Annotated in this window: 101 protein-coding genes, 2 tRNA genes and 1 pseudogene (2 of these 104 running past the window's edge); 48 read left to right on the forward strand and 56 right to left on the reverse strand. The window is 38.2% G+C overall.

All coding sequences use genetic code 11. The features are described from left to right. From LEP1GSC202_RS08630 to LEP1GSC202_RS08665, 7 genes are all read right to left on the reverse strand, one after another. Positions 1 to 1380, reverse strand: the 5' portion of a protein-coding gene (locus LEP1GSC202_RS08630; RefSeq protein ID WP_015676448.1) for an ankyrin repeat domain-containing protein. 555 nt of this gene lie to the left of the window's left edge; only the first 1380 of its 1935 coding nucleotides appear in the window; it begins with the start codon at positions 1378 to 1380; its stop codon lies off the left edge, out of view. Beyond that, complete coding sequence (locus LEP1GSC202_RS08635; RefSeq protein WP_015677220.1) at positions 1377 to 2942, reverse strand: peptidoglycan DD-metalloendopeptidase family protein; 1566 nt, start codon at positions 2940 to 2942, stop codon at positions 1377 to 1379. Before LEP1GSC202_RS08635 ends, LEP1GSC202_RS08630 begins: the two co-directional genes overlap by 4 nt. A gap of 51 nt (positions 2943 to 2993) precedes the next feature. Then, positions 2994 to 3512 (reverse strand): helix-turn-helix transcriptional regulator, encoded by a 519-nt coding sequence (locus tag LEP1GSC202_RS08640; protein ID WP_015677363.1) that lies wholly within the window; start codon positions 3510 to 3512, stop codon positions 2994 to 2996. A gap of 444 nt (positions 3513 to 3956) precedes the next feature. Continuing rightward, positions 3957 to 6044, reverse strand: coding sequence for an adenylate/guanylate cyclase domain-containing protein (locus LEP1GSC202_RS08650; RefSeq protein ID WP_015677217.1), 2088 nt, complete (start codon positions 6042 to 6044; stop codon positions 3957 to 3959). Further along, entirely contained in the window at positions 6041 to 9778 is a 3738-nt protein-coding gene (locus tag LEP1GSC202_RS08655) for an adenylate/guanylate cyclase domain-containing protein (protein WP_015676490.1), read from the reverse strand. The genes LEP1GSC202_RS08650 and LEP1GSC202_RS08655 overlap by 4 nt, the downstream gene beginning before the upstream one ends. A 49-nt stretch (positions 9779 to 9827) precedes the next feature. Then, on the reverse strand, positions 9828 to 10826 hold the full coding sequence (locus LEP1GSC202_RS08660; RefSeq protein WP_015677158.1) for an SPL family radical SAM protein: 999 nt from the start codon (positions 10824 to 10826) through the stop codon (positions 9828 to 9830). After that, positions 10819 to 11685: a nucleoside phosphorylase-I family protein gene (locus tag LEP1GSC202_RS08665; RefSeq protein WP_015676653.1), complete on the reverse strand. Its 867-nt coding sequence runs from the start codon at positions 11683 to 11685 to the stop codon at positions 10819 to 10821. Before LEP1GSC202_RS08665 ends, LEP1GSC202_RS08660 begins: the two co-directional genes overlap by 8 nt. A 27-nt stretch (positions 11686 to 11712) precedes the next feature. Between LEP1GSC202_RS08665 and LEP1GSC202_RS08670 the strand changes: the two genes are divergently transcribed. Genes LEP1GSC202_RS08670 through LEP1GSC202_RS08690 form a run of 5 tightly spaced genes read left to right on the forward strand, consistent with a single transcriptional unit; the run spans position 11713 to position 17184 of the window. Continuing rightward, positions 11713 to 12255, forward strand: coding sequence for a glutathione peroxidase (locus LEP1GSC202_RS08670; RefSeq protein WP_083929997.1), 543 nt, complete (start codon positions 11713 to 11715; stop codon positions 12253 to 12255). Further along, entirely contained in the window at positions 12239 to 13108 is an 870-nt protein-coding gene (locus LEP1GSC202_RS08675; protein WP_015676472.1) for a ChaN family lipoprotein, read from the forward strand. The genes LEP1GSC202_RS08670 and LEP1GSC202_RS08675 overlap by 17 nt, the downstream gene beginning before the upstream one ends. A 15-nt stretch (positions 13109 to 13123) precedes the next feature. Beyond that, entirely contained in the window at positions 13124 to 15727 is a 2604-nt protein-coding gene (locus tag LEP1GSC202_RS08680) for a transglycosylase domain-containing protein (RefSeq protein WP_015677337.1), read from the forward strand. 57 nt (positions 15728 to 15784) lie between these two features. Continuing rightward, positions 15785 to 16714 (forward strand): hypothetical protein, encoded by a 930-nt coding sequence (locus tag LEP1GSC202_RS08685; RefSeq protein WP_015676935.1) that lies wholly within the window; start codon positions 15785 to 15787, stop codon positions 16712 to 16714. Continuing rightward, complete coding sequence (locus LEP1GSC202_RS08690) at positions 16714 to 17184, forward strand: hypothetical protein (protein WP_015677227.1); 471 nt, start codon at positions 16714 to 16716, stop codon at positions 17182 to 17184. Before LEP1GSC202_RS08685 ends, LEP1GSC202_RS08690 begins: the two co-directional genes overlap by 1 nt. Positions 17185 to 17484: 300 nt before the next feature. Here LEP1GSC202_RS08690 and LEP1GSC202_RS08695 read toward each other — a convergent pair whose 3' ends face one another. Continuing rightward, the gene (locus LEP1GSC202_RS08695) at positions 17485 to 17889 is read right to left on the reverse strand and encodes a DUF4332 domain-containing protein (protein WP_015677010.1); all 405 of its coding nucleotides are present in this window, start codon (positions 17887 to 17889) and stop codon (positions 17485 to 17487) included. A 1390-nt stretch (positions 17890 to 19279) separates the two neighbouring features. Here LEP1GSC202_RS08695 and LEP1GSC202_RS20245 point away from each other — a divergent pair. From LEP1GSC202_RS20245 to LEP1GSC202_RS20435, 3 genes and pseudogenes are all read left to right on the forward strand, one after another. Next, on the forward strand, positions 19280 to 19513 hold the full coding sequence (locus tag LEP1GSC202_RS20245) for a hypothetical protein (protein ID WP_015677028.1): 234 nt from the start codon (positions 19280 to 19282) through the stop codon (positions 19511 to 19513). 713 nt (positions 19514 to 20226) lie between these two features. Next, positions 20227 to 20535, forward strand: a complete 309-nt coding sequence (locus LEP1GSC202_RS08725) for a nucleotidyltransferase domain-containing protein (RefSeq protein ID WP_015676407.1) — start codon at positions 20227 to 20229, stop codon at positions 20533 to 20535. Beyond that, a pseudogene (locus tag LEP1GSC202_RS20435) lies at positions 20525 to 20914 on the forward strand (HEPN domain-containing protein). Before LEP1GSC202_RS08725 ends, LEP1GSC202_RS20435 begins: the two are co-directional and overlap by 11 nt. Positions 20915 to 21114: 200 nt before the next feature. Here the strand turns inward: LEP1GSC202_RS20435 and LEP1GSC202_RS08735 are convergent. Together LEP1GSC202_RS08735 and LEP1GSC202_RS08740 are read right to left on the reverse strand one after the other, a co-directional pair. Next, positions 21115 to 21196: transfer RNA gene (locus LEP1GSC202_RS08735), tRNA-Tyr, on the reverse strand. 12 nt (positions 21197 to 21208) lie between these two features. Then, positions 21209 to 21283: transfer RNA gene (locus LEP1GSC202_RS08740), tRNA-Thr, on the reverse strand. An 84-nt stretch (positions 21284 to 21367) separates the two neighbouring features. On the opposite strand from LEP1GSC202_RS08740, the gene LEP1GSC202_RS08745 reads away from it, so the two are divergent. Genes LEP1GSC202_RS08745 through LEP1GSC202_RS08760 form a run of 4 tightly spaced genes read left to right on the forward strand, consistent with a single transcriptional unit; the run spans position 21368 to position 24477 of the window. Next, positions 21368 to 21757 carry a hypothetical protein gene (locus tag LEP1GSC202_RS08745; protein WP_039928433.1) on the forward strand — a complete coding sequence of 130 codons (390 nt, stop codon included), beginning with the start codon at positions 21368 to 21370 and terminating at the stop codon, positions 21755 to 21757. 9 nt (positions 21758 to 21766) lie between these two features. Beyond that, the gene (locus tag LEP1GSC202_RS08750) at positions 21767 to 22579 is read left to right on the forward strand and encodes a transketolase (RefSeq protein WP_015676676.1); all 813 of its coding nucleotides are present in this window, start codon (positions 21767 to 21769) and stop codon (positions 22577 to 22579) included. Positions 22580 to 22627: 48 nt separating this feature from the next. Continuing rightward, positions 22628 to 23527 carry a transglutaminase-like domain-containing protein gene (locus LEP1GSC202_RS08755; protein WP_015677561.1) on the forward strand — a complete coding sequence of 300 codons (900 nt, stop codon included), beginning with the start codon at positions 22628 to 22630 and terminating at the stop codon, positions 23525 to 23527. Beyond that, positions 23524 to 24477: a polyprenyl synthetase family protein gene (locus tag LEP1GSC202_RS08760; RefSeq protein WP_015676901.1), complete on the forward strand. Its 954-nt coding sequence runs from the start codon at positions 23524 to 23526 to the stop codon at positions 24475 to 24477. The genes LEP1GSC202_RS08755 and LEP1GSC202_RS08760 overlap by 4 nt, the downstream gene beginning before the upstream one ends. A 27-nt stretch (positions 24478 to 24504) precedes the next feature. Here the strand turns inward: LEP1GSC202_RS08760 and LEP1GSC202_RS08765 are convergent, their stop codons facing one another. After that, the gene (locus LEP1GSC202_RS08765) at positions 24505 to 26688 is read right to left on the reverse strand and encodes a sensor histidine kinase (protein ID WP_015676416.1); all 2184 of its coding nucleotides are present in this window, start codon (positions 26686 to 26688) and stop codon (positions 24505 to 24507) included. 23 nt (positions 26689 to 26711) lie between these two features. After that, the gene (locus LEP1GSC202_RS08770; protein WP_015677087.1) at positions 26712 to 27425 is read right to left on the reverse strand and encodes an LIC10920 family plasminogen-binding lipoprotein; all 714 of its coding nucleotides are present in this window, start codon (positions 27423 to 27425) and stop codon (positions 26712 to 26714) included. Positions 27426 to 27540: 115 nt separating this feature from the next. Between LEP1GSC202_RS08770 and LEP1GSC202_RS08775 the strand changes: the two genes are divergently transcribed. From LEP1GSC202_RS08775 to LEP1GSC202_RS08790, 4 genes are all read left to right on the forward strand, one after another. Continuing rightward, on the forward strand, positions 27541 to 29328 hold the full coding sequence (locus LEP1GSC202_RS08775; protein WP_015676932.1) for a chloride channel protein: 1788 nt from the start codon (positions 27541 to 27543) through the stop codon (positions 29326 to 29328). Positions 29329 to 29444: 116 nt separating this feature from the next. Beyond that, positions 29445 to 29909: an ATP-dependent zinc protease family protein gene (locus LEP1GSC202_RS08780; protein ID WP_015676914.1), complete on the forward strand. Its 465-nt coding sequence runs from the start codon at positions 29445 to 29447 to the stop codon at positions 29907 to 29909. A 1-nt stretch (position 29910) separates the two neighbouring features. After that, the gene (locus LEP1GSC202_RS08785) at positions 29911 to 31497 is read left to right on the forward strand and encodes a 7TM domain-containing protein (RefSeq protein WP_015676365.1); all 1587 of its coding nucleotides are present in this window, start codon (positions 29911 to 29913) and stop codon (positions 31495 to 31497) included. After that, positions 31494 to 32444: an alpha-L-glutamate ligase-like protein gene (locus tag LEP1GSC202_RS08790; RefSeq protein WP_015677125.1), complete on the forward strand. Its 951-nt coding sequence runs from the start codon at positions 31494 to 31496 to the stop codon at positions 32442 to 32444. Before LEP1GSC202_RS08785 ends, LEP1GSC202_RS08790 begins: the two co-directional genes overlap by 4 nt. Before the next feature lie 6 nt (positions 32445 to 32450). Here LEP1GSC202_RS08790 and LEP1GSC202_RS08795 read toward each other — a convergent pair whose 3' ends face one another. Continuing rightward, positions 32451 to 32963: a DUF6580 family putative transport protein gene (locus LEP1GSC202_RS08795; protein ID WP_015676648.1), complete on the reverse strand. Its 513-nt coding sequence runs from the start codon at positions 32961 to 32963 to the stop codon at positions 32451 to 32453. Between the two features lie 83 nt (positions 32964 to 33046). Here LEP1GSC202_RS08795 and mazG point away from each other — a divergent pair, with 83 nt between their 5' ends. Genes mazG through LEP1GSC202_RS08810 form a run of 3 tightly spaced genes read left to right on the forward strand, consistent with a single transcriptional unit; the run spans position 33047 to position 34768 of the window. Next, positions 33047 to 33892, forward strand: coding sequence for a nucleoside triphosphate pyrophosphohydrolase (gene mazG / locus LEP1GSC202_RS08800; RefSeq protein ID WP_015676602.1), 846 nt, complete (start codon positions 33047 to 33049; stop codon positions 33890 to 33892). 11 nt (positions 33893 to 33903) lie between these two features. Then, positions 33904 to 34296: an LIC_13241 domain-containing protein gene (locus LEP1GSC202_RS08805; RefSeq protein WP_015677399.1), complete on the forward strand. Its 393-nt coding sequence runs from the start codon at positions 33904 to 33906 to the stop codon at positions 34294 to 34296. 22 nt (positions 34297 to 34318) lie between these two features. Then, complete coding sequence (locus tag LEP1GSC202_RS08810; RefSeq protein ID WP_039928438.1) at positions 34319 to 34768, forward strand: hypothetical protein; 450 nt, start codon at positions 34319 to 34321, stop codon at positions 34766 to 34768. 135 nt (positions 34769 to 34903) lie between these two features. On the opposite strand, the gene lpxD is transcribed toward LEP1GSC202_RS08810, so the two are convergent. From lpxD to LEP1GSC202_RS19640, 4 genes are all read right to left on the reverse strand, one after another. Then, the gene (gene lpxD, locus LEP1GSC202_RS08815; RefSeq protein WP_015676623.1) at positions 34904 to 35962 is read right to left on the reverse strand and encodes a UDP-3-O-(3-hydroxymyristoyl)glucosamine N-acyltransferase; all 1059 of its coding nucleotides are present in this window, start codon (positions 35960 to 35962) and stop codon (positions 34904 to 34906) included. Positions 35963 to 36055: 93 nt separating this feature from the next. Beyond that, positions 36056 to 36487 (reverse strand): DoxX family protein, encoded by a 432-nt coding sequence (locus tag LEP1GSC202_RS08820; RefSeq protein ID WP_015677119.1) that lies wholly within the window; start codon positions 36485 to 36487, stop codon positions 36056 to 36058. Between the two features lie 81 nt (positions 36488 to 36568). Then, positions 36569 to 37210, reverse strand: a complete 642-nt coding sequence (locus LEP1GSC202_RS08825; protein WP_015676542.1) for a RibD family protein — start codon at positions 37208 to 37210, stop codon at positions 36569 to 36571. After that, a complete protein-coding gene (locus tag LEP1GSC202_RS19640; RefSeq protein WP_341830636.1) occupies positions 37207 to 37446 on the reverse strand; it encodes a (2Fe-2S)-binding protein in 240 nt (79 codons plus the stop codon). The genes LEP1GSC202_RS08825 and LEP1GSC202_RS19640 overlap by 4 nt, the downstream gene beginning before the upstream one ends. A gap of 69 nt (positions 37447 to 37515) precedes the next feature. Here LEP1GSC202_RS19640 and LEP1GSC202_RS08830 point away from each other — a divergent pair, with 69 nt between their 5' ends. Both LEP1GSC202_RS08830 and LEP1GSC202_RS08835 read left to right on the forward strand, forming a co-directional pair. Further along, positions 37516 to 38871 (forward strand): MFS transporter, encoded by a 1356-nt coding sequence (locus LEP1GSC202_RS08830; RefSeq protein ID WP_015676827.1) that lies wholly within the window; start codon positions 37516 to 37518, stop codon positions 38869 to 38871. Continuing rightward, positions 38868 to 39095: a hypothetical protein gene (locus tag LEP1GSC202_RS08835; protein ID WP_015677408.1), complete on the forward strand. Its 228-nt coding sequence runs from the start codon at positions 38868 to 38870 to the stop codon at positions 39093 to 39095. The genes LEP1GSC202_RS08830 and LEP1GSC202_RS08835 overlap by 4 nt, the downstream gene beginning before the upstream one ends. A gap of 24 nt (positions 39096 to 39119) precedes the next feature. Here the strand turns inward: LEP1GSC202_RS08835 and LEP1GSC202_RS08840 are convergent, their stop codons facing one another. From LEP1GSC202_RS08840 to LEP1GSC202_RS08855, 4 genes are all read right to left on the reverse strand, one after another. After that, entirely contained in the window at positions 39120 to 39929 is an 810-nt protein-coding gene (locus tag LEP1GSC202_RS08840) for an LIC13212 family protein (protein WP_039928441.1), read from the reverse strand. 68 nt (positions 39930 to 39997) lie between these two features. After that, the gene (locus LEP1GSC202_RS08845; protein WP_015676752.1) at positions 39998 to 41044 is read right to left on the reverse strand and encodes an alpha/beta hydrolase; all 1047 of its coding nucleotides are present in this window, start codon (positions 41042 to 41044) and stop codon (positions 39998 to 40000) included. Beyond that, complete coding sequence (locus LEP1GSC202_RS08850) at positions 41044 to 42588, reverse strand: DUF2779 domain-containing protein (protein ID WP_015677161.1); 1545 nt, start codon at positions 42586 to 42588, stop codon at positions 41044 to 41046. The genes LEP1GSC202_RS08845 and LEP1GSC202_RS08850 overlap by 1 nt, the downstream gene beginning before the upstream one ends. Beyond that, the gene (locus tag LEP1GSC202_RS08855) at positions 42542 to 43534 is read right to left on the reverse strand and encodes a helix-turn-helix transcriptional regulator (RefSeq protein WP_015676376.1); all 993 of its coding nucleotides are present in this window, start codon (positions 43532 to 43534) and stop codon (positions 42542 to 42544) included. Before LEP1GSC202_RS08855 ends, LEP1GSC202_RS08850 begins: the two co-directional genes overlap by 47 nt. Before the next feature lie 63 nt (positions 43535 to 43597). Between LEP1GSC202_RS08855 and LEP1GSC202_RS08860 the strand changes: the two genes are divergently transcribed. Beyond that, complete coding sequence (locus LEP1GSC202_RS08860; protein WP_015676563.1) at positions 43598 to 44365, forward strand: LIC13411 family adhesin; 768 nt, start codon at positions 43598 to 43600, stop codon at positions 44363 to 44365. Positions 44366 to 44369: 4 nt separating this feature from the next. Here LEP1GSC202_RS08860 and LEP1GSC202_RS08865 read toward each other — a convergent pair whose 3' ends face one another. The 12 genes from LEP1GSC202_RS08865 to LEP1GSC202_RS08920 all read right to left on the reverse strand — a co-directional run bounded on the left by LEP1GSC202_RS08865 (position 44370) and on the right by LEP1GSC202_RS08920 (position 58637). After that, a complete protein-coding gene (locus LEP1GSC202_RS08865; protein ID WP_015676529.1) occupies positions 44370 to 44732 on the reverse strand; it encodes an LIC13410 family lipoprotein in 363 nt (120 codons plus the stop codon). A 31-nt stretch (positions 44733 to 44763) separates the two neighbouring features. Beyond that, complete coding sequence (locus LEP1GSC202_RS08870) at positions 44764 to 46017, reverse strand: MFS transporter (protein WP_015677452.1); 1254 nt, start codon at positions 46015 to 46017, stop codon at positions 44764 to 44766. Positions 46018 to 46020: 3 nt separating this feature from the next. Then, positions 46021 to 46701 carry a biliverdin-producing heme oxygenase gene (locus LEP1GSC202_RS08875; protein WP_015676725.1) on the reverse strand — a complete coding sequence of 227 codons (681 nt, stop codon included), beginning with the start codon at positions 46699 to 46701 and terminating at the stop codon, positions 46021 to 46023. Positions 46702 to 46780: 79 nt separating this feature from the next. Further along, positions 46781 to 47911, reverse strand: coding sequence for a hypothetical protein (locus tag LEP1GSC202_RS08880; RefSeq protein ID WP_015677611.1), 1131 nt, complete (start codon positions 47909 to 47911; stop codon positions 46781 to 46783). Next, positions 47908 to 48684, reverse strand: coding sequence for a GNAT family N-acetyltransferase (locus tag LEP1GSC202_RS08885; RefSeq protein ID WP_015677226.1), 777 nt, complete (start codon positions 48682 to 48684; stop codon positions 47908 to 47910). Before LEP1GSC202_RS08885 ends, LEP1GSC202_RS08880 begins: the two co-directional genes overlap by 4 nt. A 107-nt stretch (positions 48685 to 48791) precedes the next feature. Further along, positions 48792 to 49745: an Lcl C-terminal domain-containing protein gene (locus LEP1GSC202_RS08890; protein WP_015677579.1), complete on the reverse strand. Its 954-nt coding sequence runs from the start codon at positions 49743 to 49745 to the stop codon at positions 48792 to 48794. Between the two features lie 147 nt (positions 49746 to 49892). Further along, positions 49893 to 51596 (reverse strand): hypothetical protein, encoded by a 1704-nt coding sequence (locus tag LEP1GSC202_RS08895; protein ID WP_015677033.1) that lies wholly within the window; start codon positions 51594 to 51596, stop codon positions 49893 to 49895. After that, the gene (gene polA, locus LEP1GSC202_RS08900; protein ID WP_015676833.1) at positions 51583 to 54414 is read right to left on the reverse strand and encodes a DNA polymerase I; all 2832 of its coding nucleotides are present in this window, start codon (positions 54412 to 54414) and stop codon (positions 51583 to 51585) included. The genes LEP1GSC202_RS08895 and polA overlap by 14 nt, the downstream gene beginning before the upstream one ends. Continuing rightward, positions 54411 to 55517: a glycosyltransferase gene (locus tag LEP1GSC202_RS08905; protein WP_039928446.1), complete on the reverse strand. Its 1107-nt coding sequence runs from the start codon at positions 55515 to 55517 to the stop codon at positions 54411 to 54413. The genes polA and LEP1GSC202_RS08905 overlap by 4 nt, the downstream gene beginning before the upstream one ends. Position 55518: 1 nt before the next feature. After that, on the reverse strand, positions 55519 to 56121 hold the full coding sequence (locus LEP1GSC202_RS08910; RefSeq protein WP_015676550.1) for an ATP-binding protein: 603 nt from the start codon (positions 56119 to 56121) through the stop codon (positions 55519 to 55521). Between the two features lie 93 nt (positions 56122 to 56214). Continuing rightward, a complete protein-coding gene (gene gltX, locus LEP1GSC202_RS08915) occupies positions 56215 to 57768 on the reverse strand; it encodes a glutamate--tRNA ligase (RefSeq protein WP_015676445.1) in 1554 nt (517 codons plus the stop codon). Beyond that, the gene (locus tag LEP1GSC202_RS08920) at positions 57765 to 58637 is read right to left on the reverse strand and encodes a hypothetical protein (protein ID WP_015677013.1); all 873 of its coding nucleotides are present in this window, start codon (positions 58635 to 58637) and stop codon (positions 57765 to 57767) included. The genes gltX and LEP1GSC202_RS08920 overlap by 4 nt, the downstream gene beginning before the upstream one ends. 80 nt (positions 58638 to 58717) lie before the next feature. On the opposite strand from LEP1GSC202_RS08920, the gene LEP1GSC202_RS08925 reads away from it, so the two are divergent. The 7 genes from LEP1GSC202_RS08925 to LEP1GSC202_RS08960 all read left to right on the forward strand — a co-directional run bounded on the left by LEP1GSC202_RS08925 (position 58718) and on the right by LEP1GSC202_RS08960 (position 68542). After that, complete coding sequence (locus LEP1GSC202_RS08925; protein WP_039928449.1) at positions 58718 to 60088, forward strand: DNA gyrase subunit A; 1371 nt, start codon at positions 58718 to 58720, stop codon at positions 60086 to 60088. A gap of 6 nt (positions 60089 to 60094) precedes the next feature. After that, the gene (locus tag LEP1GSC202_RS08930; RefSeq protein WP_015677228.1) at positions 60095 to 62221 is read left to right on the forward strand and encodes a toprim domain-containing protein; all 2127 of its coding nucleotides are present in this window, start codon (positions 60095 to 60097) and stop codon (positions 62219 to 62221) included. Positions 62222 to 62410: 189 nt separating this feature from the next. After that, entirely contained in the window at positions 62411 to 64288 is a 1878-nt protein-coding gene (locus LEP1GSC202_RS08940; RefSeq protein WP_015676699.1) for a serine hydrolase domain-containing protein, read from the forward strand. 411 nt (positions 64289 to 64699) lie between these two features. Continuing rightward, positions 64700 to 65203: a DUF3015 domain-containing protein gene (locus LEP1GSC202_RS08945; RefSeq protein ID WP_015676731.1), complete on the forward strand. Its 504-nt coding sequence runs from the start codon at positions 64700 to 64702 to the stop codon at positions 65201 to 65203. A gap of 16 nt (positions 65204 to 65219) precedes the next feature. After that, positions 65220 to 65705, forward strand: coding sequence for a DUF3015 family protein (locus LEP1GSC202_RS08950; protein ID WP_015677470.1), 486 nt, complete (start codon positions 65220 to 65222; stop codon positions 65703 to 65705). 43 nt (positions 65706 to 65748) lie between these two features. After that, positions 65749 to 67737 carry an Lnb N-terminal periplasmic domain-containing protein gene (locus LEP1GSC202_RS08955; protein ID WP_015676706.1) on the forward strand — a complete coding sequence of 663 codons (1989 nt, stop codon included), beginning with the start codon at positions 65749 to 65751 and terminating at the stop codon, positions 67735 to 67737. Beyond that, positions 67700 to 68542: an alpha/beta hydrolase gene (locus LEP1GSC202_RS08960; RefSeq protein ID WP_083930000.1), complete on the forward strand. Its 843-nt coding sequence runs from the start codon at positions 67700 to 67702 to the stop codon at positions 68540 to 68542. Before LEP1GSC202_RS08955 ends, LEP1GSC202_RS08960 begins: the two co-directional genes overlap by 38 nt. Here the strand turns inward: LEP1GSC202_RS08960 and LEP1GSC202_RS08965 are convergent. Genes LEP1GSC202_RS08965 through LEP1GSC202_RS08980 form a run of 4 tightly spaced genes read right to left on the reverse strand, consistent with a single transcriptional unit; the run spans position 68519 to position 71577 of the window. After that, positions 68519 to 69028, reverse strand: coding sequence for a hypothetical protein (locus LEP1GSC202_RS08965; protein ID WP_015677292.1), 510 nt, complete (start codon positions 69026 to 69028; stop codon positions 68519 to 68521). The genes LEP1GSC202_RS08960 and LEP1GSC202_RS08965 overlap by 24 nt on opposite strands. Positions 69029 to 69039: 11 nt before the next feature. Then, positions 69040 to 70377 carry a DUF445 family protein gene (locus LEP1GSC202_RS08970; RefSeq protein ID WP_015677154.1) on the reverse strand — a complete coding sequence of 446 codons (1338 nt, stop codon included), beginning with the start codon at positions 70375 to 70377 and terminating at the stop codon, positions 69040 to 69042. Between the two features lies 1 nt (position 70378). Beyond that, entirely contained in the window at positions 70379 to 71152 is a 774-nt protein-coding gene (locus tag LEP1GSC202_RS08975) for an SDR family NAD(P)-dependent oxidoreductase (protein ID WP_015676410.1), read from the reverse strand. Then, positions 71149 to 71577, reverse strand: coding sequence for a GNAT family N-acetyltransferase (locus LEP1GSC202_RS08980; protein WP_015676910.1), 429 nt, complete (start codon positions 71575 to 71577; stop codon positions 71149 to 71151). Before LEP1GSC202_RS08980 ends, LEP1GSC202_RS08975 begins: the two co-directional genes overlap by 4 nt. A gap of 50 nt (positions 71578 to 71627) precedes the next feature. On the opposite strand from LEP1GSC202_RS08980, the gene LEP1GSC202_RS08985 reads away from it, so the two are divergent. Then, the gene (locus LEP1GSC202_RS08985) at positions 71628 to 72545 is read left to right on the forward strand and encodes a tetratricopeptide repeat protein (RefSeq protein ID WP_015676923.1); all 918 of its coding nucleotides are present in this window, start codon (positions 71628 to 71630) and stop codon (positions 72543 to 72545) included. 11 nt (positions 72546 to 72556) lie between these two features. Then, positions 72557 to 73480, forward strand: a complete 924-nt coding sequence (gene dprA, locus LEP1GSC202_RS08990) for a DNA-processing protein DprA (protein ID WP_039928453.1) — start codon at positions 72557 to 72559, stop codon at positions 73478 to 73480. Here the strand turns inward: dprA and LEP1GSC202_RS08995 are convergent. Beyond that, complete coding sequence (locus LEP1GSC202_RS08995) at positions 73470 to 74504, reverse strand: calcium/sodium antiporter (protein ID WP_015677370.1); 1035 nt, start codon at positions 74502 to 74504, stop codon at positions 73470 to 73472. The genes dprA and LEP1GSC202_RS08995 overlap by 11 nt on opposite strands. Here LEP1GSC202_RS08995 and LEP1GSC202_RS09000 point away from each other — a divergent pair. Beyond that, a complete protein-coding gene (locus tag LEP1GSC202_RS09000; protein WP_039928454.1) occupies positions 74503 to 75144 on the forward strand; it encodes a hypothetical protein in 642 nt (213 codons plus the stop codon). The genes LEP1GSC202_RS08995 and LEP1GSC202_RS09000 overlap by 2 nt on opposite strands. Before the next feature lie 234 nt (positions 75145 to 75378). On the opposite strand, the gene LEP1GSC202_RS09005 is transcribed toward LEP1GSC202_RS09000, so the two are convergent. From LEP1GSC202_RS09005 to LEP1GSC202_RS09015, 3 genes are read right to left on the reverse strand one after another with little or no spacing between them, the layout of a single operon-like run. After that, complete coding sequence (locus LEP1GSC202_RS09005) at positions 75379 to 77646, reverse strand: arginine/lysine/ornithine decarboxylase (protein WP_039928709.1); 2268 nt, start codon at positions 77644 to 77646, stop codon at positions 75379 to 75381. Positions 77647 to 77694: 48 nt separating this feature from the next. Then, a complete protein-coding gene (locus LEP1GSC202_RS09010; protein ID WP_015677553.1) occupies positions 77695 to 80013 on the reverse strand; it encodes a hypothetical protein in 2319 nt (772 codons plus the stop codon). Further along, positions 80010 to 81284, reverse strand: coding sequence for a valine--pyruvate transaminase (locus LEP1GSC202_RS09015; RefSeq protein ID WP_039928456.1), 1275 nt, complete (start codon positions 81282 to 81284; stop codon positions 80010 to 80012). Before LEP1GSC202_RS09015 ends, LEP1GSC202_RS09010 begins: the two co-directional genes overlap by 4 nt. A gap of 133 nt (positions 81285 to 81417) precedes the next feature. On the opposite strand from LEP1GSC202_RS09015, the gene LEP1GSC202_RS09020 reads away from it, so the two are divergent. Both LEP1GSC202_RS09020 and LEP1GSC202_RS09025 read left to right on the forward strand, forming a co-directional pair. Next, on the forward strand, positions 81418 to 82512 hold the full coding sequence (locus LEP1GSC202_RS09020; RefSeq protein WP_015676471.1) for a DegT/DnrJ/EryC1/StrS family aminotransferase: 1095 nt from the start codon (positions 81418 to 81420) through the stop codon (positions 82510 to 82512). A 99-nt stretch (positions 82513 to 82611) separates the two neighbouring features. Beyond that, positions 82612 to 83670, forward strand: a complete 1059-nt coding sequence (locus LEP1GSC202_RS09025) for a hypothetical protein (RefSeq protein ID WP_015676732.1) — start codon at positions 82612 to 82614, stop codon at positions 83668 to 83670. Positions 83671 to 83680: 10 nt separating this feature from the next. Here the strand turns inward: LEP1GSC202_RS09025 and LEP1GSC202_RS09030 are convergent, their stop codons facing one another. Beyond that, positions 83681 to 84469: an NADase-type glycan-binding domain-containing protein gene (locus LEP1GSC202_RS09030; protein WP_015676657.1), complete on the reverse strand. Its 789-nt coding sequence runs from the start codon at positions 84467 to 84469 to the stop codon at positions 83681 to 83683. A 51-nt stretch (positions 84470 to 84520) separates the two neighbouring features. On the opposite strand from LEP1GSC202_RS09030, the gene cutA reads away from it, so the two are divergent. Further along, positions 84521 to 84844: a divalent-cation tolerance protein CutA gene (cutA, locus tag LEP1GSC202_RS09035; protein ID WP_015677497.1), complete on the forward strand. Its 324-nt coding sequence runs from the start codon at positions 84521 to 84523 to the stop codon at positions 84842 to 84844. Here the strand turns inward: cutA and LEP1GSC202_RS09040 are convergent. Beyond that, complete coding sequence (locus tag LEP1GSC202_RS09040) at positions 84814 to 85551, reverse strand: glutathione S-transferase N-terminal domain-containing protein (protein WP_015676938.1); 738 nt, start codon at positions 85549 to 85551, stop codon at positions 84814 to 84816. The two genes, cutA and LEP1GSC202_RS09040, sit on opposite strands and share 31 nt — an antisense overlap. A gap of 101 nt (positions 85552 to 85652) precedes the next feature. Here LEP1GSC202_RS09040 and LEP1GSC202_RS09045 point away from each other — a divergent pair, with 101 nt between their 5' ends. The 3 genes from LEP1GSC202_RS09045 to LEP1GSC202_RS09055 all read left to right on the forward strand — a co-directional run bounded on the left by LEP1GSC202_RS09045 (position 85653) and on the right by LEP1GSC202_RS09055 (position 88594). Further along, positions 85653 to 86855 carry a M23 family metallopeptidase gene (locus tag LEP1GSC202_RS09045; protein WP_039928711.1) on the forward strand — a complete coding sequence of 401 codons (1203 nt, stop codon included), beginning with the start codon at positions 85653 to 85655 and terminating at the stop codon, positions 86853 to 86855. Further along, positions 86855 to 88057: a M23 family metallopeptidase gene (locus LEP1GSC202_RS09050; RefSeq protein ID WP_015676356.1), complete on the forward strand. Its 1203-nt coding sequence runs from the start codon at positions 86855 to 86857 to the stop codon at positions 88055 to 88057. The genes LEP1GSC202_RS09045 and LEP1GSC202_RS09050 overlap by 1 nt, the downstream gene beginning before the upstream one ends. 156 nt (positions 88058 to 88213) lie before the next feature. Continuing rightward, the gene (locus LEP1GSC202_RS09055) at positions 88214 to 88594 is read left to right on the forward strand and encodes a DUF2237 family protein (protein WP_015677244.1); all 381 of its coding nucleotides are present in this window, start codon (positions 88214 to 88216) and stop codon (positions 88592 to 88594) included. Positions 88595 to 88596: 2 nt separating this feature from the next. Here LEP1GSC202_RS09055 and LEP1GSC202_RS09060 read toward each other — a convergent pair whose 3' ends face one another. Further along, a complete protein-coding gene (locus LEP1GSC202_RS09060; protein WP_015676748.1) occupies positions 88597 to 89847 on the reverse strand; it encodes a phospholipase C/P1 nuclease family protein in 1251 nt (416 codons plus the stop codon). A gap of 6 nt (positions 89848 to 89853) precedes the next feature. Then, positions 89854 to 90699: an SH3 domain-containing protein gene (locus LEP1GSC202_RS09065; RefSeq protein ID WP_015677331.1), complete on the reverse strand. Its 846-nt coding sequence runs from the start codon at positions 90697 to 90699 to the stop codon at positions 89854 to 89856. Positions 90700 to 90817: 118 nt separating this feature from the next. Here LEP1GSC202_RS09065 and LEP1GSC202_RS09070 point away from each other — a divergent pair, with 118 nt between their 5' ends. Then, complete coding sequence (locus LEP1GSC202_RS09070; RefSeq protein WP_015676429.1) at positions 90818 to 91684, forward strand: hypothetical protein; 867 nt, start codon at positions 90818 to 90820, stop codon at positions 91682 to 91684. 238 nt (positions 91685 to 91922) lie between these two features. Here the strand turns inward: LEP1GSC202_RS09070 and LEP1GSC202_RS09080 are convergent, their stop codons facing one another. Both LEP1GSC202_RS09080 and ilvC read right to left on the reverse strand, forming a co-directional pair. Then, positions 91923 to 93242, reverse strand: a complete 1320-nt coding sequence (locus LEP1GSC202_RS09080) for a thiolase family protein (RefSeq protein WP_015676354.1) — start codon at positions 93240 to 93242, stop codon at positions 91923 to 91925. A gap of 48 nt (positions 93243 to 93290) precedes the next feature. Next, positions 93291 to 94292, reverse strand: a complete 1002-nt coding sequence (ilvC, locus tag LEP1GSC202_RS09085) for a ketol-acid reductoisomerase (RefSeq protein ID WP_015677454.1) — start codon at positions 94290 to 94292, stop codon at positions 93291 to 93293. 242 nt (positions 94293 to 94534) lie between these two features. Between ilvC and LEP1GSC202_RS09090 the strand changes: the two genes are divergently transcribed. From LEP1GSC202_RS09090 to LEP1GSC202_RS09105, 4 genes are all read left to right on the forward strand, one after another. Further along, positions 94535 to 94933 carry a hypothetical protein gene (locus tag LEP1GSC202_RS09090; RefSeq protein ID WP_015677231.1) on the forward strand — a complete coding sequence of 133 codons (399 nt, stop codon included), beginning with the start codon at positions 94535 to 94537 and terminating at the stop codon, positions 94931 to 94933. 141 nt (positions 94934 to 95074) lie between these two features. Further along, entirely contained in the window at positions 95075 to 95497 is a 423-nt protein-coding gene (locus LEP1GSC202_RS09095; protein ID WP_244147678.1) for a hypothetical protein, read from the forward strand. Positions 95498 to 95504: 7 nt separating this feature from the next. After that, a complete protein-coding gene (locus LEP1GSC202_RS09100) occupies positions 95505 to 96194 on the forward strand; it encodes a hypothetical protein (RefSeq protein WP_039928466.1) in 690 nt (229 codons plus the stop codon). Beyond that, positions 96184 to 96732: a hypothetical protein gene (locus LEP1GSC202_RS09105; protein ID WP_015676889.1), complete on the forward strand. Its 549-nt coding sequence runs from the start codon at positions 96184 to 96186 to the stop codon at positions 96730 to 96732. The genes LEP1GSC202_RS09100 and LEP1GSC202_RS09105 overlap by 11 nt, the downstream gene beginning before the upstream one ends. A gap of 53 nt (positions 96733 to 96785) precedes the next feature. On the opposite strand, the gene LEP1GSC202_RS09110 is transcribed toward LEP1GSC202_RS09105, so the two are convergent. The 3 genes from LEP1GSC202_RS09110 to LEP1GSC202_RS09120 are packed head-to-tail and all read right to left on the reverse strand — an operon-like array spanning position 96786 to position 103927. Further along, positions 96786 to 98519 carry a SpoIIE family protein phosphatase gene (locus LEP1GSC202_RS09110; protein ID WP_015677606.1) on the reverse strand — a complete coding sequence of 578 codons (1734 nt, stop codon included), beginning with the start codon at positions 98517 to 98519 and terminating at the stop codon, positions 96786 to 96788. Beyond that, the gene (locus LEP1GSC202_RS09115; protein WP_015676690.1) at positions 98516 to 100393 is read right to left on the reverse strand and encodes an ABC-F family ATP-binding cassette domain-containing protein; all 1878 of its coding nucleotides are present in this window, start codon (positions 100391 to 100393) and stop codon (positions 98516 to 98518) included. The genes LEP1GSC202_RS09110 and LEP1GSC202_RS09115 overlap by 4 nt, the downstream gene beginning before the upstream one ends. 42 nt (positions 100394 to 100435) lie before the next feature. Beyond that, positions 100436 to 103927 carry a PAS domain-containing hybrid sensor histidine kinase/response regulator gene (locus LEP1GSC202_RS09120; RefSeq protein ID WP_015677464.1) on the reverse strand — a complete coding sequence of 1164 codons (3492 nt, stop codon included), beginning with the start codon at positions 103925 to 103927 and terminating at the stop codon, positions 100436 to 100438. Between the two features lie 53 nt (positions 103928 to 103980). On the opposite strand from LEP1GSC202_RS09120, the gene LEP1GSC202_RS09125 reads away from it, so the two are divergent. The 4 genes from LEP1GSC202_RS09125 (at position 103981) to LEP1GSC202_RS09140 (ending at position 109386) form a co-directional block, all read left to right on the forward strand. Next, positions 103981 to 106593 (forward strand): hypothetical protein, encoded by a 2613-nt coding sequence (locus LEP1GSC202_RS09125; protein WP_015677181.1) that lies wholly within the window; start codon positions 103981 to 103983, stop codon positions 106591 to 106593. Between the two features lie 217 nt (positions 106594 to 106810). After that, a complete protein-coding gene (locus tag LEP1GSC202_RS09130) occupies positions 106811 to 108181 on the forward strand; it encodes a hemolysin family protein (RefSeq protein WP_015677143.1) in 1371 nt (456 codons plus the stop codon). Continuing rightward, positions 108182 to 108712, forward strand: a complete 531-nt coding sequence (locus LEP1GSC202_RS09135; RefSeq protein WP_015676390.1) for a phosphopantothenoylcysteine decarboxylase — start codon at positions 108182 to 108184, stop codon at positions 108710 to 108712. After that, positions 108709 to 109386, forward strand: coding sequence for a phosphopantothenoylcysteine decarboxylase domain-containing protein (locus LEP1GSC202_RS09140; protein WP_015676775.1), 678 nt, complete (start codon positions 108709 to 108711; stop codon positions 109384 to 109386). The genes LEP1GSC202_RS09135 and LEP1GSC202_RS09140 overlap by 4 nt, the downstream gene beginning before the upstream one ends. Here LEP1GSC202_RS09140 and LEP1GSC202_RS09145 read toward each other — a convergent pair. Both LEP1GSC202_RS09145 and LEP1GSC202_RS09150 read right to left on the reverse strand, forming a co-directional pair. Continuing rightward, the gene (locus tag LEP1GSC202_RS09145; RefSeq protein ID WP_015676886.1) at positions 109372 to 109728 is read right to left on the reverse strand and encodes a DMT family protein; all 357 of its coding nucleotides are present in this window, start codon (positions 109726 to 109728) and stop codon (positions 109372 to 109374) included. The two genes, LEP1GSC202_RS09140 and LEP1GSC202_RS09145, sit on opposite strands and share 15 nt — an antisense overlap. Positions 109729 to 109849: 121 nt before the next feature. After that, positions 109850 to 110605: an SIR2 family NAD-dependent protein deacylase gene (locus LEP1GSC202_RS09150; protein WP_015677353.1), complete on the reverse strand. Its 756-nt coding sequence runs from the start codon at positions 110603 to 110605 to the stop codon at positions 109850 to 109852. A 73-nt stretch (positions 110606 to 110678) separates the two neighbouring features. On the opposite strand from LEP1GSC202_RS09150, the gene LEP1GSC202_RS09155 reads away from it, so the two are divergent. Next, positions 110679 to 111848 (forward strand): aminotransferase class I/II-fold pyridoxal phosphate-dependent enzyme, encoded by a 1170-nt coding sequence (locus LEP1GSC202_RS09155; RefSeq protein WP_039928716.1) that lies wholly within the window; start codon positions 110679 to 110681, stop codon positions 111846 to 111848. A gap of 46 nt (positions 111849 to 111894) precedes the next feature. Here LEP1GSC202_RS09155 and LEP1GSC202_RS09160 read toward each other — a convergent pair whose 3' ends face one another. The 4 genes from LEP1GSC202_RS09160 to LEP1GSC202_RS09175 form a co-directional block, all read right to left on the reverse strand. Beyond that, positions 111895 to 112479 carry a cytochrome c-type biogenesis protein CcmH gene (locus LEP1GSC202_RS09160; RefSeq protein WP_015677202.1) on the reverse strand — a complete coding sequence of 195 codons (585 nt, stop codon included), beginning with the start codon at positions 112477 to 112479 and terminating at the stop codon, positions 111895 to 111897. Next, positions 112476 to 114683: a heme lyase CcmF/NrfE family subunit gene (locus tag LEP1GSC202_RS09165; protein WP_015677207.1), complete on the reverse strand. Its 2208-nt coding sequence runs from the start codon at positions 114681 to 114683 to the stop codon at positions 112476 to 112478. Before LEP1GSC202_RS09165 ends, LEP1GSC202_RS09160 begins: the two co-directional genes overlap by 4 nt. After that, positions 114680 to 115072, reverse strand: a complete 393-nt coding sequence (locus tag LEP1GSC202_RS09170) for a cytochrome c maturation protein CcmE domain-containing protein (protein WP_039928471.1) — start codon at positions 115070 to 115072, stop codon at positions 114680 to 114682. Before LEP1GSC202_RS09170 ends, LEP1GSC202_RS09165 begins: the two co-directional genes overlap by 4 nt. 102 nt (positions 115073 to 115174) lie before the next feature. Next, on the reverse strand, positions 115175 to 115343 hold the 3' end of the coding sequence (locus LEP1GSC202_RS09175; RefSeq protein WP_015677078.1) for a YdcF family protein. Its footprint extends 608 nt past the window's final position; 169 of the gene's 777 nt are visible here — the last part of the coding sequence; its start codon lies beyond the right edge, outside the window; it ends in the stop codon at positions 115175 to 115177.

Below are 115343 nucleotides of genomic sequence, written 5' to 3' on the forward strand. Positions count from 1 at the left end.
TAGCGATTGTAAATCGGCTCCATTTGTAACTAACAGTTTAAATGCTTCGGCATCTTTACGTTCAATGGTTGAAAATATCAAACTTACACCATCTTTTTGTTTGTGATTTGGGTTTGCTTTCTTTGATAACAAAAGTTTTGCGATATTTATCTGTTTGTTTTCTAATGCTAAAGACAATGCAGTTTCATTTGTTTTAACATTCTCAATGTCAACGGGAGTCCCTTTTTTTAATAATAAATCCACAATTTTTAATCCTGGCTTTCGCGAGGCTAAGTGGATAGGCAGATATCCTGAAGGATTTGGGTTTTGCGTATCGGCATTTTTTTGGATTAAAAGTTCTGCAATTGCCCACTTGGAAGACTCAATCGAATCTTCTAATGGATTTTTGTTAGTGGATAATGTTTGGTTGGGATTTGCACCCGCATCTAATACTAATTTTAAAAGATTGCTATCATTTTTGGTTAACGCTATTTCAAATAGAGTTTTACCTGCAGTATTTTTTGAATCAACATTTAGTCCTTTTTTTAAAAGTAAGTTGGTTACTGTTAAATTCTTTTTTTCTACTGAATAAAATAATAATGATTCGCCTTCAGGAGTTGTGGCATTGAAATCTGCTCCTCGGTTTAATAAAATTTCAACTCCAGCGGTAAATCCTTTTTCAATTGCATACACAATGGGTCGAATGGATTTAGTATCTTCTATATTTGGATTTGCATTTGAATCGAGAGCAAGAGTTAATAACTTACTATTTTTTTGTTCGATCGCAGAGAAGATAGGTGTCCGACCAGTTAAATCTTGTAAATTGATATTGGCACCATTTTGTAATAGGTAATTGATCGTATCAATTTTTCCTTTTTCAAATGCCAAATAAATTGGTGTTTTACGTGGATTGTTGCGAAGGTTAACATCTGCTTTGCTTTCCACTAAGATTTTCTGAACCGATAAGTTTGCTTTTAAAACTGCTATATGTAAGGCGGTATTTCCATCAGCGTCATAGGCATTTAGATCCGCTCCTTTCTCTACAAGTGTTTTGATTTGATTTGTAAACTTAGATGTGACAACGTAGTGGAGTAAAGTTTTCCCCGACAAATCTCTTTTGTTAAGATCGGCTCCCTGATTTAATAATAGATCAAATTGTTTGGATCGATTTTTTTCCACTGCGATGATGAGGAGTGACTTACCAGAATCATCTGTTGCATTGATATCTCCACCACCAGTGACAGCAGTTTCAAATTCTTTTGGATTCCCTTTTATAAGAATTTGCACCATATCGTAAGTGTTTTGCGTTTCGGGTACGGAAGAGGTTGGTTCCTGTGCAAAGATAGAATTGGAAAGGAGGATTGGAAAAAAAATAATTAGAATGGTGGATTTAAACTTCATTTGGGTAAATATGCTCCTGGATCCAATGCTTGTTGGTCAGGGCCTTTCCTAACTTCAAAATGTAAATGAGGACCGGTAGATTTACCAGTGTTTCCTACCTGACCAATGATATCACCTGAGCGCACTGTGTCACCTTCTTTTACTTGGCGTTCATTTTGATGTGCATAATAAGTATAAATATTATTTTTGTGACTTAAAATTGTTAAGACCCCATAACCTCCGCTAGTTGTAATGGTTCGCCAAACTTTTCCATCACTGACTGCTTTTATTGGAGTACCAACCGCTGCTGGTAAATCTATCCCTGAATGAAATGCTCCAACCTTTCCAGTAACTGGATCAACACGTGTTCCGAAATTTGATGAAACATAACGGTCGTTATCGATTGGAATTTGAAAGTATTTTGAAATATCATCAGAATCGACCAAAGGCCCTCTTTCTTTGGAAACAAACCCTCCAAATACCCAACCTTCCCATTCATCATTCCAATTTACATAAATCCATTTGGAACGAACCCCTGAAATGGTTTCCACTTCCTTTTTCGTATCTAAAATTTTGAGTTTTTCATCTCCAGGAATGGATATGACCACAGAGCCATACTCATTCGGTTCGTCTCGCATACGAAGGTTTGTGGAACGAACATATCGTTTTTCTCCGATTTTTAGTTCGTCTGGATTTTCTTGTGGATAGGAAATGTCTCCAGGTGTTACGTCATAGGAAACAACTTCTGAAGAACTTAAATACCCACCAAATACCCAACCATTTCCATACGCAGAAGAAACTTGGTGCCACAAAGAAGAGATGCCATCGATTGTATCTTCATTTGTAGTAGAACTTTGGATGGATACCTTTATGCCTTTTGGTAACCTTGCGACTACATATCCATTCACATCAGGTTCTGCTCTCATATTTAAGGAACTTGCATTCACCCACATTTCTTTTCCATTTCTAAAATCCGAATAACTGATGTTAGATGGTTCGTTTGAGGTTCTTGATGGTAATGACGATAAGTCTAGAGAAAGGCCTTCCGTGTTTCGTGATTTGACAGCAAGTTTTGTTGGTTGCAATAAATCTTGGGTTGTATAACCTTCTTTTTTTGTTTTGGTGCGAACTAAAACCCAATGAGATCCTTCTTTCTTATCAGTGACATCTTGTTTTAATACCATCACCACTTCCAAACTATCACCTTTTTTTACCTTAACTTGTGAACGCATGTTAGGTTTTGATGAGGGCTCAAGTAACAAATAAAAATTTTCAGAAGCGATGGCTGTTAACGATTTAGATTTTTTATCGGTTGCACCAGGAGCGTTATTATGATCCGTGATTCCTTCTGCTAATTTTAAATCGATTGGTGAAGAGGAAATTTTTAAACCAGGAAATCGACTTTGAACCTTACCTACAAATTCATTGTATTTTTGGAGGATTTCTTCCTGTTTCTTTTGGTTTTTTTGGATCAATCCAGATTGTTTCTCTTTGTCCCTTTCTTCCAGTTTTGTTTGAGACAAAATGGAAATGTTACATAATACAAATACAATTGTGAAAGAAAACAGATTTTGTCGTTTCATAAAATAAACTTAAAATAAGCAAAAAAAGAGTGATTGGTCAAGGTTTTTTGTTTAGTCTTCTTCAGGTAAAAGGGGAGTCAGGAAAAAAGAGATAAACTCTAGTTTTCCTCGCATAGACGATTTTTCATAAATAGATGCAGTTTGGTTTTCTATGGTGCGTAAACTTTTTTTCCTGACAGCTGCAATTTGTTTTTGAGAAAACCCTCTTAGCAATAGGATGGCAATTTCCGTTTCGGCTTCCGTTAATTCCCATTCAATCATTTGTGCTTTTGCTTCTGCCCAGAATCCTTTTTCAGGATTCTTTAATATTCGATTGGTTCGTTTGAGATCATGAATTTGGTTTTTCGCCTGTTTGTTTTCGACGGTCTCTTTTTTGACCTCTTTGTACAAAATAAAAACAACTAAAAAAGAGGAGACGGCAATGAACGATTCGATTGTGGCAATGACGATCCTAAATCGATCAAAGTATTCCGGAGGTTTGGTAAGTGTGTAAATTTCTTCCACAATCCAAACTAAAAGTGAGATCACATAAAATACTAAAAAAAGGATACGAACGGTTCTTGTTTCCATCTTTTGATTCAATTTGAGAGATTACTTTTACAGAAGCAAGTATGTTTCTTAGGTGATTTCCGCATTTGCGGAAATCCTCTATTGAAAGAGTATCGGTTTTGTGCGATATTGAGTGAATGAATCGTTGGTTTATGCAAGTTTTGTTGCTTAGTTTTGGGTTTTTGTTCTTCCAATGTAGTAACAAAGGTTCTGAGACAAGATTAGAATGTATGGATCGTTGCATGAGAGAACAATTTGTATGCGCTGTTGCCCTTGGGCCTCAATTGGATAACCCAGTCTCCACAACAGCAACTTGCATTTCTCTTTACATTCTTTGTTATGAAAAATGTCCAGTAGCTACCTCTCGATCGACAAGAACCTCAAGTAGAAGTTCATCAAGTTCGAGTTCGAGTTCAAGTAAAGGTGGAAGTTCGTCTAGTTCTAGTTCTTCTTCAGGAAATTAATTCATGAACCAGTTTGGCGGTAAATGATTTTGGCACCAATTTGTAGGTTTTTATATAAATCTAAAAACATTTGGTTGGGAACCATTCCTTCAGGATCTCTTGAAAACTCGGGACGTAATCGTTTTAAAAAATACATTCCCATCTCACCTTTGTTTTTTGCCTTAACTTTACCGCGGTATTCACATTCGAAAAATCGTTTTACTTTGTCATAAGTTGTTTCTGATAAGTTGATTTCACCTGCATCACCCGAACTTTCCATACGGCTGGCGGTGTTGACAGCATCACCCCAAACATCATAAGCGAATTTTGATTTTCCGACAACACCTGCAACAACTGGTCCAGTGTGAATCCCGATACGAATCTCCCAGAAATCTTGGCCTAACATTTGTTTGAAGGAGCGTATCTGAGTCATAAAGGATTTGATTTCCATGGCAAATAAACATGCATCTACTGGGTGGGTAAAGTTCCCTTGTGGAATTCCTCCAGCAGCCATATAGGAATCACCAATGGTTTTTAATTTTTCAAAATTATGCCTCAAAGCAATGTCATCAAATTGAGAGAAACAACCATCCAATTGTTCAATTAGATCTTCTGGAGATAATGATTCAGCGGCCTTAGTGAAGTTTTTAAAATCTGTAAACAAAATGCTGACGGATTCATATTCCATGGGAACAACTTCCCCTTTTTCAATGAGTTCATCAGCTAAATCACCGGGTAAAATATTACGAATGAAGTGAATTGTTTTTTCACGTTCTTTTTCTAAGTCTCGACGTAGGTTTGCATTATGAATGGCACCTGCCACTTGTTCACAAAAAGAAATGATTTCTTGGAATTCATCAATCGTCCATTCTTGTTCTCTTGTCAATCGAGTGACACAAATGATTCCAATGGTTTGGCCTTGAACGACCAATGGAATTTGACCAAAAAGTTCTAATTTAAAACTTTCTACAATCGAAGTATCAATTGCAGTGAGTTCTTTCCAACGAGAGGTTTTTTTTAAGTAAATTGGTTTTTGTTTTGTATAGGTGCGGTATAAAGACCCAATATTTGGAGTTAGTTTAGGCCGAAATGTTCTTAAAAAATTTGTAACAAGTAATCCTTTGTTGAATACTTCAGCACCTTCCATGAGTGGAGCAAGTGAATTTGATTTAGGATCAACAAGTAAAATAAATCCTAATTCAACTCGATGGTTTGTTTTCAAATATGTAAAAACTTCTCTTGTAATGTCTTCTATTTGGGAGTAAGAATTGATTTTTCTATTAAACTTATGAAGATTTTCTAATTTTAATCGATTTGATTCAATGTTTTCTTTTTCTTCTTTTATGGTGATGTTTACATTTTTTAATTCATCTAATAAGTAACCTGTTTCGATGGTTCCTGCAATATAATCAGCGATGATTTTGATTTGGTTTAACTGTTGTTCGTTTAACTCAAAAATACCTGAATAATCCAATAAGTCTAATGTGCCGATGAATTTATTTCTAAGATATAAAGGGACAATGAGAAGAGATTTTAAATTGGCTGATTTTTTGTTTTCTAATTCAATTCCTTCTGTTTTGTAGGACTCAAAATCTTGGATATAAAAACTTCGTTTTCGTTTCCTTACATAGGCATGTGCATATTTTGTAACATATTCATCTGATACTGGAATGTCCCTTCCCATGATTTCCGCTTTTACAGTTTCAGAAAGTTCACTTGGAAAATTGCTATGAAAGAATTCGAGTGCATCTTTTTCCAATTTATATACATACAAAAGATAGTGAGGCACTTTGAATTTTTCGCGAATATAGTATCCCAAGATCCTTAGGATTTCTTTAAGATCGGTGGCGGAATTGATTTCTCTTAGGAGTCCATCCAAGTCTGAAAGTTGGCCATAAGAATCCACCAACTTGTCAGAAAACTCTTCTGAAATTGTTTTTGTGGTAATGAGTTCTTTTTCTTTGTTCTCTAGAGTTTCATTTAAAATTTTGATTTCAGATTTTAGTAACGTGATTTCATTATTTTTTTCTTCATTTTGTTTGTATAACTGGGAAACCCAATATAAAATTCCCAAAAAGAAAATCCCAATGAAAACCAAAGAATACATCATTTGATTAAAATTTTTGCTCCCCGTTTTTGTTGGGTGTATAACCTTTCAAACTTTTCATTAGGAAGTATGCCTGAGTGGTCGGCCAAATCCGTTTTCAAACTTAACAATTCATAAATAGGAAATTGTTCCCCTTCGTATGTGTTAATCATTCTTTGGTTGTCGATATGGAACAATCGTTTTACCTTTTCCATCGTTTCTTGTGAGATGTTGATGGAAACTCCCACACCACCTCGCCTAATCGCTTGTGTTTGTGTGACAGTTTTTCCCCAAACATCATAGTTAAACTTTGATTTACCGATGACTCCAGCTACGACGGGACCTGAGTGGATGGCGATGGTAATTCCATTGGGTCGAAATGGTATGTCTTTAAAATCTTCCATCAATCGATTCACTTCATTTTTGATTTGTAAGGCGGCAAGACAAGCATCAACAGCATGGGTAAAGTTACCAACAGGTAATCCACCTGCAGCTAGATACATATCCCCCGTCATTCTTAACTTTTCCATACCTTTGGTTTTGATGATTTCATCAAATCGAGTAAAATACAAATCAAGTCCTGCAATCAACTCTTCTGGTGTCAGTTGTCCTGTGATTTGAGAAAATCCAGGAAAACTAGTCATAAGTAAGGTTACATTTTCAAACTCAACTGGGTTTACCCGTCCTTTTTTTTGTAACTCTTCCGCAACGTTTTTAGGGAGGATATTGAGTAATAGTGAATCAGACCTTTGTTTTTCTTCTTCGATTTTTTTAAGTAAAAAATGGTTGTTAATCGCACTGGCAATGTGTTCGGATACACCCACGATGGAATTAACTTCATCACTGGAGAGATGGATGGTTTCATCATTGATTCCATACATCGCCATGGCTACTACTTCATCATTATTGACAAGTGGAGAAATTAAAAATCCTTTCATGCCAGATTTTTCAGTGATTTGTTTGTCAATCGCAAAAGGCAAAGACTTTGGAACATGTTTCATATAAAAATGTTTTTTACGTTGGTAACATTTATATACAAATCCACTATCCTCTTTTAAAGGAAACCGTAACGACTTGAAGAAATTTACATTTTCATCATTTAACAAATCAAAACCAGAGTGGTTGAGGTAACGTAGTTCCTTAAATTCCTTATCTAAAAAATACAATACACAGTTTTCAATTTTATAATTTTTCCGAATGAATCCAAATATTTCGGCCAAAATGTTTTCTAAATTATTTTGTGAGTTTATGGTTTTTGCGAACTCATTCATCTTTTGGATTTCAGCTTTCGCTTTTTCTGATTTTTTTCGTTCTTCTTCAGTGAGTTGTAACAAAAGGGAATTTTGAATTGCTCCCGCAATTTGATCACAAAATCCGGAAATCCTTCGAAGCACTTCGCGATCCACATCCATTGGTTTTTGATACGAAGTAAAATAAGCAATTCCGATCACTTCGTTTTGAACAACAAGAGGAACTGCAATAAAAGATGATAAACTTAGTTTTGTAAAAATTTGTTCGTCCAACTCTGATTCGTATCGTTTGGGAGGTCTTGGGACAAATAATGCTTTTTTACGTAGGTAGGTTTTGTAAATGATCCCACCTCTTTCGTTTAATGGAACTCGGAATGATTTTGCAAATAATAATTGTTCTTTCGTTGCATAAGTGGGGATCGTTGTTTTGTATGTATACAGTTCTTTCTTTTTTGGGTCAATGAGTTGGATGAGAGTGGCTTCAATCTCAAAACTTTTGAGAATGTAATCAAACATCTCATCTATGATTTGAGATAAACTTGATTCCGAATTGATTTTTTTTGTAAATTCATTGAGTTTTACCACTTCGTTTTTCGCATTTTCCATCTGCAAACGAGCGTTATCTGCAATGAACTTCTCTCGGTTCATTTCCTCCACCAATATCGAATTTGTAACTGCTGTTGCGATGTTCTCAGCAGTATTTTCAACGAGTTGTAATTGTGCCTTTGAGAAACTAGATCCTTTTTGTTCGCTAAATATTGCAAGCATTGCAATGACTTTCCCTTGGGAACTAAGAGGGATGATCATCCCCGGGTGTTTGCCGATGAGCTGTATGAATTTTTGATTGGATTCGTTGAGTCGCGATTCCCAAACTTTTGCGAATCGGAAAGGCCGGTTCCTTTTGTAGACATGATAAAACAATCCTGCACTCACATCTAATGGAAAACTAAGGCCGCGGAATTTGTTTTCTAAATCTAAATTTGAATTTTGTGAAACTACCGATTTATGGTAATGGAGTTTGTTTTTTTCTTCATCAACTAACAACAAAATCATGGAGTCACAAAATACTTCTTCCTTTAAATAATCAAAGGCTTTGATTAAGATGCTGTCGAGTTCTAAGGATGTATTTAACGTTTTTGCAAATTCGTTGAGTCTTTCAATATTGGATTTGGAAATTTCAAGTTCTTTGGTCCTTTCTACAACAATGTCTTCCAACCCATCCTTTAAGATATTTAATTCTTTATTTGAGATTTCTAAACTTTCTTTTAGTTTTTCAATGGAAAGATAGGCTCTGGTGAATCCATAAGAGAGGATATAACCTTGGAATAAAATGAATCCTAAAAATCCAAATGGAGTGATGTTCATTGTATTGATGACATTGTTTTGGTATAAGATGTCATGAACAACTGTTCCGAAGACAAAACTAAAACCAATTAAAGAAAGCCCTGCACCCACTGTGTCCGATCGGTATGCCATGATGATTGCAATTGTGATTCGAACACAAACCAGTATCAAAAAAATTTGAAAATAATGGATTTGGGCAGTGAAAATTGAAACTGGTAAAAATAAGGAACCTAAAAATGGTGTGATCAAAATGTACAAAACGTACATTGTATTTTTGCCAACGGTATTTGGGAAAACCAAACGATAAAAATAAGCAAAAACAATGGTGGCAATGTAAATGGTGGCAAACTCTATACGAATGAGAGCGTCCATAGGAAGGAAAGGAATGATGTCTAAAATGTTCCTTTCACCAATTGTTAAGAGGCGCATCACAATGAGTAGGCTGAATAATGCGATGAACAAACTTGCTTTGTCTTGTCTTCGCATGAAAAACAATCCAAGGTGGTATAACGCCCATAAAAATATACTTCCGGCTAGGAAAGAAGTGATTTGGTAACTGCGATTGACTTTGTCATATAACTTGCGTCTCTCGCCAAGTTCCATACTTTCCCAAAACCCACCTTTCGAGTAATGGTAATTTGAAATCTCGTAAACGATTTCTGTTTCACCACTGACAGGTTCCAAATCAACTAAAACAGATTTGTAGGAAGGTTCATAATAATTTGGATTGATTCCAAAACTTCCTTGTTCGATGACCAATTTCCCATTGATGTACAATCTGTAAGCGGAAGAAAGATCTAAGTTATGAAAGGCAAGGGTAGGTGAATTTTCGGGGAATTTTACTTTGAGTTTATATGTCGCATAACCAAATCCACCCAAAGTTTCTCCAAACCAATCAACCCCTTTCCAATTGGATGGAACCACTTGGTAGATAAACTTTGGCTCCTTGCCTAATTCTTTTTCGATTTGGATTCCACTAAGGGTTTCCTTCCAATAAAATTCCCATTCCCCATCGAGATTGATGTTTCCATCTCGTAAAAAATCCCAATTTGATAAGTCAATGACTCCATTTTTCGCTATCGGTTTGTTTCGACTGACTTCTCCACATGAATTGAATGTTAACAAAAGACAGAAGAGAGAGAGCAAAATGGAACATTTCTTCATAGTTAGGCTAATCAGCCTATGAGGAAGAGAGGGAAATGAAAAGGAAAATTTAAGAATAACTGAGTTTTATTTGAGAAGGAGGGAAGTGTTTTTCTAAGCCAGATACCATTACATCTAAAATTTCCTCCGTCTCTTCTTTCGAATAGGAAACAATTTTATCTTTTTTTTCAAAAGCATGAAATAAAATCGCAGAGTCTTTTCTTTTGGAGATGATTTGTTTCAAAAAATCTATATTCATTCGAAATCCTCCGACACTGAACTCAATCGATCCATTTTCTTTTAGTTCTTTCCCTAATGTTTCGGCTAACGACTGGTAATGGGATTTCCAATCGGGAATCCGTAAGATGGGATCGATACAGATGCGTACTGTCCATCCTGCTTGGATCGCTTTTTGAATGGATTTGATCCTTGCTAATAAAGATGGAGTTCCATGTTCAATGGTCTCGATTACCTTTTGGGGACTGAGTGTCCAAGCTAAGATTACGTTTGCGACTGGTGTTAGGTGCGAAATGGATGGGAAATTGGTAGATTTCGTTCGGATTTCTAAACTTAAATTGGGTTCTTCACTTGCAAATTGGATCCATTTTGTCGTTGCTGGGAAAAAAGATTCTAAGGCCAATAAATCGGTGTCATAAGACAAAGCTAAATACAGTGACCGGTTTTGATTTAAAAATCTTTTTGTTTCTTTGAAAAAATCTTCCCAATTGACAAACAATACAAGGTTTGCAGATGGAAACATTCCTTGTAAATAACAATATTCGCAATCATAAATACAATTAAGTGCTAATGTATTATAATAAAAATGTGGATGAGAAAAGTTAGGTGAAAAATCACTTCCTGGGTATAAAAACTGATCTTTTTTCTCTGCTAAAATTAATTTCGGAGATTGTTTTTGGATCCTAAAATTTTGAGCATTCCGATTGAAATGATCTTTGTAATGACGGATCGGAATTTTAACTGCATTCGGAAATTTTGTTAGAATCTCTTTTGTGCGAAAGTGATCCCAAATTCCTTCTTCAATATAGATATGAGAAAAGGACTTAAACATGCAGTTTTTCTTTCCAATCTTCCAAAAATTGTTTCAAATCTGATTTTGATTTGATGGTTTGCGAGAATCCCAAATCAGGAGAAGGAATTGGTGCATTCGGATTTCGAAGGTGGAAAAAACGTAATGATTTTTTTAAATCATGTTTCATGGTTTCCGTTAGGCGAAAGTTGGACAGTTGAAGCAAAACTTCAGGCCAAATTTTTGTTTCCAACAAATCTTCTCGAGTCCAAGGAAGGGGGGTGATCCATTCTTCATACAATGGATCCAAAATGGACTCCATCATTTCTTCCACTTGGTTTTCTTTGCAAAATTTTCCTTCTAAAAAATCAGAAATCTGTTTGCCGATGGCGATGTTCTCTAAGGGAAAATAGAGAGAGGCCGCTTCAAAAAATCCGGAAGCTTCCATATCAACAAGTGATATTGATTTTAATTCTCCTTCATCGATCACTTGGAAACGATTGTCTGTTTGCACTTTGGAAATGGGTCTGTCAAAGGTTGTTAGGTTCGTTTCCTTATGATAGGAAGAAGATAAAATTCGTTCGGGATAATAATCTTTCCTCGACGCATAATCTCTAACTTTATGGATCCAAAAAAAATCACCTATCTTTGTTTCTGGATCGTTACTTCCGGCAATTCCCAGGTTCCAGATTTTCATTTGGTTTCTTGTTTCTTTAGAAAGCAAACTGGCAAACTCAGAAACGGCAATTGCCATTGCTATTTTACCTGGACCCGTGATGATGATGAATGTGGATTCGTTTTGGTAAATGCGGAATTTGCCCGGATGGGAGAGGGGAGTCACCTTTGTTTTCTGGATCCAAGGTTTTGCTTCGGAAAGAAGTGCAAAAAACAATGATGGCATAGTCTAAACATCCAAGAGGGGGCTTCTGTGCAAAGAAAAGTTTTGTTTGCTATTTTTCTATTTCTCGGGTTTCATTTGTATGCTGGAGGGAAAAAAATGTCATTTCATAATTTAAAATCAGTTACCATCCAAGGTAAGGAAGTCTCACTTGGTGATTATAAAGGTCACCCAGTACTTGTTGTGAATGTTGCATCTAAGTGTGGTTATACGCCGCAGTATGAAGGATTAGAAAAACTCCACTTGGCATATAAAGACAAAGGTTTGAAGGTGATTGGATTTCCTTCCAATGATTTTGGAGGGCAAGAACCTGGTTCGGAAGCACAAATTGCAGAGTTTTGCAAACTCAACTATGGTGTGAGTTTTGATTTGATGAAAAAAGTCAAAGTATTAGGGAATGATAAAGATCCTGTATACCAATTTCTCACAGAAAATGCAAAAGAGAAAGGTGATGTTAAATGGAATTTTGAAAAGTTCCTCATTGATAAAAATGGAAATGTGGTGAACCGATTTCCATCTGCCACAAAACCGGAAAGCCAGGAACTGAAAACTGCAATTGAAAGTCTTTTATAAACTTTCTTTTTTATTTTTACTATTAGTAGGTTTTACAGTATTTGGACAGGAAATTCCAAATACTGTAAAGATTGTTCGTTCCAAAACATTAGAAACTGTTACCATTGACGAGATCTTAAAAGAAATACCGAAAGTCGATGTGATTGTTTTGGGTGAAGACCATGATAATAGCGACTTACATCGATTTTATGAAACTTTATTTCAGAAATCTTTATCTGTATCACCCATTAGTTTGTCTCTTGAAATGTTGGAAAAAGACCATCAAATGGTTGTAGACGAATTCCTAAGTGGAACCATTTCGGAATCCCAATTTTTAAATTCGATCGTCCATTGGAAAAATTTTAAATCAGATTATTTACCTTTAGTCAAAACCGCCAAGGAAAACCATTGTGCCGTTGTCGCAGCAAATCCTCCCAGGAGGTATGTGAATTTAATTTCCAAAAAAGGTCTTCTTGCTTACAGAGATTTTTCAAAAACTGCTTTGTCATTTCTACCGCAAGCGTACACCATAGAGAAATTTCTTAGTATTGAATACAAACAAAGGTTATCTGCTCTATTTGGGAGTCCGGAACATAACTCACATCATAAAATCAATGTAGAATTTATGATCCTCAGCCAAGCCACTTGGGACCAAGGGATGGCAGAGGCAATTTCGGCCGAGATCCACAGGTCTGGGAAAAAGGTCCTTCATTTAAATGGAAGGTTTCACTCAGATCGGAATGGGGGAGTTGTGTCCAGGTTACGAGAAATGGGCCATTCTGTCCTTGTCCTTTCTGGTTTTTCCAAGGGAAAAGAAGAAGAGGCAGATTTTACGAAAATCGCTGATTTTGTAATTTTAACAAACGACCGATAAGAATAGGGAGAACCTATGTCGGCACCGTCTCTAAAATACCTTTGTCCACATTGCCAAAAAGCATCCCGATTGCCAGAGCCAACTCCTAAAGAAGGAAAGTTCCAGCTAACATGTGCTCACTGTTCGGAAAAGGTAGTTTTACAATTTATAGACTATCGATTTGAGATCGTTCAAGTTCTGCCGAGTGTGAAAGAAGAATCCAATCAATCTTACCAAAGTTTTAAAATACCTGTTCCTAACATTTCCGAATCGATCCATGATTCAATGCCAAAGAAACTATCTCAAACAAAGGTAAAACCGTTTTTTGAAAAGAAGGTTGTTTGGGAGAAAGAACTTAAAAAAGAATTCTCAAATTCCAAACGGAATCCATTTGGATTATCAAAACGAAACCAAAGCCCGAAGAAGAGTTCCACGAAGTATTCGTATCTAAGAGTGGCATTTACAATCACTTCTATTTTACTATTTTTATTCATTGTTAGCTTTTCTTATTTTGTAGCAGGAGTGTTAACAACAAAAAAAGAAGTCCCAATATACTTAGAGGCTTTGGCAAAAAACATTCCTACAAAGATACTGGATCGCAACGGACAAGTCGTAAGTGAAATCTTCCAGAAGCGAACATCCACCTTACGATTGCAAGACTATCCAGAGGATATGATCTCCATTTTACTTAACATTGAAGATCAAAAGTTTTTTTTCCATGGTGGGATCGACTATTCTGCCATCTTTCGTGCGTTTTTTAAAAACATTGTCAATTTAAGTTATAAACAAGGTGCCTCCACAATCACACAACAATTGGCAAGGATCATTTTAGACGACCGCCGAAAAAGTTTGAATCGAAAATGGAGAGAAGCACAACTTGCTTTTGCTCTCGAATCAATTCTTACAAAAGAACAAATCCTTGAGACATATATGAACCATGTGTATTTGGGTCATGGCGCTTTTGGATTTGGAGAAGGGATCAAGTTTTATTTTCAAAAAAATCCTATGGAGTTATCCAAAGAAGAGATGGTGTTACTTGCTTCTTTGCCTTCAGCTCCTAACAAGTATTCACCGTTAAAAAACCCTGAAGATTCATATACTCGTGTTCGTGCGATTTTGAATATGTTTCGCAACCGTGGGATTTATCCTAATTTAGATCGTGATAAATTTATCAGTTTGTATCATAATTTATCGACCCGTTCGCCAAATGAAACAGTGTTTGGCTCCCGTCATGACATCGCTCCTTATGTGACGGAACATGTGCGTGCAGTTCTTTCCTCATTGGAAGGTGAAAAAAATATTTATGAAAGTGGTGGTTATACAGTGGAAACCACTTTGGATCGAAATGCGCAAGAAGTGATTGGGCCGATTGTTCGAGAATATTTATCTAAAAACAAACGATCTGGAAAAATCCAAAAAAAACGAGTTCGGTTGAAACAAGAATCACCTTTGGACCTAGCCTTTCGCCAACGAATGGAAGAAGTTTCCCTTTTAAATGAACTGGTTTGGAACCCTGACCAGTTGGAAGGTGATAAAGACCAAAGTATTGTCCAAGCAGCTATTGTTGGCATCCAACCAAACACGGGTCAGGTGCTATTCTTACATGGTGGAGATGAATTTAACTCACAAAATCAGTTTAATCGTGCGACTCAGATGCGTAGGCAAACGGGAAGTTCCATTAAAGCAGTGTTATATGCCTCTGCCATTGATAATGGATCCATTCACGCTGGTATGAAAATCCTAGATGCTCCTCTGTACTACCGAGGTGGTGGTGGAAAGGAATGGGCTCCTGAAAATTTGGGAGGAAGTTTTGATGGTGAGATTTCCCTTCGCACTGCCCTTGTGAAATCAAAAAATACGGCTGCCGTACAAGTCGCAGAACGGCTTGGAAGTGTTGGCATTGAAAAGTATTTCACAAAGTTTTTTTTTCCAAATGATGCAGAGAAAAAAAATCGATACCGTGGTGATTTATCATTAGCACTAGGAACACTTGAAATCTCACCACTTGAGATGGCTTCGGCTTTTACCAGTTTTGTGAACCAAGGTACAATCAAACGTCCCTACCTCATCCAAAGGATCAAAAATGCAAAAGGTACGGTTCTTTACGAAGTTGGGGCAAGTGATGAATTCAAATTAAAATTACCAGAAGAACGACAGGTGATTCGGCCAGATACGGCTGAGGTGATGGTATCTTTACTTCGCGATAGCGGAAGGGCGAGTGGTGTACGAAACGGTGGTTATACGGGCGACTTAATTGGAAAAACAGGTACAACCAATGATTACAAAGATGCATGGTTTGTCGGTGCAAGGCCTGACCTTTCCCTTGCCGTTTGGGTAGGCTATGATAATCCAAAATTTGGTATGGGTCCAAGTGGACTCGGTGGCGCGGTCGCAGCTCCTCTGTGGGGAGAGATCCTAGCTACAATCGATAAAAAAAGTATCCTTCCGAAAACTCAATTTAGTTTGCCAGTCTATGCGAAACCATATAAAATTTGTAACTTAACTGGCAAACAAGCTTCCCCAACTTGTCCGAGTACACAAGAATTGTATTTATCTGATTATCCACCAGAAGGTCCTTGTAATGAAGATCACAAATCGACAACTTCGGATCACAAAGATTTAATGAAGGGTTTGTATTAATTGGATTCCACAAGAAGTAATTTTCCATACGTTACCAACTTTCTGAAGTTTGTTGGTATGCTGGTACTAATTGGAAGTTTACAACCAATCAGTGCGAGTGGATTTTATGAAGAAGCCTATGAGATGGAACAAACCAACACATTGTTTGCCATTCCCTTATATGAAAAGGCTCTCAGCCAAAAACCAACGGGTAAATTACAAAAGGCAGTTGTATCTCGTTTGTTTTTTTTATATAAAAAACATTCCAAATTATTAGATGCCTTGTTTTTGGGAAGTCGTTACCCCTCTCATATTCCCTCAAAAGACAGAACTTGGATTTGGAACCAACTTGCTGAAATATATAAACCAATTTCCGTTTCCCATTTATCTTCCACGTATGTGTTGGCGAGTAAGGCCAATATGGAAAACATAAAAGATCTTTCGGACCACTTGAAACAGTTAAATCTTCCCAGGTTGTATGAATTTGCATCCATCCTTCTTTTAAAACGTAAACAATACAAAGTGATCCTTTCTCTTTACGAAGAATCTCCAAATATGTTTCTTTCTCCATTATTTGTGGGAATCTCAGAATTCAAATTAGGAACCGAACAAGGAAAAGAGTTTTTAAAAAAAATACTGGCAGATTCTGAGAAAGAAAGATCCGATCAGGAAAAATCGGATATTTTGTATTTAATGGGAGTCCATTACAGACAATCCAATGAACACGAGTTATCTGCTCGGTATTTTCGGATGAGTGGTAGTTTTTTGGCAAAACCACGGGCAGATTTGGAAGCTAGTAAATCATTAATTTTACAAGGGAAACAAAAAGAAATGTGTTCCACGTTTAAATTTGGTTCCTCTCCTTTTGATGAGATCGAAACCATTTTGTATTACCATTGTTCCCCAACTGGTTCCCAATATCTAAGACCCATTTTACCGAGCATTCGTATCCTATCAGAAAAGGAGGGGAATGAGTTTTTACAAGTTTTGTTCCCAAAGGAAAATTAATGGACCTATCTCGTAGTGTTCGATGGTTTCTAATCTTCGCCAGCGGTTTGATTTTTTCCACCTATCCTTTGTTCGCAAATTTTTTAGTTACGCCAGAAGAAACAATCCGTTTGGAATTTCCTTCCCATGTTCGAAATCAAATCCGTTTTTGCAAACAAAACCCCATACAAGTTTATGGTAGGAATCCAATTGGTTCACAAAACATCTGTATTACTGTTTTGGAAGGGGAAGTCGCAATGGAATCTTTCTTTACAGAAGAAATGGAAGAAACATCGGAAACCCAATGGACTTTTTATGATCCCACAGGGAAACAAATCTTTCCTTTGGTTAGTTGGGAGGGAAGTGAGCCTATGGTGTTAGTTTCCCTTGTGCGTTCCAAACGTGGTCAATTTGGTGTGCAGTTACAGAGGAAAAAAGACGGTGCCTATTTTTTTTACCGAACCAAACTTTCAAATTGGGTTGTATTGTAAGAATTCATAAACGATCGATCTAATGGAATATTCCGTCCTACTTGGCCTATTGAAACATGACCGTTAAAGGATAGGATTTGGAAATTAAATTTACCAAGAAAAAAATTAAGATTCAAATCACCTTCGGAATTTATTTAGAAGCACAAAAACAAATTTTCCCTTGAATGATAAGAAACTTGTTAACTCTTTAGCATGAACAAACCTTCAAACTACGGGTGAGAATTAAGAATCGATTCAATAGCCATTTTGGAAAGTCAAACTTCGAGAATGGCTATTGCATTTAAAAAAGAAGAAAAAAGTTTAGTGGGAAACTGCTCTTGGAAGTTTCTTTGCTTGTGCTATCCAGCCAGTCACTCTTTTTAAATTTGGGAAGATGCGAACCAACTTCTTCTTTTCATTCAGTGCAATGATCGCATCAAAGAGATTTTTTGGAACTCGTTTTGAAAGTTCGATCACTGAATCGACACCGACAGCTTCTAATAAGTCTGCATACTCAGATCCAATACCTTTGATACGGAATAAATCTACGTGATTGACCCACTCTAAGATCAATTTAGGACTTATACCAGAATCCTTAGCGATTTGCTTTCTACCTTCGGGAGTTCCGCCTTTTTTTAATAAATCATTTGTTGATCTAATGCCCGCATCACGTAGCGTTTGTGCGTATTTTGGCCCGATCCCTTCTACATATTCTAACTTTGCCATTGATATCTCCGAATCTTTTAGGAACTAATGCGTTATATATTGAGATATGGTGATAAATCAATCAATCTTTATTTTCGTTAGGGCATTTGGTTCTGAATTTTCGGAAAAATGGATTTCCTTCTCACAGTATTAGTATTAATTCAAATTGAAGTAGGTTATATCGCCGTACAATTTGTGGGCTTGTAATTTGAGAAAAGATACTGTAGACGGATTTTAGAACTATTTGTTGGATTTTGAATCAATTAGGTCACTTAAAAACATCCAGAGACTATATTAAAAATCCATTTATATCATCATTTGTCTTTAGGCATTCGTCATTATAATAAGTAAGTCTTTATGATTGGCTTACTATGCTTCCAAATGGCATTATTTTATTTTTTGATGCTATCTAAAATAGTACAATTCGAAGAAAGCTTTCAAGACGATTTTTATAATAGAACCAGCTAATGTAAGTTTTATCATGAGCATGATGGATCCAAAATAAAGAAATAAAAATGAAAATAGATATTAACACCTAGCGATCCATCATCTGAATCATCCGATATTTTATCTTTTCCAAACATAGTTTGATAATTCTTTTTCATGATTTGAAATTGATTGTTTTTTGGTATTGGTCGTGTTCCAAGGGCAAGCCATGCCCAGGATTTTTTTCATTCCTATATTCACCATTTCTATAAAAAACATCCTACCTTTAAATTCGTAAAATCCTTCTAAAGAAAGATCCAAACTAAAAAAGTTTCTAAATACCGTTCTTTCTGTTCCAAAATCGTTCGAATTCCGCTCAAAACGGTTGGAACGGAAGATTTCATAGAAAAAGAAGTCGATCCATATGCTAATTTTCGAATATTTGTTCGTTAATATAAGAAAGCGAAAGATCCGATTGGAAAATACAGTTTTTAAAAAGAGAACCTTCAACCTTGTGTTACTCCCAAAGTCTATTGGCGTAGTTTTCTGGTTTTTGTTATCATTCGCCAATTGCACAGACCAAAAGGATTTTTGTAGGCAAACCGTCGAAGGTAAGGGTGGCGGTTTCTTTGAGGGTGATGCTGAATCGCTTTGTGCAAGTTATTTAGTTTTTGATCAAACCGTAAGAATCAATATAGAAAGTGGACGCCCTTCTTCGTTTGCTCGTTTCTTATCAGATCAATATTTGTTGCTTTGCCTCTATAAAACCATCGAGGAACGGAAGTGTGAAAAAAAATCGGAATACATCCCACATTTTGGGTATTAAGTTAAAGTGATGAAGCAGCTTCGAAACATATTTTGCCTGATCCTCATTGTTACTCTAACAAACTGTAATGTAGGTAAAAAGGAAGATGCGTGTAAATACTATCTCGAAAGGGATTTTAAATCATACTGTGAACAACTAATTCTTTTATCGCCTACAATATTGAAAGAGGATAAAAATTTAGGACAAGCGATCGCTTCCAACATTGTGTTAGTCGGTTGCGCCACCTATCTCAAAAAGAAAAAGGAATGTGAAAGAGAAGAGAACCAATATTTACCAGGCTTGTATGGGATGAATTTCATTTTTGGAAAATCCACGCTTTTTACAAGGGAACAGAGAAGAGTGGAGCTTAGATTTCTCACTGAATTTCGAAAGGAAGGTTTTATCATAATATGAAATTTGAAAAAACGATAATGTTCAGTTTGCTCTTAAACTTCACCAACTGTATGCCGGGCTCACAAAGAGACGCGTGTCGTTATAACTTGCAAGAATTAAAGAATCGATGCGAGTTGGTCTCTCTTTTCATTGCATCTGGTCCGTCAGAAGAAAGCATGAACAGAAGTGTCGAATCAGATTTTCTATTATTTACGCAAGATTGCGTTAAGTATTACAATAGACTTGAAGATTGCAAAAAGGAAGAAAATCGATACATTCCTAGCATTTATGGTTAGAGGAAAAGAATGAAAAATTTCAGGAAAAGAATAGTTATTCTAATCACCCTATTGATTGGATTCTTTTTGATTGCATGTAATTTCAAGGAACAGTGTGAAAGTCATACCCCAAATGATAACTATGACCCTTGTTTTTTTTTGGTTCAGAATTATCATAACGCCGATGAAGAAAGGAAACGAAATATGAGGGTCGACTTAATATTGACTAATTGCCTTATCACATACCAAGATATTAAGAAGTGTAAGAAAGAACCTACTGCATGGCCGCTACCGGATGTTATGCTTGATTGAAATTTGATAGCTTTGTTGTGTTATGCGAGATGTCCCAAATCTATGTCACTTGGTTTTCTTACCAGTTTAATTGTAATTTATGAAATAAGCCATATAGATTCAGTGATTCATGCTTGATTTTTTCTTAAGTTGAAGTATTCTGTTCTTATGGAAAATGAGTTAGAACATCTGAAAAACCAGATCATTTTTCTCGTAAATCCATTAAAAATTATCCTTTTTGGATCAAGAGCAACTCTCACTGCTTGCAAAAATAGTGATTATGATCTTTTAATCATTATGCCTGATGGAACAAATAAAAGGGAAATTGCACAGTATATTTATAAGAAAGTAGATAATATTAAAATTTCCTTTGATCTTGTAGTGGCAACTCCAGAAACTCTCAAAAAATATTCAAATAGTAGACATTTAATTTATTTTTATGCCCTTCAAGATGGTTTAGAACTATATGCTGCATAATGACCCAAGTTCACCAGAAACTTGGCTTATTCATGCAAAAAGTGATTTAGCCCTGGCAAAACTTGGGGATAAAAATGATAATTTACTCAATCAGCTCTGTTTTCATGCCCAACTAGTTGCAAAAAAATCTCTAAAAGTTGTCTTGATAAAAGAGAATGTTGAATTTCTTTTCACTCACAATATTAATACTCTAATACTTTCTTTGCCAGATTAGATTGAAAAACCTAGTTTCTTTGAGGAACTTGCAATTTTAACAGACTATGCTGTGGCTACTCGATATCCAGGTGATTATGAAAAAATTCTCGAAGCTGAATATGCAAAGGCAGCTGAATTAGAGGAACTAGTTTATAATTGGGCTAGTCAATTCATAGAAAAATAATTTTAATTCGTGCTCAACTCTGTTTCACAGAGACCACAACGCACCACCATCCTGGCTACGTTCGCGCGGGCCCGTCACCGCTCTTTTTTCCGCATCCATGCGGAAACTTCTCCCTATGGGTCGAAGTCGCTCGGGTTCAATTCGAATCCTTCAGTTTGTTGTTAGTTGGGAGTTTTGTTACGTTGAAACGAAACTTAGTTTGGGCAGGGAAGGATTCGAACCTTCGAAGGTAAAACCAGCAGATTTACAGTCTGCCCTCGTTGGCCACTTGAGTACCTACCCGAAGAAGTTGCATGGAGCCGCCTGAGGGATTTGAACCTCCGACCGGCTGTTTACAAAACAGCTGCTCTACCACTGAGCTAAGGCGGCATGCATATCCAATTTTTGTGAAAAGCGGTTAAGGTCAAATAAAAATTCTTTGAGTGGTGGTGGATTCTTCCAGAATGACCCTAGATGGCACTGTTTTTTGTAAATTTCTTCATGACCCTTTCGATTTTGGGTTTTTATACCGGTTATTTTTTTCGAAAGACTGATGTAAAAAAACACCGTATCTCAAATTCAATTGGAATTCTTTTCAATTTAACCGCAGCCGTCTATTTGCTAATAATTAAATATCTGTTAGGTGGAATTACGGAATTTCAAATTTATCCGACGGCTCCAGAATTTGTCATTCATACCCACCGATTTTTTGCCGCCATAAGTTTAGTATTGATGCTTGTGATGGGTTACACTGGTTGGAAAAGAATTCGTAATCTGCATGTAAAATTGCATTACATCTTTTTGCCATTGTACACGATTGTTTATATCTCTGGTCTGTTTTTATTTCAATCCAAACCGCTTTAAGGAATGTTCATGGAAAAAATTGAAGTCGCAAAGAAATTTGCAAACGATATCCGAATCCAAGTAATCAAAATGGTTACAGCTGCCAATTCTGGCCACCCAGGTGGACCACTTGGACTTGCTGATATCTACGCTGCACTTTATACTTCCATTTTAAATCATGATCCAAAAAATCCAGAAATGCCTGAACGAGATCGTTTGATCCTTTCCAATGGACATGTATGCGCGGTTCGTTATGCAGCAATGGGTCTTTCTGGATATTTCCCAGTGGAAGACCTTCTTACATTTCGAAATATCAATTCATACTTACAAGGCCACCCTTCTACTCGTTATATGAAAGGAATCGAGTCTAGTTCAGGATCTCTTGGACAAGGTTTGTCTGTATCGGTTGGACTTGCACTTGGAGCTAAGTTAAAAAAAGAGACATATAAAATTTATACTTGCATTTCTGATGGTGAGTGTGGTGAAGGAATGACTTGGGAAGCAGCACAATCTGCTGTTCACTTCAAAACAGATAACCTCATTGCCTTTATGGACCGTAACTACATCCAAATCGATGGGAATACGGAAGAAGTGATGAAGTTAGAACCACTCGATAAAAAATTTGAAATGTTTGGTTGGAATGTAATCAATGCAGACGGACATAATATGGAAGAAATTTTTTCTGCATTTGCCAAAGCAAAAGAGCATACAGGTGGACCAACACTCATCGTCTTTAGAACCATTTTAGGTAAAGGTGTTTCTTATATGGAAAACAATCCTAAGTGGCATGGTACTCCACCAAATAAAGAACAAGAAGCACAAGCTCTTGCAGAATTAGCATAAAGTTTTTGTTTCGATTGACTTTTTCAATTTTATCACGATAGTTTTTGCATGGGACAAAACTCTTTTCCTGATTTTTACCCGGATGATATCACCCGTTTATTGTATGATTGGGAAATTGCCCCTGCAGAAAAAAAACGTTTTCTCTTAAAACTCATTGCTTCTCGTATTCCTTGGCAAATCCAATTGGAATCAGCTTTGGATGAAGTGAAAGATCCATACCTTCGAGTCCAAGCACGTAATCTAAAATCAGAAATACTACGCCATCGCCTACGTCATTCCTTCTTCAAACTCACATTACGTGGGAATACAAATCATTATAAAGATTTGGAAGAGATGGTTGTTCAATTATCCAATATTGGTTTCCCAGATCAAAATTATGCAGAGATCAAACATGAATTGGATCGTATCGCACTTCGTATTTCTGAGTTATACGATGATCATTCTGGGTATCTAACAGACGAATTAAAAGTGCAAATCCTTTGCCAAGTGATGTTCCAAGAAGAAGGTTTTGTTGGAAACATACAAAATTATAATGATCCAGGAAATTCTTATTTATTCCAAGTGATCAAAAGTCGTTTGGGAATACCAATTTCTTTGTCGGTTGTGTATCTGCTTGTGGCACAAAGGCTTGGTCTTCCTTTATATGGAACGAACCTACCACTCCATTTTCTTTTGCAATATGAATCAGAAGGGTATTTTACCTACATCGACCCATTTCATGGTGGTGTCTTATTAGATAAGTTCACTTGTGAAAAATTTTTAGAAGCGAATGGTTATACCAATTCGCCTAAGTATTTTACAAAAGCATCTACACTTTCCATGATCAAAAGAATGTGCCGCAATTTACTCCATATCTATCGTGACAATCAGTCCAAAGAAATGGAATATACGATTAAGGATCATCTTCAGATTCTCGAAAGTCGATCCACACATGTGGATAACGGATGAAATCAAAATTTAAGATCCAAACTATATTGTCTCAATTTGATAAAAATTTAGACAATATCATATCCGAAGACATTCCCATCCTTAAAAAAATCAAAAAACAAGTCATCTCTTCCGGAGGAAAAAGGATTCGTCCTTTTGCTCATTATTTATTTTGTCAGTTTCTGAATGTAAAAGATGTTAGTTGGCTTGATGTAGGAAGTGTTGCCGAGCTTATCCATGCTGCCAGTTTGTTACATGATGATGTAGTTGACAATGCTCCTATCCGTCGTGGCAAACCTACCATTGGTGCTAGTTTTGGAAACAAAACAGCAATCCTTGCAGGGGATTATCTATTGGCATGTGGGATCAGTCGACTCAACACACTTGGCAATCCTGAGCTTATGGAAATTTTTTCGCAAGTGTTAAGAGACCTTTCTGTGAGTGAATTATTGCAGATGGAGTGGGAAAAAAATCCAAACATCACATTAAAAATCTACGATCAAATCATTTATGGAAAAACAGCTTCCTTGTTTGGTGTTTGTACGGAAGCAGCAGCGATACTGGCAAACCAATCGAAGGAAAAACGAAAAGAATTTCGCCAATTCGGTGTTAGGTTAGGGAAATTGTTCCAGAAAAAAGATGATTGTTTGGATTATTTTGTAGATTCAAAAGCAAGTGGTAAAGAATTCCTAAAGGATTTCAAAAATGGATTATTTACCTATCCTGTTTTGGTGTTAAGATCAAAACTCAGTTTACTTGAAAAAAGAAAACTAAACCAATTGTTTCAGAAAGAAACACGTAATGCCAATGATGAAACTATCATTTTAGATTTAATGAATGCTAAACATGTCCCTTCACTTTTACACAAAGAATTGGAAAAAGAAAAAAATGAACTACTTGTTTTTTTGAATCAATTTCCAAAATCAGAAGAACGTGAATTATTTATTGAACAACTAGGTCGCCTTACATAGGTTTAGTTTAAAAAATAAACTTACAAATCACTCTGTTGCATTTGGGTCAATCAGTTCGATGGCCGGTAACAAAATTGAAAAACAAGTCCTTCCTGGTTCTGACTCTACAGTAATTTTTCCGAAATGTTTTTCGATGATGGATTTTGTGATCCCGAGCCCCATTCCTGTTCCTTCACCTTGTTGTTTTGTGGTAAAAAATGGTTCAAATATCTTTTTTTGAATTTCAATCGGGATTCCAGCTCCATTATCAATGACTTTCACTTCTACATATTTTCCGTTTTTTTCAGTAGTGATGGTAAGATTTCCTTTTTGTTTCATCGCTTCCAAAGCATTTAAGATTAAATTTGTCCAAACACGCATTAGGTCCTCTGGCCAACCAAGGATAGTAGCATCTGTTAAAAAAGTTTTTTTGAGTGAAACTTTGCTTCGCATTCTATATTGGTAAATGGTAATAACGGTCTCTATGTTTTCTAGAAGGGTGAATATTTTTCTATGTTCTGAATGAGTGACTCTTGAAAAGTTTTTGAGTGCTAAAATGATCTTTGAGGAACGATCCACTGCAATTTGGATAATGGATAAGTGAAGGCGAAAGTTTTTTTCTTCTAATATTAAATCCTTTAGTTTTTCTTTTCCTTTTTGTAACAATAAAATTTGATTTTCTTCTAACTTCGTAATCCCTACATCTAAAAATTTTTCCAAAGTAGCTTCGTCATAATCCAAATCATTGTCTTTTAAGATTTTTTTGAGTTCAGCTTTTTTTTCTTTTCGTTCGGTATAACTTGCAACAAGACCAAAGTCCGATTGGTGTTGGAACATACGTGTTAGTGTTTGGATTTGATTTAAGTCTAGAGAAGAATATACATTTTCCTTTGATCCTAACTGCAATGTTTCATTTTGTTTGGATTCCATTAAGGTTTCGATGGATGCTTTAATGGCACTGAGTGGGTTATTGATCTCATGGGCAACACCTGCTACAAGTTTTCCTAACTCCGTCATTTTTTCAGAAAGAGCTAATTGGTTTTCTGTTTGGCTCAATTGTAAAATTGCATTTTCTAATTTCTCTTTTTGTAATTGGAGTTCTTTTGTTCGTTCCAAAACCATAAATTCCAATTCTTCATTTACTTTTGTTACGGTTTGTTCTTTTAGGATTCGAGTTTGGATTTGGAATTTGGAGACAACAATCGTAAATATTGTCATTTGGATTGCCGCACCAATTTCATTGGCAGAACTTAAAAATGGAAATGATGGTAAAAAACCAGTGTTTGTAAAAATTAATAATAGAGTGCTGATTTGTCTTACTAAGAAAGCAAAAAATAAAACTTTTGCATGTTCTTCTTTTTTAAATAAACTATAGATTGAATATCCAAAGGTAAAAGTGGATAACATCAAACTATTGGTATAAATAAATCGAAAAAACAATTGTAGGTCAATGAATACAATGAACATGGAGAGAAATAAAAAATATATATAGAGGATGAGGTATTTATCAAAGTTAGAGTATAACTTTTTCGTATGAAGGAATTCACGTAAAAATAGAACTAAACCTATAGAACTTAAAGCTAATAATCCTGGCACATACCGAAAAAACCATGTTAGGTTGCTAAATTCAAATTCATAAAATAAACCAGATCTAAGTAAGTTGGTAAACAAAACCGTTACAATTGCAATGGTTAAATAGAGAGAAATTTTTTCCCTTAACAAAACATATTGAATCGCGGTGAAAAGTGCCAAAAGAAGGCACAAACCTAAATAGAGTCCCTGCCATAGTGATAAAGTTTTGGTGTATTGGAATAGCTCCGATTCTTTGCGAATCCGAAAATTGATCCGATGTGTATCATCCGATCGAATCCTAAATTGATACGTTCCTTTTTCCTTTGCTGGGATTAAAAATCCTCCCGTATAAGAAACGACGGGATTTTTTTTTCTAAGTAATCCAGCAGAATCGTTTTTTAAAAGGACTCCATCCTCAAGCAAAGCAAAATCAAATTCTGAAAACATTCCATTTTCAAAATGGAAATACCTTTCCTTATCTTCTGGGAGAGTGATTTGGTAATAGTGGCTCTCTTTGGTAAAACCAAAGTAGTAGAGAGCCTGTCTTTCCATCTTTTGGTGTTTGGAAAGGTTTGGGTTTGTGCCTAAATGTTCTAGGAATGGTTCCCCTTCTGCATAGAGCAAAAAGGGAAAGAGAAAGAGTGTTAAGCTAAGTCGCAAAGAGGAAAACGAATTTTTTTCCTTTATTGTGGCACAATGTTAGGTGCATTGCATTTGATGGTTCCCGATATGATCACCGGTTTCGCATCTGCACTTGTATTTTGCACAATACAAGTCCTGTTATCTGAAGTAAAACATTGAGTTGTCGTTTGTGCTGATGTACAGTTAACACCATCTGTTGTATTACATTGAGGTAAAATCGTTGCTGCACTTGTCGTTGAGGTACTATAAGTTCCATTCAAACGAATTTCTAAATTGAAAAACGAAATTTGTTGTGTGGTTTGGCTTGAAGTATCGATATTGATGCCTTGGTTGAACCATTCCACTGTCCCTTGAGTTCCTTGGACTGTTTTTCCAAAAAGTCCACCTGCCAAAATAAACCCTTGTTGTGGGTCGATGTTCCCTTGGATTTGTGTGCTGTCGTATTGGAACCTTATGTTTAAGGTTTCTTTGGTTTTGAAAATCAACTGTGAGATCACCGAGAAACGTGTGTTGTTTGAAGTGGATCCTGTGGTACCTGTAGTTCCCGTTGTGGTTCCCGTAGTTCCTGTTGTGTTTGTTGCTGGGGCAGCACGCCCGCAACTTGTTGTCACACTTGTGTCCACTTCGCCATTAAACGCGAATAAAGCAGGTGTGCTTTCATCTAAAACCGTAAGGGCCGCGTTGTTTTCGTTTTTGAGACCACAGCCCCAAAAGAAAGCGGAGAGAACCAAAAATGCGAGGTAAATTCGGAACATACGATCCTATCGTCCCAGGAATTCCTTCTCGGGTCAAGAGGATTCAGAATTTCCTTGGGAAATTTGGAGGAAATTCTAAACTTGTCCTATGCGGCTCCCATTCGGTCTAAACACTATGCTGTCGATCCAGGGACCTAGGTCGATTTATGTCTATTCCCTTCTCATCGGGTTACTTTCTGGATTTGGAGCATATGGATTCAATTGGGCACTCACATGGACAGAGTCGTTTACCTTTGGCAACTTGATTGGCTATGACCCAGGAACACCTGCAGGGGATTTGCATTTCCATTCTGTAGGAAGAGTAGGAGAATTATCCCCTCTTTGGATTTTATTTTTACCGGCCATCGGTGGTTTGCTCGTAGGAATCATCACTAGTTTTTTTTGCCCGGAAGCACAAGGGGGAGGAACTGATTCACTCATCCATGCCTTTCACTTCAATGAAGGAAAAATTCGCACTAAAGTTCCTTTTTATAAAGCCATTGCCACCATACTTACGTTAGGTTCTGGTGGATCGGGTGGAAAAGAGGGTCCCACCGCACAAATTGGAGCGGGTTTTGGATCAAGCCTTGCGAATTTTTTAGGAGCCGGTGCTAGAGCGAGGCGAACCCTTATGCTTGCAGGAACTGCTGGAGGACTTGGTGCAATATTCCGAGCTCCGCTCGGTGGTGCCATCACTGCCGTTGAGATGGTATACCAAGAAGACATAGAAAGTGATTCCCTTGTACCTTGCATTTTATCATCAGTAACCGCTTACCTGACTTACACTAGTATCGCTGGAAGTGGATCTATCTTTTCAGTAAAGGAATATAGTTTAAACGATTACCGTCATATTCCACTTTATATTATACTTGGACTTTTATGTTATGTTGTGGGGTATTTTTTTGTAAAGGTATACCACTTTGTGCAAGATATTTTTGCAAAACTTCCATTGCCCAATTTCCTAAAACCAGCGTTTGGTGGACTTATTGTTGGGTGTATTGCATTACTTTTTCCAGAAGTGTTAGGTTCTGGTTTTGGACTGATCCAGCGGATGATCAACGGAGAAGTGTTAACCTCAACTAGTTTTGGTTTTTCTGGGCCATTTTTTTTACTTGCTGTTGCCATTTTTAAAGTGTTTTCCACATCCCTTACTGTCGGTTCGGGAAGTTCAGGGGGACTGCTTGGACCTTCCTTTGCCATCGGAGGCATGTTAGGTGCCTTTGTAGGAACAATGGCAAGTGTATTATTTCCAGAACTCAATATCATTGTGTTTCCCTTTTTACTCGTGGGAATGGGTTCCTTTTTTGCAGGAGTGGCAAGAGCCCCGATTGCAGGAATGATTATGGTTTGTGATATGATTGGAAGTTATGCATTACTTCCTGCACTTATGATTGTTGCTATGATCGCTGTGGTTTTATCACATAAGATTTCTATTTATCGTAACCAAATCAAAAACAGATTTTTATCTCCATCCCATCATTGGGATATGAACCAAGACATTATGGATCGGATTCGTATTTTGGATCATTTTACTGAGTTTCGAAAGTATGCAATGGTTTCCGAACATCTTTCCCTCACACAATTGCAATCCAATGCACCAGGAATCCAAGCGAGTGATTTTATTTTAGTGGGATCGAATGAAGAATACAAAGGAATTGTTTCCCTTCGTAAAAATAGAATCCTTCCCGAATATGAAGAAGAACTTAAAAATCTAATCACTTGCTCGGAAATTGTACAAGATGTGCCACCGGTGTGTCAATCGGATACACTCGGCAAAGCCCTACGCATTCTATTGGAATATGATGTCGACAAACTTGCCATTGTCGAAGACAATCGATGTTTAGGCTATTTACGATATATTGATTTATTCAATGCTTACCAAAATGAAGTCAAAAATAAGAACAAACAAAGAAAAGTTGTATGAGAGATTCCAATCACCAAGATCATTCTAAAATTATAAAATTCGTATTTAGATTCACGTCAGTTTTTAATGTGTTTGTCATTTTGCTCCTGTTCGTTAATTGTTTTGGTTCGGGCCAAGTGGTTGAAAAAAAACCCGACCAACACATCAAACCAATAGTGATCCCCCCCCAATACCTAAAACCGATCATTGGAAGAGTGGAGTGGGTTGAATTTCCCAATTGGAAATTAAAGCTAAGAGCAAGGATTGATACCGGAGCCTTGTCTTGTTCTATCAATGCAATTAATATTGAAAGAGTTGTTGAAAACGGTGAAACCTTTATTTTATTTGATACCTTTGTGAACGAAAAACCTGTTCGCTTAAAAAGTAAGTTTGTTAAAGAAGCAAAAGTCACGAGTACTTCCGGTGTATCGGAAAAACGAATTATGATTAGTGAATTGATTAAGATTGGAAAGTACAAAGAAGAAACGATGATCAATTTGAATGATCGGAATAATTTAAATTATCCAATCTTAGTCGGTAGGAATTTTTTACGTGGTAAATTTTTAGTCGATGTGTCTTTATCACACCAATTAGGGGATTAATTTGGATCGAAAAACTTACATCACCATCGTTGTCCTGATTGTTTTGCCAATCCTTTCAATCTTATATAAACTGAATGTTGCAGAATTGTCCTTATTGCCTGTTGCCATTGATGATACTGTCAACGTTCAGGTAGTCATCTCACCCAAGGAAAATGTAGCGATTTCAGAAGTCAATTTCCCAATCCCCAAACAATTCATCCAAACAAAAGTTCTAAAAGCAAATACCAAAACGGAAGATTTGGAATTTCGTGTTTTGAAAAAACAATATGGCCATTTGGGAATATGGGAAGGAGAAGATTGGAATTCTCCCGTAGGTTACTATGCAAAAATCAAAATGTTACCGTATGAGAACAGTGATCCAGAACCAGAGATTCCCACACCAAGCAAAAAACCAGTCACAAAGGAACCTTATTATTTATCCTTAAAACATTATTCTTCGGAGGAGTTAGTTCTCGCTAAAAAACTCTACGAACAAATCCATCCGTATGATAAGGACAATGTGTCCGCTGCCAAACAAATTTATTATTTTATTTCAGAAGAAATTATCAATACCTATAAGGATATTTCTCTTTCTGATACGATTCGATTGGGAAGCGGTAACGCCTACTCACAATCCTTATTATTTTCATTGCTCTGTCGAATGCGTGGAATCCAAGCACGGACTGTTGCTGGATTTGATTTGAACAAACAAACCGAAAAAGACAATAAAAGTAAAATTACATTTTGGAACGAAATTCGATTTCATGGGAAATGGTATTTTGTATCTACCTATAAAAATGTTTTTGCCAGTAATGTATCTGGTTATTTACCAATTTGGAAGTCCGTAGAAGAAAAACGAAGTTTAGTAGAAGATCCAGCTACATTTCGTTATACGGCTTATATCACAAAATCAAATGTAAACAGGTATAATTTTAAAGAGTATAGCGAGGAAATTGCATCCAGCAATAGTTTTTTGCGTTATTATTCATTGTATAGTTTGCCTACTCCCCTACAAAATTTATTTCGACTTGTGATATTAATACCAATCGGTGCCCTCGTATTGTCTGTGGCGAGGAATATGATTGGGATTCCAACCTTTGGAATTTTTACACCGATCTTACTTGCAATGTTTTTTTATGAAACTAACCTCTGGTTTGGAATCGGTTTCTTTTTACTTATGATTGGGCTTGGTTTTTTTGAACGGTATGCGTTGGACAAATTTTATTTACTCGCTGTGCCAAGGTTATCGATTTTACTCACAATCACAGTTCTTACCTTGATTTTGTTTTCAATTTTAAATGAGGAAATATCGATTTTTAACCAAATGAGTGTGACATTATTTCCTATTGTCATCACGACCATATTTGTGGAACGATTTTCGATTATGATCATCGAAGAAGGTGTGATGCATACGATGGTCACATTATTCGGCACCCTTGTGATTGCACTTATCAGTTATATGATTTTTTTCTTTGGTTCCTTACAGATTTTATTTTTCACCCATCCTGAACTTTTACTCATTGTCATTGCGATTCAAATTTTCCTTGGTTTGTATAAAGGTTACCGAGTTTCAGAATTATTTCGATTTAAGGAAATTTTTAAATCGTGATTTCAATTTTCAAACAATTTGAACGAGAAGGAATCCTTGGGATCAATAGAAGGATCGGTGAATACATTTTACCAAACAATCCACGTGAGTTTTATCCACTTGTTGATGACAAATGGAAAACAGCAGAACTCACGAGGCAATTCCATGTACCGATGCCAAAACATTATGGACTCATCGATACTTTTGGTGGGATCCAAAAAACAAAAGATTTGGTGAAAGACCATCCTGGGTTTGTTGTCAAACCAGCGAATGGTGGAATGGGTAATGGAATTATGGTAATCAGCCATAGTGACGAATTGGAAAATGGAAAGGTCAGCTTTCATAAATCGGATGGAAAGGTTGTCAGTGAAAAAGAACTAAACCATCATATCTCTGGCATATTATCAGGATTGTATTCCCTTGATGGAAATTCGGACACTTGTATTTTACAAGAGCGATTGGAGTGCCATCCATTTTTCCATGAGATTTCATTTCGGGGCATTCCCGATATTCGTGTGATCGTGTATTTGGGATATCCTGTGATGGCTATGTTACGATTGCCCACAAAGGAATCAGGTGGTAGAGCAAACCTCCACCAAGGAGCACTCGGAGTTGGGGTAGAGTTGACAAATGGAACATTAACCCATTCGGTTTGTAATGACAAACTCATCCTCATTCATCCAGACACCAAGCAAACATTAAGCGGTCGTGTGATCCCACATTGGAATGATATTTTAGAGATGTCTTCTCGTTGTTTTGATATGTCAGGTCTTGGTTATCTCGGCGTAGATATTGTGTTAGATGAAAAAAGAGGTCCTTTACTTTTGGAAATGAACGCAAGGCCAGGCCTTGGAATCCAAATTGCGAATCGAATGGGTTTACTTGCTAGATTGAAATTAGTGGAGAAAATCCGGAATTCGGCGGATGGTCCAAAAGACCGAGTCCACCGAATCTTAAACGAGTTGTAGAAACAATTAAACGGTTTGTTTTGCTGTTTGGAATACGGTGCGATTGAGAAACGCCATTGCTCCAAACAAAATTCCTGAATACACTAAATCACCGAGGATGGAGTTTTGGAAAAATGGAAGTGCCAAAACAAAACATTGGCTTAGTCCTGCTACATCCAAACTGTACATCCCACTGGTAAACCAAACCGCAAGGTTTGTCACCACAAAGAATAGTACCGAACCAACCACAGTGTATCCAAAGGATTTTGCCATAGAAGTCCCAATTTGTTTCCCGAAAAGAACAGATAAAACCATGAATCCATAAACGACTGGCATTAGGTCATGGAGTCCTAAGTAAAGATCAGAAACAAACATCGCAAGGATGGGAACGACGAGAGCAATCCTTCTGTCCGCTAAGTAAGCACCAGAGAAGAGGGAAACAGCCAAAACAGGCGTAAAATTCGGAGGGTGCGGTAAAATACGGCTTAGGACAGTGGCAATCACCATCAGGATGGCAACAGAAACACGAGATTGGAACATAGGGATAGACTCGTAAAGGGGGGGGGCTTTCGCAAGATAAAATTTGCCTTTGCTTCCCGGGTGGATCGGGAAAAATACAACGAGTGAACCCTCCTAATTTTGATTCACCCATCCAAAATCTACGCAAACTCACTTCGGATTTACGAAGTCCCGAAGGTTGTCCCTGGGACAAAGAACAGACCCATCTTTCTGTGATCCCCCATCTATTAGAGGAAACTTATGAAGTGGTGGATACAATCGAACGAGGTGATGACAACCACCTAAAAGAAGAACTAGGGGACTTACTCTTCCAAATCACCTTCCATAGCCAACTTGCCGAAGAACGTGGGGCCTTTAGTTTTGATGACGTGGCAAACGATGTGTTTCAAAAATTGGTGTACCGCCACCCACATGTTTATGGCAACAAGGAAGGAATTGGTACGGGAGAACAAGTTCTTACCCAATGGGACGAATTGAAACAAAAGGAAAAAGAGAAAAAAGGGTTCGTAGATTCTGATTCAAGTATTCTTTCTGGAATTCCAAAAGCACTTCCAGCCATCCAACGTTCTGAAAAAATCCAATCCAAAGTCACCAAACAAGGATTCGATTGGCCGAATGTAAAAGGAGTTTTCCAAAAGTTCCAAGAAGAGATTCAGGAACTTGACACGGAACTCCAAAAACAAGGTTCTTTAACATCTAAAAAGTTACCATACGATGAAAGGATTGAAGATGAGTTAGGTGATATTTTCTTTTTGTTAGTGAATTTGTCTCGAAAACTTTCCATCGATCCGGAAACTTGCCTCCGTCGTGCCAATGAAAAATTTGAAACTCGGTTTCGTGTGTTAGAAGGGTATGTTGCAAAAACGGGAAAGTCAATGAAAGATCATTCCTTAGAGAAACTCGACAAGTTTTGGGATATGGCGAAAGACAACTTACGTAAGAAAATTTGAATGAAATTAAAATGAATTCCATCGATTTAAACGATTTACCAACTCTAAAAGAATTTTCGATCATCGCCTACAAATGGTTGTCTGAACATTATCCAAAGTTTGATCACCAAACCAATTTTGATTTAAGTCATGAGATTGTCTTTCCCATTCGGTGGAAAACCAAAATGGAAGGTGAGTTATTTGAATGGGTGGTCTCTGATATGGGTTCCATTACACTTCGATTAGGTGGGGTTGAAGGAAACCGTCGTAATCCTGCTCCCATTTTTTATTTGAGCTTACGAAAGTTAGAAGGAGATGTGTTCTCTTGGGCCGATCCCGAAGGGAATCCTGTCTCATTTCCAAATCCTTCCGTCATAGAAGATGTGAGATCTAGGGTACAATTGTATTTGGATTCGAGAACGTGAATTAAAACATGAGATTTGCATCATGAAAGATAAGTTTTGGTATCAAATCAAGTCGAACTTTAATCTCAAAAGTATACTCCTCATTATTTTATTATTGATACCTGCATACAACTTTGCTCTCAACAACAATAACAAATGTGATCGATTCCATGTAGGCACTTTCATTTATGAAAGTAAGGTGGGAAAGATCATCATCGTAAGGAGAGAAAAGGAAGAAATCGATTATAGAGAATATCCCAATCACTATATTCGGCAATCAGTGAAATGGATTTCTTCCTGTACAGCAGAAAAAAAGACACTGGAAATGAATGATCCAATTTTATCACCTGATAGTATCAATAAAAGCTTAAATTCCATAACTTATTTGCATATTTTGGAAACCTTTCCTGATGGTTATTTTTATAAAACAACGAATCGAAAGGGCGAAACCGATAGTTACGGAAAGGTGCAATTATATAAGGGCTCTTTATGAATATACTCCGATCGATTCTCGAATGAATTAAAAGTTTATTTAGAGACGAAAAGAGAGATTGGCAAAGATATTTTTTCAATCACAGCCTACGAAACGTAAACTGTGATTGGAGTTTCTAAAAACAATTGCAAAAGTTTACGATTCTTTTGATTCAATCCCCACTTTTTTTTCAATGTTTTCAATTCGTTTGAGCCATTTGTTAAGGTTCACGATGTTTTTGATGTTCACTCTGTACTTTTGGAATTCAGGGAAGGTGAGTCCTAAGTCCCAACCCACATACACATCTTTTGTTTTTGGTGAAGTTCGTAGGCTTGATCCACCAGCAATAATCGTTCCATCTACCAGTGTTAAATGGTCACTGATGGCACAAGCACCGCCGATGATGACATTGTTTCCAAGGGTCACGCTGCCAGCAAGACCCGATTGGCCAGCAATGATGACATGGTCTCCCACCTTACAGTTGTGAGCGATGTGAACCATATTATCAAATTTACAACCATTTCCAATTGTTGTGTCGGTGAGAGCACCACGGTCAATCGTACAATTGCTTCCCACTTCTACATCATCCCCAATGACCACACGTCCCACTTGAGGGATTTTGTTGTGTTTGCCTTCTGCAAAAACAAATCCAAATCCATCCCCACCAAAAGTAGAATTTCCAAATACAATGAATCGTTTCCCAACGATGGTATCATCAAAGAATACGCAGTTTTTTCCGATGCGGGCTCCATCACCAATATGCACACGGTCTCCGATTTTGACTCCATCTTCGATGATGCAGTCATTCCCAATGATGGAATCTTTTCCAATGGTTACAAAATGTCCGATGTCAGTGTTGGATCCAATTTTTGCACTTGGGTCAATGGCAACTTGTGTGCTTCGTTTTCCAGTAGGTTGTTTTTCAGGGAAAAAGATTCGGATGATTTTTGCAGTCGCCAGTTCTACTTTGGAAACCACAATAATTGCTTTGTCACTCAGTGATTCAGCAGTTTCAGAAGATACGATCAGTAAAGATGCTTTGGAAACCTTTGCCTCATTGACAAATGTTTTGGAAGCAACAAAGGATATGTCAGTAGGACCAGCAAGTGTTAAGGAAGTAAGACCAGTGAAGTTTACATTCTTTATGGTTTCGGAATTTTGAAATTTTGCTTCTGGAAGTAATGTTTGGAGTGTAGTTAGATTGATTTGAGTCATCTCCGATTCCTTATCAATGGATTTAAGACAAGGAATCAGAGAGGTTTCAGTTTGGCTAACACTATTAGGTAGTCTTAACCAACAAAGTTTTGGTTATCCTTCGATTTTATGAGCGATGATATCATCTAAAGAGAACGATCCAGCTCCTTTGATGATTAATGGAATTGCAAGACCAAATGTAAGGATATGGAATTCGTATCCACCTTTGTCGGCAAAAAATCCATTTGGCAAGTGGACAAGAACGGTTGCAGCAAGCATTGTGCAAAAAATTCCAAACGCAGCCACTCTTGTGAGGAGTCCAAGGATCAGCCCAATCGCACCAAAAAATTCAGCGATGATGGCAAGTAGAGCTAGGACATAAGGAATTCCCATACCGGTAAAAAATCCCATGGTTCCTTCGAATCCGTATCCACCGAAAGCTCCTAGAACTTTTTGCGCGCCGTGTGGGAGAATGACAACACCGAGTGTCACACGAAGGATTGTGAGAGTGATGTCTTTGTTGGTTGCGAGTAATTTGTAAAACATAGAACCTCTTATTGCTAAATAGTTTAATATCAAACTATTTAATGATGGAGATCCTGGTCAATCCAAAAAATCGATTTTTTTTCAGGTTTTTTCGTAAACGAGAAAGATTTCGTTCCCTTTTGCAAAATGTTGTTTGAGAGACCAGTTTTGTTTATCAAATCCAGGAAGTTCAGCATTCCGGTCTGCTATGCCCGCAAGGCCAGTTTTCCCAATGATAAATGGAACAACCGTGAGGTAAATGCGGTCCACAAGGTCAGCTTCTAAAAAGGAAAAATTGAGTTTCGGTCCACCTTCGAGAAGGACATTCTTATACCCCTTTCTTTTGAGGATGCCTGTCACTTTTTTGGGATCGATGTCATCGGAGTCCAATGCAAAGATTTCTGCTTTGTTCTCTAAACTGGTTTTGATTTCTTTTAAATTTGATTTTGTACAGATGACGAGAGGGATGTGATCAGATTCTTCAAACACATGTTTGTCTGGAGGGAGTGTTCCTTTTCGAACCAGAATGACCGGCCTTGGGTTTAAGGCATTGGGAACTGCACGGATTTTCACAATGGGATTGTCGTTTAAAATGGAGTTTTTGCCAATGAGGACAGCATCGGACTGAGACCTATATACGTCCATTTGGGTTTTGTCTTCCGAAGAAGTGAGGCCATACCAACGGCCATCAGGGCGAACCACCTTTCCATCTAAGGTCATCGCCATATTAATCGATAATTTCATGAAATTTTCCTCCGGGAGAGATTCTGCAATTCGCGCTGGAGGATGTGGTAGACCTGCATTGAACAGGTCCCGCAGCCGGTAGAGGCTCTTGTTGTTTCTCTAATTTGTTCCATGGTTACGGCACCCGCATGGATGGCACGGACTAATTCGTCTTCTGTCACCATTCGACATAAACAGACCCGTTTTGGCCTCATGAGGGAATTTAAATCGAAAGGATCCATACCTGAACTAATCATTTGACAGATTTACGAAAGGGAGGGAAACTCTTTAATTACTTTCAACCAAGGAAAATTCTAAAACCCTCTATGTCCAAAGACAAAAACCCGGAAGCCAAAAAGAAAAAAAATCGCGAAATATTCGGATGGTGTATGTTCGATTTTGCGAATTCTTCGTACACAACGGTCATTATCAGTGTCGTTTACTGTGAGATTTTTACCAATTTAATTGTTCCGTCTGATCCAAATTCTTCGGATCCTTTTCAATATGGTCGTTCCGTTTGGGCTTGGGCACTGGCAGCCTCCTATGTATTCGTAGTGTTGACGGGACCAATTATTGGTGCCATTTCAGATTACAGCTCAAAAAAGAAATTCTATCTATTTTTAAGTTATATCGGCTGTATCTTCGCTACATTCGCATTGTATTATGTAGAACCTGGAATGATTTGGTTGGGTTTCGTTTTAGTTGCGATCTCTAATTTTTTCTTTGCTTCGGGTGAGAACTTTGCCTCTAGTTTTTTGCCCTTTCTTGGTGCCAAAGAAGACCTTGGGAAAATTTCAGGGTATGCTTGGGGCATCGGTTATTTTGGCGGAATTGGTTCTGTTTACATTGCTTCAAAATTGGGTGCTATCTCATTAGAAAACTTTGAAAGCTTAAAGTTAGTTGGTCCATATACTGCTATATTTTTCCTAGTAGCCGCGATTCCCACGTTTCTCTTTTTAAAAGAACCACACTTGCCTCTTGGTGTAACTCACAAGGTGAATTATTTTAAAATTGGAAAGGACCGAGTGGTACAAACCTTAAAAGATGCAACTCACTTCAAAGATTTGATGATTTATTTGGTATCTTTGTTTTTCACCATGGCGGCACTTGCAATAGTCATTTCGTTTGCCTTCATTTATGGATCCCACGAAATTCATATCGAATCAGAACACAAAGAAGCCATGTTTATTTTTATCCAAATTTTTGCGGCATTAGGCGCACTTGCATTTGGTGTGATCCAAGATAGCATTGGCGCCAAAAAAACATTCAACCTTACCCTTGTTTTATGGCTAGTAACTTGTGGATTGATTTATTATGTCCATGACCTCACATCCTTTTTGAATGGTATGCTTGGTAAAAACTGGACTGTGCAATGGGTGTTTGTGTTCATCTCTTCTTTGGCAGGAATGGGACTTGGTTCCACTCAATCTGCCTCACGTGCACTCGTAGGTATTTTTAGCCCTGAGTCTAAATCGGGTGAGTTTTTTGGAATGTGGGGACTATCTGGTAAAATTGCGGCAGCAGTAGGATTATTTTTATTCAGTTATATCCAAACGTTAGTAACTTTACGAAATGCCTTCCTTGTTGTTGCTTTCTTTTACTTAATTTCGCTAATCATAAACTTGTTTGTGAATGAAGAGAGAGGAGTGGAAGCCGCCAATCGGTTCCAAGAAAAAACATGATTGTAGAAGACGAGGACGATTTTGAATTACACCAGAGCCAAAGAAATTTGGCTCTCGCTACCATCGACGAATTGATGTTAACTAAAATGGATTTGTTGGATGCAGAGAAAAAGGTTCCTCGTTTTATCAATAATGCTTTGTCGTATCTTAAGAGGAAGTATGTGACAGAGGAGCAAACGATTTCGCAGCTCCTCATGAGTCGAAGGGAAAAACAACAATCTTGAGGTATTGTTTAAATCGGATTCAATTTAGTTTGTATTATAATCCAAAATTTTTGTGATCATTTGTTTTTGGTCCAACTCGATATTACGTAATTTAAATGCAGTAAATTTTGCAATTTTACGTAACATCTTTTTGTAAGACATCATAATGTGTTTTTGTTTGTCATACGGTAGAGGGTCTTTTTCATCATTTAATACCATTGCAATGTCTGCTTCCGCTGGTTGGACCGGATCATTTGGCCAAATGGTATCTGAAGTTAAGGATCTAAAATACTCCAATCGGATATCCGAGTTGGTATCTAGTTTTGCTTCCCCTTTTTCATCTTTTTCCGTACTTTCGGATCTTGGAGTTGGGTTGATAAGCCTACGCATTTCTTTTACGTGGATGGTTCCATCTGCGTTCACTCTTCGAAATGATAAAATGATTTTGTCTAAGTCACTAAAGTCTTCTTTGGGATAAAGGTAAGCGATCCCATCATACAAAAATACAGTAGGGTAGTCGATGTAGGATTGGCCTTGCGGAAGTTTGATTTCCAAATAAGGTTTTCCATCTTTATCTTTTTTGTACAATTCTTTGTGTTCTTGGGGAGTTTGTGCAAGGTATTGGGCTGCCGTTTTATCCACACCTAACTCTTGGAGTTTTTTCATCTTACGAAGGTTTTCGATGATACTCGCGTGAAGGGTATCGATTTCGTTATCACCGAATCCATTTTTCCTTTGCAGGTCGATTTGTTTTTGGGTCTCCCTTTCCTTTAAGGTCGCGGAAGCAGGTTTTTCTGCATAAAGAGCAGTCATCCCAAGGAGAGTAAAAAGAAGGATGGAAAATCGTAGCATCATGACATACCTCTAGATGTTGTCCTTTATAGTATCGAATCTTTCTGTGTCGATTCTTGAATGGAAGTGGGTTAGATTTTTATTTGGGAAAAAAATCGTAATAGGGACTGGAAAAGGTCTTCCTCGGCCTCTTTTGCCTTCGGAATGAGGCCAGATAATTGGATGTACCCATGCACTAAGGAAGGAAAATAACGTTCTTCCACCTTCACACCTGCGGTTTGTAAGTGTTTGGCGTATGTTTCACCTTCTTCGCGAAGGGGGTCAAACCCTGCGATTCCGATGTAGGTTGGAGGGAGTCCCTTTAATTCTTTGGTATCTGCCAAAACTGGGGAATTCTGAATGAGACTTCGGTCTTTGGTTTGTGGTAGGTAGTTTTGGATGAACCATCGCATCAGAGTTTTTGTGAGGATATAATTTTCCCCGAAGAGTTCATAGGTCTCTGATTCTTTCGATGTATCAAGCATTGGGTAGAGAAGGGCTTGGTAAATCGGAGCTTGCACATTGTTTTTTTTCGCACGGAGGCAAAGAGCCGTGGCAAGGAGAGCTCCAGCGCTATCCCCACAAACGGCGATGGCTTTCGGAGAGCCACCAAATATATAAGCAGAGTTCCGAACGTATTGGTAGGCAAGCCATGCATCTTCGTGTGCTGCAGGGTAAGGGTGTTCCGGTGCCAATCGGTAATCCACGGCGATCACAATGCTTTTTGTGTAATGAGACAATTTGCGGCAGAAGGAATCATGAGTATCCAGATTGCCGATGGTGAGTCCACCACCATGGAAAAAGAGAATGGTGGGAAGATTTCTCTTTTGGGGATTGGCATTATAAACTCGAATGGGGATAAAAGATGCACTCGGAGTGGGAATGAGTTTGTCTTCGATATGAGCGATGGGAAATTCTTTTTCTTCGAAGAGTTTCATTTGCTCTCGGAAGTGTTTTCTCGCTTTTTCCGGACTCATCTGTTCCATTTTGGGAAGAAAACGAGCAATGTTACATGCCATCGCACAACGAGGGTCCAAAGCGTTGGTGTCCTCTTGGTTTTTCGTACGAGTGATCGTGGCTATCCAATTATCGGGTAACGAAAAGACAAGTTGAGTGACTGATTTTTTGATACCTAACATTAAATAACCGATAATCTTTCTTGTAACATTCTATAGATTAAAAACAAACCATAACTATCTAATTTGCAGTAAGCTATCAAATCCTCCAAAACACGTTTTTTTTCTTCGGCTGTCACCTGCTTTTTTATTAATCTCAAATATTGGTAATTGGCATCTTGTCCTTCCCGAATGGTGAGTCCAAAATGGCTCTCATTACTAAAACAAGGTAGGATTTCCTTAAGAGAAGCTTTGCCATGTTGTGCTGGGTGGTAAATCCAAAGTTTTTTAAAAGGCAAAGCAAGGTCGATGAACATTGATTTGACTGATTCCCAAAATTCTAAGTATTCCGGGTAAACGGTGGCGGATTCTTGGATGATCAGTTTTTCGAAAAAATCATTAAATGAAAAGATGGTAATCCCTGTTGGCAGGTCCTTTTGCAAATGGAATAACACATGTTTTCTAGGATCACTTCCCACATCTTCATGTAGGTAGGTTTTGTGTGTGAGTGAATCAGAATCCATGTCCCAAATATGAAGGGAATACAAATAAGGAATGTGTTGGAAGGGTTTTGTTTCAGGATAAATGGGAATGTATGGGTTTATCGATTCAAAATCCAGGAAGGCTACTGTTTTTGTCACATTAGAAAGGTATTGGGTAAGAGATTCTTTGTTAAAATGTACGGTTCCTGTTTTGTGGGCCTCTTTTTGGATCTTTTGGATGGGGGAAAGTTCTGCATCTGGCACCGAATCGTACGAATTGTACCCTGATGCAAACCAAAGTTTGGCAAGTTCTGAACTATCTCGGTATTCGAAGATTTCTCTGGCAGTTTCTCTGCCGGGTGCACAATGAGTGGGAGATAAACAGGTCTTAAGGGAACGGCAACTTGGATTTTTCTCTAAAAAGGAATAGGGAACAGATTGTTCGTTTGTGTTTTGGATTTCGGTTTGGAATTTGTTCCATTCTTCCTCCCGTGAACCCAATTCTGACTCCATTCGAGGGGAAAGGTCCTCAACCAAGAGGTAGTCTTCGGGGAGAATGGGTCCGCCTTGGTAAACGTATTTTGTTTGGATGCGAATGATTTTGCAACCAAGGACACGTAACCCCAAACCTTCTGCTATCTGTTTGTAAAAGAAAAATGACCGAAGTATATCTTGTTTGATGGAACCAATCGGTCGAAAGTCCCAAAGGATCCAACCATCCCTTTCCTCGTCGTATTCGAGAAGTTCCACACTACAAACAAAGTTTTGGTAACGAAGTTGAGCACCAAAATGGGAAATTTTATCTTTGATATAGATTTCTGATTGTACAAAACCCTCTTCTCTGTTAGGTGACTTCTCGATTGAAGGGAAATTGGGGAATTGGTTTTTGCAGTAACTGAGAAACTCTGCCCATTCCAAATACCCACCAAACGAAGCCGTACTCGGTTTTGAAACCACACCTTCTCGGATCAAATGGTATGCATTTTGGCATTTTAAAAATTGTAAGTATAGGGATTTGGTGATTGGAGTCAAAGGTTTCTCAAACGAATTGGTATAAGTTTTCCCATTCGTGAAGATGGCTTGCAAACCGATCTTTCCAATGGGCACTTGCCTCTACCAAAGCCTCAGGTAAAATTACAAAAAATTGGAAGAGTGCATTTTGGTTGGTTGTGAATACCTTGTATTGGTTTTCAGAGGTTTCATATTTTGCACCTTCCAAGAATAATTTCCAACGGTCCTCATACTCTGGGTGGATTTGGAAGTGGATTTCCATTTCGGCGTGTGTTTTTAGGGAGAGTGGATGGAAATTTAAGTCTTCGTTTGAAATTTTTAAATTCGAAAAAAACTCTTCTTTGGTTTCTTTTTTAACTGTAATTTTCGGAAGGATAAACCTTCGTAAGGATTTTTTTCCACGATCATACGCTAACACATAGAAGTCGGTTGTGTGTTTTCTTACCAATCGGTAAGGTTCAATGGTTCTTTCTTTATCATCATACCCGTATACGATGGTAATGGCACGTTTGTCTTTGATCGCTTGTAAAATTTTTTCGGTATTGGATGTATCAACACTGTTATCATCGGAATCATTTGTGATAGGGTGTTTTGTTAAATTGGGAATGAGATCCAGATGGTACGAAAATAGTTTTTGGGATAAGCTGATGAGCTCTTTTGTTAATTCAGCAGAATAGAGTGATTTCGAGAGAACTTCGAGTTCTTCTTTGGAAAATTTTAAGGTACGATCGATGGATTCCTTTTCAATGTAGTAAGGAAAAAAATCTTCGGACTGGTATCCGTATTGGGCAACCTTAATGTTAAACCCAAGGCTTTTCAATTGGTTAAGATCTCGATAGAGTTTTTTTCTGTCGGATTCTATGTCTTCGTTTTTGTAAAACCGAGGCATCATCGTACGAAACTTTTGGAAACTAATTCCTTTGGGTTCGCGTAAAAGATTGAAGAGCAAACTAAAAAGGCGAACCTCCGTTTCGTTCATTTTTTTCACTTCGATCATGGGAAAATCTTCAAAAGAAGCCATATCTTCCCAAAAAGTTTGTTTTTTTGATTCCGAAAAGTAGAAAATGAAAAAAATTGGAAAAGAATGCGTTTCACGAGCCTTATCATTTGCCTATTCTTCTTCATGAATTGTGCAACTTATTGGAAAAATCGCAAAAATGATTTTAAAGATATCATCACTGTCGGTGCGGAAACACCAATGTATGGAGCAGCGATTAAAGTGGGTCCACTGCCTATTGGTTTTGTTTTCCAAGGTGGTGAATCGCAAATGGGCAAACGTGATTTAGGCCGAGGGTTTGGAATCCGTGGTGGCGAACTAGGTGGGTATCATTCCCAACAACTCGTCTTCGGTATCTTAGGTGGCGAAAGTTTTCATTCCGGATCTCCCGTTCTTGATGCAAAAGGGAATTGGCTTGTGGACAAAAAAGGTATCCCTCTCACAAACGATGAAAGGTCCAATCTCAAAAGTTATAAAATGAGATATTATTCTTATTTTTATGATCCTGTAAAAGATAGAAAGGCACGAAAAAAAGAATATTTTCGAAGAGAACTTACAAAAGACATTGTTGCGAGTACTGGCCAAAAAGAATTTTTGATTTACCTTCCAAAAGAAGATTTAAAACCATTTGGGTATCCACCTGGATATTCATGGAATGTGGAAATTGTGGGTGGTGTATATGGTGGAGCTAGACTTGGGTTTAATGTAGCTGAAGCATTTGATTTTTTGTTAGGATTTACCACCATTGATGTGTTAGATGATGATGTAGAAGGAAAGGAAAAACCAAGTTTCCCTGGTTTTCCATTCCCAGCTCCTACCGAAGAAGAATTAAACCAAGAGTCGGAAGAAACTTAAATTTTTAAAGTTTGAAGTCTTTGGCAGTGATTTTGTTTTTAGGGTCAAACGTTAGTTTTAAAAACTTTTCCACTGCGTCTGGTTTTTCTTTGAGTGTATAATACTGTTCTGGAACATCACGGTCTTCCGCAAAGTACCATGTCATAACGGTTCCACTTGGATCGATTGATTTTTCAGTTGGTTTGCCAAGCACTGCTTCCGCTTTTACCAAACCGTCTCCTACTTTGATCATATCAATTTCTAGTTTGCGAAGTGCTGTGTGTGGGTGAACTTTTGTGCTGCCTGCTTGCACTTTATTTCCAGAAGTACAAGACACAAGGAAGAGAACCGATGCCAGTGTGCTAAGAACGAGTAATCTTTTGAACATAAACCTTTCCTAAGATGGATTAGGAGAAATGTTACAGTAGGGGATCGGGATTGGCAAGTGTAATCTTTTCTCTTTCTTCATCGATTTTGTTGATTTTACTCAAAATCTTTTTAAAAAATGGAATTGTCATAAAAACAAGTCCTATCTCTAAAAATCCAAAAAAGAAGGAAAGGGCAGAAAAACTATATTCTTTTGGCAAAAGGGAGTCAAAAACAGACTGCATTTGTACGGAAACGATTGGGCCTAACATAAAACCTAATGATCCAACACCAGTAAAGGCTGACATTGTCGTTGCAGTGAGCCCAGGTTTTGACATTTTGCTCGCAAGCATCATTGAAGGAACAAACATCACACCTGCCCCAATTCCACATAACAATAAAAACAAAAACAAATACCAGAACTGATTTGTGGTTCCAGACAATCCTAAAAACATTCCATAAATAACAGAACCTACGAGCACAAGTGGTAAAACGCCTGTTTTGCGTGAAAGCAATGCCGAAGGATAAGAGAGTAAACTCATTGGAAACAGAACAAGTCCTAAAAATACACCAAGCATTCCTGGATGGAAAGCCAAAGTTTCTCGTAGGTGGATATTAAAAGAAGAGATGATAAATCCGACAGTAAAGCGATCTATAAAATTAAATAAAAACGGTACAAAGAGAAATGGATTTTCGAAGATTGCTATTTTTAGGTCGTTTAATTTAAAATCCTTTACCTTGTGAATTCCCCGATCCTTTAACATGAGAAAACTCATGATACCCACAAATACCAAAATTCCAGAACCCACATAAAATGGTAATAATGGATTACTCCTTCCTAAGATACCAAGTGGCATCCCAAAGGCACCACCAAGCGATAAAAACATCCCTGTGATACCCATAAGAATCCCTTTACCATAGTATCGTTTGTTTTTGGGATCATTTTCTTGGTCGGCCGCAGAACTTAAAAGTAACCCAATGATGAAAATATGAGAGGCACCTTCTAAAAATCGAAGGAATAAAAATAAATCCATATCCCTGACAACTGTTAGTAGGTAAAACAAACCAGCATCTAAGAAGCAGAATAAACTAATGAAGTACTTTCTGTTTTTGAATCGATCGGAAATGATTCCCGCAACTGGCGCAAACAAAAAGGAACCTAACATAGGTATGCTTGTGAAATATGCCACTTCCCAGTTGGAACCTAGTAATCTATCTTTGACAACGTCTTTAACTACCGGCACAATCATTGTGACCGGTAACATTGATAAAAAAACTAAGGTTACGAGTGTGTACGGGAATCCCAAAAATTAACCTGCTGGTAAAAGAGTTTGGTAACGTTCAATTCCGATATTTTCTTTTAGATCGGAATCAAGTTCGATAAACAAAAATTTGTTTAAATCAAAAGTGGTTTTGGCTTCTTCGAGTAATTCTTGTTTTTGTGAATCATCCAAAGGTAAGGTGTCCAAATTTTGTCTGTAAATTCCTTTAAACGCCATTAGGTCCTCAATTTCTGGAAATTCATAAAAAGCAGTTCCTTCATTTCCCTCGAGTCCAAAGGTTTTTGCCACTACTTTTTTAATCGCTTGGCCACCAGATAAATCTCCCAAGTAACGCACGTAAGCTTGTGCCACCAATAATTCCGGTTTTGTTTTTGCGGTTGTTTTGATGTGATTGATATAGTTTTCTGTGGCCTTGGAAATTTTCCCACGAAGTTTGGTTCCAAACTTTTTTTGGAAACTTTCAATATCTTCTTTGAGAGCCTTTTCCCGAAACAAACTAGGAAAGTATAATTTGGATAAAATGGGATTGTCTTTGTTTTCTCGGTAGAGCTCTTCCATCACCTGGTAAACGGCTAGTAGGCTTTCCAATTGGTAGGTATACGTTTGTGCATCGAGTCCACCTCGAAAAATCGCTCGGATATAAGGAACTTTTTCCGTTTCCTCGTGTTTTTGGGCCGTCCCCTCACGCAACATCATTGCAACTGACATAATGACTCCTATTTCTGTATGTGAGAATCAATCTCATATATGACACTACCCTGACAATTGGAAGTCCTGTCAAAGCGTTTTATAGGGAGTCTTCCTGATTTGTCGAGTTCCAGAATTCAAGGGGTGTGGACTGCCTTTGATCCGGGTAAAGAAAGTAGGATAAGAAAAAAATGAGAATGGAAACGACGATCCCGATTGTGGCTAGGACCACATCCTTTCCCACCTTTCGGAAGGTGTCGAGGTAAGGGAGGTCTTTGTAGGTGATGACATTGAGAATGATCTCTCGCCCCGCAAGGAGACCAAGAAAGGCCCAAGTGGTAGACATAGGGATGTTGCTAATGGCTTGGAAGAAAAAAAGTAAACTACCATACACCAAATCCACAATGGTGGCCGCTTTGGCCCATTGGATGTCCGACTTTTCGGAGACAACCTCTTGGATGGTGCCTCCATTGGTTCGAATGATGATGAGAAGGGCAAAAATCAAAATGAACACTGCCGAAAGAAATTCGAAGAGTCCGAGTTGCCTTGGAAGGAATACAGCAATATTGGCTGTGTCTTGGAATAACCATGCCACCCACAAATACATCGTGGAAAGCCATTGCAAACGAGACCAACGCCTTTCCGAAACCGGGTCGGGGGTGTGGACTTCATGGTATTCATGTGGATCAATTTTGACAAGGATGGCCCAAACCACGATGGCAACAAGAAAGGCAAGGCCGTAACCAAAAAATGATTTGGTTAACATTTGGTCGATGCTTTTGCCACCAAACAATCCTAATACGAGGAATGTGGTTGATACAGGTGCACGTAGTCTTGTGATGACAACGAGTAATACTGGGGCTAGAAGTTGGAGTAAATTGAAGTCTTTGGTTTCCGGAATGGAATCCAAACGATGGAAATGGATTTCACCTCCATGGTAAAACCATGCAAGTAAGTGGACAAAAAATAAAAGACCACCGAATACGAGGATCTTCTGGAGCCAATGGACCGATTTTTTGCTTTCGATAAAGGTCCCGATGGTTTGGACTGCATCATTTCCGGCCACAGAAAATGATGCAATCGCGAAGGAAAACCATCCGAGATAATACCGAGGAATGCCTAAAAAATAACCAAGAGTGATCACCACTACCAATACTAAAGTAAAACCGAAAAAACGAATTTGATCCTGTTTTGTTGGGTGTTGGTAATCAATTTCTTGGTTTTGGCTCATGCACTCATGTAGTGTTTCGCATATCTCTCCGTAATTTCCTTGCGGTCGAAAAGAATGAACACGTCTGTAGTACCAAAAACAGAATCCAGTGCAGGAATTCCACAGATTTTAGCACCCACTCGGAGGTATCCTTTTAAAAGTGGAGGGATGTTTTTAGAGATCGTTTTAGGATCTTCTACGTGAAAATTGGCGTCAAATCCGGGAAGTACGTAATCAGGATTTGGATACACCCGAAATTCTTCCGGTGCAATCGCATCTTTCGCTTTTAAGAATCCATATGATTGGGAAGCTACCGCGGCATCAGTGGAGTGGATGGAACCACAACCCATCAGATAACGAACGTTATGTTTGTTCATAAATTCTGCAAGCCCTTGCCATAACAAAGAAATCACAGAACCATCTCTATAATCAGGGTGAACACAGGAACGTCCTACTTCCGCAATTTCGTCTGGAAGGTTGTAAATGGATGTGATATCAAATTCGTTTTCGCTATAAAATCCAATTCCGTTTTTTGCATTTTGGCGTGTGAGGATACGGTAAGTTCCCACAATTTTTTTATCTTCAGTGGATTTATCAATTACGATGAGGTGGTGGCAGTACAAATCATATTCATCACGATCTTTTCGTGTAGCAGAAGATTGTGGCAGACCTTCTCCCATTTCTAAGTTAAACACTTCGTAACGCAATGCAAGTGCTCTTTCAATTTCGAGTTGGTTTTCCGCTAAACGAACTTCAAGGACTCGTTCTGTTTTGTTTAATGTATTTTGCTTCATAGGATTTTGTTTTCCTCTTGTTTATCTACTGGTTACGCTAAAGGATCACGGTTACGATTATGTGACATTCCAATGAAATTCCGGGAAAGAATGTCGAAATTGTTTCATTACAAATCAGTGACGCAGAGGACTTGGTTTGTGCTGTCTTGGTCTGGTGTATACATTTGACCTGTACTCAAATCTAATGCAAAGGCTTGGATATCATCTAAGGAATAAGATGTAGAAGACCAAAGTATATTCGATGTTGCCAAATTAGTGAATATGGTTGTGTTAACAGTAGGTGCAGAATATCCCACATTACAACTATTAAAATCATTAAGTGGAGCAGAAGGACCCGAACTGCAGTAAACAATTTGTTTTAATTCATCTTTTGTGGGAACTCTCCATTTAGAAATTTGAAATCTAGTGTTTGTATTGTACTGATCGCATGCATTGTAGATATCACTATTTGCAGATCCGATCCAAGGAGGTGTAGCAAGTTCTGCACCTGCGATATCACTTGTACATCCTCTAGAAGGTGTTATATTGCAATAATTTAAATACAATGATATATTGAATTGCGTCCCGGATGTCCCCGCTCCAGTACAGTTTCCTACTCCAAAGGTATTCCATTCTTGTCCATAGGCACAACGACTAAAACCAACCCATTTGTTGTTCACAAATGATTTGAAAAATGGGCACGTGATTTCCACTCCAACAACATCATCTCCTGATTTGGTACCTGGGTTCGTTATGATGCAATGCAATGTGTTCGGCTGTTTGGAAATGTATACATTTGGAAAAATCCCACCTCTGGTCAGAACATCAAACTGCCCATTCGTTGTTATCTCATCAGATGGACCTCCGAGGAGGTATTGTAGTTTGATTGTATTGTCTGCTGTTAGTCCTGATATTTTTCCTTTCACCCGGAATGGTGGGCAAAGAAGAGATCCACTTGTTTGGCATTCTAAGATTTGCATTTCTAAAAAATCATTTGATTTAGGATCACTAGGGTTATTGAATGTGGGACCTTTGCATAAAATGAAGATAGATAATAAGAAAGGCAAAAAATATGATCTCATACAGATTTCCCAATCCAAAAGTTTATTTATCGAAAATGGTTTGTAAAGAAATTTATTTCGATTCAATTTTTGTAGGTATCTTCTTTTTTACCTTCACTGCACGCCATAAAAGTATAAAACAAATTTGGAATAAAATTCTTACTCAATTTATTTTGTGACATTACAATTGGATTCCATCTTTGCATTGGATCGAATTGATTTTACTAATGAATACTCCACAACCAGTGAACTCATTTCTCTATCGACTTGAACCGCCAAATACCCATTCCATGAACAAGGCGTAACATCAGGAATGTTTGTCACAAATCCAGGGTGGTATTTTTGATTGATGACAAGGATTTGGCCTTTGGGTATGGAGCCAAAGCTATATTGGTCTGGTTTCCATTGGACTGGTTTGATCGTTTGGAAGGAAGGATACAAATAAAACTCACCATGATAATCTTTCGATTCCATTGATTGGTTTGAAAAATAAAATGTTAGGTTTTCATATATGTCGTTTATGGAAAGATTTCTCCTTATGGCAGGAAACATTTTTGAATCAGATCCATAGTCAGGCACTGCATTCACAGTGATGGGATAAGGTTCTTTATTTTGGATATCAATTGTCGGGGTAGTTAATACAAATATTTCATGTAAGAATTTGGTGTTCATTTTTCTCACATCAAGTGTGTGGTAAGTCAGAAGAATGTGAACCATACAATAAAAATAAACTCTATAATTTACTTTAAATTTTTCTGAAAATGTTTGGATCACTTCCGCCAAACACCAAACATATAAAAAAACGACACTCAAACTCCATCTGGGATACACTCTTTCCAGAGAATAAATGGGAATTTGTTCTAACAAATTGACAGGACTCAAGCCATACCCTTTGCCAATCATGATCCAAATCGTGAAAACAAAAAAGATCAAAACAAACCAAAGTTTGCGTTTGGTGAATGCTAACATGGGAAATAAATAAAGAGGGACTTGTCCTAAATAATTTCCATATTCCCAATAGCGGTATTGCATTTTTGCTAGGGATTGTGATAGCAGAGGGTGTTGGGAGGATCCAAAAAAGATCGAATAGAGGTCAGAAAATTGTAAAGGAAATTGGTCCGGTACAAAATAACGACCAACTTGGTGCACAAACAAAAACATAGGAATCCATTTGAAAGACAAAACCAAAAGTATAAAAAAGGAAATCCATACAAAACGAAAGCAGGCTCTTTTTTTATCTTCCGAATTATAAATCTCCCAAAGACTAAGTCCAACTAACAATAACGATATTTGCGTAATCGTGTAAATGGAACCTTCCGATAACAAAATGTAGGCGATGAGAATGGGAAAAAACAAAATCCATTTCCCGTTGGTTCGTAAAAAATATAAAAAATAAAATATAAAGGCAGGTAAAAACAAACCTTGGATTTGATTCATATGTCCTGCATAAAACTTTTGAAAAAAATACCCTGAGAATTGGAATAAACAAACGAACACTATCGATGTAAGTTGTGATGATCGATTGTATAATTGAAACGAATGGAAGTTGAGTATGCCACTTAAGGCGAAGTAAAATATAAAACTAATTTTAAGCGCGGTGATGCTAGGTAAAAAGAGTGCAAATAGATGGGTGAAACTTCCGATTTTACTGGATGGATTTTCCCAAACAGGGAAACCCGCACCATAATATGGATTCCATAACGGAAAACTACCAAACTCTAAATACGATTTCCGTAAAAATTCAACATGGAAACTGTATAAATCCCAATCAAATCGCCCTAAAAGATCATTTGTTTCGAATACAATTGGAAAGTTCCAAAGATAGAGTACAAAAAATAAAAGTAGGCCGAAAATTGGCCTAATGTGCTTCATCCCAATTTCCACCAAACTTGCCTTGTGCGACAATTGGAACTTTGAGTTTCATCGCTGATTCCATTTCTTCTTTTGCCATTTGGTAAAATTCATTTTTTTCTTTTGGGTCTACTTCAAATACAAGCTCATCATGGACTTGTAATAAAAGTTTGGATCGAAATGATTCTTTTTTGATTTTATCGTGGATACGAATCATCGCCAACTTAATCATATCTGCTGAAGTTCCTTGGATTGGAGAATTGATGGCGACACGTTTAGCGCCTTCACTTACCATTTTATGGGAGGAATTAATATCAGGAAGGTAACGTCTACGACCAAGTAAAGTTTCTACATAACCATTTGTTTTGCAAAACTCTACAATTTCTTCCATGTAAGTCCCAACACCCTTGTATGCAGCAAAGTATTTTTCGATAAACTCTTTTGCTTCTTTGCGACTAATTCGTAAATTATTGGACAATCCAAAAGAAGTGACACCATAAATCACAGAAAAATTGACTACTTTTGCCTTATTTCGCATATCTGGCGTTACTTGGTCTTCTGAGACTCCAAAAATTCCAGCTGCCGTACGTTTGTGAATGTCTGCTCCAGATTTATAAGCATCAATCATATTCGGATCATTGGAAAAATGTGCCATGATTCGAAGTTCAATCTGGCTATAGTCGAGTGAAAGGATTTCAGTTCCTTTTTTTGCAATAAACCCTTTTCTTAAAAGCCTTCCTTCCTCATCCTTGATGGGGATGTTTTGTAAGTTGGGATTTGTGGAAGATAGTCTACCTGTTGCCGCAATGGTTTGGTTGTAACTTGTATGGATCCGATTGGTTTTTGGATTCACTAACGTTGGCAATGTGTCTGTGTAGGTGGACTTTAATTTTGAAAATTTGCGAATTGATAACAAATCATCGATGATAGGGTGAGTGCCTTGCAAAGACTCCAAAACTGAATGATCAGTGGAATAACCGGTTTGTGTTTTTTTCTCAGCTGGAAGTCGTAAGTCTTCAAATAAAACAGTTTGTAATTCTTTTGTCGAATTGACATTGAACTGCCTACCCGCATAAAAATGGATGTTCTTTTCATGTTCTTTGATTTTTGTATCAAAGGTCACAGACAAAGATTCAAAATACTTTTTATCGACTGCAATCCCTTCGTATTCCATGTCTGCTAGGGTGAGCAATACAGGCATTTCGATTTCATAAAAAAGTTTTTTGTTTAATCCTTCCTCCATTTTAGGAGAAAGCGCATTGTGGAGTTGCAAAGTGATATCCGCATCTTCGCAGGCATACTCGGAAACCCGATCGGGATCTATATCATAAAGATTTTGTTTCTTTTTCCCAGTGCCAACTAATTCTTCATAGGTGATGGTCTTGTAGTTTAGGTAGTCAATGGCCATATCATCCATATTATGCCTACGTTCCCCTGGATTTAAAAGGTACGAAGCCAACATGGTATCAAAATAAATTCCTTTGAGTTCGATTCCATAGTTTTTTAGAACTAATAAATCGTATTTGATATTTTGCCCTAATTTTTTCCATTTTGGGTCTTCTAACACTGGTTTTAGGATCTTCAATACTTCTTCGGCTGATGGAAGTAGGTGGCTATAGATGGATTCGGAATGCGAGAGTGCAATGTAATATGCAACTCCAGGTTCTTCTGAAAAAGAAATACCAAGTAACTCCGCAAGCATTGGGTCTTGCGATGTTGTTTCCGTATCAATGGAAAGTGGTTTTTTGGGGTTAAGTTTTGTGATGATTTTTTTTAATTCATCAACGGATTGAATTCGTTTGTAAGATTTTTTTGCAACAACGGTAGAAGTAGAAACGGCATTTTTTCCTTTTTTGGATCCTACGGTATCTGCTTCTGTGTTCGATTCTTTTTTTCCCTTTGAAGATTTTTTGGCTGGAGTGGTTTCATCTTTTGTCTCACCATCGCTTACAATTGGGATTCCTGCTTGCTTTGCTAAATCACGATGTAAGACATTATATCCTTCATCTTTGAAGTATTGGACTTTTTTTGGATCATAATAGTTGGGTAACTTTAAATCTGATTTTTTGATATCAAGTTTGAGATTAGTGACAATGGTTGCTAGTTTCCTTGATAAAAAGGCATTTTCTTTTTCCGCTATCAGTTTATCGATAAGGGATTTGTTTTTAACCTTATCTATTTTTTTGTATATGGTTTCCAAATCTCCAAATTCTTGGATGAGTTTTGCGGCACCTTTTTCGCCAATTCCCTTCACTCCAGGGATATTATCAGAGGCATCACCGAGTAGACCCATATAATCAGGGACTTGTTCTTTTGTGATTCCAATATTTGTTTTCACCCATTTGGGATCAATTTTTTCAAATTCAGAAACTCCACGTTTCCCACGTAACATGTGTATGTTTTTGTCTAAAACTTGGTACAAATCTTTGTCACTAGAAAGGATAACAATCTCTTCAAAATCTTTTCCAAATTTTTTGCATAAGGAACCAATGATATCGTCTGCTTCGATCCCATTGATTTTGTACATAGGAAACTCAAGAGCCTGCAACATCTCATATATTTTTTGGATTTGAGGTTTTAAGTCCTCAGGCATAGGTTTTCTGTGAGCTTTGTAATCTTCATAGAGATCATTTCGTTCCAGTCTGGTGCCTGGATCAAATGTGAATGCAATGTGGGTTACATGTTCATCTTGTAAGAGTTTGAAAAGCATCCTCCAAAATCCAAAGATGGCTCCACTTGGAAGCCCAGTTTTAGAATTGGTTAAATTGGATGCAGCAAAGGCAAAATAGGCGCGGAATGCAAGAGCATGTCCATCTATGATTAAAAGTCTTCCACTCATTTGCTTTCTCCATACAAGGCATCACCTAAAAAGGAATAATAAATTAGTTTAGTTTTATCGATTGTTTTTGTGACTGAGAATCGTTTTACAGAAGTTTTATTGAAGGTTCCAAATTGGCTTCGCAGTTCTTCGGAATTCACCAACCGATCCAATCCTTGTGCAATGGTTTCAGAGTCTCCCACCGGGCATACAAAGGCACCTTCGTTATGGTCTAACATTTCGCCTATACCACCACCATTGGTAGCAACAATCGGTAAACCACATGCCATTGCATCGAGAACGGCGGTTCCTAGTCCTTCTTCTTTGGAAGTCAATGTAAAAATGTCGAATAATGAAAGTAAAGCGGGGATATCTTTCCTGTATCCTGTGAAAATGATTTTATCATTTAAATTTAAACTTTCAGCTTGTGCTTTTAATTTTTTTTCTAACTTTCCATCCCCTACAATCAGAACACGAAACTCTTGGTTTGTTCTCATTTTGGAAACAGCATGGATCAAAGTTTCTTGGTCTTTATGGTCAACGAGTGCTGCAACGTTTCCAATCACGATTGCTTTTTTCGGGATTTGGAACTCTTCTCGTAAATATTCATGGGGAGTTGTTTTGGAAAATCGTTTTAAGTCTATGCCTGAATATACTGTAATGATTCTTTCCGGAGCAATTTTACTTCCAATCATCACTTCTTTGATTTTCTGAGAGACTGGCAGATAGTAATCGTTAGCTGGATGTTGGTATTTCCACTTTGAAAAAAAACTAGTTTTGGGTTTGAAGTCTACTCTTCTGGATACGATGAGTGGGATATTGAGATGGTTTCGTTTGGCAAGTAGTGCTAATGTATGTGCATGAGCTGTATGAGTATGAATGAGTTTGATGTTTTTGGATAAACAGAGAGATCGAATATTCTTATATGCTTTTCTATCCCATTCTCCTCTCATCTCAAGTGGGTAAAACTCATAACCATTGTCTTTGCATTTAGCCTCAAGAGGGGAATCTGGTTGGCCCACAACTATCTGAGGTATTTTGTAATTGGCCAAACCTTGTACGAGATAATAAAGCTGTTGTTCTCCACCACGCCATTCGCGAGATGTGTTGATATGTAGGATCAAATTATAAGTGTTTGGAACGGTCGTATTCGAGTGCGATGATGGAGCCCATTACTTTGAACCCCGCCGGAGCTTCGTCTACCATTCCTTCTCCGTGAAACATTACTTTAACGGAGTCCATCATGGCATTGATTATTTTCAATCCTTTTCCCATGTTCTTATGTTTTTGGCCAAAGCCATTATAAGGAAGGGTATTTGGTTTTTTACTTTGGTGGTTTTTGATATGATCAAGGAAGGTTGAAAAACATTGGGATTGGTTGGAACGTAAAAGTTCTTTGTCGTTGTCAGGAACTGGTGATTCACCAGAAAGTCCTGATCCATAATCCAAGATGTACAAAGTGAACTTTGCTGCGTCAATCCGCCACCTGCAAATGATGGTTTCATCACAATCACAAGACACATTTGCCGCTACTGCATTTGTGAGTGCTTCATCTGCAGCGAGTTCAATTTGCATGATGTTCTGGGAGCTAAACCCGTTATCTAACAAAGTTCGTTTGAGTTCGTTACGGAACTGTTTGACAGAGGACATATCGGGAGGCAAAAACATGGCGTACGACCCAGGTGATGGGCTTAACAGATAGGGAATCACTTCAGATGGTGCTGTCAATGGCCGCCGTTTCCTCTCTCTCATCATATTACACGATGCGAAGTGAGAAAAAAAGTCAAAAATAACCTGAAATGGAACGAATCTGTAAAAAATTTACCTAAGCGAAATGCCTAAGGTGCCCGCCAGCTGTTCCATCCGTTTCACCATCTTCTCTTGTCCCAGGAGGCTAAAGAGGATAGGAAGTTCCAAACCATGGGATTTTCCGGTGGTAATGGCTCGGATTGGCATAAAAAGGGTCCTTCCTTTCTCACCTGTGCTCTCACCCACTTTTGCCATGGCTTCCTTGTAAGCGTCTGGAGACGTAAGCGAACTTGTTTTTACGATTTGGTAAAACGCAGAGACCACCTCTTTCCCTTTGCCTTCGAGGACCAATTGTTTTGCTTCCTCGTTCTCAAAACTGACGTTTTCCAAAAAGAATTCTTCAATATAGGGCGGGGCTTGGATGAGCCGATCCAAATACACACGAACAGAATCTAAAATGGAAAGGAGTTGTGGGTTCTCTCCTGACTTGTAGGCTTCTGGGATTTGGCAGTCTTTTAGGAAAGGTTCCAAAGCTTTGCCAAGGGTTTCAATTTTGGTATCACGGATGTATTTATTGGACATCCAATTGAGTTTGGATTTTGGATTTAAGTATTCGGCAAGGCCAAGGATCGTTAGCTTATTAAAATCAACAGATTCCTTTTCTTCTTCTTTTAGTTTTTTGAAAACATCAAAGGTAGCGGGAGACTTGGAGCAACGTTCCACATCAAACACGGAACACAACTCTTCATCACTCATGTATTCTTTGCCATCGGGAGATGTCCATCCTAGGAGTGCCATATAGTTTCGCATGGTTTCGCTTGAGTAACCCAAATCACGGAACGCAAGAACGGAAGTGGCACCAGCACGTTTGGAAAGTTTTTTCCCATCCGTTCCGACAATTTCACTCGCATGGGCAAACCTTGGGAGTGGGAAACCAAAGGCTTCAAAAATTAAAATTTGTCTAGGAGTGTTAGAGAGATGGCCAACACCTCGGATCACATGGGTGATCTTCATCAGTGCATCATCAATCACAACAGCATAGTTATACGATGGAAATCCATCTGATTTCACAATGATAAAATCACCAATGAGTTTAGATTCAAACTTCACTTTGCCTTGGATCATATCATCTACGATGACAATTTTATGTGGTGTTTTGAATCTAACGGTGAAAGGAGTTTTTTTCTCTAATTGGGAATTTATTTCTTCATCGGATAAATCAGAACATTTTCCGTCATAGATATAAGGAATTCCCATGGCATCTGCTTGTTTCTTTTTGCCTTCTAATTCCTCAGCGGTACAAAAACAACGGTATGCTTTTTTTTCTTTTAAAAGTTTGTCTGTGTATTCTTTATAAATATGAATTCTTTCTGATTGCGTATAAGGTCCGTTAGGGCCACCGACTCCTGGTCCCTCATCCCATTCCATTCCTAGCCACTTCAGTGATTCTAAAATGATTTTAAAAGATGCTTCTGTGGACCTGTCTTGGTCTGTGTCTTCGATCCGTAATAAAAATTTGCCTTTTTTTGCCTTCGCATATAAATAATTAAACAAGGCAGTCCTTGCTCCACCAACGTGAAGGAATCCTGAAGGGGATGGGGCAAAACGGGTACGAACTTCTGTCATTTCATTTCCTCTTTGAGTAAAAAATCTCCCATTCGTTTGTAACCAAATGGTTCTTTGGTTTTGGTCGTTAGACCATTGGTATAGGGAGGCACAAAATATAATTGTAGATTATTTTCTTTAAAGATAGGTTTGAAGAATAGTTTATCGGGTTCTGTTTCATTCCATTCATAACTGAGTTGTGAATAGTCATAATGAGTTGAAACATGTTCCGTTATTGCAATATCGTTTTTTAGTTTTGTATAAAGACTAGAAGATGTAATGAACTGATTGGATCCTATATTATGAGACCAACGATTTTCTCCGCCTACATCAGAACGATTTCCTTCTTCGATTAAGTTGCCAGTATCACTTACGATTTCAAAAACTTCGATTTCATCAATGGGTGTTTGGTTTTCTTTATAAGCAATTTGATTTTCTAAAAGGGATTGGATGGAATTTCCTTTTACTTCTTTGAAGTAAGAAACTTTGTATTGGAAAAGGTATTTCTTTTCCAGTTTGTCTTTTTGGAATTTGCCTACTTTACGACTCCAAATGATTTTATAAAGTTCAACAGTTTCATTCCCAAACTCTAAATTGATTTTGTTTGCAAAATTGGGATCGTAAGCAATGAAACTGAATTCAATTTTCTCAACATAACCACTCAATTTACCAGGTTCCCATTGGATACAACGGTAATGGGATGAACCATCTTTGAAGACAGTTGGATTCATTTTTCTTGGAGATTTAAGAAAGAGAACTGACGCGGGAATTTCCGATTTGGCGTCTCGAGTGAGAAGGGAATTTAGGTTTTGGCAGCTCCATCCTGAAAAAAAAATCAAGAACCATAAAAGCCAATGAAAACGGGTGTATTCTTGAGTTTGTGGTGACATAGATAGGTGCGTATCGCCAGTCTAAAAAGGGAAAACCGCTTGACAAGTCAATTCATCGCATCCGTGTGTCATTTGGAACCATGAAGAACGAAGAACAGTATCCGAAACGCCCCTTTGAAGACCAAGTTAACGACGACCAAAGGAAATACTCCCGCTATGTATGCGATTCGCGAGCCATTCCACAAGAAATTGATGGCCTAAAGCCTGTTCAACGACGAATTCTTTGGGCAATGTGGAACTCCGATGCGAGAAACCGTCATACCAAAACTGTAAAAGTGGCCGGACTTGCGATGGGATACCATCCTCATGGAGACAAATCCATCCAAGATGCTCTTTCACAAATGGCCCAAGACTTTGCCTTTGCGAATAATTATCCTTTAGTGCATGGAGAAGGAACCTTTGGGGATGTACTCGACCCCAATGCAATTGCATCTCCAAGGTATACAGAAGTCAAACTTTCTGACTTCGCCAAAGACTTAGGTTTTTTTGAAAGTTTACCTGACATTGATTATGTCAAAAACTATGATGAAACGGAAGACGAACCCATCCATTTTGTAGGAAAGGTTCCAGTCGTACTCCTCAATAACATCCAAGGGATTGCAACCGGTTTTCGATGTTTTATCCCAGCTCACAAACTGAGTGATGTCATCGATTCACAAGTAACCTATTTAAAAACAGGAAAACCAAAAAAGATCACACCATGGTACAAAGGGTACGGTGGTGAAGTGAAATTGTCAAAAAATGACAATGGAAGCACTGTGATGTCTACCACCTTTGGGTTCAAAAAAGAAGATGGGAAATTGTATTTAGTCGATTCACCCATGAACTGGAACCGTGAAAAGGTTGTGAACTACTTAGATGATCTGATTGAACGGAAGGACAATTGGTTAAAGGACTATGTTGACCATTCCAGCCAAACGTTTAAAATCGAACTTGTTGCCAAAAAAGGGGAAGAACCTTCTGAGAAAGAAATCAAAGAACTTTTTTCCAAAGAAAATAACGAAGTTCTAACAATTAACGTAATCACTCACGAAGGGAAACTTCGTAACTTTAACCCCGAAGAGATCATCAAACGATTTTGTGACTTCCGCAAAACCCATCTCATCCGTCGTTTCAAACGACTTGCTGGCTTAGAAAAAGAAAAAATTGATCGTAACTCAGAACTCATTCGATTCATCAAAGAAAAATGGAACGAAAAAGTAACAGGCATTAAATCCAAAAAGGAATTTGAAGATAAGTTAAAGGCCGCCAAATTCGTTTACTTTGAATGGTTGTCTTCCATTCCTGTTTACCGTATGACTTTGGAAGAAGTTCGTAAATGTGAAGAAGCCATTGTAGAAGCAAAAACCAAATACACTGAGTATACAGCTCTCCAAAAAGATGATAAAAAACTCACAGGTTTTATGACAGATGAGTTAGATGAACTGAAGAAAAAATGGGATCCGAAATAAAGTAATATGGCTCAAAAAACTGAAAAAACCTCAGGAAATTCGCGAAATTTTAAGAAATTATCAAACGTAGAACACGTTCGGATGCGGACGGGAATGTGGCTTGGGCAAAACTCCCTTTCCACATTTGAACAACATTTTTTTACAAAAGATAACGCTGGTAAGTATGAAATTGTCCACGAAGAACTTTCTGACATCCCAGCCAAACTGAAGTGTTTGGATGAAGCATGTATGAACTGTGTGGATGAGTATAGAAAGAACTTAAACGACAAAACCATTCCAGAAAAAGACAAGATGAACAAACTCATCATCCAGTTGTCTACGGATCGTAAACGTGTAACAATCCAAGACAATGGTCGTGGGATTCCTGCAGAAAATGCGGAAGGTGTATACCTGCATTTGATGTACGGAGAAAACTTTGATGATAAAGTAAAAGAAGACCATGTTGCTGGACAAAACGGAGTGGGGATTTCTCTCGTTCGGATGGTTTCATCATTTTTTCGAGTCAAAACCATTAACAGTGGTAAGGCGTACAAAAAAATGTTTAGCATCCACGATGATGTAAAAAAAGTCATTCGTAGTTTCAAACTTTCAAAAGAAGATACAGAACGTGTACACTTATATTATGATGAACATGGAACTTTTGTTGATTGCCCATTACTTTCAGCTGACCAAATCAAACAGTTAAAAGGTCCTTGTGACAAAACAGGTATGACTGCAGTAACAGAAACTGCCAAAAAAGAAGACCACGGTACTACAGTTGAATTTGAGTTGAATCCAGCTTATTTTAATAACCTTGATACATCTTTTAACATCAATTTGGTGAAGCAATACCTGCAAGACATAGCGATGTCGAATCCTGGTCTTGAAGTGGTTTTCATTCACAAAACTGGAAAAGAAAAATACAAATTTAAAAAAGGTTTTGATGAGATTTTTAGTAACTCCGAGATGGTTTACTACAAATTGGATTACTCGGATAAGGCTTCCGCATCACAGATCCATATGGATACCTATGTTGTGGTGGGACAAAATAAAACTCTCACTTGGGTGAACTCTATTTTTTGCCCACAAGGTGGATCGGCCATTGAGTATTTGGAAAACAGACTTTGTGATGAGATCCGTAAAAAATCTCAAATTGTAAGTTTGGAGAAAAAACTCAACACCCAATGTACACGGAACGATGTAAGAAGTTGTTTTCACATGTATGTGAACCTTCGCATCCTAAACCCTCGTTTTAAATCCCAAGATAAGTCTTACCTGATCAATGACTTGAATGAGGACATTAGAAAGTCAGTTGACAAACACCTCGACAAACTTTTGAAAAAAACAGGCCTGATTGAAGAAATCAAGATGGTGATGGAACGTAGAACCCAGATGAAACAGCTCGAGGATGCGCAGAAAGGCCTCCGTAAGGCGTCTCGTAACAACATCCCTAAGCTTATGCCACCAACTGGCAAACCAAACGATCCAGGCCGAATTCTTTTTGTTGCTGAAGGGGACTCTGCCATTGCCGGACTTCGCCCTGCAAGGAACCCTAAATTACATGGACTTTTCCCTCTTCGTGGAAAACCTCTCAATTGTAAAGGGATGTCCCTTGCGAAGGCATTACAAAACGAAGAGATGAAAAACATCGTAGCCATTGTTGGCCTTCCTCTCGACCAAAAGGTAAAGTCCATAGATGAATTGAATTATGATAAAATCAGCATCATCACCGATGCGGATTTTGATGGCTATGCAATTCGATCCCTTATGTTATCTTTCTTTTACGAATATTGGCCTGAACTTTTTGATTTAGGGTTTATCAATATTTCTGCAGCTCCACTGTATGAGGTGGATGTGAAATGGAAAGAGGGGAAAAAAGAAACTGTTTTCTGTATTGATGATGCCGACTATGACAAGTTAGTTGCAAAAGTCAACAAACAAGGTGCCGAAATCACTCGTAAAAAACGAAATAAGGGTCTTGGGGAAACAGGAAAAGAAGCCATGAAATATGCAGTGGATCATTGTATGACAACAATCACAATTGGTAACAAAAAAACTGCCAAAACCACACAAGACTTATGGTTCCACAAAGATTATGCAGAAAAACGCCGTGAAGCGATTTCTGAATACTCAATGAGTGTGATCCAGGACTAATTTACGAATCCCAATCGATAGATAAATTCCAACAAACAATGTCCAGTCGAAAGGACAAGGTTGTTGTTCTTTCTCTTTTGCATAGCGATCACTCCCCAATCCGTAGGTTTGGGGAGTTTTGTGTTTTAAGGGCTTGTTCCAAAATCCAATCATTTTTTCCTGGGAGGCATGCAATCGAAGGAAAACAAAATGATTCGTGCTCATAAAAAGAAGGAAAACATATCCCTAACGAAAACAAAACCATCGAGAATTGAATCAGGAAAGGGAAAAGGGAAAACCAAATCTCCGAATCTTGATCCCATTTTCCCATTGCGCATCATCTTTGTATTTTTTTTCACATTTTTTGTCCAATGCCAATCCAGTGTAGATACTTCCCTTTCACACACTGAAAATACAAAAAACAAAATTCAAAAAGAAATTCTATCTCGGTGGGAAACACTTTCCCCTTCCTCCATCAAATCAGTTACTTATCTGTACATGATGGGGGATGGCGAAATCCATTCTGGTCAAATAGGAAATGGATCCAATGGGACAGTGGATCGTTTCAAAATTGGAAGTATTACGAAATTATTTACCGGAATTTCCATCTTACAACTACAAGATGCCGGTAAATTGAAGTTAGATGATAAAGTATCCAAATACTTACCTGAAATCAAATTGATGAGATCAAAAAAGGTTGGATATCGTGAGATCACGATCCGTGACCTGCTCACACACCAATCAGGCCTTCCTTCGGATTTAGCGAATGGTTTTTTCCTTCCTCCCGATAGTAGTGAAGAAGAAATACTGAAATCCTTTCGCTCACTTCCAAAATCACTCATCAATTTAGAACGGAATGAACCTGGTAAAATTCATTCTTATTCCAATTTAAGTTTTGGTTTGTTAGGAAATGTCATTGAACGTGCGTCAGGTGAATCCATCGAAGGATATTTCCAAAAACATATCTTCGAAAAAGCGGGGATGAAACATACGACCTTACTCGAATTTTTACCCAATTCGGAACTGATCACTGGTTATTCTGGTTTTTTGTGGAAAACGAAAACCATCCGCCCTGTGATCCGAGATCTCACAGCAGGTTCCATTTCCACAACAGGAGAAGATATGGGTCTTTTCATGAAGGCCTTTTTTAAAAGCAAACAAAATAATGGTCTCCTATCATCCGTTAGTTTTGCGGAATTTCATAAAACCCAAAATGGTCCAAAAGCCAATTTTGAAATGAAACTCGGATTACCGGTTATGAAAAACAGTTATGTAGCAGATGGAAACACCATTTGGTTTTATGGGCATTCTGGTTCATTACCTCCATTTTTTGCAGACCTAATTTATGATCCTAAAACTGAAATTGTATCCTTCGTGGCAGGGAACACCCTTGGGCTGCAAACGGGAAAACTAAAGGGAACAAACACGGGGATCATGGAATTGTTATGGGAGGAAAAAATGGGTGTACACCCAGAAACAAACCTCTCTAACCTTTCCGAAAAAAAGGAAACCGTTTTTGGTGAGGAGGGGTATTATATTTCCCCTATGGGAATCCATGAATACAAAAAAGGGAATCCACCTAAATTGAGTTTGATGGGAATAGATGTTGGCCTTGTTGAAAAAGAAAATCGATTTGGAATCGACTTACGCGTATTATTTGGTTTAGTTTCGATCAAAGATCCCAAAATTGAAGCAATGAGAGTTGAATTTGAAACATGGGAAGGAAATTCTATATTTACTTTGTATGACAAAGATCTTCCTAAGGGTGTTGCAGGCATTGGGGTCAAATTTACACCTGACAATCGTTTCCCTGATACAAAGTATTTTGGTACCTTTTTCACCAAGGAAACCTATGCCATCATCCCAAAACTCAAATTGGAAAAAGACAAAAGAGGTTTTCCACTCCTTACCATTTACTATGAATTAGGTGGTATGGAAAATTCCATTCAAGTTCCATGCCATTGGGAGTCGCAAAACACATTGCGGATATTAGGTTATGGCAGGAATTTAAATGAGACGGTTACGTTAGGCATAAAAAACCAAAAACCGATCCTTATCTATTCTGGTGGAGAGTATGAAATCAGGTAAGGTAGGGGTTCATGGCAACAAGTTATGTTCTCGAAAACATCCAACCGAACAAAACCAGTTGCGGGAAGGGGGATGGATTCGTGAGATTGCCTTCTAAACTATAATTTGAACCTGGTTCAGATGTTGGTAGGAAACCAAAAGCCTTCCATTCCCTTTGTTTGGCAACCTAACGGAGGGAAATGCTGGCCGGATTTACAAATTTCGAAACATTTCGGAAGGCCTTTTCTCGCAATACCAAGCCAAACCATTGAATTTAGAGTGATTCTAATTGTGTATCAGCTGCTAACTGATCGGGAGCTACCATTGTTCCTATAATTTCATAAAAGGAATTAAAAAAGTTTTTGACTAAAGGAAAACCTCTGATACATTTCGACCCAATTTGAATCGAAAGTTTCAAAAGGAGATTTCGAAATGGGAAAAAGAATTACCTCAATCCTATTTTTGTCTGCTGCTGTTGTAGCTATCACAATGACATCTACTGCTGTAGAAGCAAAAAAATATGGTATGGCTGGTTGCGGATTAGGCTCGTTGATCATTACTTCTAATGACAAAACGCAAATTTTTGCTGCAACTTCTAATGGTATCTACTACAACCAAACGTTTGGGATTACATCTGGAACATCCAACTGTACTGCTGACGGTGTTGTAAAACAAGAGAAAGTGCAAGAGTTGTTCGTAACTATGAACTACGATTCTTTAGGCCAAGAAATGGCTTCTGGAAAAGGGGAAAAATTAGAGTCTTTAGGAAACCTTCTTGGTTGCTCTAGCGATTCATTGTCTCGTTTTGGCCAAGTAACAAAAGAAAACTATGCTAAACTCATCACTGAAGATTCAACTCCTGCAAGTGTTCTCTCTGCAGTAAAATCTGAAGTTAAAAGCGACAAAATCCTCGCGAAATCTTGTTCACAAATCTAAGGAGATATGAAATAAAATGAAAAAGTTAACACTCATCTCCACAATCGGAATCTCTATGGTTCTTCTTGCTTCTCAAATGTCCGCTGCACCAAAATACGGTATGGCTGGATGTGGACTCGGAACTCTTGTAATGCCTGGTGGAAACCAAGTATTTGCAGCGACAACTAACGGAACTGCTGGTAGCCAAACGTTTGGTATCACTTCAGGAACTTCTAACTGTACTGCTGACGGCGTTGCACAAAAAGAACATGCTCGTGAAATCTATGTTCACATGAACTTTGATAGCTTAGAGCAAGAAATGGCAGCTGGTAAAGGTGAAAAACTTTCTAACCTTGCTTCCCTTTTTGAATGTAAATCTGGTGTTCGTTTCAATGAAGTAGTGAAACAAAACTACTCTAGAATCTTCACTGAAGAGTCTAAAGCAAATCCAAGTTTGATGTTGTCAAACCTTCATGAAACTTTAGAAAAAGACGCAACAGTAAAAAATTACTGTAAAATCTAGTCCTTTGTAAAAAATCAGAGTATTCTTTCATTTGGATACTCTGGTGAACTTCTTGTTCCGTTTTTATTTTTACCTTTCCTTCATTCTTTTCTCACCACTTTTTGCCATCGAGCCGTTGAATGACTCAGAAATTTTGGAGTTAGATTTCCAAACCTCACGTAAACAAGGGGAATCCCTTCCGAAATCTCCAAAAACAAAACAATACTTAGAAGAACTCATCCAAAAATCCAAAGAAATCCACTTATCGGAGGAAAAACATTGGTATCGCCTTATGCGATTCAAAAAAACGAGATGGGGAGTATGGGAAAGTGAAGTGGATAACAAACGTTATTTCCTTTCGCCAGAAGGAAAGTACAATCCCGAAAAAGAACTTATCGCCACTCTCCATAGTTTTTTTACGGAGGATCCTATCCCGGAAGGGCTTTTACACCCGCAATGTTCCTTTCCCGAACGTTACCATTGGCTTAAAGAAAAACTTTCTTTTGATTTGAATCGTTTAACGGAAGTTAAATGTCCAAGGTTTGAAGTATGGAAAGAGGCTTTAAACCCTGCTTCTGTTTCCATTGTTTTTTCATCCTATTATATGCAAGCCCCTGCCTCGATGTTTGGTCATACCTTACTCAAACTCAATAACAAAGTGAATGAAAACGCTGAGTTACTCGACTATGGTGTGAACTATGCGGCAAATCCTGGCGAGATGAATGCATTCTCTTATTCCTATAAAGGATTAACAGGTGGTTATCCAGGAACCTTCGCTATTTTTCCCTATTACATCAAAGTAAACGAATACAATGATATGGAAAGTCGGGACATTTGGGAATACAAATTGAATCTCACGCAAGAAGAGAGAGATCGATTTTTGCGGCACCTTTGGGAGATGGGCCGGGCCGATTTTGATTATTATTTTATCAATGAAAACTGTTCCTACCACTTGATGGAAATTTTAGAAGTGGCCAAACCAGATTTGCAAATTAGCAATAAACCCGGTTGGATTGTCGCTCCAAGTGATACCATTAAGTTTTATTTAGCAGAAGAAGGATTTGTCCTTTCACAAAAATACCGTCCATCTTTGTATTCCAAGATTAAATACAAAATCTTTGAAATGTCGGAAGAGGAACGTGACGTATATTGGCAAATGATTCGTTTTGATAAAGGTTTTTTACCTGGCGTAAATGAAACTCTGAGAATGGCGCTTGTGACAGATGCTGTACTTGATACCTATCGGTACCGTTATGCGAACAAAAATGAAATTCCAAAATATCATAAAGATTATTACGACAAACTTTTGGTGTTTCGTAGCAAACAAAATGATGAATATACAACAAAAGAAGACATTCCTCTCTCAACTCCGCCAGAAACTTCTCATCCTTTGAGTCGGGTTTCTGTTGGTGGGGGAGCTTCCTCTCTTGGGAATTTTGCGGAATTCCAATACAGAATCGCTTATCATGATTTGTTAAACGTAAGCCGGGGGCATGCACCTAATTCTGAATTGGCGTTTTTTGACACGACTGTTCGCACCTATGAAAATAAGCGACCCGAACTCACCTCAATGAGTGTGATAAAAGTTGCATCGTTAAGTCCTTATAATGGGATCTCAAAAGATTTTTCTTATATGTTGGATACTGGAATCCAAACCGCTGTTTATAAAAACAATGACGAAGTCCTTCGTAAACAAGTTGGGAATTTTGATTTACGATTTGGTTATACTTTTACGAATGAATTTGGAAAAAATCCAATGAGTTTAGGTGTACTAAGTGTCCTTGCTGGTGTCAAAGCGCAAAATGGAAGGATGTTTGAAAATGATGTCCGGTACGGTGTGAACTTTAGTTTGTTATACCAAAAAGAATGGGGGGCTTGGAAAATTTTTTCAGGCGCCACTGCGCAAAACTACCAATTGAGTCAGAATTTAAATACCTACTATGCAACATTTAAATTGAGATATGCATTCTCGAATACACATGAGTTACGTTTAGAAGTAAATGGAGAAAGATTTTATGAAGAAACTTTATTGTCTTATCATTATTTGTTTTAATTTGTTTTTGTTTAGTTGTTCTTCGTTGTATTACCATCCAACGAAACAAACTTATTTTACTCCCAAACAAATGGGTTTTTCTTATACAGCAGAAACAATCGAAGCCAAAGATCATATAAAGATCAATGTTTGGAAAATTAAAAATCAAAAGTTAGAAACTCCAAAAGCTGTGATATTGCAGTTCCATGGGAATGGTCAAAACATGAGCTCTCATTTTTTATCACTTGCTTGGTTAGTCAATCATGGTTACGAGCTCATCACATTTGACTATAGAGGTTATGGTGAATCTGAAGGGGAACCTGATCCTTATGACAATATTGAAGATAGTAAACTTGTTTTAGACTTCGCTTTAAAGGAAGCAAAAGAAAAAGGTGTGAAACTCATCGTCTATGGACAAAGTTTGGGTGGGGCCATAGCAATGCGATCATTGGCGGAATGGGAAGGGAAAGAACATGTTGTCCTTTTGTGTATCGATGGTTCTTTTGCTTCGTATCGTAAAGTAGTCAAAGAAACGATGAACCATGTGATCTTTCCTCCCATGGGAAATTTATTTTCTTGGATCTTCCATGATGCAACGAGCCCAAAAGATTCCATTGCGAGTTTAGCTCCCATACCAATGCTTGTGATCCATGGAACCGAAGATACGGTTGTGTTTTTTGATAATGGAAAAGAGATTTTTGGGTTAGCCGGTGAACCTAAGGTATTTTGGGAAATCAGAGGAGGTGGCCATGTGGATTGGATGAACTTGGGTCAGTCTAAATTTGCCAAAGACTTTCTTTTGTTACTCAATAGGCACTTGTATTGATTCAGGTTTTACTTCGATAAAAAATGGAACAGATAGAACTTCAGAAAGTGTTTCTTCCTTATTCACTTCCCGAAACATCATCTCACTTTTTGACATTTTTGTTTCACTAAAGATTTTAAGTTCATAGAATTTTTCTTCTCCTGCTTTCACTTGGAACACTTTTGTTGCATCAGGTTTGCCGTTTACGTCCAATCGATAGGTCCCTTGTGTCAGTCTCACGTAACCCAAAGATCCATTTGTTAAATTCATTTTGTAAACTGGTGTTGGAATGACTGCGGTGGAAAATTTGTCTGGATACTTGGAAATGATACATTCATAATCCCAGAGGGCAAGTGCTGTGTGTTCAGGACGAACCACATAAACGAGGCCAGTATCTGGTTGTTTCGATTCTAATTTTTGAAATTTGGTTTTGCTGGCACATTGGAAATGAATTCCAAATGATACAATAAAACAAAGAGAGAGGAAAGATATGGGATGAGATTTCATAAATACTATTTTTACGACTCCATTTGAGAATTGAATTTTTTCTGGTTTCGGTAGTGAGCAATGTAAGTAATCAAAACCAAAGCTCCCACAGGAACTGCAAAATAGATATGAACTTGGATAAGGCCTGCAATCATTCCAAGAATTCCACCTAAGAATTGTATTACGACCAGGTTTCCACCCGTATTATCTAGTATCATTTTTTCCAAATCATCTGTATCAAGTGCCATAACTCGTTCTTCGACAAGGGCTGTCACATTGATGTTGTGAACAAATTTTTCAATATTTGTTTTGAGGTAAGTTTTCCCTTCTTCACTATTCATAAATTCAAGAAGGCGTTTTTTCACCCATTCGACAGCCCGAAAGAAATTTTTTTCGATTTCTTCCCAGTTATTTGGATCATCTAAGTAGGCTTGCAATCGTTCAATCCCTGTCGGCAATAAGTTTTGTCTGGCATAGTCACCACTTGCTTCCAACCAGTTGGAAATTTTTCCAGTGATAAACTCTTGTGTTTCTTTAGAATTGAGCCGCTCTTGTAATCCTGCCATCATATCATCCATCATCTTCATAAACTGATCGGATGTTTCTGGGTCTTTGACAAATCGTTCTAACAGTTCACGGATGGCATCTTCGTTGAAAGAAAATATTTTTTTGACTCCAATCCCGATTTTACCTAGGGTACTCCTTGTTTTTAAGTACTCTTCTAGTCCTTCGTTCAAAAGGTTTGCAAGTTTTGGCATTTCTTCGAGTAAAATGACTCTGAGTTGTTGTCCAAGTTCTTCACGATTGGTTTCTTCCGTTAGATAGTATGTTAGGCGGTTTCTTGTATACTCCCAAAGTTTTTGAACTTCCTCAGGACGTTCTGCCATTTTTTTCATTGTCTCTTCTGAAAAATCAAAGATGACCTCTAAAATCTCAGGCCCTCTTTCTTTTAACATGGATATGATTTTTGTGACAAGTAATGTACGGATTTCATCATTGTGGATGGCTTCATCGATTTCTTTGACTATCTTTTGAATGCCTGTCTCCACCAAGTTCCTTTCATATATATAAGCAAGGATGATGTCTGGATGTAATAAATTGCTTTGGATACTTTCACCCAAAGATTTTGCGATTTTGGATTTGTTTTTTGGTACAAGACCAGACCATCCTAGCACCTTACCATGTTTAGGTTGGAATAACATTTTAATTGCGAGAAAGTTGGTATAATAGCCCACCATTCCTGCCATCAGCACTACAAAGGTTGCATTGATCCATAGATTTCCTTCGTAGTATACTTGAAATCCACCACAGACAATAGAAGATAAAACAAGGAGTCTACGATACCAAGTATCTAGTTTAGCGACATCCATTTTATTCCTCTTCTAGTTTTAAATATCTTCCACTAAGTTTTCTTAAAAAACCACGAGGGATAAGTTCTGAAACTGTAATGGCACCTTGGTTAAAACTACCTGTGATACAAACTGCTTCATTGTATTTAAGTGCGTTTAATGATTCTTCTACGACTTCGTCTGCATTTTGCCACATAAATGAAGGGTATTTGGATTTGTTGATGCCCGCACGTTGGTGGAAGTCTGAATGAGTAAGACCAGGGCATAAAGCTTGGACATGGATGCCATAGTTTTTTGCTTCTTCGTGAATGGATTCCGTAAAAGATTTTACAAAGGCTTTAGTCGCTGCATAAATCGCACTGCCAGGGGCTGGCAAATAACCAGCGATAGATGCAACATTGATCAAATATCCTTTTTTATTTTTTTTGAATCGATTGAGGGCAGTGTGACTTAGATGTACCAAAGTTTTTACATTCAAATTAACTTCGTCTAATTCTTTATCGAGGGGAAGTGCTGCAAATTCACCAACAGTTCCAAATCCTGCATTGTTTACCAATATTTCTGCATCTTTATCCTTTTCGATGATACTCGCAAGTTCTTCGACATCCTTTTTTTTTGTGAGATCTAAGGCAAAATATTTTAACATACCTCGAGAGGATGGTTCTAAATCTAAAATCACTTTTTTTAAGTCGGATTCCGTTCTTGAGATTAAAAATACATTATAATCTTTGCCGAGAGCTCTAACAAATTCCTTTCCAATACCTTGTGATGCGCCTGTTACATATGCATTTTTCATTCGATGGGATTCCTCTTCATTAGAACGGCTGTTGATCCGTCCGGATAATATTTTTTACGTCTCTCAAGTTCCAAAAATCCAACTGACAAATACAGTTTGATTGCGAGTTCATTGGATTCCTTTACTTCTAAAAAAAATTCCTTTTTGGGAAATTTTTGAAAAAGGTTTTCTAACATTTGTTTTGCGATTCCTCGTTTCCTGAAATTCGGAAGCGTGGCAATCCTGAAAATTTCAATTTCCCATGGTGTTTCACAAACTAACGCATAACATTGGATTTCTGGATTTCCAATTCCAAATGCCAGATGGAATTCCAAATGGGTTTGGATCATTTTCTCTGTCCATGTTTCTCCAGGAAAACAGGATTCTTCCCAATCTAAGATTTGAGACAAATCCCCTTCACCCAGGCTCTGAAAACTAAGAGACATAATCACATTTTTTTCTTTTCATCCAAAAGAAAGAAACTAAAATCGAACCGATGGGCACAAAAAACGGCAGGTTTTCCTTAGTTTTCTTACGAAAGTGGGTCCTTACTTTCTGTTTGCTCTTTTTTTTCAGTGGTTGTGAATACCTGAAATCACTTACCGAATCCAGATACCGCAAACGAATTGGAGGAGAGTTAACTTCAGAGAAAGACATCGTCAACTGGAAAGAAAAATTGGCTTTGGAAGAGGCCGAAATGGAAGAAATGGAAAAACGAATCCGGAAGTTGGTGCAAAAATCCAACCAATCAGCAGCCCTTTCATGGAAAATTGCACGGGCGTATATGAGGGCGGGTTCTGCCGATTTGGGTGTCCGTTATTATGAAGAAGCGGTTTCAGAATCCATTCCCAATGCAAAACAAGGTGGATTTGAAATCCATTCATATGAATCCGCATTACCTTTTTTTGAGAAAGCCATCCAATCAGGAAAATTAGATAAGCAGTTGTTATACGAGACTGCAGTTGCCTACGCAAATGCTTCAAAAGATATGGGTTGGGAACAAACGAGAAGGAGTCGCGCCATTTCTCTTTTCAAACAATTGGCAAAACTCGATAAAGATGATTCTCGGTTCCCATTTCAATTGGCTTTGGTGTATTTTGATTCCTCATTAAAAGATGAATCTTGGAATGGAAAACTTTCCAGTGGTTATGATGAAATCGAAACCGCATTTTCTCTGTTAGATCAGATATTAAGAAAAGAGCCTTACAACGTTCCCACTCGTTTTGCGAAGGCAAATTTCTTATACCAAATTGGGAAATCTTCACTTGCCTATGAAGAATATGTTCGGATCAAATCGATTTTAGAACAAATGAAAGAAAATGGAAATATCCGAGAGCCATTGGAAGAAAATTCATCTTACAAAAATGTTTTAAAAAATTTAAACCTCCTTGGGGCCCAAAACAAATCTAACTGACCTCATCCCATGTGGTAGTTTCCCTATTGGGCCATCCCAAAATTGCTTCTTTTCTGCGCAAAACAAAGATTTGGCGACAATATCCAAGTTTTAATCAATTGTTTCAGGAATTACCCAAGTTTTTTCCAGAAGAAGATTGGCGTTTATGGCTTGCTGAATGTAAAACTTGGGAAAAACAGAAAAAGCCTGAATGGACTCTTCTCCCCTATGATGATCCGAATTATCCCAAGTTACTGAAGGAAATTTTTGATCCACCACTTGTGCTTGTTTGTTTGGGAGATCTATCAGTTCTACAAAAGAATTTAGTTGCGATTGTCGGAACACGAAAGGCATCACCCATTTCCATCACAGCAACGAAAGCTCTGGTCCGGTCACTTTCCCAAACTGAAGGTATCGCCATAGTTTCTGGTATGGCACTCGGGATCGACAGACAAGCATTTCTGACAGCTTTTGAGTTAGGTATTTCTGTTGTAGGAGTTCTTGGCACAACTCTTGGAACCGAATACCCACCAGGCAATCGTGACTTATATAAAAAAATCAAAACAGACACCAAACAATTGTTAATTTCAGAATTTCTATTGTACACAGAGCCTGCCCGATGGACCTTCCCAAAACGCAATCGGGTGATCTCTGGGTTATCAAAGAAGGTTTTTATTATGGAATCTGGCAAAAAATCGGGAACCATCTCCACAGCGATGAGTGCGATGGAACAAAATCGTGAGATCTTTGTTTTTGATCATCCCAAACAATTTGATAATGAAGGTGGAAAGATGTTAATCCGACAAGGAGCAGAACCACTATTTGGAGAAACAATTAGAACAAAAGGAAATAAATTTGAATCTAGGATTCTCAGTTATGAGGAATGGTACAAACAAAAAAACACCTCCTTTGAATGGAAACAAGAGGAGGTGGGTGATTTCCAATTTATCCTTTAAAGATAAATCCTGCAACCGTTGCGATTGCGTACACAATGAGTAAAAACACACCAAACGGACGTTTGATTTTGTCTTTTGAGAAAACAATTCCCAAGCGGAACAAAATCAAAACGATAAGCATAGATGGAAAATAAAAGCTGAAAAAACTCACAGGAGCTTCGAGTCCATTTCTGGTTACGGCCGCGGCAGCACCAGACACAAACAGTACATTTAAAATATCGGCTCCGATGATATTACCAACTGCAAGTTCGGAGTGACCACGCCTTGACGCCTGGATGGCTGTTACAAGTTCTGGTAAACTCGTACCAAACGCAACCAGTGTTGCTCCGATGATGGATTCAGGGATTGACAACCGAACGGCTGTTTCTTGCACAGATGGAATGAGTACTTTGGAAGACAAAATCACAAGTGTGATTGCCACAACAAGTTTCAAAAAAATGACCCAAAAAGGAGAGTCGTCGTATTCTGTTGTGTCATCAAGACCTGCTTCCACTTCACCTGGTTTTGACCGTGACCAACGAATGCTTAAATACACGTAAACCCCAAGCAAAATCAAAAATACAATCCCAGTTCCCTGATCGATGCGTCCACCAGTTGTAAAAACAGACGTTAGGTTTGACCAAGGAAGGGCTGCAAACACGAGTAAAAATCCACTGAGAACTTGGATCCAACCTTGGCGGTTCACGAGTCGTTTGTCGATGTCAGGAGGGGAAATGAGGATGGCAATCCCAAGGATGAGTCCCGTGTCGCAGATAATCGATCCAACCGCATTGCCAAGGGCAATCCCGGGATTTCCTTCTAGAGCAGCGAGGACAGAAACCGAAACTTCGGGAAGTGTGGTACCCAAACTAACAATCGTTGCTCCAATGATCATTTTGGGAACACCCCATCTTGCCGAAAGGGAAACAGCTTCGTCCACCAAAACATCGGCGGCTTTCCCAAGGACAAGGATCGAACCTATGATCACAAGGAGAAGAACGGGTAAGGGAAGGGTTTGAAAAGTTGCAGTCAGAAATGCATCCATGGATAAAGGTCAGAATATGGACTACTTACTTCGCATGCGACTCTTTCTTTGGCTTGGGACCCTCAGTTTTTTTTCTCCAGCCTTCGGAGAACCACGAATTCCGAAAGAACCAAACCTTCCGACAATGCCAAACGATGAATCCAAAGAACCAAGGAATGCTCGTGGAGAAAAAGAATCGGCCGAGTCAAAAGTTCTGAATGTAACCTTGTGTGATGGGCGAACCGTGCGAGGTGAATCAACTAGCGGTAGTCAGACGATTCATTTTGAACATACAAAAGATGGGATTTTATACAAAAAAAAATTGAACGTGAATGAACTTGACTCGATCAAAATTGATTCTTGGGAATTCAAATTGAAACGGGAAGAAAAAAAAGGAACCACCTATGAAGTACTTCCCAAAAAAATTCGAATCCGCACAAAAAACGGAGAAGTTTTTTATAAGGAAACTGGTTTATCGGATCTAAAACTTCTCAATATCGAAATCAAAAACAATAATGGAGAGACCACAGTTTTTACCTATTGGGTGGATCTAAAATTCCCTGATGGGAAATGGTATTCAGGATTACCGATGACAAAATCAGATGTTTCCTTTCGCGAAGATTGTCTGAAAGACGTGGTGAAAATGATAGAATGGGAATGATGGATGGAACGTAGATAGAATGAATCGAATCAGTGGATCGTATCGATCCAATCAATCATAAGATCGATAAAATGAAAATGTTGCAACAAATCAATAGAATTGTTGAATATATCCGATGGAAGGGAATTCTTTCGTTGGAAAAACAAAATAAAATCACCTGCTAAAACCAAAAAGTATTGTTGTAAACACTTTCTGGTTTTAGAATTCTTCAGAATGGTAATGTGATTTCGTTTTTTAAGATTCGATCACACAATCCACAAAATACGTAAGTTGGCCTGTCTCCGATTTTTCTTCCACAAGTCCATGGATGTCCGTTTCAAATCCAGGGAACTTTGTATTGAACTCACGAGCAAACTGTAAGTACCGGATGATCGTTGAGTTAAATTTTTCTCCAGGGATGAGAAGAGGGATTCCAGGAGGGTATGGAGTGAGAAGGACTGAGGTAATCCTTCCTTCCAATTCATCTATCGGAACCCGTTCGATATCACGATGTGCCATCTTGGCAAATGCTTCCGAAGGTTTCATTGCAGGGATCATCGGACTCAAATACATCTCAGTTGTTAGGTGGGAAATGTTATTTGCCCGATACACTTCATGCATAGATTGGCAGAGGTCTCGTAATCCAATCCGATCGTATTTCGGATACGCTGCTGTAAACTTTGGCATCACCCTCCAAAGTGGTTGGTTCGAATCGTAATCATCTTTGAACTGTTGTAATTCGGTGACCATTGTATTCCATCGGCCTTTCGTGATACCAATCGTAAACATGATAAAGAAACTATAAAGTCCCGTTTTTTCGACGATGATTCCATGTTCAGCCAGGTATTTGGTAAGGATCAGGGCAGGGATCCCCCAATCAGCAAATTCCCCCTCTACACTCATTCCTGGAGTGATGACAGTGGCTTTGATCGGATCCAACATATTAAATCCTTCCGCAATGTCACCAAATCCATGCCAACGGTCATTGGCCTTTAGGATCCATTCATCTCGTTCGCCAGCTCCCTCTTCCGCTAGGGCTTCCGGTCCCCAAACACTGAACCACCAGTCCTCTTCCAATTCCAAGTCAACCTTTCGCATGGCTCGCCTGAAATCCAAAGCTTCTTCGATGGACTCTTCTACAAGAGCATTCCCACCAGGAGATTCCATCATTGCTGCAGCCACATCACAAGAGGCAATGATGGCGTATTGTGGACTCGTACTTGTGTGCATTAAAAATGCTTCGTTGAATAAATTTCTATCTAGCGTTTCTTTTTCACTATTTTGCACAAGGATCTGGCTTGCTTGTGACAATCCTGCCAAGAGTTTATGTGTGGATTGAGTGGCAAAGATCATACTTTCTTTTGGGCGAGGTCTATCAGATCCAATCGCATGCATGCCTGTATAAAAACGATGGAAGGCCGCATGTGGTAACCATGCTTCATCAAAATGAAGGGTTGAAATTTTGCCATCTAACTCTGATTTGATATCTTCAACATTGTAGAGAATTCCATCATAGGTACTTTGTGTAATGGTTAGGATACGTGGATTCCCTTTTACATGTTTTGCAAACGGGTGTTCCGCGATCTTTTTTTGAATGTTTTCCCAAGTGAACTCAGATTTGGGAATAGGGCCAATGATCCCAAAATGGTTTCTTGTAGGCATTAAAAAAACTGGGATGGCACCTGTCATAGTGATGGCATGTAAAATACTTTTGTGGCAGTTGCGGTCAACGATCACAACGTCGCCAGGAGCTACCGTGCTATGCCAAACAATTTTATTGGAAGTAGAAGTTCCATTTGTCACAAAGTACAAACTATCACATTGGAAAATCCTCGCGGCATTTCGTTCACTTGCAGAAATGGGTCCCGTATGATCTAAGAGTTGGCCTAGTTCATCGACCGCATTACAAACGTCAGCACGCAACATGTTCTCACCAAAAAACTGATGGAACATTTGTCCTACCGGACTTTTTAAAAAGGCAACACCACCTGAGTGACCTGGGCAATGCCAACTATAACTTCCATCATGTGCATATTGTGTAAGAGCGCGAAAAAAAGGTGGAGGTAAACTATCTAAATAAGATTTAACTTCTCTGTGGATCGCACGAGCCATAAACTCTGGTGTGTCTTCAAACATATGAATGAAACCATGGAGTTCTTTAAGGATACTATTAGGAATGTGGCGGCTTGTTCTTGTTTCCCCATATAAAAAGAGAGGGATGTCTGCGTTCCTGTGACGGACTTGGGTGACAAAGTCTTTGAGTTGGCGGAGGGCATCTGGCACTTCACCTTCTGTCTCTGGCGTAAACTCTTCATCATCAATGGAAAGGATGAACCCACATGCACGACTCTGTTGTTGTACAAAACTCGTGAGGTCTCCGTAACTGGTTACACCCAGAACTTCGATCCCTTCCCCTTCTAAGGCCTTTGCAATAGCTCGAATGCCAAGACCACTGGCATTTTCGGAACGAAAATCTTCATCAATGATGATGATAGGAAATTGTACGATACCGTTTTGATACATCAACTCCATAGGAGGTATGTCCCACAGAGAATCAAATGATTTTAGTTTCTAAACTCGTTTTTTCGGAAGGTATTTGTAATACTCCATCTCAACCGTGTTGATGAGATAGGTATAGTATTTGACTAATTTTTTATCGAACTTCTTTTTGTTCATCTCTTCGCGGTAAAAATCTGCCAATTGGCTGCGGAAAAGGGCAGATTTCATATCATTTCGATTGATGAGAATGGTGTTTGGCAGATCTCTGACAGCCACATCATCTGGGATGACGATGGTCGACACAGATTGTAAAACTGCATATTCAACGGTGGATGCAACTTTGTCCTCGTCCTTTTCTTTGGCGAGGGTCATGTTGTTTCGTTTGATATTGTCTAAATTTTCATAAATGCGTGAACGTAAGGATTTAGGATCTAATACTTTATCTGTGATTTTGTTGAATCGTTTTGGGAAAACAAAATTGTCTGCGGCTTTGTAGATATGAGAAAGTTTTTCTTCTTTTTTATTTGTCTCTTGTTCTTCTTCGTAACTTGGGGTGGAACCAGATGAATAACTTGGTTTTCCCCAATCACCCACACCTGAAAACTTTCCTGAGTTTTTGATATCTTCTCGAATTTCTTCTGTTGTTTTTTCTCTAAAATAGATGGCAGCTAAAAACCCGATCACAACTGAGAAAGGAACTCCAAAAAAAATTGGCATCGCCGAACGTAGATAATATGCCCCAGTGATGAATATCATTGTGCTCACCACAAACGTAAGAATACCAGGTACTACATTAAAACGAGATCGGATTTCGTTGGATCTTTCTTTTTCCAATTCCTCCACTTCCATGTTTTTGACATCGGCATTTAGTTTTGCAATTAACTCGGGTTTGAGTTTGCTATTGAGACCTGGGTGTTTGGGATTGGAAAGTTTATGATTGATGATTTTGGCATAACCCAATTGTTTTTTGTATTCGGGGTTGGTTCTCCCTTCAAATGCAAGTTTGTGGATGACCGCTGCCATATACCCATGGTCTACCACATAATACACCGACCTTCCATCGGGAGTTTTTTCTTCATGATATGAATGTTCCGATAAGACATCGTCTTTCAAACGTTTGATGTATTCAGTTACTTTTTCAGGAGCAGTGATGCCTGCATTAGCAACTTCTTCTTCAAAGTTGATACGTAACAATGTATTATGATTTTTTGTATGTTCCGGGATTTTGCTGATAACTGCATTTTTAACCGTACCATATATGTTATCATCTTTTCTAGTTAATACAGATCCCTTCTCTTCAGAAAGGCGTTTTAATATTTTAACACTTAGGTCGATTGTTTCTTTGATCGAAAGTGCTCTGTTATTTTTTTCTACTGGAAAAGGAAAGTTTTCAATGATGGCTAAAAACTTTTTCACTTCCTCTTCCGGATTCATCTTAGCTTCTAACGATGAAAATTTTGGAGTCGCAGAATATTCGTTAAACTGTGCCAAAAAGGATTCGTATTTTGCATCTTTAGCAAGTTTTGTAAGTTGTTCTTTAGTAAAATGTTCCAATCCATTTAAGTGGGCAAGGATTTGGTTTACCACTTCTGGCAGTCGTTTGAAACTTCCATCGGGTAAAATATTGAGTTCGTCGATGACAATATGATAATCGGTTAAGATGGGTAGAGCTAAGTTTTGTTCTCTTGCAAACAATGTGAAGTCTTGCAAAAAATCTGGCATTGGGATGTAAGGTAAGTTCCCAAATCCTTTTCTTACGAGCGAAGAGATTTCTGCTTCGAGAGAACCTAACTTAGGATATAACCAAGTATTTCCATCTTTGTTTTTTTGTAGGAGTAAGGCACCTGGGTTATCTTCGTCCCAGTTCCTTCCCTTTTTGGCTCGGTTTTCGAGTAATACTTTAATGAGTTCTTGTGAAAAACGAAAACATGCTTGTCTATAAGGTTGGGTGTCCGTCTTATTCTCGTTTTGTGGTGCAATGAGGGCAATTTTAGAAGAGATTTTACTGCCGGTTCGTATGAGATAAGGATATGCATAAGCGGCTCTGTTTTGGCCACGGTGGTCAATGTCTAAAATTTGACGGAGTGCATGGTGGATGGAGTTTTCAGATCTACCTTGTGCTCCTAAGTTTGTGTATTTCCCAAGTGCTTCGGGAAGTTTGTCCACCGTCATGAGGTAGGAAGCATGTTTTTCTTTGCTTCCATGTTTTTCTACACGTTTGTGCCAGTCTTTCAGTTCGTCCAAGATGCAACGAGCAGTAGGGGTTAGGCTCCCAACGGAGTCAGATAAAAAAATATAGGATTGAGCAGAAGGTCTTTCGGAAGAAGATTCATCCTTGGATGAAGGATTCTCTAAGACTGTGTCTGATAAATCGATAGTATCTTCGCTCATTCGGATTTCGCCTGGTGAGAGGCCACAATTTCAGCAAGGATTTGGGCTCCCCTGGCTAATTCTTCTTCCTTACGGCAATATGTCAAACGTATGCATTCTTTCGTATGTGAAAAATCAGTGTTTAGCCCAGGAAAGAAATAATGTCCTGATACGATGAAGAGTCGTTTATCTTTACAAAGGTGATACAATTGGTGATTGGTAATGGAAAGTGAGGGGAACCGAATCCAAAGGAAAAAACCACCCATGGGGTCGTGGATTTCGTATTCGACTCCCAATTTTTGAAACGCATCTGTGAATAATGCCAATGCGAGGTTACGTTTGGCTTCATAAAACGGACGTAAGATGTTTTCTGAGAGTTGGGTGAGTAGGTTTTTTTGGAAAAGCTGTTCCATCATATACACTCCTAAATTCCCAACAGCAAGATTGCCCACTGCGGCAAAAGAAGAAAGTGTTTCGATGGTATCCTCATCAGAGATCACAATCCCCAACCGAACACCCGGTAATCCAATTTTAGAAAAACTTAAAGAAAGTGTTCTACCGTTCCCAAAATGAATTGGTTCTTCTTTCCCAATCAAGTTAGGAAAGGGATTTCCATACGCCAGGTCGATGAGAATCGGAATGTTTAGCTTTTTTGTTCGTTCTTCCATCCATTCGAGATCGGATAAATTGATTACATTCCCCGTTGGATTCGTTGGCCTTGAAATGGCAAGGACTCCAATGTCAGTCAGATCGAAGGATGTTTTGTTTAGCTCATACTGGAAACGATTTTTGCCCGTTTGTTTAACCATTGGTGTATTTGCTACAAAAACACCTTCGGTGATGGTTTGGTCCGCATAACCAATGTATTCTGGGACAATTGGCAACAGTATTTTTTTAAAACTTCCATCTGCCATTGGACCTGAGTGCAGATTGAGCAAATAGGAATACGCATTTTGGCTGCCATTAAAAAAGGCGATGTTTTCTTTTCTTAAACTGGTACCAAAATGGGAAGACAGGTATTCTGCCGCAATTTCTCGGAAGTGGTCGTTGCCTATCGGTGCTTGGTAGTCACCAAGTAAAGCCCGAAGTGCAGGCTCTTTTGCAAGGTTGGTAAATGTTTCCTGGAAAACTGCCTCCGCTTCCGGGATGTGTGCGGGATTGCCTCCACCGAGAAGGATTTCATCGGGATGACCCGTTTGTTTTCCTAGGTCTTCCATTAAGGATCGGATTCCTTGGTTTTCGCGAAGGCGATTGGCCCAAGTCGAGTGTTTTTGGTCCATGGTTTCGGTCATATTTTAGGAACTTTGTCCGCTCAGAACCAATTTTCTATGGTTTTTCTAAAATTATGTTCGCATTTCGAAAAATGAAGTGACATAATTCGCAAATAGAGTACTTAAGTGACATAATATATAGGAGTGCTGTTGGATGAGCACCGAAACAATACAAAGACCGATTCGAAAAGAAAAAAACATCGAATTCTTCAAACCTACCCTTTCGAGAGAAGATCTGAAAGGTGTGTTAGAATGTCTCGTGGAAGAACATCTTTCCAATGGCGAGATCGTGGAACGTTTTGAAAAAACGTTTTGCCATACATTCAAAATTAAATATGCAATCTCTACAAATTCTTTGACATCTGCTTACCACCTCGCATTACTTGCGTTAGGTGTAAAGGCTGGTGATTCTGTATTACTTTCGAGTTACGCACCAATCTCTGCCTTAGATGCCATTTTTCTCATCCAAGCAAAACCAGTGATTGTGGATCTAAAACGTAATTCCTTTCATCCTTGCCCGGAAGAGTTTTTGCGTAAAAAAAATGAATCTGGTGCAAAGTTTGCTCTGTTTGATCATAGTTTTGGATCCCTCATTCGATTGCATGAATATTCCATTGAAGGATTGGAAGTAATCGAAGACTTCACAGAAGGCATTGGTGCGACATCGGAATCCATCACTGTTGGAAAACAAACTAAAATTGCCATTTGCGGACTGAGTGCGGAAAACATCATCACAACTGGAAATGGTGCCATGATCATCACTTCTGAAAGTAATTTAGCAAATGCTGTTAAGTCTTACAAGTCAGGATCTTCGTCCAAACGAAATTTTGGTGAACCAAAGTATGATTATAACTTAGTGGACTACCAAGCAGCTCTTGGAATCGAACAGTTGTCTAAACTCGGTGTGATTTTAGAGCGTAAGAAAAAAATTGCCTCTGCTTATCTACAAGCAGTGCAAAACTCACGTCTCGAAACTTATTTCCAAAATCCAAATGAAGATACATTCCAAAGATTTCCAATCGTTGTATCTGGACAAAATTATGAAGAGATCCAACGGTATTTTAAATCCATTCATATTGGAACACAAAGAACAGTAGAAGAACCACTCCATCGAGTTTTGGAAGAAAACCATTTAGAATATCCAAATGCTGAAAGGTTATTCCAAAGGGGTCATTGTATTCCGATTTATCCTAACTTAACAAAAGATAATGTGCAAAGGATAGCAACTGCCATCCGACGCATCTATTGATTGGTGCCGAAGTTATACTACCTCGACTCATTATTTGAGTATCGCCTACATTCTCCTCTACTGAATCTCGATTCCTCTTTGAAGAGGAGGAATCGTTGTTTGGAAAAACTTTTTTTTCCCATCACGAATGAAGAAGATTATGTATATGTGGAAGAACTTCCGAGTGAAACATTATATTCACATTGGAAAGAGAAAGGACTAACTCCAGGTATCCCATACCAATTAGGAGGATTGATAGGAGATGTGACTCTTATTGAATGGGGGAAACGCCACAATTGGGAAGAAGGTGAACTCCAAATTGATCCCATTCAATTGGAAATGGCACGATACTTAAATTCAAAGGTCACACAATTAGATTTTCGCAAACACCATTCCCCACTCCCTGCCAAAGTGATTACTTCCGAAGAACATCTGTTTGCTGAGATGGAAGAGGCAAAATTGCCTGTCGTATTAAAAAGTGAATTCGGACTTGCAGGTAGGAATCATATCATCTTTAAAACTCCTTCCGATTCCTGGAAGATGTCTCAAGTCCAGAAACGTCTGTTTGGTTTTCCTGTTGTCTGTGAGGATTGGGTAGGAGAGAGTCGTTTTTTCGATTTTTCTACACTTTGGGATGTAAAAGAAGGTGAATTTTTTTATCTAACGTCAACATCGATGTGGATAGATCCCGAAGGTGGATTTCGTGGGATTCGGATTGGAGGAGGGGAAAATGAATACCAACCTCTCTTCCTTCCTTTCGTTTATGATTTGGTCAAAAACTTAAACAATTTGATTCCAAAAGAATATTCTGGTCCCTGTGCAATCGATGGCTTTTTATACACTGAAAATGGTTCAACGAAGGTACAACCAGTTTCTGAGTTTAATTTTCGTTATTCGATTGGTCGAATTTTGTGGGAGGTTCGGAAAAAAAGAAAAACAAAAGTTGAAACAGTTTCTGGGCTACTGGTTTTGCCTTATCCAAAACAAGGCAAACTTGATGAATGGGGAATTCTTGAGAAATTAGAAAAAGAATTAAATAGTGATCTTATTCTACTAACGCCCGTTAGAGATCTTTCGGACAAAGCGTATCAAAACGCGGTTTTGTATTTTGAAACCACAGTAGAAAAGGAAACTACTGTGGTGGAAACAATTTGGTCAACTTGGAATGAACCAAACTAAAAAAGTTGGATTACACCTCGTCTTGGTTTAATACAAATTCGTGTTTACCGTTAATTTCTATCGTTGGTGAACTAACATTCCCTCTACGTTTGATTTCTAGAATATCAGTATTGGTGAGAGGTAAAGTTGCTTCTAGGCTAACAATCACTTTCTCCCCTTTCTCCGTCCATGTACATAACATCTTTGCTGTTTCGTAACCCATTTCACAAGTTCCGTCATTGTGTAATTGGATCCTTGCGATATTGGATTTTGTTTTCCATTTTCCGATAGCCCAAGTATTCTTTGGTGGCACAAGTGCGGAACCCGCTTGCTCTGAATCAAACACGAAATCGGCGATTGCCGTATTTTCTGTATTGGTTCCTTTGTAAACTTCCTGGATGGTCAAAGAAATTTCTTTTGCCTTGATTTCGTTTTTGAAAGTGATCACTTGTCTGGAAAGTGAATCTTTTAGAGTTACAATTTCTTCGTTCCCAGATTCTGTTGTGACTTTTAATTTTTTAACACGGTTATTTGCGGCCCATAATTTGGGATCTCCAAATCCATTGTAAATGGCTAGGGAACGGAAATGGATAGGATTTTTGTATTTGATGACAAGTGATTCCCCGATCCCTTCTCCTTCCACACCCTCAGCCCAACTTGTTTTCAGTTTTCCATCCATGGCAAAAACGGGGATGTATTTTTTTGATTTTGGTTGGAGTTGGCTTGTAGAAGTTATGGTAGGGGGATTTAATGATTCTGAAAAGAGTGGCAAACAAATGCTAAGAATCAGTAATGTCGATTTGAAAAAACGAAGATTCATAAAGCAAAATCATAAGTATCTAATGGAAAGAGCAAGTAGGAAATAATATTTATGGATATGGAAATCGAATTTGTGACAGTATATACTACGTTTCCGAACAAGGAAGAAGCAAAACATTGTGCAAAAATTCTCATTGGGGAACGATTGACTGCCTGTGCAAATCTGATCGACAAAATGGAATCGATTTATGTCTGGAATGATACTTTGGAAGAATCGATGGAAACAGTATGTTTATTCAAAACAACAAAAGAAAAATCCGAACCACTCAAACAAAGGCTAAAAGAAATCCATTCTTATGAAATCCCTTGTATGGTGGTTTGGCCCATCCTCAGTGGTGATAAGGATTATTTGGATTGGATTCGAAAATCTTTATAAAATTCTTTGATTTTTTCAAAGAGAACATCAAACCCTAATTCTTGTTTCCATTGGAGAAAGGAATCAGGCATTTTTACAGAGCTAAACCATGGGTAAGCTGGTGATTCCTTCGGTTCCGCCAGCATTCCCATTAAACTAGCAAGAGTTAAGTCGACCCTTCCAAATGATTTCCCATTAAAATATTTTTTAGTTTTATAAATTTCGATGAGCTCTTTTGAACATTCATCTAAAGCTTGTTTCACGGTTTCAAGATTTTTGTTTGTGATTTTATAACGACGTTTGAGGGATAAAGCGATTAAGTCAAAGTGTTCTGGTGGACCAACAGTTTCCGATAAGGATTTTGGAGTTAATAAAAAAAGTTTACCAACAATTTCAGGATAATCTAAAATAAAGTGATACAATAAGGTCTGTAAACTTTTCCCAATTTTATTGTCGATATCCTCTTCCATTTGTTTTTCTTCGACGCTCGCTTTAGATCCAAAGGCCTTTTCTTCTACCAAATCTAAAATCTTTCCAGAACCCTGGACAATTTTCGTATCTGTTTCTAAAACGGGAACATACAAATCAGTTACTATTGGTTTTAATGTTTGGATATGTTGTCCTGGAACCAGCTGGTTTAATTCGTACGGGTAGTTTGCTAAATCTAAACCCCATCTTGCCTTTTCTGAAAAATGTGAAATCGGAAATGTATAAAGCTTTGCACTCATCTGTCGACTTTCATAAAATATAATTCTCTAGGCAACTATGTTTTTCGTTTGGAAAATGGATTGTCGAATGGCTTTTGTTTGTTTATCGTGAACCTACCTTTATGAGATTTTGGTTTTTTTGTTGTTTGTTTACGATCCCATATGGGTTTTTATTCGCTGAAGAACCTCAATCGTATTGTTCGATGGATCGAGTTTGTGTTGAATTTGTATCGAATTCGAGAGGGGTGGATGTATACTTTCATAATAAAATTGCAACAAAACAAACAGACACTTCAATATCAGTGAGTGCTGTATTGGTAAATATGAAAAGTTCAAAACCACTTCCGCTGTTAGCGGTTCTACGTGGTAACCGGAAGGTGAAATTATTCCATCTTAAAACCATTTCTAAGAAGAAAAAAATATCATATAAAATTCAATACAAATGGATCCTTGGGAATTTTTTATCCAAACATAATTTCCGTTATATTTATGATTTACCCTTTGATTCTAAACTGAAAGTGAGAGTGTCACAGAGTTATTTCGGACAGAAAAGTCATACGGGGGACAATCGTTATTCGATCGATTTTGGATTGAAGGAAGATGATTACATTCTGGCAGCAAGGCCAGGGTTAGTCATTGATACCCAGGATAAAAACATTGAAGGTGGATTGGATCCCAAATTCAAAGAGTCTGCCAATTATATAAAAATCCAACATGATGATGGGACGATTGCCGAATACGCTCATTTACGATATAGAGGTGTGCTTGTCAAAATTGGCCAAAGGGTAACAATTGGAACAGTCATTGGTCACTCGGGGAACACTGGTTATAGTGAAGGTCCCCATCTCCATTTTGAAGTTTACCAACCCACAAAAACCTTGCGAAAAAAAACAATTCCAACTAAATTTCGCACACAAGTATCTGAAGCAGAAACTCTCTCGGAAGGAGCATTGTTGTGGAAAAGGGAAATAGGAAGTCCAATTGAAAAAAAAATAGTGGATGTGGATGGAACTTTTATCTGTGACCGTTTAGATGGCATAACACAAGAAGGTTGTAAACAAACTTCATTTTCAAAACTATCACCTATCTATTTATTGATTCCGATTTTAAGGCCTGATGTATATAAATTTCAATTGCAGTTGCAAAAAAAAGAAACCGCCATTCGATATGAATATACATGGGATTCAAAAAAAGAAGACTGGATTAGTTCTTTCATGATTCCAATCCAAGATTTTCAGGATCCAGTCGATGGTGAATGGGTCTTGAGTGTTTGGTCCAATGGAAATTTACAAAAAAAAATTGAGTTCCAATTAACGAGTATATAGTGAAAAAGTTTATTTTACTTTTATGTTTTTTTGTATCCGGTTTACACCCTGAGTCTTCCGAAGAAGTGAAAATGATTTGTTTGCCAAATCATATCTGCACCTACATGGTGCGTGTTGAAAATGGGTACGATTTCTTCATGGTAGATCAATCAGCAAATCTAGGCATTGTTCGTTCTATAGAATTTAATCTTTCTGTTAAAAATCTGAAATCCGATCTGCAATTCCCTCAATACTATGTCGTTAGAAATGGAGAACCAATTTTCATCACTCGATTCACTGTGGAAGATGAATCGAAATTAACTTTTTATTCTTTTTCGGCCTTGGATTATTGGGGAGACTGGGATGCAGTCCATGATGATCAAGTTACCTATTCCCTGCCATTTGCAAAGGGGACACGTGCAAGAATTGGACAGGGATATAATGGTAAATTTACACATTTTGGAAATCTAAAGTATTCATTAGATTTCATCCTTCCGATCGGAACTCCAATCCATTCCTCGAGAAAAGGAAGGGTCGCCGAAGTAGTTAAAAAATATTCAGAGGGTGGTCTTCGCAAAGATCTTTTTTCTAAAGCAAATTTTATTTTGATCCAACATGATGATGGGACACTTGGAAATTATGCTCATCTTAAAAAAGATGGGGCAGTGGTAAATGTTGGAGATTATGTGGAAGAAGGACAGTTAATTGGTTATTCGGGTAATACTGGTTATTCGGATGGACCTCACTTACATTTTGAAGTTCAAAAACCAAGTAAAGGTGCAACCATTGAAACAATTCCTACTTTTTTTAAGACACAATTTTCCGATCGAGAGTATTTGAACCATTTGTATTTGTATTGGCATCCGGTAAAAGGAATTGATCCACCAAATTCTGATATTTTGGAGGATGGAATTATGTTGTGTCGAGTGATCGAACAAGATGAATCATTCCATTGTAAGGACACAAAATTTAGATTAGGTGAACAGTTTGCGATAAAGATTGATTTCATTCGACCAACATCAAAACAAATTGAATTATTTTTATCAATTGATACAGGTAAGGTAGAGCCATATTACAAAAATTGGCAGATTCAAAAATCGAATATTTTTGAGTACCAACTCTTTAAGATCCCTAAAAACCGTAATTTTGTGGGAAATTGGCAAATGCTCATCAAAGTGGATGGTGTTGAAAAAAAGAAATTTTTCTACCAAGTTTCGCCGTAATCGTTTGACAAGTAAATGTATGTATAGTAGTATGTCCATGGGCTTTCCAAGACCATTTGGTCGTACTACGGGGGTGCAAACTCCCTTCTTTTTTCTAACGAAGGAAATAGAAACAACTTTCCTCCCAACGCCTCATTCGTTTCCATAACAATTGCTATGGATATGGATGACTCAATCAACGTACTAGGTGGACCACTTTTGCCTTGTTCCACAGATCCATTGACGGGTTTTTTTCGTGATGGATGTTGTAATACTTCTTCAGACGATTTTGGTTCGCACACGGTTTGTGTGCTCGCTACGAAAGAATTTTTAGAATCACAAAAAGCTTCTGGAAATGATTTAATCACTCCTTGGCCGGAGTATGCATTTCCAGGTGTTAAACCTGGGGAAAGATGGTGCCTTTGTGCTTCTAGGTGGTTAGAAGCCTACCGCAATGGTGTGGCCCCTCAAGTCTATTTGGAATCGACCCACAAACGAGCGTTAGAGATTATTCCTTTGGAACTATTGGAAAGATTTGCGGTAGAAAACATCGATTGAACTCACTTGTTTAATTGATCCAAATAGGCTCTCGTATGTTTTGACGTATTTTTTAAAAGGGAACCTAAAATGGAATGGATTGGGTGGCTTTCTTCATACAATCTGTCGTATTTTGTTATGTTTAAGTTTTCCAATTGTTCGTCGGTTGGGTCCCCTGCATCGTATGCTTCTCTGCATACATTCGTTCGTACATCATCATAACTCTTCCATTCTGTTTTTTCATTTTCGCTTATATTCATAATCGAAGAGACAACCGGGTGGTTCCAGTTTTTGGATAAAATTAGGTTTTTGATGAGATAGTATTGGTACTCCTCAATTAAGGTGTGGCGTCCTGAAACAAACTCGATCATATTGTTTTTTGGTTTTTGGTAACCAACAAATGAAACAAGTTGAACACCAATTTGTTTAGCGGCACTCACTCTTGGCAAAACAGAAGAGTGGTATGGTTGTGTTAAGTCTTGGATGTAATGGAGTGCCCATCCTGCAAATCTGTACCCCCAATAAGGATGTCCTTTACGAAATGCTAATTTGGAAAGTTCACTAAACTGGTGGATGCGAAGTTCTGGGTAGGTTTTTTTTAAAAATCCTGCCAGGGAGAAAATGATTTTTGGTTCATAAAAAAATCCCATGTGGAAAGGTGCTTGGGAGGAATATTCAACCGCAGGATTCCCAAAGGGTTGGAGTCCAAAACCATATATTTTTCCCACCTCACTATTGTTATCCTCAAATAAGTGAAGGTCTAAGTCGTAATCAGGTTCATCAGTTGCCGAAATGAGCACTTGATCTGCGCTTATCGTATCTCCTTCATTTAATGAAATGAAGGTTTCATTCACTAATTTACCTTTTTCGTGAAGAGTTGTGAGTTCATCCAATGGTAATTTTTTACCTTCAATTGCTGGCACAGATTGAATATAAAGCGCAGCTTTGTGGTTAGGATTCACTCTAAGTGCTTTATAAAATGGAAGCACCAAATCTGAATCGGAAATCTTTGGAGAAAATTTGAGATTATCATTTGTTTTTGTTAGGTGAGGAAGTTTTTGTAATGCCCAATCTTCTGAACTGGAAAGTACCTCTTGGATAGAATCTTTCTCTTGTTTTAAAAATGAGTTTAAAGATTCTACTTTGACTTGTGGAATTGTTTGGTTTTTCCAATGGTCCTTTAGTATGAGATACGTAATCCCAGCGTGGTTATTCCATGCAAAACTTGGGTAAGTGAAAGTGAATAAAATGATAATCAGTAGATATTTTTTCATAGGTATTTAATTTTCCTTCTTTTGAAAATTTTGTCCGTTCCAATGGTATTCGGATTGGTAATAGTCATGTTGGTTTGGTTCATCAATATCGAAACTATGCATGAGTTCAATGATTGTGTTTTCTTTTCCTAAAATGGATTTTCGCATGATTTTTTTATCCTCTGGGAGTGTATCTTTTGGAAAGATTAACCATGATTCTGAACAAGATGGTGGATCACATGCCCCTGGGTTCCAAGAGAATTGCGGTTGTATTTTGAAATTTTGGTCAAACGTGAATAATTGTTCATTGGAATAACCATACTCAATTTCAGAAAAGATTAAATATTTGATAGCAAATAATGCATTTGGTTTCGGTGAAAAACCTTTTTCATCATAAATGGTACTGTCCCAAGATTCATTACTCATAGGTCCAACTTCCCATAAACCTTGGCTAATCAGATTGGTATCGCGGATGATTTTTAATTCGAGTTTGCGAGTTTTCTCTCCTAAGTTTTTACATAATACGAGCACATCTTTTATAGGGAAAGAATAGTCAGAGATGAATCCACCCCAAACAAATCCAATGTTACCTTCGGTTTCAGTTCGCACTTGGTACCAATATTCCTTTACTGAATTCTGTTCTAAGGTTTGGTTCATTTTTGAAAGGATTTTCACCGATTGTCCCAATTTGAGTTTTTGAATCACTTTTGCATTCAAATTCCCCGATTCTCTTAGATTGACATTGTCACCAAATACATGATAGGTGGAGCCAATATTTTTTTCAGCAATGTAATCGTCCCAATGGTTTTGTGAAAAAAGGGGAGAAACAAAAAAAAGAATCAGGAGAATTACGTAGGATAAATTAGCCGACATAGTGTAAAAAATAGGAAAGTGAGAAAGTTGAGTCGATCTCTTTTCGCTGGAATCGGTTTTTTTCTGATTCAAAGTGGTCGATACTTATAAAAAGGTTTCGTTTACAAAAGGATACCGAATGATACTTGGACAAATTTTGAAACCGTATTCGTTAGATCAAATTCGTATCTTAGAAGAAAAGTTGAACACCTATGAGATTTGGGTATTCGTTTTAGTACTATCTGTAGCCATTTTACTTCTCGTTGTTGTCATGCAAAGGCTCGCTATTGCAAAATTTAGAAATTCAGAGCTATTTAAATCCAAACAGAGTTTAAAATTGAATCAAAAGGATATTCAATTAGAAAACGAAGATGAAACAAATATTATTGATACCAATACGATTACACAAACTCCGATCCACCACCCACTCACTGTCACAGGGAAAGATTTACCTGAGCCGGGAACTATTTTTAAATTTTCTGTTCCATCTCAAAGTAATCGATTGGTTTTAATTGGCAAACGTGAAGGAAACATTGTTACAAGGTCATCCGAGATTTTAGACCATCATTTAACAATTGATATAGAGCCAGTCGATTCAGAGAATATCGAAATTTTGTCCTACCAGGTAGAGTTCCGTCGAGAAGGAAAAGTTTTGATTCAATATCCAACAGATAAAGATTTTCATGAAATGGAAATGAAAGAATCGTTTACGATTTCCAACTCATTGCATTATGAAAATGAAAAAACTTTTGATGTGATTCAGCTAACACGTCCGATTCGAATTAAAGTAGGTGGTAAGTTGGGTTTGGATGGAAAATTTAAAAATGGATATTTTGAGTTTCATTTATTTACGAAAGATATATTAGAAAAAACGAATTTAGGTAATAAACGAATTGAAAAACAATTTTACCTGAAGTTGTATAAGATCTTTCCGGGGTATGATACGGCGAGACAGACTAGGGATGGGATTGTGCCGATGCTAACGAGGTTTGGGGGGAAGTTGTGAGTCCACAGTCCCCGCCCTGAATTGGGTGGGGTTAACCACCCGCCACCCAATACGTCCTCTCTACCACATCGTATCCTTTCTTTCAATTCCCTTCGCCGAAATGCAAAATTCTTTTCAAAAGAGTTCACCTTTTGCATCATTTGTATTCTTAAGAATTCCACCCAAAAAAAAAAGCCAAGGTTACCCTTGGCTTTTCCTTCGATCTTTCGAACGAACGTAATCGAATCTTAGATTCGAATTATGGTCTTTCTACGATCATTGATCCTGCGATCCCACCGTGTGCACAAGCAGTCACAAGAACTTTCTTTGCATCTTTGTTTTCATGGAAGTCCATGATCGCATTGTGTAGGAGTCGAACCCCTGTAGCACCAAACGGGTGTCCAATGGCAATGGATCCACCATTAGGGTTGATTTTTTTGGCATCAAAGTTCTTTTCCCAATCAAATCCTGTTCTGATTTTGATTTCTTCAAGAGCTGCAACTGCAGTTGCTGCGAAAGCTTCATGGATTTCGATCACGTCGATGTTTTCCACTTTTTCACCAACTTCTTCGAGGAGACCAAGAGTTGCTTCTGCTTGTCCAAGTCCCATTAGGTTTGGTGCAACACCTTTCATTTTGAAACCTGTTACCACTGCTTCTGCTTTCAGTCCTAATCTTTTTGCTGCTGCTTCAGAAGCGACAATGATTCCTGCTGCTCCATCAGAACGTGGGCTTGCATTGAAGATGGAAACAGTAGGGCCATGTGATTTTTTTAAGTCTTTTCCATACTTTTCTTTCCAAGCATCAAATTTCATAGCTGGGTTATCAAACATAAGCATCGCGCGACCCATACGAGTTGGGTTTTTCACAAGACCTTCACGGAGGAGAACCGCCTCATCTGCTTGGAGTGGGTTTCCTTCATCGTCTTTTACTTCCATGATATATGGTTTGTAACGACCTTCTTGAGTTGCTTCGAATGCTCTTTTGAACGATTCGTAAGCCACTTTGTCTTGTGTTTCCCGTGGGAGTGCGTAGTTTTGTGCGAGGATTTCTGCCGTTACTTGCATTCCGTAAGAAGTTTCACCATCACCAAGACCATCTTCTAATGTGTCACGAAGTTCCACGCCTTCAGGAAGGTCGTTTGGAAGTAGTTTTACAAGTGAATCTAAGCTATTTGTTTTTTTATTAAGACGAGCATTTTTCACAACGAAAGGCATAGAAGTTTGAGACTCTTCTCCAATCACGAGGAAGACTTCCCCTTCACCTAACATAATTCGGCGAGACGCTTCTGCAACTGCTTCAAGTCCTGATACACAGTTGTTGGCAACTGTCAAACAAGGAATTTCTAAAGGCAGGTTCATGAGGTTTGCAATCACACGAGCAGAGTTTGGTGCATTTGAGAATCCTTCTCCCACAATCACTCCGTCAATGTCAGTTGGTTTCAAACCACTGCGTTTCATCACTTCTTCACCTACTAGTTTTCCTAAGTGGTGGCCTGGATACTGAGCGAGCGCCTTGCCTATTTGTGCAAAAGGAGTTCGTGCAGGTGCTGCGAGTACAATCTTTTGTGTTACTTTCATATAAAATCCTTCTTCCTTTCTTTCTTCTAACTTAAGTTACCTAAACCATTACTTTGCGAGCCACTTCATCATCGATCGTAGTTTTGTTCCTACTGCTTCGATTGGGTGAGCCGCATTTTTTTCTTTGAGTTTTTTGTATTCAGGGTATCCAGCTTTTGTATCAGCCATCCAACGGTTTGCAAACGCTGCACCCTTGTCTTTTTGGATGTCTGTGAGAACATCTTTCATACGAGCTTTCACACCTGCATCAATCACACGTGGGCCACTGATGTAATCTCCATACTCTGCAGTATCAGAGATAGAAAAACGCATACGTGCCAGTCCACCTTCGTAGATAAGGTCAGTGATGAGTTTTACTTCGTGTAAACATTCAAAGTAAGCAATCTCTGGATCGTATCCAGCTTCTGTAAGTGTTTCAAAACCACTCATGATGAGATTTGCCACACCACCACAAAGAACTGCTTGTTCCCCGAAAAGGTCTGTTTCTGTTTCTTCACGGAAAGATGTTTCTAAAATTCCTGCTCTTCCCCCACCAACTCCGCTTGCGTGTGCAAGTGCACGAGCTTTTGCTTGGCCTGTTGCATCTTGGTAAATTGCGATGAGGCATGGAACCCCACCACCTTCCGTGTAAACACGGCGAACCAAATGTCCTGGACCTTTTGGAGCTACCATATACACGTCTACGTTTTTTGGAGGAGTGATGAGATCGTAGTGGATGTTAAATCCATGAGAGAAAACAAGAGCCTTTCCTTCCGAAAGGTTTGGTTCAATGTCCGCCTTATACATGTCAGCTTGGATGGTATCTGGAGCAAGGATTTGGATGATGTCCGCTTTTTTAGAAGCTTCTGCTACATTGTAAACTTCGAAACCAGCTTCTTTTGCTTCTTTCACTGATTTAGATCCATCGCGAAGTCCAATGATGACTTTCAAACCAGAATCTTTCATGTTTTGAGCTTGGGCGTGACCTTGGCTTCCGTAGCCAATCACTGCAATGGTTTTACCTTTAAGGAGATTGAGATCGCAACTGTCGTCGTAATAGATATTTGCCATGGATGGGGCACACTTCCTGCGGAAAATTTAACTGATTTTTCCATCATTTTGAACTATAATAAGGGAAACAAGAACGAATTAGGGCGCCTTTCCTTGCTTGCTCCGGACTCACGCAGTCGCTTCGGTCCTTCGGACGGCGTTCGCCTCCTCCGCATCAAGGGCGCGTAAGAGACATAATTTTTTGAATCAACTTTCTTATCATTTTCATCCGATCCAACCTTTGGCATAGGTGATCCCCGCAAATGCGGAAACCCTCCATTTCAGAATCCTTGTTTGCATTCTATACTTTGTGTATCATGAACAGAATCAATTTTGAATCATTAGAAACACTCAGTCGCCAAAAGATCGTTCGGTTTTTGTGCACCTTACTTCTAGTAGGTGGAATGGCCAGTCTCGGTGGTGGTTGTATCACACCGGATTATGGGAATGATTCTTATTATGTAAGGCATCCAAGTCAAAATGGGCACAACTACCGCCAATATCCCTATCCATACCATGGGTATTCTGGTCGTTATGGGGTGCCATATTATGGAGGAAACCAATACCAAATGCCAAGATCGGGTGGAGGAGGCCACAATCCTTTCCATATCCCAGGGGGTCGTTACAATAACTTAGGTAGCCCGGGAAAGTGGAGGTTATAGGATTTGGACACTAAAGATTCCCAAAAAATCTTCTTTTGGAAGATCGAATTCAACCGTACAATCTGTCCGAATCGGATTGGTTCTCAAACTAGGAATCGATCCTCTGTTTCAGGGGTTTTTGTCTGTTGTCTCTTCCTCATTTTGGTAACCTCTTTTTCTAACTCTTGCGCAAGCCTTTTGCCAAAAGAGAGAAGGGTATATCCGAAAAATCCCATTCATTTACCTGCAGGAATGGACATCCATGGGTGGGTGCAAACAAAAAAGGAACAATATCCCAATAGGCTTCGGGTGTATGACCTGGACTCTAATTCGTATAAGATCCAATACTTTCGGAGAGAGTTGACTTCGATTGGTTCCTTTATTTCCTGCGCAGCTTACCTCCGCCAAACCAATACCAAATCCATCGAGATGTTAGAGATGATTTCCAATGTCAATTACGCAGACTATCATAAATCCATAATCCCTCGGGGTGGTGAACTGGGTCCCATGAATGAAAGAGAAAGAACCGAAATTCTTTTACCTTGCATCGAAGAATTCTTAATCGCTCCACAATCCAAGGAATGATCTACGAGTGAAATATCTTATCATGATATGCATACTAAGTTTAACTCAATGTGTATTTGCCAATTTAGATCACCAACCCAGAACCTTCCCGAAAGATTTAGAGAAAAATAAAATTGCCAAGTCCATTACCATTTTAAATCAAAACCGAGTTTTTTATCAAAGAGGGTACAAACGTTTTGTGGAAATCAATCCCATGTTTGGAATTCCTTGGAGTGAATACTTTTCGAAACAACAAAAGAAAATCGGATCTTCTCGTTACCAATGGAAAACCGTTTTTATCAACAATATAGAAGATAAAAATTTCGAACTCACGAAAGTGAAAACAGACTATATACTTTTTGTTGTGGCAAACCGTCCGAAGAGTGACTGGGAAGAAGGAAAGATAAGCCAAACTTTACAAATGTTAATTCTTTGTTTATACCCATGCGAAGAAAAACTAAGTTTAGATGTAACCGTTAAATTATACCACGAGAATCGCTTGGTCACGGAGAAAACAAATACCCAATTGGCGACTCGCTACTTAAGCCCTTGGTACATTTTTGTACCAAATCGTTTTCAAATGCGTGATTATGGAAATCTAACCAATGAACCAAATGCATTCTCTACCATGTATCTTCAAGGTTTCCAAATGGCAGTTGACGAAATCTATCAAACCCTACCTAACGAAGTGGGTAATGAAACAAAAAATGAACCATAATCAAATGAGAATGAAAGAACCACTCACAAAATGGAATGCAATGAATCGAAGACATGGTTATATGCCAGATTTCTTTCGTGTTTGGAAATTTGGTTGGATTCGAAAATTTACTTTCCTTTGTTTTCTTTTTTTCATCTTGGATTGTGCAAGTTTACTTCCTCCAGAAAGGAGAGTGTATCCGAAGAATCCTGTGCCACTACCCAAAGGGATGAACATCCAGGATTGGATGGAGACAAAAAAGAATCAATACCCAGAAAACCTAAAAAGCCATACTCCTTATGGAGTTGTTTATAAAATAATGTACTTTCGGAAGCAAAAAACAAATTTTGGATCCTATATTTCCTGTAGTGCTTATATAAGACAAGTGAAAGATGATGCCATTGAACTGATTGAACTTGCATCTCTTATCAATCATTCGGATTACCATAAATCAGTGAGTCGTTTTAATAAAGGAGGAGACCTGGGATCGATGACAGAAGAGGAACGATCCGAAATCCTACTTCCTTGTATCGAGGAATTTTTGGAATCACCAAAGTGAGAGAAATGGTTTTTAAGAGTCCTTGCTCGTTTGGTTTTTCCTTGGAAGTCCTGTCAGACTCCCGTATAACGAATTAGTCCAAGGGTCAAATCATCTTGGATGGCTTGGATCCCACCAGATAGATGGATCACGGACTGGAATACTTCGTCTCGAATCTCTTTTAAAGGTTGGTTTCGGAGATCCCGGACTAAGTTTAGTAGTTTATCTTCACCAAACATTTGTAAAGAAGCCGGGTCTCTTGCTTCTGTAAGGCCATCTGTCAAAAGCACTATCAAATCACCTTTTTCCATTTGGAACTTTTCTTCTTCCGCAAGGATATCAAAGATCGGTGTGATGATTCGTCCCATAGGTTTTAAGCTGACAAGAGCCCCAGATTTACGTATGATAAAAAGTGGAAAATGGCCCGCACGGGCAAAAGTTAAAGCCCCTGAATCAGTATGCAAATGGAGTAAACTTGCCGTTACAAAATGTTCTCTCAAATTGGGAATAATTTGGTTTCGAATCGACTCTAAGTTTTCTTTAAGATCTTTTGGGTCTTCTTTCCATTTTTCCAGTGAGGTTTTGACAAGAGCACTTAAAAGAGCAGATGGAATTCCATGTCCAGATACATCGCAGATAAATACACCTAATTCTTGTTTTTCGTGCCTCCAAACAATATCATACAAATCACCACCCACTTTCATCATGGGTATGTTTTTAAATAAAATTTCGACTCCATTGGGTACAATTTCTTTTTGTGGGAAAAGGGATTCTTGGATTCGTTTTGCCATATCCAATTGTTTTTCAATTTCGATCCTTTGTTCCTCGATGACGGCAGTTCGTTCTAAAACTTTTTGTTCTAATTCTTCATTGGCTTTTTCTTTAAGTTCATTTAACACTTGTAATGATTTTAAAGATGTTTCCTGTGCACGTTCTCTTTCACGTGTGGCTGTTACAAGGAAGTAAGCAATCCCACTGATACAAAATAAAAAGGCATCTAAAAATATGAGTGAATCATTAATTGATAACCCACTGGCATCTCGTCTCGCAAAAACACCTTTCCCTTCAATGGTGAGTGTGACAGCTGTGTAAGATAGGACAACTGTAGATAATGTAGCACCAAATTGGCGGAACCGTATGCTTGTGACAATGACAAAGGGGATGGGAACAAAAAGAAGAGGCCACTCATCACTAAATGCAATGGATCCAGAAATATAAACAATAACGATCCAAAGGAAAAGTTCCAATTGTTTGGATAAATCTAAGTTTAACTTGGATTTTGGATAAAACCAAACATAAAGTAGGGGTGCCACAATGAGAAACCCAAGCATCTCTCCTGAAAACCAAGTAAAGAATACATTAAAATACAATTCAGAAGATAAAAAATCCCAATACCATAAACTTGTCACACCAAGCACAGCACTGATGAAGGAACCAGGAAAGGTTCCAATGCTTAAGAAATAAATTAAATCCTTTGTGGAATAGAGAGGATCCGTTTTTTCTGTCACGCGTTTGATGATGCGATAATTGACATAACTACTAAGTGTGTTGCCAATCCCTATAATAAACGCTGTTTGGAAGTGAGGGTTGTTGTAGAAGTTGGCAAGTGTGGCACCTAAATAAATTCCAGGTATGGCAACAGGTCCAAGCAGTAAAAGGGAAGAGAGTCCTACTCCTTCTGGCGGCCAAACAGGTGAAACTTGGCTATTGAGAAAGGCTATATTGAATCCAATTTGTGCGGAAATGAAGTACCCGATGAGGATGATGGGGGTCCAAAGGAGGATTCTTGTGTAATGGACCGTTTTCATTCGGAATGAAACATTTCCCATTCCTCCAATTTGTAAAGAATTTCCGCCTCAATTGTTTGGATTTCTTTCGATATTTTGCTTAATTCCATATGATCATTTGCGAATGTACTCAATTTTGATTCTAAGTTGGCTTTTTTCTCTTCGAGTGATGCAATGTCTTTTTCTAATGTTTGGATTTTCTTAAGGTCTTGTTTTGATTTTTTAGGTTTTTCCACAGTGGGTTGACTTACTGGTACCACTGGGGTTTGAATAGAACCTGGTTCGTTTTCAATCTCCAATGTGTCTTGTTCTAAAAAGGAAGAGAAGGTTCCAATGTAATGGTCGAGTTTTCCTTCTTTGCGAAAGATGAGTAAACTTTCTGCGGTTCGATCGAGAAAATAACGATCATGCGATACAATCACCACCGTACCTGGGAACTCATCTAAAAAAGATTCCAAAACAGATAGGGTTTGGATGTCTAAGTCATTGGTAGGTTCATCCAAAATAAGAAAGTTTGGACCTGTCATCAAAATTTGAACGAGGAATAGTCTACGCCTTTCACCTCCAGAAAGTTTGGCGATTCGTGTGTATTGTAATTTCCCATCAAATAGAAATCGTTCCAACATTTTTGCGGCCGAAATTTTTTCGCCAGACTCGGTTTCAATCATTTCACCTGCAACATCTTTGATGTATTCCAATACATTTCGTTCCAAAGGAAGTTCTGAGCTTGTTTGGTCAAAATACCCAACTTTGGTATTGAGTCCTGGTTTTAAATAACCGCTATCCGGTGTTAGTCGTCCGGCTATAAGATTAAGTAAAGTTGATTTCCCAATTCCGTTGGGACCAATGATTCCCAGTCTTTCCTTCGCTTTAAACGTATAAGTGAAATCATTGATGAGAACTTTTTCGCCAATTGATTTTTTAAGATTATGGATTTCTAATATGGTTTTCCCTTGGCGTTTTGCGGCAACACTCAGTTCTAAGTCTTTTTGGATTTCTCGTCTTTCGCGAGTTTGTAATTCGTTAGCTCGATCAATTCTTGCTTTTTGTTTTGTGGTGCGCGCTTTGGGTTGGCGTTTGAGCCATTTCACTTCTTGTTTCAAAAATTGTTTGATTTTGTCTTCTTGTTTTTGAAGTGTTTCTTCACGTTCGACCTTTCGTTCTAAATAAATCGAATAGTTCCCTTCGTATAAAAAATAATTCCCACGGTCTAATTCCAAAATTTTGGTTACAATTCGATCTAAGAAGTAACGATCATGTGTGATGAGAAGGATTGCTTTATCTAAATTGGCAAGGTAGTCTTCTAACCATAATATGGATTTTACGTCCAAATGGTTTGTTGGCTCATCTAAAATTAGTAAATTACTTTCATCAATTAGAGATTTGGCAAGCTCTACTTTTTTTAACATCCCACCTGACAATTCAGACATCTTTCGCTCAAGTTTTTCGACACCTAATTCCCGTAAGATGGATTTGATTTGTTGTTCATAATCCCATGCAGAAAGTCTATCCATCTCCTGTGAGGCATTTGTAAATTCATCATCGAGGCCATCTTCCCCTTCGCTCATACGTTCACAGATATCTTCATACTTACGAATGGTTTTGACGAGTTTGTTGTCCCCTTTGTAAATATGGTCGAGAATGGTTTCCTTGGGATCAAAAATGGGATTTTGGTCGAGGATCGCAATTTTTAGGTTATTGTTTTTAATGATTTGGCCAGAGTCTGTTTCTTCTTTTCCCAGTATGGCTCGTAACAAGGTAGACTTGCCCGATCCATTGATCCCAACGATGGCAAGTTTTTCTCCTTCACTGATAGAGAAATCAAGGTTTGTAAAAAGTTTTTTTTCGCCGATGGTTTTGGAAAGTTTGGATACAGAGACTAGCACAATGTCCATGAGAAAGAAATGGCCTCATTCGGACAATCTCATTCAATATGGTTATTTCAAAAGCCAGTGCTTAAGCTTTTCCGCTATGGTATTTAAAACCACAGGTTTCGAAATATAATCATTCATTCCACTTTCCAAACACCGGTTTTCTTCATCTGAAAGAGTTCCCGCAGTGAGAGCAATGATCGGAACGTTTTTACCAATCGCTAATTTACGGATCTCTTTGGTGGCATCATAACCATTCATTTCTGGCATTTGGATGTCCATAAGGATCAGGTCAGGTTCTGTTTTTTTGAAATGTTCAACGGCTTCTAAACCATTGTTTGCTTCGATGATGATCGCCGATTGTAAAATTTTTAACACAATGGTTTTGGTTAACATCATATTCACTGGGTTATCTTCCACAATCATCACTTTTGTTTTTTCGTTCGATAAAATTGGTTTAAAATTATTTTGTTTATTTTGAGATTCGTCTGAAATCCTACCTGAAATTAAATCAGATAAACTTTCATATAAAATATTCGTTTGGATTGGCTTTAAAAGAATGATTCCAACACCCAATTCTTTCCCTTTTTGGTAGATAATTTCTTCATTGGAGGATGTATGAATGGTTAGATAAGGAATTCTTTGTTTGTTTTGAATTAAAATTTGTTTTAACTTCTCAATGAATTCGAGACCATTCATCTCGGGCATATTATAATCCGAAATCACAATATCAAACACTTCTCCTCGTTTGATCGATTCAAGAGCTGCATTTGGAGAGCAAAATGATGTGGTATTGATGTTTTTATAGTCTAACATCTCTTTTATGACTAAAAGATTTGTTTGGTTATCATCCACTACCAATACATTTTGAATTGATTTTAAGTCTGGTTCTAAATTACGTTCGTTATCAGCGAGTGTAGTAAATTTAAAATAAAATCGAGAACCACGGTTCAATTCCGATTCCAATTCAATTTTTGAGTCAAATAATTGTAATAGTTTTGATGTGATCGAAAGACCTAGCCCCGTTCCACCAAACTGTCGTGTTGTGGAGCTGTCTGCTTGCGCAAAAACTTCAAATATTTTCTTTTGATTGTCTTTATCGATTCCGATCCCTGTATCAATCACTTCGAACAAAAATTCAAATTCATTTGTGTTTACAGGTGTGGCAGTTAATTTGATTTGAATTTCACCCTTGAGAGTGAATTTGAGAGCATTCCCAATTAAATTTAATAAAATTTGTCGTAATCGTAAAGAGTCTACAAAAACATTCCTTGGAACTTTAGGAGAAATATTTAAAATGAGTTCCAAACCTTTTTCGTATGCTTTGTGTTTTACGATCTCTGCGATTTGGTGTAATAAATCAAAAATGTTGACCCTTTCTTTATATAGTTCCATTTTTCCAGATTCAATTTTGGAAAAATCTAAGATGTCGTTGATCAAATCGAGTAAAGACATGGCAGATAGATGAACTGTTTCCATATACTTTCGTTGTACTTGGTTTAGTTCGGTTCGCATCAATAGGTCTGCAAATCCAATCACACCATTCAATGGAGTTCTAATTTCATGGCTCATATTGGCCAAAAAGTTTGACTTTGCGTTCGATGCGTTTTCTGCTTTTTCCCTGGCAATGATCAAATCATTTTCTAAAACTTTCCTGTTTGTGATGTCAGTGTGCGTTCCGATCACACGTAGAGGTTTTCCATCAACTGTCCGTTCAATGACTTTTCCTCTATCTAAAATCCATTTATAAGTTCCATCTTTACACAGCATTCGATGTTCGTTCATGTAAACGGGAGTGACACCTGTAAAATGTTTCTCAAGATCAGAAAAACAGTTTTCTTTGTCATCAGGATGTACTCTTGATTCCCATTCGGATAAACTGGATCCAATTTCAGAATCTTCAAAACCCAACATGGCTTTCCATTGGCTTGAAAAATACACCTGATTTGTTTCCGCATTCCAATCCCAAATTCCATCTCCTGAACCTTCCAATGCAAATTGCCAACGCCTTTCACTTTCGCGTAACGCTTCTTCGGTGGCTTTTTGGGATGAGATATCAATTCCAATACCTAAAAATCCAGTGATTTCTCCTTTTGGGTTTCGGCTTGCAGTGACAACCAATTGGACTGGAAATTCGGAACCATCCTTTCTGATATAAGTCCACTCATGTGAGTCGTAGGCACCTAACCTTGCTTTGTGCACAAAGGTTTCAAATCCGGAAATTGGAACACCATATTCTTGAGATAAAATTTCTGCACGGTACAAAACTTCCGACTCTTTGTGGAGGATATACGGTGTTTGTTTGCCAATCATTTCTTCCGATGTATACTGTAAGTGGTATTCAGCACCTTTGTTAAAATGGGTGATGGTACCGTTGGTATCAGTTCCGATGATTGTTACATGAGTTGTAGCATCTAAAATGGTTTCGAGTTTGGATAAAGCTTCTTCTTTCTGTTTGTCTAAATTGACGCTGTTTGTAATGTCTTGGAAACTTCCATAAACTCGTATGCACTTTCCATTTTCAAATACTCCATGACCAATGGTTCGAACCCATTTGGTTTTACCCGTAAATGTTTTGATTTGCAATACAAGTTCATAAGACTTACCGAGATTGATTGTGTCTTGGAAAACTTTCCTTAGTTCATTTTGTTCGGATTCGATTGGATAAAAAAGAAATGCATTCTCCAAACTCGGTAAATAATCATCGGGAACTTCGTGGATACGTTTGGTTTCTTTTGCCCAAAAAATTCTGTTTTGGACGAGGTCTACTTCCCAAGCGCCTACATTGGCTGCCGCATTTGTTTCTTCGAAGAGAACTCGGATTCGGTTGAGTTCATCTCTTTGGTTTTTAATTTCTAATTCTTTTTCTTTTCGTTCGCTGATATCGGAGAAATATGATATTTTTTCCGTTGGGTAGGAATCATAATAACTAACGACACTATATTCTGAAAGGTAAATGTACCTTCCATCGGGTTTACGAAAACGAAATTCCCTTTGGTAGGTTCTTTCTTTATTTTTGATGGATTCTTTTTCTAATGTTTCAAACAATGTTTTGTCATCTGGATGCACCAAACTTTCTAAACTTAAACTCCCTTTTTTAAAATCACCAGTTTGATAACCTAGGTTATGCGAGACATTTGGGGATACATAGGTGATTAAAAACTCGGAGTCAAATTTGTAGCGAAAGATTACATATGGTCCACTATCAAGGACCACACCTTCCATATTAAAACTAGGTTCTCCCCGTAAGATCACACAAGGTCCGAACTTAGTCACAAGGAATCTTCCTAAAATTCTGTATTGGTTTCCGAGAACTGAGGTAGAAAATTGAAAGGGGATCCTTCGGCTTAAGGTTTCCTGGCACAAATTGGATAAAATTAGGCTATCTCTTGGAATGATGGGGAGTTCTTTTATGTGTTTCCCGGTAGCAATGCTGTCCTTCGGCAGGTAAAGGTTTGGCGATGTTTGGGAAAACTGGATTTCTAAATTCCCATCCAAAACAATCAGGAATTCGTCGAAGCTTTCTACAATGCTTTGGTAATCGAAACTTTCTGCCATTTCCCTTTATGTCACTTGACCAAATCCCTTGGTCCTAGAGAATCAAAGATACGATGAAGAGTCGACTGTCACTTTCTATTTTTTTCAGTTTCATCATCTTAGGTTCCCTTACTACTATATACGCACAAAACCAAAGAAATCATGGTTGGGTTGTGTCTGGAAACCAAGGAAAATTATTCATCCAAGGAAAGGAACAAATCGCGATCCGTGATGACTTCCGTTTCAAATCACCCGAAAATCTGTCCACCAATCAAGAAATTGATTATTATCTGATGTTAGGGGAATACTTTCTCAAAACGAAAGACAAAGAAGGGATTGGTCGAGTTCTGTATGACCTACGGACAAAAAAAGGGGAATATTCCTTTGCCGATTTTTTACTCACTTCTCTCTGGAAACAATCGCAAGGAGATGAAGTCCAAGCCATCAAAATGTTGGATACCTACATCCAAAAAGAACCAAATTCTTACTTACGAAATTTAGCAAAGAATATGCGAACCAATCTTTTCCAATCAGGAGAGGATGAGAAAAAAACTATGGTTCGAATGGATTGTCAAAAATCGAAACCATATTATTCGCTCTGTCGTGTTTTCCGTTTGCAATACTATATCGACTTGCCTACGGGTAAAGATAAAGACATGCATAAACATTTTGTCAATATAATGCGTGTTAGTTCTCCATTTTTTGAAGATGGTAATTTGGATTGGATCCCACTTCTTGATCGAATTGATGAGGATTTACCAGCCAAGTTAGCATTTTTAGGATTTGCACGTGAAGGGATCCATTTCCAAAAAATGATAATGGATTTGGAACGAATCACGGAAGGCAATGCAAATGAAAACTCCATCGAACGAATGGCATTTTTTCAAATTTTATCCGGTGATTTGAGTGGTGCAGAGGAGTCCTACCTTCAATTTTTAAAATCTGCCCGTGGAAAAAAAACTTCAATTCTCAATCGTATCTATGTGAAGTTAGGTGCTTTGTCTTATTTTCAAAAAGATTTTAAAAAATCATTAGACTATTATTTGAAATTGGATTTAACCAATTGGTCCTCAGACATCCACCATCCATTTTTAAATGAACCTATGACACTTGCAGAAGTTAAGGATTTGATTTCTGTTTCTTTATATAAAGTGAATGGTGCAGAGTCGGCTCTGAAAGCATTACAAAAAATAAAAGACCCAGAAAAATTAGCCGAAGCAGACATTTGGCCAAAACTTCGCATTTCACAAATGTTAATGGATCAAAACCCTGAATTGTCTTCTCGAATGACAGATGAAATCATTTACATGGCTCAGGAAAAAAAATGGAGGCGTCTAGAATATGCAGCCACCATTTTACAAGGTTACAATCAAATTTATCGAAAGGAGTATCGTAAATCAACCATCGAACTTACAAAAAGCCGTGGGATTTTGGATGAAGAAAATGCATTTTATGCTGCGGAATTCCTTCGCAATTTTGGATTTATTTTTGCACACACAGCCTCAGGGAAAAAAGGACCAGTGAATGGAAATATCCGCGACGGAGTGAGTGATTATCTCTTAAATCATCATTATGAGGATTTGTATTACATTCGGAATTATCGCCCCATCGCTTTTTCAACAGACTTATTTTTTGAATATGCATTGAGTCATTTGCGAGATGACAATGATGTTTGGGGATTATTTGATACTTTATTCAAATATAATAGTGTAAAAACACAACGGAATCTAAAGAGTAGTCCCCATTCTTTATTCCAAATTCCATATGTGAACCAACAGTTTAAATTTTTATCCGGATTTGGAACGGCAAGGGAATCCAAATTTTTTGATTCTACATATGCAGAAAGTCGCGAAACAGAAAACTCAATCCAAAGGAAAAATGAAGAGGAAAACCCTCGTTCACTCGAATCTGTTAAACTTCCTACAGTGTTTCTTTTGCCTTACAAAGATGAAATTTATATTTTTACATTTAACCCAAAAGAATCCAAACGTAACCAATTGAATTGGAAACTTGTTCGTACCCAAAGACCCGATGCCTCAGATATCGTAGATTCAGTAAAAGAACTTGTTTCTTCTAATAAAGACCAAGAAAAAATCCAAATTTATTTAAATGAATTTGGAATGGGTTTGTACAAAACCATAAAAAGAGAACTAAAAGACCAATCGTTTGTATTTTTCTTTAGTTTGTATCCGAATACTGACTCGCAAAAACCTCTCAATTTGTATTCATGGAAATGTCCAGCAAACATACGTTCTTTGGATGGAAAAGGAATTAACCTCGTTGACACAGCTTATTTCGAGGGTTCACGTATTTTAAAAGACAAGGAACGATTGCACCTTTGGGATTTTCCTGCCACAACAAATGTTTCCACATTGGGACCAGTTCTTAGTTGGTCCTGTCGGGCAGAAAGTGGAATAACAGAAGAGATTTCGTTATTAAAATTATTCCGTCGCATCGACTACCGAACAGTACCCAAGATGATTGTTTACACCGAACGAGTGTTAGGTAAATCGTGGAGTGACCAGTCCCTTCACCAACAATGGATGCATTTTTGGTTTCGGTCAGGGACAAAAAAAATCGCTTACCTCCCAACTCTTCCTGTTCTCGATTCCATTTCGATACAGAGCCTGACGGATCTTCCGGCGTACAAAGAAGAGGGGATATTGGTTTATGCCGCGGCCCAATAAATGAGACATAATTATAACAGCTACGAATCGCTTCTGTCCCGGTTTCCTACTGAAAACCATGGGAGCATCGTTCGTAGATTGTGCCTGCTTTCCCTTTTTTCCTAAGATTTTGTCTCAAATTGTAGGCGACACTAGAAGTTCGGTCCAAAATACTTAATTCTGTTCCTCATTATACAATGGACCCTGATTTTAAAACTTTAGTGGTGTTCGAGTTTCTATGGAAATAATCGGCATCTTTCTCATCTTCCTCCTTGTCTTTGTCAATGGTTTCTTCGTCGCTGCAGAGTTTGCGATGGTTTCAATTCGTCCCTCTCGACTTGAAGAACTTGTCAAAGAAAACCGGGCCATGTCCCAACTGACTAAAAAAGCCATCTCCAAAATCGATGATATGTTATCGGTTTGCCAGGTGGGTATCACGATCGCAAGTTTACTCCTTGGTTGGATTGGCGAAGCATTATTTGCGAGTGTTGTTTCTGGTTTCTTACATATGTTCCAAATCGAATTGGACATTGTCACCATTCACAGTATCTCGATTGGTGTATCGTTTACGCTCATCACTCTACTTCATGTTATCTTAGGAGAGTTAGTTCCTAAAACACTAGCCATTCAAAATACCGAAGCGATTGCGTTAGGTGTTTCAGCTCCCATGTGGTTGTTCTATTATTTGTTTTTCCCAGTTACGTTCATTATGAATCGTTTGGCGGGTGGGATACTCACCCTCTTTCGTTTGCAACGAACAGGTGATAAGTACGTACATTCTGCTGAAGAATTGATGATCATCATTGAAGAACAAAGGAAACAAGGACGGATTGATAATGCAGAAATGCAACTCATCCAAAAGACCTTTGATTTTTCAGAACATACGGCCAAGGATGTAATGACACACCGTCTTTCCATCATTGGTATCCCACAAGAATCAACAATTGATAAATTACTACCTCTGATTGCAGAACACAGTTTTTCTAGATACCCTGTATATAACCAAACATTGGATAAAATTGTAGGGATTGTTCACGTTCAAAAGTATTTAAAATGGCAAGCAGCACATCTTTCTGCCAAAGGCAAAAAGGAAAAAATCACGGTCATCATGGAGAAGGATTTTGTAAAAGTTCCTGAATCCATGTCCATCGAACGTGTGATGACAAAACTACGTGAGAAAAAACAACATATGGCCATTGTCATTGATGAATACGGTGGAGTTTCCGGTTTACTCACGTTAGAAGATATTATCGAAGAGTTTTTTGGTGAAATCCGAGATGAAACAGATACGGATGAAGTGGATGTCACTTCCAAAAACAAAAAAACCAAAACCATTACGTTGGATGGGGAAACCGAACTTTCCAGTTTAACCGATATCTTAGAAGGAGAAGAACCTTCTGATATGGAAGAGGTTCGTACCATCGCTGGTTACTTTATGGAAAAAAACGAGGATATGCCAAAAGAAGGTAGCATTGTCCAAATCAAAAAAGGTAGCCTCAAAGTGAAAAAAATGGAAGGCAACAAAATCGTTGCCATCCTCTTCACACCAAAAATTGAAGAAGACCATGATTCCGAAATGGAACGGGAACTATCGTACGAGGACCGTTAAATGAAAGAAATCATCATTGCCGTTTCTGGTTCCATCGCTTCCTACAAAGCATGTGATTTGGTTCGTGGGCTTACCAAAAATGGTTACCCAGTGCGTGTGATTATGACTTCTAACGCTACCAAGTTTGTTGGAAAAATCACCTTTGAAGCCTTAACCGGAAAACCAGTAAGGGTTGATGAATTTGATACTGGTATGGCACATATTGAAATCAAAAACATTGCTTCTGTATTTGCCGTTGTTCCAGCGTCTGCAAACATGATTGGTAAAATGGCAAATGGAATTGCAGATGATTTGGTTACTTCAACTTATCTTGCCTGCACTTCCCCTGTGTTAATTGCACCGTCTATGAATCCTGGAATGTACCTTCACAAAGCTTTGCAAAGGAATTTAAAAACGTTAGAAGCAGATGGCGTACACATTGTATCCCCAGATAAAGGGATAGTGGTTTGCGGTGATGAAGGGTATGGCAAATTGGCTACAGTTGAAACCATCATGGAACAAATCATCGAACTGCATAAAAAAAATTCATGAATTTAAAATTCAAACGAGTCATTGTCACCTCAGGTCCCACAAGGGAATGGATTGACCCCGTCCGTTATATTTCCAATGCCTCTTCAGGCAAAATGGGATATGAAATTGCTAAAAGTTTTTTACAATACCCAGTGGAAGTGATCTACATTCATGGGAATACTTTGGAACGATATGCAAATGTTTCTGGCGCCAAACAGAACTTAGAAGTGGAAACCACAATGCAACTTCGAGATACTGTCTTGTCTCAGTTAGAAAATGATACCTTACTAGTGATGGCTGCAGCACCTGCAGACTTTCGACCCATCATGACTGCAGAACATAAAATCAAAAAAGAAAGAAGTTCGGAAGGGAGTAAGGGGTTACTACTGGAACTAGAAGAAAATCCCGATGTTTTAAAACAAGTGGATGAGTATGTCAAAGAAAACCAAATCCAAAATTCCATCCGAGTGGGGTTTGCCGCCGAGACCAATGATTTGGAAAAACATGCCAGAGAAAAACTGATCCGAAAAGGCCTACATTACATCGTAGGCAATATAGTGGGACATGGAAAAGGGTTTGGAGAAGTAGAATCGGTTTTACGGATCTTCGGTCCAAGTGGACTTGTAAAGGAAATTGGTCCACTTCCTAAAGAAAACCTAGCGGAAGCTCTCGTTCAATTTTTAGTGACTGTTTGAATTGTTTCCAAAGCCAAACGCAAAATAACCTGCCAGTAATATCAATCCGAAACTTACAATATAGTTCCATTTCATTTTTTCACCAAGGAACAATGTCGCAAATAAAATGAATACAAAGATTGTGATGATCTCTTGGATGATTTTTAATTGGAAACCTTCAAATTTGTAAACCGTATACCCAATTCGATTGGCAGGAACCATGAGAACGTATTCAAAAAACGCAATGCCCCATGAAAATAAAATTACATAAAACATTTGGTTTGATTTTGCATACTTTAGATGGCCATACCATGCAAAGGTCATAAAAATATTGGAAAGGATGAGTAAAACTACAGTTAACATTTTATTTAATCCTACTTTCTGAATTCATTTCGAGTTTGCGATAGAATTTTTTTCAATTGAATGAGTTATCGATTTTCAATTTAGATTCAAAAGGACTGTTTGATGGAATTTTGTCTGTGGTTCATTCCAACGATTCATTTGGGAAAACTTCTTTCCAAATTTGTGGTAATACTTCTCCCGATTTCCCATCAAAGTGATGTTTCATGGATGGAGTGAGATTTGTTTCATCAGGGTTGATTTCGATCCCGATCGCTCCATTGCGAATGGCAGTGTGTGCTAAGTTTGCGGGAACTGAAACATTGGCACTGGTTCCGACCACAAACACCACTTGGGATTGTTTGCAAAGTTCCCAACTCTTTGTAAGTAGTGTTTGGTCGTATTCTTCTCCAAACCATACAATGTCTGGCCTGAGTAGGGATTCACAATGTTTGCAATACTTAAGACCGGAATGGTCAAACCCGTCGTTTACTAAATGGAATTTTTCCGAACATTTTGTACACCTTGCTCTGAAGATGTTCCCATGTAATTCAATGAGCGAATGACTACCAGCACGAGGGTGGAGCCCATCTACATTTTGTGTGATGAGAGAGACTGATTTCATTTTTTTTTGCCATTTTGCAATTGTTAGATGGCCAGGATTTGGTTTGGCTTTTTGGCAAATCTCTCGTCTCCAGTCATACCATTCCCAAACAAGGTTTGGATCCTTTTGGAAGGCAGAGGGGGTCGCCAAATCTTCAGCACGGAAATTTTTCCAGAGTCCTCCCTCTCCTCGAAATGTAGGGATTCCACTTTCATTTGAGATTCCGGCCCCCGTTAGAAAGACGATTTTGTCCGCATTTCGGATGGTTTCTAATGAATCCTCTGGCAATAGTTCCATTTCTTTTTATATTCTAACAAATTCTTAGAAAATTTAAATCGGAAAAAATTTTAGGCCAGGAAATCTGGTGAATGTGAGCAGGCATTGGGAAGAAATACAAAGAAAATTGGATACCATAAAGGAAAAACAATTATTTAGAGAAATAAAAACTTATCTTGGTGTTGATTTTTGTTCCAATGATTATTTGGGTCTTGCCACTAACTCTAGTATGTTGGAATACTACCATTCCTTAACCGACCTATATCCCTTTGGTTCTACTGCCTCACGCCTCGTTCGAGGGAATTATGATTCCATGGATCTGTTCGAAAATGAATTTGCAAGTTTTGTAGAAGGTGAGGCAGCACTTCTTGTTTCAAATGGTTTTGTGGCTAACTTCGGCCTTATCGATTCCATCGCTGCACCAGATTGTTATGTGTTCACTGATCGATTGAACCATGCTTCCATTTTGGATGGAATTCGCATTTCCGGTGCCAAAAAAAAATACTACAACCACCTAGACTTAAACCACTTACAATCCTTACTGCAAAAAGCAAATGCAGAAGATCCTACCAAAAAACATAAACGCATCGTAGTGACAGAATCACTCTTTAGTATGGATGGGGATAGTCCCGATTTCCCAAATCTTCTCAAACTGAAAGAAGAGTATGGCTTTGTTCTAGTTGTCGATGAAGCACATGCACTCGGAGTCTATGGTAAAGAAGGAAAAGGAATTCTTTTTCGAGATTTGCCAAGTGAAAGCATTAAGGCGATTGATTACCGAGTTTACACTTTAGGTAAATCATTCGGTTTGGAAGGGGGAATCATCGTGACAAAACAAATTGGCAGAGACCATTTAGTCAATGTGATGCGCCCATTTATTTTTTCAACAGCTCCACTTCCAATCATTTCAAAACTGGCAATTTTTGCGTTAGGATTGGTTCGTTCAATGGAGACTGTACGTCGTGATTTGCAAACTTTGGCAAAAGAATTAAACGATCTTTTAACCTCCAACGGGTTTTCGATCACAAATACTGCCTCTCATATCATCCCATTATTACTTCCTACGGAAAAAGAAGCTTTGTTTTACGCGAAGCGACTGCAAGAGTTGGGATTAGACGTTCGTGCCATTCGTCCTCCAACTGTGCCTACACCAAGATTACGAATCAGTTTGAATGCAAAGTTAACAACTCAGGATACAAATTCACTCACTTCTGCACTTGTCCAAATCCGACAAGAGTGGAATGATCTACAAATTGCATCGTGAAACAATTCGAAGCAGATTTTTTCATCAAACGTTTGTTATAAATGGGTTATGACTCTTCAAATTTGCGGATCTTTTCTTTGATGGCATCCGTTTTGGCGGAAAGTTTTTCTTTGGAGTTTGGATCATTCCTATTGGAAGTTTGGTTGGGAATCGAGTTCCCTCTTACTTTTTTTGTTCCATATCGGTAAATTCCATAGAGTCCGAGAACACCTAATCCTAGTAAGGTGGCATTGATCCAAGTGTCATCTGGTTTGGCTAAAATTTTTGGTCCAAAACCATAAACAAGGGAATCAACCATCCCTTGGTTCCCATTCTCTTGGAACATCAAAACGATAGGATCTTGCAAAATCGAATTTCCAAATCCGTTTTCCATTTTAGAAATGATTTCCTCTTCGCCCATCCCGTCTTTGATCCTATTTTCAATGAAGGTTTTCAAATAACTAGAAGCTGCACACATATTGAAGGAACAAGATTGGATGGGAAGGCTTGGCAAACAAATACATCGAATTTTTTCAGTTACCTTTAAGAAGGTTTGTATTTGCGATTCTTCTTTGAGATTGGTTGTCGTTTTTTGGGAAAATAGGGCACTTGAAGTACCAAATAAAAGGACAATGCAAAATAAACGGATCATATACCTTTCCCCTTTGTTTCTTTTCTTTTTTCTCCAATAGGGAGTAATAAAAAGATTCCAGACAAAAAGTACAATACTGATCCAAGCCAAATCAATTTTACTAGTGGGTTGATCCAAACTTCTAAGTTTGCCACAATTTGCCTTGGGAAATTGAGGAAAAGTTTGAGTTTTTCTGTTTCGCTTCCTGGTGTGAAGTAATATTGCATAAACATAAGAGGAAGGTCTGGGTTTTCTGATTTTAGATCGGAGGTTTCGATGGCACCCAGTTGGATGTAAAAGTCTTCCTTCGCCATGGAATGGATTGCAGGTTCACTTGTTGGAATGTGAGTTTCGAAATCTCCTGTTAAGTGAGATATTTGTGGGTAAAACCTTCTTTCTGTATCGAGTGTTGCTATTTTCTCCAAACCACGATAAATTCCATAACTTGCCTCTTGTGATACAATCACATTTTGGATGTTAGGTTCTCCACCAAGCCCTGATATCAAAACTGGTTTTAGTTTTAATGTATTTGCTTCGATTTGATAACCGCCAACCATCGCTTTGTCAATGGATTGGTAGGTGATTTCCTCGGATGTTGGAGGTAACAATTCGTAAAAGAATCTTACTGACGTATTGATTTTGAATGCATTCCCCGCATAACCGATAAAAATGAGTACAAGGGAAAAGTGAACTAAATACCCGCCATACCTTCTTTTGTTTTTAAGAAGTAGGTTTATGCCGGCACGTAACAATGATTCATTTGTAAATTCTTCTCTTCTGGCTTTTATCCCACGGTAGTATTCTTGCACAATCCCTGCAATGGTAAACACTCCAATTCCAACAGTCAAAACAGAATAGACTTCTGCCAAAACGTCCCCATACTTAGAATCGGGTTTTGTAAAGTTTTGAGAGTAAAAGAGGATGTACAATCCACCACCTAAGATTCCGAAAAGGAAAGGTTTGAGTAATGTGGAAAAAAATACAGCACCAGCACCTTTTCTCCATGCAAGGAGTGGTGCCGAACCCATGAGCAATAATAAAAAGATCCCAGCCGGTACACCCCAGGAATTGAACCAGGGTGCCTTAAATTCTTTTCCATACAAAAGGGGTGAAAATACACCTAACAGAATCGCTGCGGTCGAAAGAACGAGTAGGAAATTATTTAATAAAAAACTTCCTTCTTTGGAAGTGATTGCTTTTAAATTCCTTTCTGGTGTTAGGTGTTTCCTTCGGTAAATGACAAATCCAGTAAAAAAAAGAAAACTTGTGATGATGTAAACGATGAAAGGGGTGCCAATCGTAGATTTGGAAAAACTATGAGGGCCTTCGAGCACACCTGAACGAGTGATCCAAGTTCCAAGCAAACTAAAGTGGAAGGCAAGGATCACAAGTAACATATTCCAAAACTTCAACATACCTCTACGTTCTTGGATGACAACGGAATGGACAAAGGCACTTGTGAGTAACCATGGCATAAGGGATGCGTTTTCCACTGGATCCCAAGCCCAGTACCCTCCCCAACCTAACTCTTCGTAAGCCCATTTGGAACCGAGAAGGATTCCCGTTCCTAAGAAAAACCAAGAAAACAAAGTCCATTTGCGAATGAACTTCATCCAATCTTCAGAAAGTTGGCCAGAGACTAACGCTGACATGGCGATCGCAAACGGAATGGAAATACTCACATAACCAATGTAGAGGATGGGTGGGTGGATGATCATCGCCCAATGTTGGAGTAGAGGGTTTAGTCCTCTTCCTGCTGCAGCTTCTGGAACAAATTCTCGAAACGGTTGCGCATCTCCATAAAATACGGCAAGGAAACTAAAAAAACCAGATAAAACTGCCAAAATGAGATTCATCATGGGAATTCGGTCTTCGATGGATTTACGAGTTTGCCATAACACAATAAAGGTGAAGACATTTAAAATTAAGTTCCAAAACAGTAAACTTCCGGATGACCCAGACCAAATTGAAGTCATTTTGTAAAATAAGGGAAGGTGTTCGCTTGAGTGCATTACCACATAATAGTTGCTATAGTCAGAACGAACAAGCTGCGTGAGCAATACAATAAATGTCAAAATGATAACAAACGGATTTGTCATGAGAGCCAAACGGCCAAGTTCGACCGCTTTTCTTTCTTTGGAAATAATCCCGTAAATCGTTTGGATGCTTGAGAAAATTAAAATGGCTAGGGAAGAGGCAAGTAAAATGGTTCCTAAATTATTCATTGTTCCTCGGCGTAACCCGCTTCGTATTTGGAAGCACATTTTGCTTCGACATGGCTTGCAACTAGTACTCCTTTTTCTAACTTCCCATCCACTCGCGCACGTGCTCCTTCTTTGAATGCATCAGGCAATAGTGTTTCTCCCGTGAAGAATACGGGAATGATTTGATCGTTTAGTTCTAGATCAAATTTGGCTTTTCTGCCCTCCCTGACCAAACTCCCTACACGTACAAATCCTCGGACACGTAAATTTTGTTCCGAATATTTTGTTTGGTTTGCGGCAAGTTCAGAGGCATCGAGCAGTAAATACGATGTTTCTTGGGATGAAAAATACGCAATGCCTCCTAGAGAGATTGCGATGAAGGATAAAAGGGTTAAAAACTTACGATTCATGGTCCATTCTTTAGACGAAATCACGTCTTTCCTCTAACCTCTCTGATTGCAAGTTTCGGTCAAACAAAAAGGTCATGCAAAATCTACGATAAAATCCTCGTTTTAAAGGTAGGATTTGGCACGGTAAACAAAATACCCAACCCATTCTTTGAGCGCAAAGGTTGTGGTATCAAGGTATCCTGCGGATGGTACATACAATTCAAATGCACCAGAATCCATTTGAAAAGAGCGGTAATCTGTGGGGAAAAGTTTTACTTCTAAATTTTGTTTT

Origin of the sequence: Leptospira yanagawae serovar Saopaulo str. Sao Paulo = ATCC 700523 (genome assembly GCF_000332475.2) — a bacterium.
GTDB lineage: Bacteria > Spirochaetota > Leptospiria > Leptospirales > Leptospiraceae > Leptospira_A > Leptospira_A yanagawae.

What these genes read in the sequence shown, in the direction of transcription:
- LEP1GSC202_RS08865 (WP_015676529.1), bottom strand. Translation starts at nt 44,732, where the DNA reads ATGTTCAAAAGATTACTCGTTCTTAGCACACTGGCATCGGTTCTCTTC.
- LEP1GSC202_RS08995 (WP_015677370.1), bottom strand. Translation starts at nt 74,504, where the DNA reads ATGGATGCATTTCTGACTGCAACTTTTCAAACCCTTCCCTTACCCGTT.
- LEP1GSC202_RS09070 (WP_015676429.1), top strand. Translation starts at nt 90,818, where the DNA reads ATGATACTTGGACAAATTTTGAAACCGTATTCGTTAGATCAAATTCGT.
- LEP1GSC202_RS08875 (WP_015676725.1), bottom strand. Translation starts at nt 46,701, where the DNA reads ATGTCAGTTGCAATGATGTTGCGTGAGGGGACGGCCCAAAAACACGAG.
- LEP1GSC202_RS08695 (WP_015677010.1), bottom strand. Translation starts at nt 17,889, where the DNA reads ATGGCAAAGTTAGAATATGTAGAAGGGATCGGGCCAAAATACGCACAA.
- LEP1GSC202_RS08860 (WP_015676563.1), top strand. Translation starts at nt 43,598, where the DNA reads ATGCGTTTCACGAGCCTTATCATTTGCCTATTCTTCTTCATGAATTGT.
- LEP1GSC202_RS08755 (WP_015677561.1), top strand. Translation starts at nt 22,628, where the DNA reads ATGGGACAAAACTCTTTTCCTGATTTTTACCCGGATGATATCACCCGT.
- polA (WP_015676833.1), bottom strand. Translation starts at nt 54,414, where the DNA reads ATGAGTGGAAGACTTTTAATCATAGATGGACATGCTCTTGCATTCCGC.
- LEP1GSC202_RS09000 (WP_039928454.1), top strand. Translation starts at nt 74,503, where the DNA reads ATGGATAAAGGTCAGAATATGGACTACTTACTTCGCATGCGACTCTTT.
- LEP1GSC202_RS08855 (WP_015676376.1), bottom strand. Translation starts at nt 43,534, where the DNA reads ATGGCTTCTTTTGAAGATTTTCCCATGATCGAAGTGAAAAAAATGAAC.
- LEP1GSC202_RS08885 (WP_015677226.1), bottom strand. Translation starts at nt 48,684, where the DNA reads ATGAAGCAAAATACATTAAACAAAACAGAACGAGTCCTTGAAGTTCGT.
- LEP1GSC202_RS08640 (WP_015677363.1), bottom strand. Translation starts at nt 3,512, where the DNA reads ATGGAAACAAGAACCGTTCGTATCCTTTTTTTAGTATTTTATGTGATC.
- LEP1GSC202_RS08770 (WP_015677087.1), bottom strand. Translation starts at nt 27,425, where the DNA reads ATGTTCCGAATTTACCTCGCATTTTTGGTTCTCTCCGCTTTCTTTTGG.
- LEP1GSC202_RS09110 (WP_015677606.1), bottom strand. Translation starts at nt 98,519, where the DNA reads ATGAAAACGGTCCATTACACAAGAATCCTCCTTTGGACCCCCATCATC.
- LEP1GSC202_RS08985 (WP_015676923.1), top strand. Translation starts at nt 71,628, where the DNA reads ATGGGCACAAAAAACGGCAGGTTTTCCTTAGTTTTCTTACGAAAGTGG.
- lpxD (WP_015676623.1), bottom strand. Translation starts at nt 35,962, where the DNA reads ATGACTCAAATCAATCTAACTACACTCCAAACATTACTTCCAGAAGCA.
- LEP1GSC202_RS08805 (WP_015677399.1), top strand. Translation starts at nt 33,904, where the DNA reads ATGAATTCCATCGATTTAAACGATTTACCAACTCTAAAAGAATTTTCG.
- LEP1GSC202_RS08945 (WP_015676731.1), top strand. Translation starts at nt 64,700, where the DNA reads ATGGGAAAAAGAATTACCTCAATCCTATTTTTGTCTGCTGCTGTTGTA.
- LEP1GSC202_RS09065 (WP_015677331.1), bottom strand. Translation starts at nt 90,699, where the DNA reads ATGTCGGCTAATTTATCCTACGTAATTCTCCTGATTCTTTTTTTTGTT.
- LEP1GSC202_RS08890 (WP_015677579.1), bottom strand. Translation starts at nt 49,745, where the DNA reads ATGAGATCATATTTTTTGCCTTTCTTATTATCTATCTTCATTTTATGC.
- LEP1GSC202_RS08980 (WP_015676910.1), bottom strand. Translation starts at nt 71,577, where the DNA reads ATGTCTCTTAGTTTTCAGAGCCTGGGTGAAGGGGATTTGTCTCAAATC.
- LEP1GSC202_RS09150 (WP_015677353.1), bottom strand. Translation starts at nt 110,605, where the DNA reads ATGGAACTATTGCCAGAGGATTCATTAGAAACCATCCGAAATGCGGAC.
- LEP1GSC202_RS08925 (WP_039928449.1), top strand. Translation starts at nt 58,718, where the DNA reads ATGAAGAACGAAGAACAGTATCCGAAACGCCCCTTTGAAGACCAAGTT.
- LEP1GSC202_RS09165 (WP_015677207.1), bottom strand. Translation starts at nt 114,683, where the DNA reads ATGAATAATTTAGGAACCATTTTACTTGCCTCTTCCCTAGCCATTTTA.
- LEP1GSC202_RS08750 (WP_015676676.1), top strand. Translation starts at nt 21,767, where the DNA reads ATGGAAAAAATTGAAGTCGCAAAGAAATTTGCAAACGATATCCGAATC.
- LEP1GSC202_RS09140 (WP_015676775.1), top strand. Translation starts at nt 108,709, where the DNA reads ATGAATTTAAAATTCAAACGAGTCATTGTCACCTCAGGTCCCACAAGG.
- LEP1GSC202_RS08775 (WP_015676932.1), top strand. Translation starts at nt 27,541, where the DNA reads ATGCTGTCGATCCAGGGACCTAGGTCGATTTATGTCTATTCCCTTCTC.
- LEP1GSC202_RS08930 (WP_015677228.1), top strand. Translation starts at nt 60,095, where the DNA reads ATGGCTCAAAAAACTGAAAAAACCTCAGGAAATTCGCGAAATTTTAAG.
- LEP1GSC202_RS08840 (WP_039928441.1), bottom strand. Translation starts at nt 39,929, where the DNA reads ATGATGCTACGATTTTCCATCCTTCTTTTTACTCTCCTTGGGATGACT.
- gltX (WP_015676445.1), bottom strand. Translation starts at nt 57,768, where the DNA reads ATGACAGAAGTTCGTACCCGTTTTGCCCCATCCCCTTCAGGATTCCTT.
- LEP1GSC202_RS08920 (WP_015677013.1), bottom strand. Translation starts at nt 58,637, where the DNA reads ATGTCACCACAAACTCAAGAATACACCCGTTTTCATTGGCTTTTATGG.
- LEP1GSC202_RS09115 (WP_015676690.1), bottom strand. Translation starts at nt 100,393, where the DNA reads ATGGACATTGTGCTAGTCTCTGTATCCAAACTTTCCAAAACCATCGGC.
- LEP1GSC202_RS09040 (WP_015676938.1), bottom strand. Translation starts at nt 85,551, where the DNA reads ATGAGTGCAAAGCTTTATACATTTCCGATTTCACATTTTTCAGAAAAG.
- LEP1GSC202_RS09010 (WP_015677553.1), bottom strand. Translation starts at nt 80,013, where the DNA reads ATGAGCGAAGATACTATCGATTTATCAGACACAGTCTTAGAGAATCCT.
- LEP1GSC202_RS09090 (WP_015677231.1), top strand. Translation starts at nt 94,535, where the DNA reads ATGCGGAAACCCTCCATTTCAGAATCCTTGTTTGCATTCTATACTTTG.
- LEP1GSC202_RS09080 (WP_015676354.1), bottom strand. Translation starts at nt 93,242, where the DNA reads ATGAAAGTAACACAAAAGATTGTACTCGCAGCACCTGCACGAACTCCT.
- LEP1GSC202_RS08665 (WP_015676653.1), bottom strand. Translation starts at nt 11,685, where the DNA reads ATGCCATCATTGTTTTTTGCACTTCTTTCCGAAGCAAAACCTTGGATC.
- LEP1GSC202_RS09030 (WP_015676657.1), bottom strand. Translation starts at nt 84,469, where the DNA reads ATGAATCTTCGTTTTTTCAAATCGACATTACTGATTCTTAGCATTTGT.
- LEP1GSC202_RS08725 (WP_015676407.1), top strand. Translation starts at nt 20,227, where the DNA reads ATGGAAAATGAGTTAGAACATCTGAAAAACCAGATCATTTTTCTCGTA.
- LEP1GSC202_RS08940 (WP_015676699.1), top strand. Translation starts at nt 62,411, where the DNA reads ATGATTCGTGCTCATAAAAAGAAGGAAAACATATCCCTAACGAAAACA.
- LEP1GSC202_RS08660 (WP_015677158.1), bottom strand. Translation starts at nt 10,826, where the DNA reads ATGTTTAAGTCCTTTTCTCATATCTATATTGAAGAAGGAATTTGGGAT.
- LEP1GSC202_RS09120 (WP_015677464.1), bottom strand. Translation starts at nt 103,927, where the DNA reads ATGGCAGAAAGTTTCGATTACCAAAGCATTGTAGAAAGCTTCGACGAA.
- LEP1GSC202_RS08680 (WP_015677337.1), top strand. Translation starts at nt 13,124, where the DNA reads ATGTCGGCACCGTCTCTAAAATACCTTTGTCCACATTGCCAAAAAGCA.
- LEP1GSC202_RS08635 (WP_015677220.1), bottom strand. Translation starts at nt 2,942, where the DNA reads ATGAAACGACAAAATCTGTTTTCTTTCACAATTGTATTTGTATTATGT.
- LEP1GSC202_RS08655 (WP_015676490.1), bottom strand. Translation starts at nt 9,778, where the DNA reads ATGAAGAAATGTTCCATTTTGCTCTCTCTCTTCTGTCTTTTGTTAACA.
- LEP1GSC202_RS08820 (WP_015677119.1), bottom strand. Translation starts at nt 36,487, where the DNA reads ATGTTTTACAAATTACTCGCAACCAACAAAGACATCACTCTCACAATC.
- LEP1GSC202_RS08685 (WP_015676935.1), top strand. Translation starts at nt 15,785, where the DNA reads ATGCTGGTACTAATTGGAAGTTTACAACCAATCAGTGCGAGTGGATTT.
- LEP1GSC202_RS09135 (WP_015676390.1), top strand. Translation starts at nt 108,182, where the DNA reads ATGAAAGAAATCATCATTGCCGTTTCTGGTTCCATCGCTTCCTACAAA.
- LEP1GSC202_RS08690 (WP_015677227.1), top strand. Translation starts at nt 16,714, where the DNA reads ATGGACCTATCTCGTAGTGTTCGATGGTTTCTAATCTTCGCCAGCGGT.
- LEP1GSC202_RS09170 (WP_039928471.1), bottom strand. Translation starts at nt 115,072, where the DNA reads ATGAATCGTAAGTTTTTAACCCTTTTATCCTTCATCGCAATCTCTCTA.
- LEP1GSC202_RS08950 (WP_015677470.1), top strand. Translation starts at nt 65,220, where the DNA reads ATGAAAAAGTTAACACTCATCTCCACAATCGGAATCTCTATGGTTCTT.
- ilvC (WP_015677454.1), bottom strand. Translation starts at nt 94,292, where the DNA reads ATGGCAAATATCTATTACGACGACAGTTGCGATCTCAATCTCCTTAAA.
- LEP1GSC202_RS09160 (WP_015677202.1), bottom strand. Translation starts at nt 112,479, where the DNA reads ATGATCCGTTTATTTTGCATTGTCCTTTTATTTGGTACTTCAAGTGCC.
- LEP1GSC202_RS08845 (WP_015676752.1), bottom strand. Translation starts at nt 41,044, where the DNA reads ATGTTAGGTATCAAAAAATCAGTCACTCAACTTGTCTTTTCGTTACCC.
- LEP1GSC202_RS09060 (WP_015676748.1), bottom strand. Translation starts at nt 89,847, where the DNA reads ATGAAAAAATATCTACTGATTATCATTTTATTCACTTTCACTTACCCA.
- LEP1GSC202_RS09130 (WP_015677143.1), top strand. Translation starts at nt 106,811, where the DNA reads ATGGAAATAATCGGCATCTTTCTCATCTTCCTCCTTGTCTTTGTCAAT.
- LEP1GSC202_RS08745 (WP_039928433.1), top strand. Translation starts at nt 21,368, where the DNA reads ATGGCACTGTTTTTTGTAAATTTCTTCATGACCCTTTCGATTTTGGGT.
- LEP1GSC202_RS08895 (WP_015677033.1), bottom strand. Translation starts at nt 51,596, where the DNA reads ATGAAGCACATTAGGCCAATTTTCGGCCTACTTTTATTTTTTGTACTC.
- LEP1GSC202_RS09015 (WP_039928456.1), bottom strand. Translation starts at nt 81,284, where the DNA reads ATGACCGAAACCATGGACCAAAAACACTCGACTTGGGCCAATCGCCTT.
- LEP1GSC202_RS09055 (WP_015677244.1), top strand. Translation starts at nt 88,214, where the DNA reads ATGGATATGGATGACTCAATCAACGTACTAGGTGGACCACTTTTGCCT.
- LEP1GSC202_RS08975 (WP_015676410.1), bottom strand. Translation starts at nt 71,152, where the DNA reads ATGAAAAATGCATATGTAACAGGCGCATCACAAGGTATTGGAAAGGAA.
- LEP1GSC202_RS08830 (WP_015676827.1), top strand. Translation starts at nt 37,516, where the DNA reads ATGTCCAAAGACAAAAACCCGGAAGCCAAAAAGAAAAAAAATCGCGAA.
- LEP1GSC202_RS08825 (WP_015676542.1), bottom strand. Translation starts at nt 37,210, where the DNA reads ATGAAATTATCGATTAATATGGCGATGACCTTAGATGGAAAGGTGGTT.
- LEP1GSC202_RS08795 (WP_015676648.1), bottom strand. Translation starts at nt 32,963, where the DNA reads ATGTTCCAATCTCGTGTTTCTGTTGCCATCCTGATGGTGATTGCCACT.
- LEP1GSC202_RS08970 (WP_015677154.1), bottom strand. Translation starts at nt 70,377, where the DNA reads ATGGATGTCGCTAAACTAGATACTTGGTATCGTAGACTCCTTGTTTTA.
- LEP1GSC202_RS09105 (WP_015676889.1), top strand. Translation starts at nt 96,184, where the DNA reads ATGAACCATAATCAAATGAGAATGAAAGAACCACTCACAAAATGGAAT.
- LEP1GSC202_RS08835 (WP_015677408.1), top strand. Translation starts at nt 38,868, where the DNA reads ATGATTGTAGAAGACGAGGACGATTTTGAATTACACCAGAGCCAAAGA.
- LEP1GSC202_RS09005 (WP_039928709.1), bottom strand. Translation starts at nt 77,646, where the DNA reads ATGTATCAAAACGGTATCGTACAATTTCCTATCATCATCATTGATGAA.
- LEP1GSC202_RS08760 (WP_015676901.1), top strand. Translation starts at nt 23,524, where the DNA reads ATGAAATCAAAATTTAAGATCCAAACTATATTGTCTCAATTTGATAAA.
- LEP1GSC202_RS08880 (WP_015677611.1), bottom strand. Translation starts at nt 47,911, where the DNA reads ATGAGCCAAAACCAAGAAATTGATTACCAACACCCAACAAAACAGGAT.
- LEP1GSC202_RS08960 (WP_083930000.1), top strand. Translation starts at nt 67,700, where the DNA reads ATGAAGAAACTTTATTGTCTTATCATTATTTGTTTTAATTTGTTTTTG.
- LEP1GSC202_RS19640 (WP_341830636.1), bottom strand. Translation starts at nt 37,446, where the DNA reads ATGATTAGTTCAGGTATGGATCCTTTCGATTTAAATTCCCTCATGAGG.
- cutA (WP_015677497.1), top strand. Translation starts at nt 84,521, where the DNA reads ATGGATATGGAAATCGAATTTGTGACAGTATATACTACGTTTCCGAAC.
- LEP1GSC202_RS09045 (WP_039928711.1), top strand. Translation starts at nt 85,653, where the DNA reads ATGAGATTTTGGTTTTTTTGTTGTTTGTTTACGATCCCATATGGGTTT.
- LEP1GSC202_RS08810 (WP_039928438.1), top strand. Translation starts at nt 34,319, where the DNA reads ATGAAAGATAAGTTTTGGTATCAAATCAAGTCGAACTTTAATCTCAAA.
- LEP1GSC202_RS09145 (WP_015676886.1), bottom strand. Translation starts at nt 109,728, where the DNA reads ATGTTAACTGTAGTTTTACTCATCCTTTCCAATATTTTTATGACCTTT.
- LEP1GSC202_RS08965 (WP_015677292.1), bottom strand. Translation starts at nt 69,028, where the DNA reads ATGAAATCTCATCCCATATCTTTCCTCTCTCTTTGTTTTATTGTATCA.
- LEP1GSC202_RS09020 (WP_015676471.1), top strand. Translation starts at nt 81,418, where the DNA reads ATGAGCACCGAAACAATACAAAGACCGATTCGAAAAGAAAAAAACATC.
- LEP1GSC202_RS08650 (WP_015677217.1), bottom strand. Translation starts at nt 6,044, where the DNA reads ATGATGTATTCTTTGGTTTTCATTGGGATTTTCTTTTTGGGAATTTTA.
- LEP1GSC202_RS09125 (WP_015677181.1), top strand. Translation starts at nt 103,981, where the DNA reads ATGAAGAGTCGACTGTCACTTTCTATTTTTTTCAGTTTCATCATCTTA.